At 62.5% G+C, this 111,553-nt stretch carries 109 protein-coding genes and 1 pseudogene (2 of these 110 cut by a window edge); 63 read left to right on the forward strand and 47 right to left on the reverse strand.

All coding sequences use genetic code 11. The features are described 5' to 3' along the window. Nucleotides 1–282, forward strand: the 3' portion of a protein-coding gene (trxC, locus tag B2Y33_RS00445) for a thioredoxin TrxC (RefSeq protein ID WP_027913541.1). 153 nt of this gene lie to the left of the window's left edge; only the last 282 of its 435 coding nucleotides appear in the window; its start codon lies beyond the left edge, outside the window; its stop codon occupies nt 280–282. A 72-nt stretch (nt 283–354) separates the two neighbouring features. On the opposite strand, the gene B2Y33_RS00450 is transcribed toward trxC, so the two are convergent. After that, entirely contained in the window at nt 355–1,128 is a 774-nt protein-coding gene (locus B2Y33_RS00450) for a ParA family protein (protein WP_028686670.1), read from the reverse strand. 267 nt (nt 1,129–1,395) lie between these two features. Here B2Y33_RS00450 and B2Y33_RS00455 point away from each other — a divergent pair, with 267 nt between their 5' ends. The 22 genes and pseudogenes from B2Y33_RS00455 (at nt 1,396) to B2Y33_RS00560 (ending at nt 20,310) form a co-directional block, all read left to right on the forward strand. Beyond that, nucleotides 1,396–2,148 (forward strand): beta-ketoacyl synthase chain length factor, encoded by a 753-nt coding sequence (locus tag B2Y33_RS00455; RefSeq protein WP_288632748.1) that lies wholly within the window; start codon nt 1,396–1,398, stop codon nt 2,146–2,148. Beyond that, nucleotides 2,124–2,942 (forward strand): lysophospholipid acyltransferase family protein, encoded by an 819-nt coding sequence (locus B2Y33_RS00460; protein WP_027913538.1) that lies wholly within the window; start codon nt 2,124–2,126, stop codon nt 2,940–2,942. Before B2Y33_RS00455 ends, B2Y33_RS00460 begins: the two co-directional genes overlap by 25 nt. Then, nucleotides 2,911–3,183: a phosphopantetheine-binding protein gene (locus B2Y33_RS00465; protein ID WP_023532784.1), complete on the forward strand. Its 273-nt coding sequence runs from the start codon at nt 2,911–2,913 to the stop codon at nt 3,181–3,183. Before B2Y33_RS00460 ends, B2Y33_RS00465 begins: the two co-directional genes overlap by 32 nt. A gap of 9 nt (nt 3,184–3,192) precedes the next feature. Then, nucleotides 3,193–3,447, forward strand: a complete 255-nt coding sequence (locus B2Y33_RS00470; protein WP_027913536.1) for an acyl carrier protein — start codon at nt 3,193–3,195, stop codon at nt 3,445–3,447. Beyond that, nucleotides 3,444–3,989: a membrane protein gene (locus B2Y33_RS00475; protein WP_027913535.1), complete on the forward strand. Its 546-nt coding sequence runs from the start codon at nt 3,444–3,446 to the stop codon at nt 3,987–3,989. Before B2Y33_RS00470 ends, B2Y33_RS00475 begins: the two co-directional genes overlap by 4 nt. Then, on the forward strand, nt 3,986–5,665 hold the full coding sequence (locus tag B2Y33_RS00480; protein WP_049695326.1) for an AMP-binding protein: 1,680 nt from the start codon (nt 3,986–3,988) through the stop codon (nt 5,663–5,665). Before B2Y33_RS00475 ends, B2Y33_RS00480 begins: the two co-directional genes overlap by 4 nt. After that, nucleotides 5,658–6,392, forward strand: coding sequence for a glycosyltransferase family 2 protein (locus tag B2Y33_RS00485; protein WP_059183560.1), 735 nt, complete (start codon nt 5,658–5,660; stop codon nt 6,390–6,392). Before B2Y33_RS00480 ends, B2Y33_RS00485 begins: the two co-directional genes overlap by 8 nt. Continuing rightward, nucleotides 6,389–7,327, forward strand: a complete 939-nt coding sequence (locus B2Y33_RS00490; RefSeq protein WP_206405124.1) for a glycosyl transferase — start codon at nt 6,389–6,391, stop codon at nt 7,325–7,327. Before B2Y33_RS00485 ends, B2Y33_RS00490 begins: the two co-directional genes overlap by 4 nt. Then, on the forward strand, nt 7,308–8,852 hold the full coding sequence (locus tag B2Y33_RS00495; RefSeq protein ID WP_371259655.1) for an HAL/PAL/TAL family ammonia-lyase: 1,545 nt from the start codon (nt 7,308–7,310) through the stop codon (nt 8,850–8,852). The genes B2Y33_RS00490 and B2Y33_RS00495 overlap by 20 nt, the downstream gene beginning before the upstream one ends. After that, on the forward strand, nt 8,845–9,270 hold the full coding sequence (locus tag B2Y33_RS00500) for an acyl-CoA thioesterase (RefSeq protein WP_206405123.1): 426 nt from the start codon (nt 8,845–8,847) through the stop codon (nt 9,268–9,270). Before B2Y33_RS00495 ends, B2Y33_RS00500 begins: the two co-directional genes overlap by 8 nt. Continuing rightward, nucleotides 9,267–9,881, forward strand: coding sequence for an outer membrane lipoprotein carrier protein LolA (locus tag B2Y33_RS00505; RefSeq protein WP_033694883.1), 615 nt, complete (start codon nt 9,267–9,269; stop codon nt 9,879–9,881). The genes B2Y33_RS00500 and B2Y33_RS00505 overlap by 4 nt, the downstream gene beginning before the upstream one ends. After that, nucleotides 9,871–12,192, forward strand: a complete 2,322-nt coding sequence (locus tag B2Y33_RS00510; protein WP_206405173.1) for an MMPL family transporter — start codon at nt 9,871–9,873, stop codon at nt 12,190–12,192. Before B2Y33_RS00505 ends, B2Y33_RS00510 begins: the two co-directional genes overlap by 11 nt. Further along, the gene (locus B2Y33_RS00515; protein WP_110606390.1) at nt 12,189–13,346 is read left to right on the forward strand and encodes a sodium:proton antiporter; all 1,158 of its coding nucleotides are present in this window, start codon (nt 12,189–12,191) and stop codon (nt 13,344–13,346) included. Before B2Y33_RS00510 ends, B2Y33_RS00515 begins: the two co-directional genes overlap by 4 nt. Continuing rightward, nucleotides 13,333–14,580 (forward strand): annotated as a pseudogene (locus B2Y33_RS00520) (NAD(P)/FAD-dependent oxidoreductase). The gene B2Y33_RS00515 and the pseudogene B2Y33_RS00520 overlap by 14 nt, the downstream one beginning before the upstream one ends. Beyond that, the gene (locus tag B2Y33_RS00525; RefSeq protein ID WP_027913525.1) at nt 14,577–15,308 is read left to right on the forward strand and encodes a class I SAM-dependent methyltransferase; all 732 of its coding nucleotides are present in this window, start codon (nt 14,577–14,579) and stop codon (nt 15,306–15,308) included. The pseudogene B2Y33_RS00520 and the gene B2Y33_RS00525 overlap by 4 nt, the downstream one beginning before the upstream one ends. Continuing rightward, nucleotides 15,305–15,790: a hypothetical protein gene (locus B2Y33_RS00530; RefSeq protein WP_028686678.1), complete on the forward strand. Its 486-nt coding sequence runs from the start codon at nt 15,305–15,307 to the stop codon at nt 15,788–15,790. The genes B2Y33_RS00525 and B2Y33_RS00530 overlap by 4 nt, the downstream gene beginning before the upstream one ends. Further along, a complete protein-coding gene (locus B2Y33_RS00535; RefSeq protein WP_027913523.1) occupies nt 15,787–16,980 on the forward strand; it encodes a beta-ketoacyl-[acyl-carrier-protein] synthase family protein in 1,194 nt (397 codons plus the stop codon). Before B2Y33_RS00530 ends, B2Y33_RS00535 begins: the two co-directional genes overlap by 4 nt. After that, nucleotides 16,977–17,444: a hotdog family protein gene (locus B2Y33_RS00540; protein WP_027913522.1), complete on the forward strand. Its 468-nt coding sequence runs from the start codon at nt 16,977–16,979 to the stop codon at nt 17,442–17,444. The genes B2Y33_RS00535 and B2Y33_RS00540 overlap by 4 nt, the downstream gene beginning before the upstream one ends. Continuing rightward, entirely contained in the window at nt 17,441–18,169 is a 729-nt protein-coding gene (gene fabG / locus B2Y33_RS00545) for a 3-oxoacyl-ACP reductase FabG (RefSeq protein WP_027913521.1), read from the forward strand. Before B2Y33_RS00540 ends, fabG begins: the two co-directional genes overlap by 4 nt. Next, complete coding sequence (locus B2Y33_RS00550; protein WP_027913520.1) at nt 18,169–19,395, forward strand: beta-ketoacyl-ACP synthase; 1,227 nt, start codon at nt 18,169–18,171, stop codon at nt 19,393–19,395. The genes fabG and B2Y33_RS00550 overlap by 1 nt, the downstream gene beginning before the upstream one ends. Nucleotides 19,396–19,416: 21 nt before the next feature. After that, on the forward strand, nt 19,417–19,848 hold the full coding sequence (locus B2Y33_RS00555) for a hypothetical protein (RefSeq protein WP_027913519.1): 432 nt from the start codon (nt 19,417–19,419) through the stop codon (nt 19,846–19,848). A 15-nt stretch (nt 19,849–19,863) separates the two neighbouring features. Next, complete coding sequence (locus B2Y33_RS00560; protein WP_027913518.1) at nt 19,864–20,310, forward strand: hypothetical protein; 447 nt, start codon at nt 19,864–19,866, stop codon at nt 20,308–20,310. Nucleotides 20,311–20,337: 27 nt separating this feature from the next. On the opposite strand, the gene B2Y33_RS00565 is transcribed toward B2Y33_RS00560, so the two are convergent. Then, entirely contained in the window at nt 20,338–21,231 is an 894-nt protein-coding gene (locus tag B2Y33_RS00565) for a LysR family transcriptional regulator (RefSeq protein ID WP_027913517.1), read from the reverse strand. Between the two features lie 106 nt (nt 21,232–21,337). Here B2Y33_RS00565 and B2Y33_RS00570 point away from each other — a divergent pair, with 106 nt between their 5' ends. Further along, on the forward strand, nt 21,338–22,588 hold the full coding sequence (locus B2Y33_RS00570; protein WP_027913516.1) for an MFS transporter: 1,251 nt from the start codon (nt 21,338–21,340) through the stop codon (nt 22,586–22,588). 73 nt (nt 22,589–22,661) lie between these two features. On the opposite strand, the gene B2Y33_RS00575 is transcribed toward B2Y33_RS00570, so the two are convergent. From B2Y33_RS00575 to pilM, 11 genes are all read right to left on the reverse strand, one after another. After that, nucleotides 22,662–23,012 carry a YgiW/YdeI family stress tolerance OB fold protein gene (locus B2Y33_RS00575; protein WP_023532560.1) on the reverse strand — a complete coding sequence of 117 codons (351 nt, stop codon included), beginning with the start codon at nt 23,010–23,012 and terminating at the stop codon, nt 22,662–22,664. A 130-nt stretch (nt 23,013–23,142) separates the two neighbouring features. Beyond that, nucleotides 23,143–24,207, reverse strand: coding sequence for a uroporphyrinogen decarboxylase (gene hemE, locus B2Y33_RS00580; protein WP_027913515.1), 1,065 nt, complete (start codon nt 24,205–24,207; stop codon nt 23,143–23,145). Between the two features lie 175 nt (nt 24,208–24,382). After that, entirely contained in the window at nt 24,383–25,801 is a 1,419-nt protein-coding gene (locus B2Y33_RS00585; RefSeq protein ID WP_027913514.1) for an FAD-dependent oxidoreductase, read from the reverse strand. Between the two features lie 121 nt (nt 25,802–25,922). After that, nucleotides 25,923–30,368, reverse strand: a complete 4,446-nt coding sequence (gene gltB / locus B2Y33_RS00590) for a glutamate synthase large subunit (RefSeq protein WP_206405121.1) — start codon at nt 30,366–30,368, stop codon at nt 25,923–25,925. A 372-nt stretch (nt 30,369–30,740) separates the two neighbouring features. After that, on the reverse strand, nt 30,741–32,333 hold the full coding sequence (locus tag B2Y33_RS00595; RefSeq protein WP_027913512.1) for an SPOR domain-containing protein: 1,593 nt from the start codon (nt 32,331–32,333) through the stop codon (nt 30,741–30,743). A gap of 15 nt (nt 32,334–32,348) precedes the next feature. Further along, nucleotides 32,349–33,446: a 3-dehydroquinate synthase gene (aroB, locus tag B2Y33_RS00600; protein ID WP_027913511.1), complete on the reverse strand. Its 1,098-nt coding sequence runs from the start codon at nt 33,444–33,446 to the stop codon at nt 32,349–32,351. A gap of 99 nt (nt 33,447–33,545) precedes the next feature. Then, nucleotides 33,546–34,064 carry a shikimate kinase AroK gene (gene aroK, locus B2Y33_RS00605; protein ID WP_027913510.1) on the reverse strand — a complete coding sequence of 173 codons (519 nt, stop codon included), beginning with the start codon at nt 34,062–34,064 and terminating at the stop codon, nt 33,546–33,548. 4 nt (nt 34,065–34,068) lie between these two features. Continuing rightward, nucleotides 34,069–35,334: a type IV pilus secretin PilQ gene (locus B2Y33_RS00610; protein ID WP_050587290.1), complete on the reverse strand. Its 1,266-nt coding sequence runs from the start codon at nt 35,332–35,334 to the stop codon at nt 34,069–34,071. Continuing rightward, a complete protein-coding gene (locus B2Y33_RS00615) occupies nt 35,258–36,274 on the reverse strand; it encodes a pilus assembly protein PilP (RefSeq protein ID WP_033694882.1) in 1,017 nt (338 codons plus the stop codon). The genes B2Y33_RS00610 and B2Y33_RS00615 overlap by 77 nt, the downstream gene beginning before the upstream one ends. Further along, nucleotides 36,271–36,807, reverse strand: a complete 537-nt coding sequence (locus tag B2Y33_RS00620; protein ID WP_206405120.1) for a PilN domain-containing protein — start codon at nt 36,805–36,807, stop codon at nt 36,271–36,273. The genes B2Y33_RS00615 and B2Y33_RS00620 overlap by 4 nt, the downstream gene beginning before the upstream one ends. Beyond that, nucleotides 36,804–37,685 (reverse strand): type IV pilus biogenesis protein PilM, encoded by an 882-nt coding sequence (gene pilM, locus B2Y33_RS00625; RefSeq protein ID WP_027913507.1) that lies wholly within the window; start codon nt 37,683–37,685, stop codon nt 36,804–36,806. Before pilM ends, B2Y33_RS00620 begins: the two co-directional genes overlap by 4 nt. A gap of 175 nt (nt 37,686–37,860) precedes the next feature. On the opposite strand from pilM, the gene B2Y33_RS00630 reads away from it, so the two are divergent. Continuing rightward, a complete protein-coding gene (locus B2Y33_RS00630) occupies nt 37,861–40,311 on the forward strand; it encodes a penicillin-binding protein 1A (protein ID WP_027913506.1) in 2,451 nt (816 codons plus the stop codon). Nucleotides 40,312–40,519: 208 nt separating this feature from the next. Here B2Y33_RS00630 and B2Y33_RS00635 read toward each other — a convergent pair whose 3' ends face one another. From B2Y33_RS00635 to rpmE, 3 genes are all read right to left on the reverse strand, one after another. Next, nucleotides 40,520–41,788 (reverse strand): malic enzyme-like NAD(P)-binding protein, encoded by a 1,269-nt coding sequence (locus B2Y33_RS00635; protein ID WP_023532374.1) that lies wholly within the window; start codon nt 41,786–41,788, stop codon nt 40,520–40,522. 177 nt (nt 41,789–41,965) lie between these two features. Next, nucleotides 41,966–42,787 (reverse strand): thermonuclease family protein, encoded by an 822-nt coding sequence (locus tag B2Y33_RS00640; RefSeq protein WP_206405119.1) that lies wholly within the window; start codon nt 42,785–42,787, stop codon nt 41,966–41,968. Then, a complete protein-coding gene (rpmE, locus tag B2Y33_RS00645; RefSeq protein ID WP_023532368.1) occupies nt 42,787–43,005 on the reverse strand; it encodes a 50S ribosomal protein L31 in 219 nt (72 codons plus the stop codon). Before rpmE ends, B2Y33_RS00640 begins: the two co-directional genes overlap by 1 nt. A 166-nt stretch (nt 43,006–43,171) precedes the next feature. Here rpmE and B2Y33_RS00650 point away from each other — a divergent pair, with 166 nt between their 5' ends. The 3 genes from B2Y33_RS00650 (at nt 43,172) to B2Y33_RS00660 (ending at nt 48,016) form a co-directional block, all read left to right on the forward strand. Then, entirely contained in the window at nt 43,172–45,391 is a 2,220-nt protein-coding gene (locus B2Y33_RS00650; RefSeq protein WP_059183556.1) for a primosomal protein N', read from the forward strand. A 188-nt stretch (nt 45,392–45,579) separates the two neighbouring features. Further along, complete coding sequence (argS, locus tag B2Y33_RS00655) at nt 45,580–47,316, forward strand: arginine--tRNA ligase (RefSeq protein WP_027913503.1); 1,737 nt, start codon at nt 45,580–45,582, stop codon at nt 47,314–47,316. Between the two features lies 1 nt (nt 47,317). After that, on the forward strand, nt 47,318–48,016 hold the full coding sequence (locus B2Y33_RS00660; RefSeq protein WP_023532748.1) for an SPOR domain-containing protein: 699 nt from the start codon (nt 47,318–47,320) through the stop codon (nt 48,014–48,016). A 56-nt stretch (nt 48,017–48,072) separates the two neighbouring features. Here B2Y33_RS00660 and B2Y33_RS00665 read toward each other — a convergent pair whose 3' ends face one another. Continuing rightward, on the reverse strand, nt 48,073–48,492 hold the full coding sequence (locus B2Y33_RS00665) for an NINE protein (RefSeq protein WP_023532338.1): 420 nt from the start codon (nt 48,490–48,492) through the stop codon (nt 48,073–48,075). A 166-nt stretch (nt 48,493–48,658) separates the two neighbouring features. Here B2Y33_RS00665 and B2Y33_RS00670 point away from each other — a divergent pair, with 166 nt between their 5' ends. Beyond that, nucleotides 48,659–49,288: a C40 family peptidase gene (locus tag B2Y33_RS00670; protein ID WP_027913502.1), complete on the forward strand. Its 630-nt coding sequence runs from the start codon at nt 48,659–48,661 to the stop codon at nt 49,286–49,288. A gap of 74 nt (nt 49,289–49,362) precedes the next feature. Here the strand turns inward: B2Y33_RS00670 and B2Y33_RS00675 are convergent, their stop codons facing one another. Continuing rightward, on the reverse strand, nt 49,363–50,358 hold the full coding sequence (locus tag B2Y33_RS00675) for a type IV pilus twitching motility protein PilT (RefSeq protein WP_027913501.1): 996 nt from the start codon (nt 50,356–50,358) through the stop codon (nt 49,363–49,365). A 64-nt stretch (nt 50,359–50,422) separates the two neighbouring features. On the opposite strand from B2Y33_RS00675, the gene B2Y33_RS00680 reads away from it, so the two are divergent. From B2Y33_RS00680 to B2Y33_RS00720, 9 genes are all read left to right on the forward strand, one after another. Beyond that, nucleotides 50,423–51,109: a YggS family pyridoxal phosphate-dependent enzyme gene (locus tag B2Y33_RS00680; RefSeq protein WP_027913500.1), complete on the forward strand. Its 687-nt coding sequence runs from the start codon at nt 50,423–50,425 to the stop codon at nt 51,107–51,109. Nucleotides 51,110–51,147: 38 nt separating this feature from the next. After that, nucleotides 51,148–51,966 (forward strand): pyrroline-5-carboxylate reductase, encoded by an 819-nt coding sequence (gene proC, locus B2Y33_RS00685; protein ID WP_145278913.1) that lies wholly within the window; start codon nt 51,148–51,150, stop codon nt 51,964–51,966. A gap of 10 nt (nt 51,967–51,976) precedes the next feature. Continuing rightward, entirely contained in the window at nt 51,977–52,567 is a 591-nt protein-coding gene (locus B2Y33_RS00690; protein ID WP_023532686.1) for a YggT family protein, read from the forward strand. Between the two features lie 88 nt (nt 52,568–52,655). Then, on the forward strand, nt 52,656–53,795 hold the full coding sequence (gene metX, locus B2Y33_RS00695) for a homoserine O-succinyltransferase MetX (protein ID WP_028686690.1): 1,140 nt from the start codon (nt 52,656–52,658) through the stop codon (nt 53,793–53,795). Between the two features lie 7 nt (nt 53,796–53,802). Further along, nucleotides 53,803–54,423 (forward strand): methionine biosynthesis protein MetW, encoded by a 621-nt coding sequence (metW, locus tag B2Y33_RS00700; protein ID WP_023532733.1) that lies wholly within the window; start codon nt 53,803–53,805, stop codon nt 54,421–54,423. A gap of 18 nt (nt 54,424–54,441) precedes the next feature. After that, on the forward strand, nt 54,442–54,876 hold the full coding sequence (locus tag B2Y33_RS00705; RefSeq protein WP_027913497.1) for a DUF4426 domain-containing protein: 435 nt from the start codon (nt 54,442–54,444) through the stop codon (nt 54,874–54,876). Then, nucleotides 54,873–55,469, forward strand: coding sequence for an RdgB/HAM1 family non-canonical purine NTP pyrophosphatase (rdgB, locus tag B2Y33_RS00710; protein WP_027913496.1), 597 nt, complete (start codon nt 54,873–54,875; stop codon nt 55,467–55,469). Before B2Y33_RS00705 ends, rdgB begins: the two co-directional genes overlap by 4 nt. Beyond that, a complete protein-coding gene (gene hemW / locus B2Y33_RS00715) occupies nt 55,466–56,641 on the forward strand; it encodes a radical SAM family heme chaperone HemW (RefSeq protein ID WP_206405117.1) in 1,176 nt (391 codons plus the stop codon). Before rdgB ends, hemW begins: the two co-directional genes overlap by 4 nt. 9 nt (nt 56,642–56,650) lie before the next feature. After that, nucleotides 56,651–56,977: a DUF3392 domain-containing protein gene (locus B2Y33_RS00720; protein WP_023532330.1), complete on the forward strand. Its 327-nt coding sequence runs from the start codon at nt 56,651–56,653 to the stop codon at nt 56,975–56,977. Nucleotides 56,978–57,105: 128 nt separating this feature from the next. Here the strand turns inward: B2Y33_RS00720 and trmB are convergent, their stop codons facing one another. The 4 genes from trmB to B2Y33_RS00740 all read right to left on the reverse strand — a co-directional run bounded on the left by trmB (nt 57,106) and on the right by B2Y33_RS00740 (nt 59,360). Further along, nucleotides 57,106–57,828: a tRNA (guanosine(46)-N7)-methyltransferase TrmB gene (gene trmB, locus B2Y33_RS00725; RefSeq protein WP_028686691.1), complete on the reverse strand. Its 723-nt coding sequence runs from the start codon at nt 57,826–57,828 to the stop codon at nt 57,106–57,108. A 9-nt stretch (nt 57,829–57,837) separates the two neighbouring features. Further along, entirely contained in the window at nt 57,838–58,632 is a 795-nt protein-coding gene (locus B2Y33_RS00730; RefSeq protein ID WP_023532295.1) for a thiazole synthase, read from the reverse strand. A gap of 53 nt (nt 58,633–58,685) precedes the next feature. Continuing rightward, complete coding sequence (gene thiS / locus B2Y33_RS00735; RefSeq protein ID WP_033728350.1) at nt 58,686–58,886, reverse strand: sulfur carrier protein ThiS; 201 nt, start codon at nt 58,884–58,886, stop codon at nt 58,686–58,688. 102 nt (nt 58,887–58,988) lie between these two features. Continuing rightward, nucleotides 58,989–59,360 carry a DUF423 domain-containing protein gene (locus B2Y33_RS00740; protein WP_028686692.1) on the reverse strand — a complete coding sequence of 124 codons (372 nt, stop codon included), beginning with the start codon at nt 59,358–59,360 and terminating at the stop codon, nt 58,989–58,991. Nucleotides 59,361–59,423: 63 nt separating this feature from the next. Between B2Y33_RS00740 and mtgA the strand changes: the two genes are divergently transcribed. Continuing rightward, nucleotides 59,424–60,134 (forward strand): monofunctional biosynthetic peptidoglycan transglycosylase, encoded by a 711-nt coding sequence (mtgA, locus tag B2Y33_RS00745; protein ID WP_028686693.1) that lies wholly within the window; start codon nt 59,424–59,426, stop codon nt 60,132–60,134. 81 nt (nt 60,135–60,215) lie between these two features. Here the strand turns inward: mtgA and rpoH are convergent, their stop codons facing one another. The 4 genes from rpoH to ftsY all read right to left on the reverse strand — a co-directional run bounded on the left by rpoH (nt 60,216) and on the right by ftsY (nt 64,381). Then, on the reverse strand, nt 60,216–61,070 hold the full coding sequence (gene rpoH / locus B2Y33_RS00750) for an RNA polymerase sigma factor RpoH (protein WP_023532728.1): 855 nt from the start codon (nt 61,068–61,070) through the stop codon (nt 60,216–60,218). A gap of 112 nt (nt 61,071–61,182) precedes the next feature. After that, nucleotides 61,183–62,211, reverse strand: coding sequence for a permease-like cell division protein FtsX (gene ftsX / locus B2Y33_RS00755; protein WP_206405116.1), 1,029 nt, complete (start codon nt 62,209–62,211; stop codon nt 61,183–61,185). Then, nucleotides 62,208–62,879 carry a cell division ATP-binding protein FtsE gene (gene ftsE / locus B2Y33_RS00760; RefSeq protein ID WP_023532835.1) on the reverse strand — a complete coding sequence of 224 codons (672 nt, stop codon included), beginning with the start codon at nt 62,877–62,879 and terminating at the stop codon, nt 62,208–62,210. The genes ftsX and ftsE overlap by 4 nt, the downstream gene beginning before the upstream one ends. Before the next feature lie 2 nt (nt 62,880–62,881). Next, nucleotides 62,882–64,381: a signal recognition particle-docking protein FtsY gene (gene ftsY / locus B2Y33_RS00765; protein ID WP_049695318.1), complete on the reverse strand. Its 1,500-nt coding sequence runs from the start codon at nt 64,379–64,381 to the stop codon at nt 62,882–62,884. Nucleotides 64,382–64,610: 229 nt separating this feature from the next. Here ftsY and B2Y33_RS00770 point away from each other — a divergent pair, with 229 nt between their 5' ends. From B2Y33_RS00770 to B2Y33_RS00795, 6 genes are all read left to right on the forward strand, one after another. Further along, the gene (locus B2Y33_RS00770) at nt 64,611–65,966 is read left to right on the forward strand and encodes a M16 family metallopeptidase (RefSeq protein WP_027913488.1); all 1,356 of its coding nucleotides are present in this window, start codon (nt 64,611–64,613) and stop codon (nt 65,964–65,966) included. Then, complete coding sequence (locus B2Y33_RS00775) at nt 65,959–67,449, forward strand: M16 family metallopeptidase (protein ID WP_027913487.1); 1,491 nt, start codon at nt 65,959–65,961, stop codon at nt 67,447–67,449. Before B2Y33_RS00770 ends, B2Y33_RS00775 begins: the two co-directional genes overlap by 8 nt. Beyond that, the gene (gene rsmD / locus B2Y33_RS00780; protein WP_027913486.1) at nt 67,449–68,051 is read left to right on the forward strand and encodes a 16S rRNA (guanine(966)-N(2))-methyltransferase RsmD; all 603 of its coding nucleotides are present in this window, start codon (nt 67,449–67,451) and stop codon (nt 68,049–68,051) included. The genes B2Y33_RS00775 and rsmD overlap by 1 nt, the downstream gene beginning before the upstream one ends. Nucleotides 68,052–68,121: 70 nt before the next feature. Then, nucleotides 68,122–69,465: a M16 family metallopeptidase gene (locus B2Y33_RS00785; RefSeq protein WP_206405115.1), complete on the forward strand. Its 1,344-nt coding sequence runs from the start codon at nt 68,122–68,124 to the stop codon at nt 69,463–69,465. Further along, nucleotides 69,462–70,862 carry a M16 family metallopeptidase gene (locus tag B2Y33_RS00790; RefSeq protein ID WP_027913484.1) on the forward strand — a complete coding sequence of 467 codons (1,401 nt, stop codon included), beginning with the start codon at nt 69,462–69,464 and terminating at the stop codon, nt 70,860–70,862. The genes B2Y33_RS00785 and B2Y33_RS00790 overlap by 4 nt, the downstream gene beginning before the upstream one ends. Nucleotides 70,863–70,949: 87 nt before the next feature. Further along, complete coding sequence (locus B2Y33_RS00795; protein WP_028686698.1) at nt 70,950–71,942, forward strand: hydrolase; 993 nt, start codon at nt 70,950–70,952, stop codon at nt 71,940–71,942. A gap of 8 nt (nt 71,943–71,950) precedes the next feature. Here B2Y33_RS00795 and B2Y33_RS00800 read toward each other — a convergent pair whose 3' ends face one another. Continuing rightward, a complete protein-coding gene (locus B2Y33_RS00800; protein ID WP_028686699.1) occupies nt 71,951–72,808 on the reverse strand; it encodes a sulfurtransferase in 858 nt (285 codons plus the stop codon). 37 nt (nt 72,809–72,845) lie between these two features. Continuing rightward, nucleotides 72,846–73,511, reverse strand: coding sequence for a TetR/AcrR family transcriptional regulator (locus B2Y33_RS00805; RefSeq protein WP_027913481.1), 666 nt, complete (start codon nt 73,509–73,511; stop codon nt 72,846–72,848). A 199-nt stretch (nt 73,512–73,710) separates the two neighbouring features. On the opposite strand from B2Y33_RS00805, the gene coaD reads away from it, so the two are divergent. Both coaD and B2Y33_RS00815 read left to right on the forward strand, forming a co-directional pair. Next, on the forward strand, nt 73,711–74,190 hold the full coding sequence (coaD, locus tag B2Y33_RS00810; protein WP_023532462.1) for a pantetheine-phosphate adenylyltransferase: 480 nt from the start codon (nt 73,711–73,713) through the stop codon (nt 74,188–74,190). A 109-nt stretch (nt 74,191–74,299) separates the two neighbouring features. Next, the gene (locus tag B2Y33_RS00815) at nt 74,300–74,551 is read left to right on the forward strand and encodes a YfhL family 4Fe-4S dicluster ferredoxin (RefSeq protein ID WP_023532594.1); all 252 of its coding nucleotides are present in this window, start codon (nt 74,300–74,302) and stop codon (nt 74,549–74,551) included. Nucleotides 74,552–74,619: 68 nt separating this feature from the next. Here the strand turns inward: B2Y33_RS00815 and mutM are convergent, their stop codons facing one another. Then, nucleotides 74,620–75,432, reverse strand: a complete 813-nt coding sequence (mutM, locus tag B2Y33_RS00820; protein WP_028686700.1) for a bifunctional DNA-formamidopyrimidine glycosylase/DNA-(apurinic or apyrimidinic site) lyase — start codon at nt 75,430–75,432, stop codon at nt 74,620–74,622. 3 nt (nt 75,433–75,435) lie between these two features. Then, nucleotides 75,436–76,254 carry an HDOD domain-containing protein gene (locus tag B2Y33_RS00825; RefSeq protein WP_173645904.1) on the reverse strand — a complete coding sequence of 273 codons (819 nt, stop codon included), beginning with the start codon at nt 76,252–76,254 and terminating at the stop codon, nt 75,436–75,438. A 190-nt stretch (nt 76,255–76,444) separates the two neighbouring features. Here B2Y33_RS00825 and B2Y33_RS00830 point away from each other — a divergent pair, with 190 nt between their 5' ends. The 6 genes from B2Y33_RS00830 (at nt 76,445) to B2Y33_RS00855 (ending at nt 81,769) form a co-directional block, all read left to right on the forward strand. Further along, nucleotides 76,445–76,981 (forward strand): type 1 glutamine amidotransferase domain-containing protein, encoded by a 537-nt coding sequence (locus B2Y33_RS00830; protein ID WP_206405114.1) that lies wholly within the window; start codon nt 76,445–76,447, stop codon nt 76,979–76,981. 66 nt (nt 76,982–77,047) lie between these two features. Beyond that, on the forward strand, nt 77,048–78,244 hold the full coding sequence (locus B2Y33_RS00835) for a class I SAM-dependent rRNA methyltransferase (protein WP_027913478.1): 1,197 nt from the start codon (nt 77,048–77,050) through the stop codon (nt 78,242–78,244). A 109-nt stretch (nt 78,245–78,353) separates the two neighbouring features. Continuing rightward, nucleotides 78,354–78,497, forward strand: coding sequence for a hypothetical protein (locus tag B2Y33_RS00840; protein ID WP_206405113.1), 144 nt, complete (start codon nt 78,354–78,356; stop codon nt 78,495–78,497). A 54-nt stretch (nt 78,498–78,551) separates the two neighbouring features. Beyond that, nucleotides 78,552–79,631 carry a SagB/ThcOx family dehydrogenase gene (locus tag B2Y33_RS00845; RefSeq protein WP_206405112.1) on the forward strand — a complete coding sequence of 360 codons (1,080 nt, stop codon included), beginning with the start codon at nt 78,552–78,554 and terminating at the stop codon, nt 79,629–79,631. Next, the gene (locus tag B2Y33_RS00850) at nt 79,621–80,562 is read left to right on the forward strand and encodes a diiron oxygenase (protein WP_081728176.1); all 942 of its coding nucleotides are present in this window, start codon (nt 79,621–79,623) and stop codon (nt 80,560–80,562) included. The genes B2Y33_RS00845 and B2Y33_RS00850 overlap by 11 nt, the downstream gene beginning before the upstream one ends. Continuing rightward, nucleotides 80,555–81,769 carry an MFS transporter gene (locus tag B2Y33_RS00855; RefSeq protein WP_027913476.1) on the forward strand — a complete coding sequence of 405 codons (1,215 nt, stop codon included), beginning with the start codon at nt 80,555–80,557 and terminating at the stop codon, nt 81,767–81,769. The genes B2Y33_RS00850 and B2Y33_RS00855 overlap by 8 nt, the downstream gene beginning before the upstream one ends. 166 nt (nt 81,770–81,935) lie before the next feature. On the opposite strand, the gene B2Y33_RS00860 is transcribed toward B2Y33_RS00855, so the two are convergent. Continuing rightward, nucleotides 81,936–82,592, reverse strand: a complete 657-nt coding sequence (locus B2Y33_RS00860; protein ID WP_206405111.1) for a magnesium transporter — start codon at nt 82,590–82,592, stop codon at nt 81,936–81,938. Between the two features lie 474 nt (nt 82,593–83,066). On the opposite strand from B2Y33_RS00860, the gene ilvD reads away from it, so the two are divergent. Then, nucleotides 83,067–84,908: a dihydroxy-acid dehydratase gene (ilvD, locus tag B2Y33_RS00865; protein ID WP_027913475.1), complete on the forward strand. Its 1,842-nt coding sequence runs from the start codon at nt 83,067–83,069 to the stop codon at nt 84,906–84,908. 95 nt (nt 84,909–85,003) lie between these two features. Here the strand turns inward: ilvD and B2Y33_RS00870 are convergent, their stop codons facing one another. Next, on the reverse strand, nt 85,004–86,059 hold the full coding sequence (locus B2Y33_RS00870) for a phosphorylcholine phosphatase (RefSeq protein ID WP_028686703.1): 1,056 nt from the start codon (nt 86,057–86,059) through the stop codon (nt 85,004–85,006). Nucleotides 86,060–86,300: 241 nt separating this feature from the next. On the opposite strand from B2Y33_RS00870, the gene B2Y33_RS00875 reads away from it, so the two are divergent. Further along, nucleotides 86,301–87,692, forward strand: coding sequence for an L-cystine transporter (locus B2Y33_RS00875; protein WP_023532302.1), 1,392 nt, complete (start codon nt 86,301–86,303; stop codon nt 87,690–87,692). 49 nt (nt 87,693–87,741) lie between these two features. Here B2Y33_RS00875 and B2Y33_RS00880 read toward each other — a convergent pair whose 3' ends face one another. After that, nucleotides 87,742–88,257, reverse strand: a complete 516-nt coding sequence (locus B2Y33_RS00880) for a dihydrofolate reductase (RefSeq protein WP_104926611.1) — start codon at nt 88,255–88,257, stop codon at nt 87,742–87,744. Nucleotides 88,258–88,311: 54 nt separating this feature from the next. On the opposite strand from B2Y33_RS00880, the gene B2Y33_RS00885 reads away from it, so the two are divergent. Both B2Y33_RS00885 and B2Y33_RS00890 read left to right on the forward strand, forming a co-directional pair. After that, nucleotides 88,312–89,703: a DUF2868 domain-containing protein gene (locus tag B2Y33_RS00885; RefSeq protein WP_206405110.1), complete on the forward strand. Its 1,392-nt coding sequence runs from the start codon at nt 88,312–88,314 to the stop codon at nt 89,701–89,703. Next, the gene (locus B2Y33_RS00890; RefSeq protein ID WP_028686706.1) at nt 89,696–91,060 is read left to right on the forward strand and encodes a GTPase/DUF3482 domain-containing protein; all 1,365 of its coding nucleotides are present in this window, start codon (nt 89,696–89,698) and stop codon (nt 91,058–91,060) included. Before B2Y33_RS00885 ends, B2Y33_RS00890 begins: the two co-directional genes overlap by 8 nt. Nucleotides 91,061–91,081: 21 nt before the next feature. Here B2Y33_RS00890 and B2Y33_RS00895 read toward each other — a convergent pair whose 3' ends face one another. After that, nucleotides 91,082–93,340, reverse strand: coding sequence for a heavy metal translocating P-type ATPase (locus B2Y33_RS00895; protein ID WP_206405109.1), 2,259 nt, complete (start codon nt 93,338–93,340; stop codon nt 91,082–91,084). Between the two features lie 80 nt (nt 93,341–93,420). Between B2Y33_RS00895 and cadR the strand changes: the two genes are divergently transcribed. After that, nucleotides 93,421–93,864, forward strand: coding sequence for a Cd(II)/Pb(II)-responsive transcriptional regulator (cadR, locus tag B2Y33_RS00900; protein WP_027913469.1), 444 nt, complete (start codon nt 93,421–93,423; stop codon nt 93,862–93,864). Between the two features lie 144 nt (nt 93,865–94,008). Here cadR and B2Y33_RS00905 read toward each other — a convergent pair whose 3' ends face one another. Genes B2Y33_RS00905 through B2Y33_RS00915 form a run of 3 tightly spaced genes read right to left on the reverse strand, consistent with a single transcriptional unit; the run spans nt 94,009 to nt 96,636 of the window. Next, the gene (locus B2Y33_RS00905; protein WP_206405108.1) at nt 94,009–94,980 is read right to left on the reverse strand and encodes a thymidylate synthase; all 972 of its coding nucleotides are present in this window, start codon (nt 94,978–94,980) and stop codon (nt 94,009–94,011) included. Between the two features lie 50 nt (nt 94,981–95,030). Further along, nucleotides 95,031–95,837 carry a prolipoprotein diacylglyceryl transferase gene (lgt, locus tag B2Y33_RS00910; protein ID WP_027913467.1) on the reverse strand — a complete coding sequence of 269 codons (807 nt, stop codon included), beginning with the start codon at nt 95,835–95,837 and terminating at the stop codon, nt 95,031–95,033. 16 nt (nt 95,838–95,853) lie between these two features. Continuing rightward, nucleotides 95,854–96,636, reverse strand: a complete 783-nt coding sequence (locus B2Y33_RS00915) for a sulfite exporter TauE/SafE family protein (RefSeq protein WP_028686735.1) — start codon at nt 96,634–96,636, stop codon at nt 95,854–95,856. A 127-nt stretch (nt 96,637–96,763) separates the two neighbouring features. Here B2Y33_RS00915 and B2Y33_RS00920 point away from each other — a divergent pair, with 127 nt between their 5' ends. Continuing rightward, a complete protein-coding gene (locus tag B2Y33_RS00920; protein ID WP_027913465.1) occupies nt 96,764–97,510 on the forward strand; it encodes an NRDE family protein in 747 nt (248 codons plus the stop codon). Between the two features lie 57 nt (nt 97,511–97,567). Here B2Y33_RS00920 and ptsP read toward each other — a convergent pair whose 3' ends face one another. From ptsP to ilvA, 4 genes are all read right to left on the reverse strand, one after another. Next, entirely contained in the window at nt 97,568–99,847 is a 2,280-nt protein-coding gene (gene ptsP / locus B2Y33_RS00925) for a phosphoenolpyruvate--protein phosphotransferase (protein ID WP_206405107.1), read from the reverse strand. A 22-nt stretch (nt 99,848–99,869) separates the two neighbouring features. Continuing rightward, nucleotides 99,870–100,349, reverse strand: coding sequence for an RNA pyrophosphohydrolase (locus B2Y33_RS00930; RefSeq protein WP_023532670.1), 480 nt, complete (start codon nt 100,347–100,349; stop codon nt 99,870–99,872). A 150-nt stretch (nt 100,350–100,499) separates the two neighbouring features. Beyond that, complete coding sequence (locus tag B2Y33_RS00935) at nt 100,500–100,925, reverse strand: DUF2269 family protein (protein ID WP_206405106.1); 426 nt, start codon at nt 100,923–100,925, stop codon at nt 100,500–100,502. A gap of 114 nt (nt 100,926–101,039) precedes the next feature. Beyond that, nucleotides 101,040–102,554, reverse strand: a complete 1,515-nt coding sequence (gene ilvA, locus B2Y33_RS00940) for a threonine ammonia-lyase, biosynthetic (RefSeq protein WP_027913462.1) — start codon at nt 102,552–102,554, stop codon at nt 101,040–101,042. Nucleotides 102,555–102,687: 133 nt separating this feature from the next. Here ilvA and rpiA point away from each other — a divergent pair, with 133 nt between their 5' ends. Then, a complete protein-coding gene (rpiA, locus tag B2Y33_RS00945) occupies nt 102,688–103,362 on the forward strand; it encodes a ribose-5-phosphate isomerase RpiA (RefSeq protein ID WP_110606369.1) in 675 nt (224 codons plus the stop codon). Between the two features lie 63 nt (nt 103,363–103,425). Here the strand turns inward: rpiA and B2Y33_RS00950 are convergent, their stop codons facing one another. From B2Y33_RS00950 to B2Y33_RS00965, 4 genes are all read right to left on the reverse strand, one after another. Next, nucleotides 103,426–104,328 (reverse strand): SdiA-regulated domain-containing protein, encoded by a 903-nt coding sequence (locus B2Y33_RS00950; RefSeq protein ID WP_027913461.1) that lies wholly within the window; start codon nt 104,326–104,328, stop codon nt 103,426–103,428. An 85-nt stretch (nt 104,329–104,413) separates the two neighbouring features. Next, nucleotides 104,414–105,328, reverse strand: a complete 915-nt coding sequence (locus B2Y33_RS00955) for an SdiA-regulated domain-containing protein (protein WP_196110257.1) — start codon at nt 105,326–105,328, stop codon at nt 104,414–104,416. Between the two features lie 162 nt (nt 105,329–105,490). Then, nucleotides 105,491–106,156, reverse strand: coding sequence for a fumarylacetoacetate hydrolase family protein (locus B2Y33_RS00960; RefSeq protein ID WP_027913459.1), 666 nt, complete (start codon nt 106,154–106,156; stop codon nt 105,491–105,493). Nucleotides 106,157–106,180: 24 nt separating this feature from the next. Further along, nucleotides 106,181–107,578, reverse strand: coding sequence for an FAD-binding oxidoreductase (locus B2Y33_RS00965; RefSeq protein ID WP_027913458.1), 1,398 nt, complete (start codon nt 107,576–107,578; stop codon nt 106,181–106,183). 171 nt (nt 107,579–107,749) lie between these two features. On the opposite strand from B2Y33_RS00965, the gene serA reads away from it, so the two are divergent. Together serA and B2Y33_RS00975 are read left to right on the forward strand one after the other, a co-directional pair. Beyond that, the gene (gene serA / locus B2Y33_RS00970) at nt 107,750–108,979 is read left to right on the forward strand and encodes a phosphoglycerate dehydrogenase (RefSeq protein ID WP_023532441.1); all 1,230 of its coding nucleotides are present in this window, start codon (nt 107,750–107,752) and stop codon (nt 108,977–108,979) included. A gap of 203 nt (nt 108,980–109,182) precedes the next feature. Further along, the gene (locus B2Y33_RS00975; protein WP_027913457.1) at nt 109,183–109,671 is read left to right on the forward strand and encodes a substrate-binding periplasmic protein; all 489 of its coding nucleotides are present in this window, start codon (nt 109,183–109,185) and stop codon (nt 109,669–109,671) included. A gap of 47 nt (nt 109,672–109,718) precedes the next feature. On the opposite strand, the gene B2Y33_RS00980 is transcribed toward B2Y33_RS00975, so the two are convergent. Next, nucleotides 109,719–110,342 carry a 2OG-Fe(II) oxygenase gene (locus tag B2Y33_RS00980; RefSeq protein ID WP_206405105.1) on the reverse strand — a complete coding sequence of 208 codons (624 nt, stop codon included), beginning with the start codon at nt 110,340–110,342 and terminating at the stop codon, nt 109,719–109,721. A gap of 120 nt (nt 110,343–110,462) precedes the next feature. On the opposite strand from B2Y33_RS00980, the gene B2Y33_RS00985 reads away from it, so the two are divergent. After that, a complete protein-coding gene (locus B2Y33_RS00985; RefSeq protein ID WP_027913455.1) occupies nt 110,463–111,215 on the forward strand; it encodes a DUF2059 domain-containing protein in 753 nt (250 codons plus the stop codon). Here the strand turns inward: B2Y33_RS00985 and B2Y33_RS00990 are convergent, their stop codons facing one another. Next, nucleotides 111,216–111,553: the final stretch of an alpha/beta hydrolase gene (locus B2Y33_RS00990; protein ID WP_027913454.1), read on the reverse strand. It continues 589 nt past the right edge of the window; the window shows 338 of its 927 coding nt (coding positions 590–927); its start codon lies off the right edge, out of view; its stop codon occupies nt 111,216–111,218. It abuts the gene before it with no gap.

Genomic DNA, 111,553 nt, shown 5'->3' on the forward strand with positions numbered 1-111,553 from the left:
CAGGTCAAAGGCGACCTGCCCTTGCTGATCGACGTCTGGGCCGATTGGTGTGGCCCCTGCAAGGCCTTCGCGCCAGTCTTCGAACAAGCGGCCCGCCAACTGACTGGCCGCTGCCGCCTGGCCAAGCTCGACAGCGAAGCCAACCGCTCCCTGGCCGGGCAACTGGGCATTCGCTCGATCCCGAGCCTCATACTGATGCGCAACGGCCGCGAGATCGCGCGCCAGGCAGGGGCACTTCCCCTTCAGCCACTGCTGGAGTGGCTGCGCAGCCAGGGGGTTTGACCTCAGGTACCTGCAAGCAGCGACTCATAGGGGATACGTAGCCCCTCGTGCAGACGTCTGATCAAGCTGCACCTACTCATCCCCACCCAGCAAATCATGCAGCGCCACGAATTGCTGGGTCAGTTTGTGACGGGGGTCGAGGTGGATCAGGGGCAGGCTGGCGTGATGCGACTCCCGCATCTTCACTGAACTGCCCAGGTACACCGGCAGCACCGGCAAGCCTTCGGCCAGTAGCGCGTCCAGCATCTGCTGCGGCAGGCTGGCACGGGGCTGGAACTGGTTCACCACGATGCCCTCGACGACCAGGTGTTCGTTGTGGTCTTCCTTGATGTCCTCGATCTCGGCCAGCAACCCGTACAGGGCCTGACGCGAGAAGCTGTCGCAGTCGAACGGGATCAGCACTCGGTCCGCTGCGATGAGCGCCGAGACGGCATAGAAGTTGAGGGCCGGCGGGGTGTCGATGTAAATCCGCTCGTAATCTTCACTCAAGACGTCGAGCAATTTACGCAGCTTGTTGATCTTGTGCTTGGCTTCGAGCTTGGGTTGCAGGTCGGCCAACTCCGAGGTGGCGGTGACCACATGCAGGTTTTCGAACGGTGTCAGGTGGATATCGACCTTATTCTTCTTCACCCCGGGCCCACTGGACAGGCTCTGCTTGAAGAAATCGGCGATGCCCATGGGAATGTCTTCGCCCACCAGCCCGGTGAGGTACTGGGTCGAGTTGGCCTGTGCATCCAGGTCGATCAGCAAGGTTCGGTAGCCTTCATGGGCGCTTACCGCTGCCAGGTTGCAGGCGATGCTGGATTTGCCCACCCCGCCTTTCTGATTGAACACCACGCGTCGCATGACTGACCTCCGGATAGGGACGAGTTGCCGAGTATGTGGCGACGCCGTGCCCATGGCCAGCGCTGCTACAGCGGCTGCGCACCAGACATGGCGCTGTGCCGACTGTCGGAAAAAGGAAACTATTCAATCGGACCACGCCACATCCGCTTGAAGGCGTTGTCTCTTTGGATCCGAATCCATTGCTACATCACCGCCGCACCGGGATAATGCGCGCCACTCGATGAACGCACCACCCCTGACAGGCAGGCGCCGACACGTTCGCTCGGCATGGAAGCCCCTCAGGGCGGGAAGAAAACCACCGTGATCACCTTCAACATCACCCAATGGCGTGCATGGGCTCCGGGCCTTTCGGCGCCTGCCGACTGGCACGCCTGGGCCAGTGGCAATTCGCCATCGGATGCTGACGCCTGCGCGCCTGACGTGGCCTTTCTGCCGGCCATGCAACGCCGTCGGCTGAGCCACATGGCGCGCATGGCGTTCGCGGTGGCCTGGCCATTGGCAGAGGGCCAGCCGCCGCTGCCGCTGGTCTTCGTGTCACGCCACGGTGAAACACCCCGTACGTTTTCGATTCTGGGCGAACTGGCTGCGGGGCAGCCGCTGTCACCTACCCAGTTCAGCCTCTCGGTGCACAACGCGGTCATCGGCCTGTGGTCGATCCTGCGCGGTTCCACCTGCGAGATGACGGCACTGGCCGCCGCGGGGGATGGTTTCGAGCAGGGCGTGGTGGAAGCCGCAGCGCTCATGGCTGATGGTGCCCCAGCCGTGCTGTTGATCGTTACCGAAGAACAGCCGCCGCCGGCCTATGGCCCCTGGATAGACGACGTCCCATTCGCCTATGCGCTCGGCCTGTTGCTGACCCCAGGCCAGCAATGGCAGCTAGCGCCCGGCCAGGTCGCCGCATCACCGGCAGTGCCTGGGCTGCCTCACGGCTTGGCCTGGCTCAAGGCCATGCTCAACGGCCGCACCGATTTCACTCACACAGGGAAGCGTCGTACATGGAACTGGCACCGACAGCCGTGAGCAGGTCAGGCGATGCCTTCATCTGGCGCCTGTTGGCCACCGCGACGAGCTTTATACTGTTTGGCATGGGCTGCCTGACCCTGCGGCTGTTCGTGTTTCCGCTGCTGGCCTGCCTGCCCGGTGGCCGGGTGCGCCACCGCGAGCGGGCCCGGCGCACCATCAGCTGGTTGTTCTGGCGCTTCGTGCAGTTCATGCGCGCCATGGGCGTGCTGACGTACGAAATCGAAGGGGCCGAGCGCCTGGGCCGGCCGGGTCAGATGATCATTGCCAATCACCCCTCCCTGATCGACGTGGTGTTCCTGATCGGCCTGGTACGCCAGGCCAACTGCGTCGTGAAGCAGAGCCTGTTCGACAACCCGTTCACACGCGGGCCGGTCAGTGAGGCGCAATACATCGGCAACGATGGCAGCATGGACATGCTCGACGCCGCCGTCGCCTCGCTGCAGCAGGGCCAGACCTTGGTGATTTTCCCGGAAGGCACGCGCACCTCGCCAGGCCAGCCGCCGGCCTTTCACCGCGGCGCGGCTGCGATTGCCCTGCGCGGTGCAAGCGTCATCACCCCAGTCACCATCAAGGTCAGCCCAACCACGCTGACCAAGAACGAACCCTGGTACCGCATCCCTGGCAGGCGTGTGCACTTCACCCTTTCGGTGGGCCCGGACGTGCATCCCGACGCCTACGCAGCGCTGGGCCCTGCACCCAAAGCTTCCCGCCTGCTCAACGACTACCTGCACAACTACTACATCAAGGAGCTCGCCGCCGATGAGCGCGCCACAGCAAGACCTCAACCGTGATCTCAAGCAACTGATCATCGACGCCCTGGGCCTGGAGGACATCAGCGTCCAGGACATCGACGACGAACAGACCCTGTTCGGCGAAGGCCTGGGCCTGGATTCGGTTGATGCGCTCGAGCTCGGCCTGGCCATCCAGAAGCGTTATGGCATCAAGATCGACGCCGATGCCAAGGACACCCGCAACCATTTCAGCAGTGTCGCCGCCCTGGCGGCGTTCGTCACTGCCCGTCAGGCCGCCTGAGATCGCATCATGCAAACCCGTGAAGACATCTTCAACATCCTGCGCGACGCCTTGGTCGAATTGTTCGAGCTCGAGCCTGAGCGTATCAGCCTGGACGCCAACCTTTACCAGGATCTGGAAATCGACAGCATCGACGCCGTCGACCTGATCGATCACATCAAGCGCCAGACAGGCAAGAAGATAGCCGCTGACGAGTTCAAGTCGGTGCGTACCGTCAACGACGTGGTCGAGGCCGTGTTCCGCCTGGTGAACCCGGAGGCATGAAGCGACTGATCGGCGCCGGCCTGCTGATTGCCGGGCTGCTGTATCCGTTCGCCGTGCATTTCGGCATGGCGCACTACGCCCCCTGGCAATTTGGCCTGCTGCTCGGCGGCCTTTGGCTGGCACGTGCGCTCAGCGCCCCTCGTCGTCCCGGCAGCCTGTGGATGGCAGTTGCCGCCCTGCTGTTCTGTGGGCTGCTGGGGCTGTCGGACAGCCAGGCACTGCTGCGTTGGTATCCGGTGCTCATCAGTACCTTCATGCTGGGGCTGTTCGGTAGCAGCCTGCTGCACGGCATGCCGGTGGCCGAACGCCTGGCACGCTTGAGCGACCCAGCGCTGCCACCGCGCGCGGTGCGTTATACCCGGCAGGTCACGCAGGCCTGGTGCCTGTTCTTTTTGCTCAACGGCCTGATCGCGGCCGCGCTTACGCTGTGGGCGCCGTTGGGCTGGTGGACGCTCTACAACGGCGTGATCGCCTATGCCGCGATGGGCGTGCTGTTCGCCCTCGAATGGCTGATTAGACAACGTGTGCGAGGACGCTCATGAACTGGATCAACCTCCAACACCTGCTGCTGCCGCTGGATGCGCCGCGCCAGGTGACCCAAGCCCCTGTCCTGGACCATGCCGAACTGAGCCAGCAGGCACTGCGCCTGGCCGGTGGCCTGCGTGCGCGGGGTGTTCGCCGATTGGCGGTGCACCTGGAGGACGCCGCGCAACTGGCCGCTGCCCTGCTCGGTGCATGGCGGGCCGAGGTTGAGGTCTTGCTGCCGGCCGACCTGCAACCGGCCACACGCGAGCGCTGGAATGCCCACGTAGACCTGTGGCTCACGGATCAGGCTGAGGATACGCTGCCCGACGACCTGTTCGACGCGCCCTTGCCACCTGCCGTTCTGGACTTGGCCCGGTGCCGCATCAGCCTGTGTACCTCCGGGTCCAGCGGCGAGCCCAAGCGCATCGACAAGCAGCTCACGCAACTGGCCAGTGAGGTGAACGCGCTGGAGCACTTGTGGGGCGAGGCTCTGGGCCCTGCCTGGATCATCGGCAGCGTCGCCACCCAGCACATCTACGGGCTTTTGTTCCGCGTGCTGTGGCCCTTGTGCGCCGGGCGTGGTTTCGAGCGCCGTCAATTGCCGTTCCCCGAAGACCTGCAACGGGCCAGCCGCGCCCACCCGGCCTTTGCCTGGGTCGCCAGCCCGGCGCTGCTCAAGCGCATGGGGGAAAACCTCGACTGGCCAGCCCTGCAACCGGTGCGCAAGGTGTTCTCGTCGGGCGGTGAGTTGCCCGCCGATGCGGCCGAGCGCCTGCACCAGCGTCTCGGCCAATGGCCGGCAGAGATCCTCGGCAGCTCGGAGACCGGCGGGATCGCCTGGCGCCAGGGGCAGCCCTTGTGGCAGCCGTTTGCCGGTGTACAGGTCAGCCAGAATGAACAGGGCGCGCTGTGCATCGCCTCGCCCTACCTCCCTGCGGGGCATGTGGAGCACAGCGCCGACGCTGTCGAATTCTCATCAGATGGGCGCTTTCGCTTGCTGGGGCGACTGGATCGGATCGTCAAACTCGAAGAAAAGCGCATTTCGCTGCCCATGCTCGAACAGGCCTTGTGCACGCATCCATGGGTGTCTGAAGCACGCCTTGGCATGATCGAAAACGGCCGGGCCAGCCTCGGCGCCCTGCTGGTGCCGACCCCCGCAGGCTTGCACGCCCTGCGCAACCAGGGGCGGCGGGCCTTGGTCGAGGCCCTGCGCAGCCACCTGGCAGGCCACTGCGAGGCGCTGGCACTGCCCCGCCGCTGGCGCTTGGTGCAGCACTTGCCGCTCAACAGCCAGGGCAAGCTGACCCAGGTTGCGCTGCAGGCATTGCTGCTGGCGCCTCGCAGCATGGCACCGCATGTGCTGGAGCAGCATCGCGAAGGTGACGAACTCCAGCTCAAGCTCGGCGTGCCCCTGGACCTTGCCTGTTTCCCGGGGCATTTTCCCCGCACGCCCGTGTTGCCCGGTGTGGTCCAGATCGACTGGGCCGTCGCGCTGGCCGCTGAGCTGACCGAGTCGCCGCTGCGCTTTGCAGGCATGGAGGTGCTCAAGTTCCAGCAGTTGGTGCGGCCCGGCGATGAGCTGGCGCTGAGCCTTCGCCTGGACAAGGCCCGCGGTAAGCTTTACTTCGCCTTCGCCTGTGCCGGTCAACCGTGCTCGAGCGGCCGGGTTCTGTTGGAGAACGCCTGTGCATAAGCCCTGCGCGGTGATCCCGGTTTACAACCATGAACAGGCCGTTCCGGCGGTCGTGGACGACTTGCTGCGCGCGGGCCTGCCCTGCGTGCTGGTCGACGATGCCAGCGACGCAGGCTGCGCGCAGGTGCTCGCCCGGCTGGCCCAACAGACGAACGTGTTTCTGGTCACCCTCCCCGTCAACCAGGGCAAGGGCGGTGCAGTCATGGCCGGCCTGCGCGAGGCAGCGAGACTGGGCTTCAGTCATGCGTTGCAGGTCGATGCCGACGGCCAGCACGACCTGGGCGATGTGCAGACGTTTCTGGAACACTCCCGTCACGCCCCCCAGGCACTGGTGTGCGGTTATCCACAGTACGACGCCAGTGTGCCCAAAGGGCGGCTGTACGCGCGCTACCTAACCCACGTCTGGGTGTGGATCAACAGCCTGTCGCTGCAGATTCCCGACTCCATGTGCGGGTTTCGGGTCTATCCGCTGCCAGCCACGCTGGCCTTGATCGACACCGTGCGACTTGGCAAGCGCATGGACTTCGACCCGGAAATTCTCGTGCGCCTGGCCTGGCGCAACCAACCAATGCGCTGGCTGCCGACGCGGGTACATTATCCACAGGATGGCCTGTCGCATTTTCGCCTGGTCCACGACAACGCACTGATTTCCAAGATGCACGCCAAGCTGTTCTTCGGCATGCTGGTGCGCGCACCGGCGATCCTCTGGCGTCGGTGGCGGTCATGAGCGAACCGTCGCAGCACTGGGCCGACCACCAGGAGCGGGGCAGCTTCTGGCTGATGAAGCTGACCGCCGCCCTGGTACGGTTGCTAGGCCGCCGCGTGCTCAGCCCATTGATCCACTTGATCGTCGCCTACTTCTTCCTGTTCGGCCGCCGTGCCCGCCGCAGCGCGTGGCAGTACCAGCAACGCTTGCGCCGGTGGAACGCCGGGCAGACGCCTGCCCCTGGCTCATGGCAGGTCTTTCGTCAGTTCATGGCCTTTGCCGAGGCCCTGCTGGACAAGCTTGACGTGTGGAACGGCAAGCTGCGCATCGAGGATATCGAAATCCACGACCCTGCCGGCCTGCGTCAGCAACTGCGCGGCGCACGCGGGCAGATGCTGGTGGGCGCCCACCTGGGCAACCTGGAAGTCTGCCGGGCCCTGGCCGAAATCGGCGAGCAGGTGACCATGAACGTGCTGGTGCACACCCGCCATGCCGAGCGCTTCAACCGCTTGCTGGGCGAGGCGGGCGCCACCAACCTGCGGCTCATCCAGGTCAGCGAGCTGGACCCTGCGGTGATGCTGCAACTGTCCGAGCGCCTGGAGCGCGGTGAATGGCTGGCCATCGCGGGTGATCGCGTGCCGCTGCATGGCGGGCGTACCGTCGAGGTGGACTTCCTGGGCCACCGCGCCGCCTTCCCGCAGGGCCCCTGGTTGCTGGCGGGCATGCTCGAATGCCCGCTCAACCTGCTGTTCTGCCTCAAGCACGACGGCCGCTACCACGTCACCCTCGAGCCCTTTGCCGAACGCCTGCAATGGCGACGCGGCCAGCGCGATGAAGTCATCGCCCAGTGGGCCGCCCGCTACGCCGATCGCCTGGGCCACTACTGCACGCGCGCGCCCCTGCAGTGGTTCAATTTCTACCCTTTCTGGAAGACCGATGACGATGCAAGCGCATGAACCTGTCACGTTCGGCGAATCGCCGCTGGCTATCGAAGACGTCGTGGCGCTGGCCGAAGGCCGTGCCACGGCACACCTGCAGGGCGATGCCGCCTACCGCGAGCGCATTGCCCGCGGGGCGCGCTTTCTCGACACCCTGCTCGACAAGGAAGGGGTGATCTACGGCGTGACCACCGGCTACGGCGACTCCTGTGTCGTGGCCGTGCCGCTGGAACACGTCGAGGCGCTGCCACGCCACCTCTACACCTTCCACGGTTGCGGCCTCGGCAAGCTGCTGGACGCCTCGGCCACACGCGCAGTGCTGGCTGCACGCCTGCGGTCGCTCAGCCACGGGGTATCCGGTGTTCGCCTGGAACTGCTCGAGCGCCTGCGCGACTTCATTGCCCACGACGTCCTGCCGCTGATCCCCGAAGAGGGTTCGGTAGGCGCCAGTGGCGACCTCACCCCGCTGTCCTACGTGGCCGCGACGCTCTCGGGCGAGCGCGAGGTGATGTTCCAGGGCCAGCGCCGCCTCAGCGCCGACGTGCACCGCGAACTGGGCTGGCAGCCCCTGGTGCTCAGGCCCAAGGAAGCCCTGGCCCTGATGAACGGCACGGCAGTGATGACCGGCCTTGCGTGCCTGGCGTTTGCCCGCGCCGATTATCTTCTGCACTTGGCAACCCGCATCACCGCACTGAACGTGGTTGCCCTGCAAGGCAACCCCGAGCATTTCGACGAACGCCTGTTCGCCGCCAAGCCACACCCTGGCCAGGCGCAGGTCGCCGCCTGGCTGCGCCAGGACCTGGCGATCGACGCACCCCTGCCGCCCTTGCACCGCCTGCAGGACCGCTATTCGCTGCGCTGCGCGCCGCACGTCCTGGGGGTACTGGCCGACAGCCTGGGCTGGTTGCGTGGTTTCATCGAGACCGAGCTCAACAGTGCCAACGACAACCCGATCATCGACGGTGATGCCGAGCGCGTGCTGCACGGTGGGCATTTCTATGGCGGGCACATCGCCTTTGCCATGGACAGCCTGAAAACCCTCGTCGCCAACGTGGCCGACCTGCTCGACCGACAACTCGCGCTGGCGGTGGATGTGCGTTACAACCACGGCCTGCCGAGCAATCTGTCGGGCGCACCGGCCGAGCGCGCCATGATCAACCACGGTTTCAAGGCTGTGCAGATCGGGGCCAGCGCCTGGACTGCCGAAGCGCTCAAGCAGACCATGCCCGCCAGCGTGTTTTCGCGCTCCACCGAATGCCACAACCAGGACAAGGTGAGCATGGGCACCATTGCCGCCCGCGATGCCCTGCGGGTCCTGGAGCTGACCGAGCAAGTCGCCGCCGCTGCGTTGCTGGCCGCCAACCAGGGCGTCTGGCTGCGCAGCCAGCAGCCCCAGGCACACGCGCTGCCCCCTGCGCTGGCGCAGATGCACGAGGCGTTGTTGCAGGAGTTCGCGCCGGTCATCGAAGACCGGGCGCTGGAAGGCGAGCTGCGCCACTGCCTGGTGCGCATCGGCCAACGTCACTGGAGGCTGCATGCGTAACCCTGGCGTTTTCCACGTCGACACCGAAGTCATCGTGCCGTTTTTCGATGTCGACAGCATGCATGTGGTCTGGCATGGCCATTATGTGAAGTACCTGGAAGTGGCGCGGTGCGCCCTGCTCGACCGCCTGGCGCACAACTATGTGCAGATGCAGGCCAGCGGCTATGCATGGCCGGTGATCGACCTGCAGCTGCGCTACATGCGCGGCGCCACGTTCGGTCAGCGCCTGGTGGTGCGGGCCAGCCTGGTGGAATGGGAAAACCGCCTGAAGCTGCATTACCTGATCAGCGACACCGTGACCGGTGAGCGCATGACCCGTGCCAGTACGGTTCAGGTGGCCGTGCACATCGACAGCGGCGAAATGCAGCTGGCCTCGCCGCAGGTCATGCTCGACGCCGTGCAGCAGGTGTTGTCATGAGTGCTGCGCTAAGACGGCTGGCCTGCGTGCTGGCAACGTTGGCGGTGCTGATCGTCAGCCCCTTGAGCGCAGCCTTTGACCTGGACGCCCTGCAACACCAGCTCAGCGCACCTGCGGTGGTCAAGGGCCCCTTCATTCAGGAAAAACACCTGCGTGCCCTGCCCCAGCCCTTGCTGAGCGAAGGTGAGTTCGTGCTTGCCCGTGATCATGGCCTGCTCTGGATGCTGCATACGCCACTGCGTCAGGACTACCGGATCGACGCCCATGGCATTGCCCGGCGCGACCCGAGCGGCTGGCAAGTGCTGCCGAGCCGCAGCGCCGGTGCGCAGCAAAACCAGCTGTTCTTTGCCGTGCTGCAAGGTGACAGCACTGGGCTGCAGCGTGATTTCGAACTGGCCTTGAGCGGCGATTCAACCCAGTGGCAACTGCGTCTGACCCCACGCTCGTTGCTGCTCAAGCAAATCTTCAGCCGCATCGATATCAGCGGCGGGCGTTTTGTGCAGCGCATCGAGCTGAGCGAGACCCAAGGCGACAGCACCGTGTTGCGCCTGCCTGAAAGCACCGGCGCTGCCGAGCTGAGCGACATGGAGCGCAGTGACTTTGCCGACTGAACGCCAGTTGCCGCGCCTGTTCGTCTGCCTGCTGCTGATCATGCTGGCCGTGGCCGGCTGGCAGTGGCACCGCGGCGCGCCCTTGTCCGCCGACTTGATGGCGCTGGTACCCGGAGCGACCCAGGATCCGCTGGTGCAACAGGCCGAGCAGCGGATGCAGGAACCGCTGAACCGCGAGTTGCTGCTTCTGGTCGGCCACGCTCAGCGTCAACAGGCAGTGGCGCTGGCACAACGGTTGGCGGAACAGTGGCAGGCCACTGGCCTGTTCGAAAAGGTGCAGTGGAGCCTGGACACCGACCTGCAGGCAGTGCGTGATCAGTTGCTCGAAGGTCGCCTGGCCATGCTGCCGTCATCTGACCGGCAACAATTGCAGCAGGAGCCGGACGCCTTCGTGGCGCAGCGCGTCCAGAGCCTGGTCGATCCCTTCGCAGGGTTCAGCCTCGTGCCAGGCCAGGATGACTGGCTAGGCCTGACCGGGCGTATCCAGAATGCCCAGCCCAAGCCCGCGAACGTGGAACTGGACACCGCCAGCGGTGCCTTGATTGCCCAGGCCGAAGGGGATTACTGGGTGCTGGTGCGCGCGCGCACCCTGGGCAATGCCTTCGACATGCACCTGCCCCTGCAGGTCGCGGACTTGCTGGCCCAGGCGCGTGTGCAGGCAAGCGCTGTCGATGCGCAGTTGCTGGCCGCCAGCGGCCTGCTGCACGCGGCCGCCGGCCAGCAGCAAGCCAGCCGGGAGATCACCTGGGTAGGCGGCGGGGCAACGCTGGGCATCTTGCTGTTGCTATTGCTGGCCCTGCGCAGCGTGCGTGCGCTGCTGGCGTTCCTACCCGTGCTGGTCGGCATGCTGTTCGGTTCAGTGGTGTGCGTGGCGGTGTTCGGCCAGATGCACGTCATGACCCTGGTGCTGGGCTCCAGCCTGATCGGCGTCGCGATCGACTACCCCCTGCACTACCTGACCAAGAGCTGGAGCCTCAAGCCCTGGCAAAGCTGGACGGCCGTGCGCCTGACCCTGCCAGGCATGAGCCTGAGCCTGGCCACCAGTTGCATCGGCTACCTGGCATTGGCCTTCACCCCGTTCCCGGCGCTGACCCAGATTGCCGTTTTCTCCGCCGCTGGCCTGTTGGGCGCCTACCTCAGTGCGGTGTGCCTGGTCCCGGCCCTGCTGAGCAAGGCGCAGCTGCAACCTGCCGATTGGCCAATGCGTATCGCGCAGGCGCTCACCCGCTGGCGTGAGGCATTGCTGCGCAAAGTGCCGAGCGCAGCGCTGTTGGCCCTGCTGCTGTTGTTCTGCGCCAGCGGCCTCTGGCACCTGCAGACCCACAACGACATCCGCCAATGGGTGGGCACGCCGCCGCAACTGTTGCAGCAAGCCCAGGCAGTGGCACGCATCACCGGTTACCAGCCCACCAGCCAGTTCTACCTGGTGCGGGCTGCCGACCAGCAGCAATTGCTCGAACGCACCCAACAGCTTGGGGCCAAGCTCGATGAGTTGGTCGCGCTGGGCAAACTCAAGGGCTACCTGAGCCTCGGACAGCTGGTCGCAACCCCTGCCGAGCAAGCACAGGTGCGCGAGGCCCTGGCCACGCTAACGGCGCATTGGCAGCCGCTGGTGGCGCTCGGCGTTCCCCAGGCGGCCTTGGCCGCTGAAGTCGCGCAACTGCGCGCACTGCCACTGCAGCGTATCGACGACGTGCTGGCAGGCCCGTTGGGCGAGGCATGGCGGCCCTTGTGGCTGGGCAGCACAGGTGACGGCGTGGCTGCCATCGTCAGCCTGCAAGGTTTGTCTGACGCCGCCCTGTTGCAGTTGCAGGCGCAGGGCCTGCCCGGTGTACAGCTGGTTGATCGTCTTGGCGAGCTGAACCAGTTGTTCGCCGCCACCCAGGTCAGCGCAGCGGAACTCAAACTGCTTTCGTGTGCGTTGATTCTGATGCTGCTGGCAGTGCCTTTCGGGTTGCGGGGTTCTTTGCGCATCGTTGCCCTGCCGCTGTTGGCTGCTCTGTGCAGCCTGGCGAGCCTCGGCTGGCTGGGCGAGCCGTTGACACTGTTCAGCCTGTTCGGATTGCTGCTGGTGACGGCCATCAGCGTCGACTACGCCATCCTCATGCATGAGCGCATCGGCGGCGCCGCGGTGAGCCTGCTCGGAACCTTGCTGGCTGCGTTGACCACATGGCTGTCGTTCGGCCTGCTGGCCCTGTCCAGTACGCCGGCAGTCAGCAACTTCGGCATGGCGGTAAGCCTGGGCCTGGTGTTCAGCTTCCTGCTGGCGCCTTGGGCAGCGCCTCGCGAGGGAGCGCACGACCGCTCATGATGATCGCCGTCTTCTGGGCGCTGGCGCTGGCGCTCTTCACCCTGGCCAGCAGGCTGGGCAAGCGCCTCGGGCTGATCCCGATCGTCAGCCATCTGTTGCTGGCAACACTGGTACTCCCTGCCTTGATGGGTCTGTGGGTAACGCCGCACTGGCAATTGGAGGGCACTGCGTTAATCGCACCAGCATGGGTAAAAGCCCTCTACGGCGGCAGTTTCGCCTTGTTGCTCGGTCATATCCTGATCGACGTGCTGGCGCTGCGCCCGGACCGACAGGCGCTGAAACTTGCCGTGCCCAGCTTCCTGCTGCCGTTCCTCTGCGGTATCACCTGCGCGATCTGGGTGATAGGCCTGAGCGGGGTCGGTGCACTGGCACTGGGCCTGGTGTTCGCAATCACCGCCATACCGGTGCTCTACCTCTATCTCCAGGCAATCGACTATCCCCCGGCGGCCAGCCGGCGGTTGTTGCAGGCTGCCATCTTGATCGACCTGGCGTGCTGGCTATTGCTAGGTGTGGGCCAAGGCAGCCTCGATCCCGGCACACTGGCCGTGCCGCTGTTGGCGGCGCTGCTGCCATGGCCGTTGCACGCGCTGGGTCTGCGCGCGCCTTCGCTGTATGGCGCGTTGTTCCTGGTGCTGCTGTTCATTGCCGAACACTACAAGCTCAACGCACTGATCCTGGGGGTTGGCTACCTGGCGTGCCTGGCCTGGCTCAAGGTCGCGGCGGCATTGCCACTGCCAGAGGGGTACAACCGCCGCGTGCAACAGGGCCTGGCGGTCCCCATGATCCTGACCTACGGCGTGGTGCAGATCGATGCCCACCAGGCCCTGGGGCAGTTGGACGCGTGGCAGCTGGTCGCCTTGCTGGTGCTTCCGATCGCCAGCAAGTTGCTGGGCAACTGGCTGGGCCTGTGCTGGGCTGCTGCGTCGCCCGGCGCTGCCGGCAAATGGCGCGAAAGCCTGCTGCTGAACATTCGCGGCCTCAGTGAAATCGTTTTTCTCAACCTGCTGCTGTCCCAGCAGTTGATTACCCCAGCGGTGTACTTCGCGCTCATGCTGATGAGCCTGGTCGCCACTCTGATGCCGGCGCTGGCCGGCCTTCATCGCCTTCCGCTCAACACAGAACCCATGGCAAGGAGCCCGCATGCCAACCCTTGAAACCCAACAACGCCAGGTCCTGGTCATCGGCGCCGGGCCTTCCGGTGCCATCGCGGCGGCCTTGCTCAAGCGCAGCGGGCACGACGTGCTGGTGATCGAGCGTTAGCGCTTCCCGCGCTTTTCCATCGGCGAAAGCCTGCTGGCGCACTGCCTGGACTTCGTCGAAGAGGCGGGCATGCTGGATGCCGTGCAGGCGGCAGGTTTCCAATACAAGAATGGTGCTGCCTTCGCATGGGGCGACGAATACACCGCCTTCGACTTCGGGCAGACCTTCACGCCAGGCAAGACCAGCACCTTCCAGGTGCAGCGTGCTCGCTTCGACCAGATACTGGCCGACCAGGCCCAAGCGCAGGGCGTGGAGATCCGCTACGAGCATGAGGTGGTCAGCGCCGACATGGGCGGGCTACAGCCACAGGTGCGTGTGCGCCGGCCTGATGGCAGCGAGTACGTGTTCCAGGCACAGTTCGTCCTGGATGCCAGTGGCTATGGCCGCGTGCTGCCGCGTCTGCTGGACCTTGAAGCCCCGTCCGCCTTCCCAGTGCGCAAGGCGGTCTTCACGCACATCGAAGACCGCATCGACCACCCCGGCTTCGACCGCGACAAGATCCTCATCACCACCCACCCCGAGCACCGTGACATCTGGTTCTGGACCATCCCCTTCAGTGATGGCCGCACCTCGTTGGGGGTAGTGGCTGCCGCTGAGCGCTTTGCCACTGCCCCTGACGACCTCGATGCGTGCCTGAAGCACTTCGTGGCGCAAGCGCCCGCCCTGGCCAAGGTGCTGGCCAATGCAGTCTGGGACACCCCGGCTCGCACCATCGGCGGCTACTCGGCCAACGTGAAAGCCCTGCATGGGCCGGGTTATGCGCTGCTGGGCAATGCCGCAGAGTTCCTCGACCCGGTGTTCTCCTCCGGGGTCACCATCGCCATGCGCTCTGCCAGCATGGCTGCAGGCCTGCTGCATCGCCAACTGCAAGGGGAGGCAGTGGACTGGCAGAGCGCATTTGCCGAGCCGCTGCAGCGTGGCGTCGACACCTTCCGTGTCTACGTGGAGGGCTGGTACGACGGCAGCTTCCAGGATGTGATCTATCACCCCGGCAGCTCACCGGAGATTCGCGCCATGATCAGCTCCATACTGGCCGGGTATGCCTGGGATACACGTAACCCGTTCGTCGCCGAGCCTCGGCGCCGGCTGCGTACCCTGGCTGAACTGTGCGCAAGGGACACCCCATGACCCAGCGCCCGTTCCTGAGCGAGACTTACGTGGAAGAAACCCGCATCGGGTTTCGCTTCCTGAGCAGCCACACCTGGCAGCATCACGTGCTGCGGGTGGCGATCGATGACCTCGCCCGACTCTTCGCAGGCGCCCTTCCCCAGGCGCCGGTTCTGCTCGATGCCGGCTGCGGGCAGGGCAAGTCGTTCAAACACCTGCAACGGGTATTCGCCCCCTCCAGGCTGCTGGGCACCGACGCCGATCCGCACAGCCTCGACCTCAGCGCAGCCGAGGCCAAGCGGCTGGGCATCGAGGTGGAATTGTCTGGCGGTGACTGCGCCAGCCTGCCCTACCCCGATGCCAGCATCGATGTGCTGTTCTGCCATCAGACCTTTCATCACCTGGTCGAACAGGAAAAGGCCCTGGCCGAGTTCTACCGCGTACTCAGACCGGGCGGCTACCTGCTGTTCGCAGAATCCACCCAAGCCTATATCGATACCTGGGTGATTCGCTGGTTCTTCCGTCACCCCATGCACGTGCAGAAAAGCGCCGAAGGTTATCTGCACATGCTGCGCATGCAGGGGTTCGCGTTCGGGCCCGACAACGTGTCCTATCCCTACCTGTGGTGGAGCCGGGCCAAGGACTTCGGCCTGCTGGAGCGTCTGGGCCTGCGCAAGCCACCTCCCGTTGGCGAACGCGATGAAACGCTGGTCAATGTCGTGGCTCGCAAGCCCTTGGAGCACGCATGAAAACCTGGATGGCGCTAGTCCTTTGCCTGATGCTCGGTGCCTGCGCCGCCAGGGCCCCGCTGCCCGCATCCCCCCCGGCGCTTGCCCTGCCGCAGCAACTGCATGTGGAGCGTACCCAGGCCGGTCAGCGCCAGGACTGGCTGCTGGTGATCCAGGACGAGGGTGGCCGCCTGCGCTGGTCGCTGCTCGACCTGCTGGGTATTCCCCAGGCGCGACAAGTGCTGGACGGCCAGCAGTGGCAGGCCGACGGCTTGCTGCCACCCGACCCGGCGGCCCGCGAGTTGTTCGCCGCCGTGCTGTTCGCCCTCACGCCACAGGACCAGTTGGCCCGGTCGTATCCCCAGGCCCGGCAGGAGCAGGGGCAGCGTTGGCTGGGCAAGCGCTGGCGAGTGACCTACCGCACGGCCCACGCCTTCGACTTGCACTTGGACCAAGGCCTGCGCTATGTAGTCGCCCCCCTGCCCCGTGAGCACACACCATGACCGCCTACCTCAATGCCCTGGGCCTGATCTGCGCCCTTGGCCATGGCCAGGCCGAGGTCGCCGCACGCCTGTTCGCCGGCGACTGCTCGGGAATGCGGCCGGCCGCAGGCTGGATCCCCGAGCGCCAGCCTCCGGTGGGAGCCGTGATGCAGCCACTGCCAGCCGTCCCCTTGCCGGAGCAGCACAGTCGCAACAACCAGCTGCTGTACGCCGCCGCGTTGCAGATAGAGCCCGCCCTGCGCCAGGCGATCGCACAATACGGCGCCCACCGTGTTGGGGTGGTCCTGGGCACCAGCACTTCGGGCATCGCCGAAGGCAGTGCCGCCATTGGCCACTTCCTGGCGGGCGGCCACTTCCCGGCCGATTATCACTATGACCAGCAAGTGTTGAGCGCGCCGGCCGACTTTCTCGCCGACTGGCTGCAACTCGGCGGCCCGGCCTATGTGATTTCAACCGCGTGTACCTCCAGCGGCCGAGCACTGCTGAGCGCTCGGCGCCTGCTGGACCTGGGCGTGTGCGATGCAGTGCTGTGCGGCGGCGTGGATAGCCTCTGTCACCTCACGCTCAATGGGTTCAGCGCCCTGGAAGCGATCAGCGAGCACCGCTGCAATCCGCTCTCGGCCAACCGCGACGGCATCAATATCGGCGAGGCCGCCGCCTTGTTCTTGATGACCCGCACACCCGAAGCGCAAGGCGAGCGCATCGCCTTGCTCGGCGCGGGCGCCAGTTCCGACGCGCACCACATCTCCGCGCCCGACCCAACTGGCGCCGGTGCCTTGCAGTGCATGGGCAAAGCGCTGGACAATGCGGGGCTTGAGCCCGCGCACATCCATTACCTGAACCTGCACGGCACCGCCACGCCCCATAATGACGCCATGGAAAGCCTGGCCGTCGATACCCTGTTCGGCGCCGGTCTGCCCTGCTCATCCAGCAAGCCGATGACGGGCCACACCCTGGGCGCTGCCGGTGCGCTCGAGGCAGCGTTCTGCTGGCTGAGCCTGAGCAGGCACAACCCGTTGGGTTTGCTGCCGCCGCACGTGTGGGACGGTCAGCCCGACCCTGCCCTGCCTGAACTGACCCTGGTCGACGGCAGCCAGCGCCTGGCAACCCATGGCCCACGCCGACTGATGAGCAACTCGTTCGCCTTCGGCGGCAACAACGTCAGCCTGATTCTTGGAGACACCGCATGATCACCTGGCCCCTGGCCGAGCTGCTGCCCCATGCTGGCGACATGATCCTGATCGATCACATCGAGCATTGTGACGAGGAGCAGATCAGCACCCGCACCACCGTACGGCCCGGCGCACTGTTCAATCGCGCCGATGGCAGCCTGCCGGCCTGGTTCGGCATCGAATTGATGGCCCAGAGCGTGGCCGCCTATGCCGGCTGTCGGGCACGGCGCAATGGGCAAGCCGTCGAGCTGGGTTTCCTGCTCGGTGCCCGCAAGTACTCGTGCGATGTCGAGTCTTTTCCGGCCGGCGCCCAATTGCATGTGCACGCCCAGCGTTCGCTCGAAGACGAGAACGGCATGGGCGTTTTCGAATGTCACCTGCGCGGCCCCGGCATCCACGCCACCGCCCGCCTGAATGTGTACCGCCCGCCGCAAGCGGCCAGCTACCTGGCCGAAGCGGGCCCTGAGGAGCCCCTGTCATGACTGATACCATTCTGGTGACCGGTTCGAGCCGTGGAATCGGCCGCGCCATCGCCCTGCGCTTGGCCCGCTCGGGCTACGACCTGGTGCTGCATTGCCGCAGCGGCCGGGCCGACGCCGACGCGGTGGCCGATCAAGTGCGCGCGTTGGGGCAGCAGGCGCGGGTATTGCAGTTCGACATCGGCGAACGTGCCGCCTGCCGCACAGCGCTCGAAGCCGACGTGGAGGCCCACGGCGCCTATTACGGCGTGGTGTGCAATGCCGGCCTGACCCGCGACGGCGCTTTCCCGGCGCTGACCGACGAGGATTGGGACCAGGTGCTGCGGACCAACCTGGACGGTTTCTACAATGTGCTGCAGCCGCTGACGATGCCCATGATCCGCCGCCGTGCGCCGGGTCGCATCGTCTGCATCACCTCGGTTTCGGGGCTCATCGGCAACCGCGGGCAGGTCAACTACAGCGCGTCGAAGGCGGGCCTGATCGGGGCGGCCAAGGCCCTGGCAATCGAATTGGGCAAGCGGCGCATCACCGTCAACTGCGTAGCGCCCGGGCTGATCGACACCGCCATGCTCGACGAACATGTGCCGGTAGACGAACTGATGAAGATGATCCCTGCCGGGCGCATGGGCACCGCTGAAGAGGTAGCGGGCGCCGTCAACTTCCTCATGTCGCCGGAGGCCAGCTACATTACCCGCCAGGTGCTGGCGGTCAACGGGGGGCTGTGCTGATGCGTCGCGTGGTCGTCACCGGCATGGCCGGCATCACCTCGCTGGGCAACGACTGGGCAACCATTGCCGGTCATTTCGCCAGCCAACGCAGTGGTATCCGCCGCATGGACGAGTGGGACCGCTTCGAGGAAATGAACACGCGCCTGGCAGGGCCCATCGATGATTTCAAGGTCCCGGCGCACTGGACGCGCAAGCAGCTTCGCAGCATGGGCCGGGTGTCCCGCCTGGCCGTTGGCGCCGCCGAACAGGCCCTTGCCGATGCAGGCCTGCTCGGCGACCCGAGCATTCGCGACGGCCGCATGGGCGTGGCCTGCGGCTCGTCCACCGGCAGCACCGACGAGATCAAGGCGTTCGGCAACATGCTGCTCAACTCGGTGGCCGACGGGCTCAATGCCAACTCCTATGTGCGCATGATGCCGCACACGACCGCCGCCAACATCAGCATTTTCTTCGGCCTGACCGGGCGCCTGATCCCCACGTCCAGTGCCTGCACCAGCGGCAGCCAAGGCATCGGTTATGCCTACGAAGCCATCAAGTACGGCCGCTTGCCGATGATGCTGGCCGGCGGTGCCGAAGAGCTGTGCCCGACCGAGGCCATGGTCTTCGATGCGCTCTATGCCACCAGCCTCAAGAACGACACACCGCACCTCAGCCCGCGCCCCTACGACTGCGGCAGGGATGGCCTGGTGATCGGCGAAGGTGCCGGCATGCTGGTGCTCGAAGCGCTTGAGCATGCACAGGCGCGGGGCGCGAAGATTCATGCCGAGATCATCGGTTTCGGCAGCAATGCCGACGGTCAGCACACGACCCGGCCTGAACAGTCGACCATGCGCAGGGCCATGGAGCTGGCGCTCGAAGACGCAGGCCTGGCCCCGGAGGCGATTGGCTATGTGAACGGCCATGGCACCGCCACCGAGCAAGGCGACATCGCCGAAACCCTGGCCACCAGCGGCCTGTTCGGCCCACGCATGCCCATCAGTTCGCAGAAGAGCTTCCTGGGCCATACGCTGGGGGCGTGCGGTGCACTGGAGTCCTGGTTCAGTATCGAGATGATGAACAGCGACCGCTATGTGCACACGCTGAACCTGGACGCGGTAGACCCTCGCTGCGGCGAACTGGATTACCTGCGGGGTGAGTTTCGCCATATGAACCACGGGTTTGTGATGAACAACAATTTTGCCTTTGGCGGGGTCAACACATCGCTGATCTTCCGCCGCTGGCCCTGACCCTCGATAGGAGCGCAAGGAATGTCCTCACTGCTACGCGCCGCTGCACTAGGGCTGGTACTGGCCGGCATTGCCGGCTGTACCTCCAAACCGGTGCTCAACCCCTCGGAACAATTGGCTGCTGCCACCCCTTACACCCAGCAGCAGGTCCAGCAGGCGATCCTCAAGGCCATCGTCGAGCGTGGCTGGACGGCCCGGTCGGTCGGCGCTTCGGTCATTCAGGCTGACATCACCGTGCGCAATACCTTCTACGCCGCCGTGGACATCCACTACAGCGCCAGCCAGTTCCGCATCGATTATCGCGACAGCCGCGAACTGGGGTATGACGGCGGCAAGATCCACCGTAACTACAACCGCTGGGTCTACAACCTGGACCGCAGCATCGTGCGCCAGCTCAACGCACTGTCCGCCGATCAGCTTCTGCAACGCAGCAACGCCTCATCCAACCACTGACCAAGGAAGAACCCGATGCGCTTGAAAACCCTGACCGCCGCTACCGCCCTGCTGCTGGCTGCCCTGCCCGGCCTGAGCCAGGCCCGCGACACGGCGTTGTACCTGCCGTTCGAAAAGGTGGTGCAGCAGATGCTTGCCGAGAAGAAGCTCGATGGCTCGGTCAAATTCTACCTGGCCGGCGTAAAGCCGCGCGGCAAGGTCACCGTGATCAGCCCTAACTCGGTCACCAACAAGAAAACCAACGCCTTCAATAAGAGTGACGAGGCTGCCTGCGAGTGGGCCCTGCAGTCCGCGTTGCTGACCTTGCAGGACGCTGCCCGCAAGGCCAACGCCAATGCGGTGACGAACATCGCCAGCTACTACAAGCGCAACGAACGCAAGGACGCTTCCACTTACGAATGCCACGCCGGTGCAGTGATTGCCGGTGTTGCGCTCAAGGGTGACCTGGCCCGCGTCAACTGATGATCCGCTCTGCTCAACGGTCAGGTTTCACCCCTGAACCTGCCCGGTGAGCAGCTCGGCAAACGCCTGAGCCATCGCTGACCTGCGGGACTGGCGCTGTACCAGCCAGACCGCCGAGGTGGCCTGCTCGTCCAGCAAGGTGCGATACACCACGCCCTCAATGCGCATGCGCTGATAGGACGCCGGCAGCACCGACACCCCAAGCCCCGCCGACACCAGGCCGATGATGGTCATGGCCTCCCCTGCCTCCTGCGCAAAGTGGGGACTGAAACCCGCCTGCCGCGCCAGCTCCAGTAACTGCGCGTACAAACCACTGCCGTAGCTACGCGGAAAGAACACGAAGGGCTCGTGGGCCAACGCTGCCAGGTGCACACCCTGTTCGGCGCCGTTGGCCAGCGCATGAGAGGCGTTGATCACTGCCACCAAGGGCTCACGAAACAGCTCGGTCGCCACCAGGCCGTCTGCCAGCGGCATGGGCCGCATTAGCCCCACTTCGATGGACTCGTCGAATACGCCCTGCGCCACTTCGCGGCTGCTCATTTCCATGAGGTTCAGGTGCACGGCAGGAAAGCGCTGCCGGAATGCATGAATCGCCTTGGGAATTTTCGATGTGAACGGTGCCGAGGAGGTGAAGCCGATCTTCATCTCACCCAGTTCGCCCAACTGTGCGCGCCGGGCGACATCAGCGGCCTTTTCGACCTGCGCCAACACCTGGCGAGCCTCTTCCAGAAACAGTCGCCCGGCCTCGCTGAGCTCGACACGGCGGTTGGTCCGCTCGAACAGCCGCGCCCCGAGTTCTTGCTCGAGCGCCAGAATCTGCTGGCTAAGCGGCGGCTGCGAAATGCCCAGGTGCTGAGCCGCCCGGCCGAAGTGCAATTCTTCGGCAACCGCGACGAAATAGCGTAAATGGCGCAGCTCCATCACCCCCCTCATAGGTCGTGAAACGTCTTAATTAGGTCGAACAATATATTGGACCTAATTATTAGCCAGCTATATGATTTTTTCACTGCCTCTGAGGTACTTGCCTGTGAAAACCGCTGTAGCCCTTGTAGCCACCAAACCCGAACCCGAGCCCGTGACCTCGAACGACGCCTGGATCGAAAAAGGCACGCCGGCCTTCATGAGAACGGTGCTGGCGCTGTTCAGCGGCGGCTTCGCTACCTTTGCCCTGCTTTACTGCGTCCAACCGATGATGCCCTTGCTGTCGAAGGAGTTCGGCATCAACGCTGCACAGAGCAGCCTGGTGCTTTCGGTTTCGACCGGCATGCTGGCGCTCGGTCTGCTGGTCACAGGCCCGATTTCCGACCGCATCGGCCGCAAGCCGGTAATGGTGGCGGCGCTGGGCTGCGCGGCCTTGTCCACGATAGCCAGCGCGGTGATGCCGACCTGGGAGCTGGTCCTGGCAACCCGGGCACTGGTCGGGTTGTCGTTGAGCGGGCTGGCGGCGGTGGCCATGACCTACCTCAGTGAAGAAATCCACCCACAGCACATCGGCCTGGCCATGGGCCTGTACATCGGCGGCAATGCCATCGGCGGCATGTGCGGACGCCTGATCACTGGCGTGCTGATCGATTTCGTCAGCTGGCACGCGGCACTGCTCACCTTGGGAAGCCTGGCGTTGCTGGCGGCGATCGTGTTCTGGAAGGCATTGCCCGAGTCGCGCAACTTCCAGCCCCAGACCCTGAACCCACGCACGCTGGTCAACGGGTTCCTCATGCACTTCAAGGACGCCGGCTTGCCCTGGCTGTTCCTCGAAGCCTTCCTGCTCATGGGCGCCTTCGTCACTCTGTTCAACTACATCGGCTACCGCTTGCTGGCCGAGCCTTATCACATGAACCAAGCCCTGGTGGGGTTGCTGTCGGTCGTCTACCTGTCCGGCATCTACAGTTCGGCCCAGGTGGGCGCACTGGCTGACAGGCTGGGGCGGCGCAAGGTGTTCTGGGCCAGCATCGTGGTCATGGGCGGCGGCTTGCTCATGACCCTGACCCAGCCGCTGTCACTGATCATCCTGGGCATGCTCGTCTTCACCTTCGGCTTCTTCGGGGCTCACTCGGTGGCCAGCAGCTGGATCGGGCGCCGGGCGCTGAAAGCCAAGGGCCAGGCCTCTTCGCTGTATCTGTTCTGCTATTACGCCGGTTCAAGCGTGGCGGGCACGGCGGGCGGGGTGTTCTGGCATCATTGGGGCTGGAATGGTATTGGCCTGTTCATTGGGAGCTTGCTGGCGGTGGCCCTGATGGTGGCGTTGCGCCTGAGCACCTTGGCGCCAAAGGCCGCCTGAAGGCTGGGGGCAGGCCGGTTCACGGCGCGGCGGACTCGCCAAGAACCGGCCTGCCTGCGACAGGAGTGCTGGATCAGTTGATGATCTCGACACGGTCCACGTCCACCTCGCGGCTCATCAAGTGTTTCTCGACTTCACCAGTGAGCTTGACCTTGGTCTTGTCATTGAATGGCGTGGCTGGCAGGTCCTCGTCATCGATCTCGACCGTGATGGTGCCGGTGCTGTCCTTGAATTCGTATTTGTCATCGTTGTCGAGCTTGCGGGTTACGTAGCCCTGCAAGACCACCGGGGTATCGTCTGCGGCCTCGCTGGCAGCGGCCACGGTGGAAATCGACTGCGCGCCAGGGCCGGTGTAGCCACCTGAAGCCAATGCAGCGGTGCTGAACAGGGGGGCAAGGATCAGGGCAAGATAGCGTGCTTTCATGGGGGCGGGTCCTATCTGTGTTGGAGTAGGACCAGCCTAGCGAGCACCGCTGAATTGAAACTTAATGCGACAGCCTTGCTGCATTCAGCCCCAGTCGGGCCATGCAGCGTAATGCGCTGTCACAACCGGTTCACTGGTGATACTGCGCCGACAGCTCGTGCACGGCATTGATGAAGGCGCCCGCGTTTTCAGGATCGACCTCCGGCGTGATGCCGTGGCCCAGGTTGAACACATGGCCGCTGCCATGGCCGTAGCTGGCCAGGATGCGCGCCACTTCCGCACGAATGGCCTGCGGCCGGGCATACAGGACGGTCGGGTCCATATTGCCCTGCAAGGCGACCTTGTCACCTACCCGGCGACGGGCATCGCCGATGTCGCAGGTCCAGTCCAGCCCCAGGGCATCGGCCCCGGCATCGGCAATGCTTTCCAGCCACAGGCCACCGTTCTTGGTGAACAGGATGACGGGGACTTTGCGCCCGTCATGTTCGCGAATCAGGCCGCTGACGATTCTGCGCATATAGGCCAGGGAGAATTCCTGATAGGCCGCCGACGACAGGTTGCCGCCCCAGGTATCGAAGATCTGCACGGCCTGGGCTCCGGCCAGGATCTGCCCATTGAGGTACGTGGTTACCGACTGCGCCAGTTTGTCCAGCAACAGGTGCAGTGCCTGTGGGTTGTCGTAGGCCATGGCCTTGGTCTTGCGGAAATCCTTGGAGGAGCCGCCTTCGACCATGTAGGTGGCCAGGGTCCAGGGGCTGCCGGAGAAGCCGATCAGAGGCACGCGGCCATTGAGTTCGCGGCGGATGGTACTGACCGCGTCCATCACATAGCCCAGGTCCTTCTGCGCGTCGGGAACAGGCAGCGCCTCGATGTCGGCCGGGGTGCTGACCACCTTCCGAAAACGCGGACCTTCACCGGTTTCGAAATACAGGCCCAGGCCCATGGCGTCCGGGATGGTGAGGATGTCCGAGAACAGGATCGCCGCATCCAGCGGGTAACGGTCCAGCGGCTGCAGGGTCACTTCGCAGGCGAACTGCGGGTTCTTGCACAGGCTCATGAAGTCGCCGGCCTTGGCGCGGCTGGCGCGGTACTCCGGAAGATAGCGGCCGGCCTGGCGCATCATCCATACCGGGGTGACGTCAACGGGTTGCTTGAGCAGAGCACGCAGGAAACGGTCGTTCTTCAGGGCAGTCATGTCGGCATCCGGAAAAATAGTGGGGGCATTTTCTCAGACACCGACACAAAAGGCACGGTCGGGGCCATGCGTTTTGTTTTTTGCGTGCTTCAGGTCAAGCATTCCTGGGCAAGCCCGGGCGTCTGCCCCAGGCAAATGAGGCCGCCCAGCGACCCCACCTTACCTGCCAGGGCGCTTAGACTTCCAGGTAGTCCAGAATGCCTTCTGCAGCGGTACGCCCTTCGAAAATCGCGGTCACGACCAGGTCCGACCCGCGCACCATGTCGCCACCGGCGAACACTTTCGGGTTGCTGGTCTGATGCTTGAACCTGCTCTTCTCCGGCGCCACGACACGGCCCTGGCTGTCGAGCTGGATATCGTGCTGCTCGAACCAGGAGGCGGGGCTGGGGCGGAAGCCGAACGCGATCACCACCGCATCGGCCGGCAGGATCTCTTCAGAACCCGGGATTGGCTCCGGGCTGCGGCGCCCGCGCGCATCAGGCTCGCCCAGACGGGTCTCGACCACCTTCACGCCCTCCACCTTGTCCTCGCCAACGATGGCGATGGGCTGGCGGTTGTAGAGGAACTTCACCCCTTCTTCCTTGGCGTTCTTCACTTCCTTGCGCGAACCCGGCATGTTGGCTTCGTCGCGGCGGTAGGCACAGGTCACCGTCTGGGCACCCTGGCGAATCGAGGTACGGTTGCAGTCCATGGCCGTGTCGCCACCGCCCAGGACCACGACTTTCTTGCCCTTCATGTCGACGAAATCTTCAGGCGACTTCTCGAAGCCCAGGTTGCGGTTGACGTTGGCGATCAGGAAATCGAGGGCATCGTGCACCCCTGGCAGGTCTTCGCCAGGGAAGCCGCCTTTCATGTAGGTATAGGTACCCATACCCATGAAGACCGCGTCGTACTCGGCCAGCAACTGTTCCATGGTCACGTCCGTGCCCACGTCAGTGTTGAGGCGGAACTCGATACCCATGCCGGTGAAGACTTCGCGGCGATTGCTGAGCACGCTCTTTTCGAGCTTGAACTCAGGGATACCGAAGGTCAGCAAGCCGCCGATTTCAGGATTCTTGTCGAACACCACGGGCGTCACGCCAGCGCGCACCAGCACGTCTGCGCAGCCCAGACCAGCCGGGCCGGCACCGATGATGGCCACGCGCTTGCCGGTAGGCTTGACCTTGGACATGTCCGGGCGCCAGCCCATGGCGAAGGCCGTGTCGGTGATGTACTTCTCCACCGAGCCGATGGTCACGGCGCCGAAACCGTCGTTCAGGGTGCAGGCGCCTTCACACAGACGGTCCTGTGGGCATACGCGCCCACAGACTTCGGGCAAGGTGTTGGTCTGGTGCGACAGCTCGGCGGCCGCCAGGATGTTGCCCTCGGACACCAGCTTCAACCAGTTGGGGATGAAGTTGTGCACAGGGCACTTCCACTCGCAATACGGGTTACCGCAGCCCAGGCAACGGTGCGCCTGTTCAACGGACTGCTGCGGCTTGAAGGGTTCGTAGATTTCCACGAACTCTTTCTTGCGCTGGCGCAGCAATTTTTTCTTCGGGTCCTTGCGGCCCACTTCGATGAACTGGAAGTCGTTGTTCAGACGTTCAGCCATTTTTCAAAACCTCTTAACAGCAGCCGCACGCTACACGCTGCAAGCCGCAAGACGATCACTTGAGCCGGGCAAACCCTGGGCTGCTCCGGTCGAGCGCCCAGGGTTGGTCACGTGCAGCTGTTTACTGCGGGTTGGCGCGGGTGCTGGACAGCAGTTGCTTGAGGTTGGCGGCCTTGGGCTTGACCAACCAGAAACGTCGTACGTAGTCGTCCAGGTTTTCGGAAAGCTCGCGCCCCCACTCGCTGCCGGTTTCATCCACATACTCGGCAAGAACCCGCGCCAGGTGGCTGCGGTAAGCCTCCATCGCTTCACCACTGATGCGCTGGATTTCCACCAGTTCGTGGTTGAGCTTGTCGACGAAGCTGTTGTCCATGTCGAGCACGTAGGCGAAGCCGCCCGTCATGCCAGAGCCGAAGTTGTAACCGGTCTTGCCCAGGACGCAGACGAAGCCGCCGGTCATGTACTCACAGCAGTGATCACCAGTGCCCTCTACCACGGCGTGGGCACCAGAGTTGCGAACAGCGAAGCGCTCGCCCGCCGTACCGGCAGCGAACAGCCTGCCACCGGTGGCGCCGTACAGGCAGGTGTTGCCGACGATTGCGCTGTGCTGGGTTTCGAACGGGCTGCCGGCCGGCGGCACGATGGTGACCTTGCCACCGGTCATGCCTTTGCCGACGTAGTCGTTGGCATCACCCTCGAGGTACAGGTTCAGGCCACCGGCGTTCCAGACGCCGAAGCTCTGGCCTGCGGTGCCTTTGAAACGGAACGTGATCGGCGTACCGGCCATGCCCTGGTTGCCGTACAACCGCGCGATCTCACCGGACACACGCGCACCGATGGAACGGTCGCAGTTGCAGATGTCGAGCGCGAACTCGCCACCGGCCTGGTCACGCACCGCCGGCATGGCCATTTCGACCATCTTCTCGGCAAGCTCGCCCTTGTCGAAAGGCGGGTTCCTGTCCACCTCACAGAACTGCGGCTTGTCGGCCGCAATGTGCGAGCTGCCCAACAGCGGGGTCAGGTCCAGGTGGTGCTGACGCTCGGTGTCGCCCGGCAGCACTTCGAGCAGGTCGGTGCGCCCGATCAGCTCCCCAAGGCTGCGTACGCCTAGCCTTGCCAGCCACTCACGGGTTTCCTCGGCAACGAAGGTAAAGAAGTTGACGACCATGTCGACCGTGCCGATGTAGTGATCCTTGCGCAGCTTGTCGTTCTGGGTAGCCACGCCGGTTGCGCAGTTGTTCAGGTGACAGATACGCAGGTACTTGCAACCCAGCGCGATCATTGGCGCAGTGCCGAAGCCGAAGCTCTCGGCCCCCAGGATGGCCGCCTTGATGACGTCCAGGCCGGTTTTCAGGCCGCCGTCGGTCTGCACCCGCACCTTGCCGCGTAAATCGTTGCCACGCAGGGTCTGATGAGTCTCGGCCAGGCCCAGTTCCCATGGCGCGCCCGCATACTTGATCGAGGTCAGTGGCGACGCACCCGTGCCGCCGTCGTAGCCCGAGATGGTGATGAGGTCGGCATAGGCCTTGGCCACGCCAGCGGCGATGGTACCGACACCCGCCTCGGCCACCAGCTTGACCGAAACCAGCGCCTGCGGATTGACCTGCTTGAGGTCATAGATCAGCTGCGCCAAGTCTTCAATCGAGTAGATGTCGTGGTGCGGTGGAGGCGAGATCAGCGTCACGCCCGGTACGGCGTAGCGCAGCTTGGCGATCAGGCCGTTGACCTTGCCGCCGGGCAGCTGACCGCCCTCGCCGGGCTTGGCGCCCTGGGCCACCTTGATCTGCAAGACTTCGGCATTGACCAGGTATTCAGGGGTCACGCCAAAGCGGCCGGTTGCCACCTGCTTGATCTTGGAACTCTTGAGGGTGCCATAGCGCGCCGGGTCTTCTCCGCCTTCGCCGGAGTTGGAGCGCGCGCCCAGGCGGTTCATCGCCTCGGCCAAGGCTTCGTGAGCTTCTGGAGACAGCGCACCCAGCGAGATACCGGCAGAGTCGAAGCGCTTGAGGATGGCGTCGAGCGGTTCGATCTGCTCCAGCGGCAACGGCTGGTCAGCCACTTTGACCTTCAACAGGTCGCGGATCATCGACACCGGGCGCTGATCGACCAGCGTGGTGTACTCCTTGAACTTGGCGAAGTCGCCCTGCTGCACGGCGGCCTGCAGGGTGTTGACCACGTCGGGGTTGTAGGCGTGGTATTCGCCACCATGGACGAACTTCAGCAAGCCACCTTGCTGAATCGGCTTGCGTACGCTCCAGGCCTCGGCAGCCAACAGCTTCTGGTCACTTTCCAGATCGACGAAGCGCGCACCCTTGATACGGCTCGACACACCCTTGAAGCTCAGCCCGACCACTTCCTCGGCAAGGCCGATGGCTTCGAACAACTGAGCGCCCCGGTAGGAGGCGACCGTGGAGATGCCCATCTTCGACAGGATCTTGAGCAGGCCTTTGGAGATGCCCTTGCGGTAGTACTTGAACACCTCGTCCAGATCGCCCAGCACTTCGCCAGTGCGGATCAGGTCGGCCAGCACTTCATAGGCCAGGTACGGGTACACCGCCGAAGCCCCGAAGCCCAGCAGCACGGCGAAGTGGTGCGGGTCACGGGCGGTGGCGGTTTCCACCAGGATGTTGCTGTCGCAACGCAGGCCTTGCTCGGTCAAGCGGTGATGCACTGCACCTACGGCCAGCGAAGCATGTACCGGCAGCTTGTCAGGGGCGATGTGGCGGTCGCTGAGTACCAGTTGCGTCTTGCCCGCGCGCACGGCTTCTTCTGCCTGGTCGGCGATGTTGCGGATAGCCGCTTCCAGCCCAACGGCCTCTTCGTAGTTCAGGTCGATCAGCTGGCGCTCGAAGCCGTCACGCTCCAGGTTCATCAGCGAGCGCCACTTGGCCGGCGAGATGACGGGCGAGCTCAGGATGACGCGCGAGGCATGCTCCGGCGACTCCTGGAAAATGTTGCGCTCGGCGCCTAGACAGATCTCAAGCGACATCACGATCGCTTCGCGCAGCGGGTCGATCGGCGGGTTGGTGACCTGGGCGAACTGCTGGCGGAAGAAATCGTATGGCGAGCGCACGCGCTGCGACAGCACGGCCATCGGCGTGTCGTCCCCCATCGAACCGACCGCTTCCTGGCCCTGTTCACCCAAGGGGCGCAGCACTTGGTCACGCTCCTCGAAAGTGACCTGGAACATCTTCATGTACTGCTTGAGCTGGTCAGCGTCGTAGCTGGCCACACCCTGGTCGTCGGTCAGGGTCGCCTGAATCCGCGTGGCGTGCTGACGCAGCCAGCGCTTGTACGGGTGGCGGGACTTGAGACGGTCATCGATGGCATCGGTGTCGAGGATCTGTCCGGTTTCGGTGTCCACCGCCAGGATCTGCCCGGGTCCGACGCGGCCTTTGGCCAGTACTTCATCGGGCTGATAGCCCCACACCCCGATTTCCGAGGCAATGGTGATGTAGCCGTTGGTGGTGGTGACCCAACGCGCCGGACGCAGCCCATTGCGATCGAGCAGGCACACTGCGTGGCGACCTTCGGTCATCACGATGCCGGCCGGGCCGTCCCAGGGTTCCATGTGCATGGAGTTGTATTCATAGAAGGCGCGCAGGTCGGCATCCATGGTCTCGACGTTCTGCCAGGCTGGCGGCACCAGCATGCGCACGCCACGGAACAGATCGATACCGCCGGTCACCATCAGTTCGAGCATGTTGTCCATGCTCGACGAGTCTGAGCCGACGCGGTTGACCAGCGGGCCTAGCTCCTCGAGATCGGGGATCTGGTCATTGGCGAACTTGGTACGCCGGGCCATGGCCCAGTTGCGGTTACCTGTGATGGTATTGATTTCGCCGTTATGGGCAAGGAAGCGGAAGGGCTGCGCCAGCGGCCACTTCGGCAGGGTGTTGGTGGAGAAGCGCTGGTGGAACACGCAAATCGCGGTTTGCAGGCGCTCGTCGCTCAGGTCCGGGTAAAACGCAGCCAGGTCCCGCGGCATCATCAAGCCTTTGTAGATGATGGTCTTGTGCGAGAAGCTGCAAATGTAGTGGTCGGCGTCATGGGCATTGGCTACCGACGAACGGCGGCGGGCGCTGAACAGCTTGATGGCCAATTCCTGGTCGCTCAGGCCGTCGCCGCCGATGAACACCTGCTCGATTTGCGGCAAGCGTTCCAGGGCTAGGCGACCCAGCACGCTGGTGTCGATCGGCACCTTGCGCCAGCCCACCAGTTGCAGGCCGGCCGCGCGGATTTCACGGTCCATGTTGGCGCGGGCCGCTTCTGCCTTTATCGGATCCTGGTTGAAGAACACCATGCCGACGGCGTACTGCCTGGGCAGTTCGACGGCAAAATGTTCCTGGGCCATGGCACGCAGGAACTGATCGGGCTTCTGCATCAACAGCCCGCAACCGTCGCCGGTCTTGCCGTCGGCGTTGATACCGCCGCGGTGCGTCATGCAGGTCAATGCCTGCATGGCGGTTTGCAGAAGGTGGTGGCTGGGCTCGCCCGTCATATGGGCGATCAGGCCGAAACCACAGTTGTCCTTGAATTCTTCGGGATGGTACAGACCTGTTTTCATAGACACATTCTCACCAGGTTCACCCCTCAACGGAGGCAAATCTCTTTTTTTAACAACCACTTACCATCCACGCCGATCAAACGCCAGCTTTTTTGCGGTGGCCATGGAAAACCATTGTTGCACAGCGACAGCGACACTCACAAATTTTCATGTCTCACCATTGAAAATTTATGTCGCATTTTTGAATGTATTGATGCCGCCAACCATGTGGCAACTTCGCTGGACTCTGAAGCGATTCAGCCAGGACTGCATGGGCGGCTTGTGGCCGGCAGCCCGGGACAGAAAAGCCTGCCGCGCTCAGGCGCAGCAGGCTAGACGAAAACCAGAATTCGCTTGGCTACAGGGCAGCGGGGTGGTGCTGCCCGGAAGGTATCAGCGGGCCGAAGCCAGCTCTTGTTGGACGCTGGCGACGGTACGTGGCCAAGGTTTACCAGCCTGGACCTTCGCTGGCAAGTTCTTGATGGCAGCCACAGCTGCATCGCGGTTGGCGAAGTTACCGTAAGTGACCACGTAAAGCGGTTTGCCCTGCAGGGACTTGCGGAAGTAGCGATAGTCGCCACCTTGGGCTTTCACGAAGGCCTGGGCGGATGCTTCGGAGCTGGTCCCCAGAATCTGCACCACGTAGTTGCCCGGCTTCTGACCGGTGTACCAGCTGCTGTTGCCGCTGCCACCTGACGCTGGTTTTTCAGCAGCTTTCTCGGCGACCTTGGGCGCGGGCTTGGCCACCGCCACCTGGGTAGGTGCAGGCTCAGGCTTGGCCGGCGTGGTTTGCTTGGGCTGTTGCGTGACCACCGGCTTGGGCGTGGAGGTCACCGGCTGGGCAGGCGCCGGCGCTGGGCCAGCAGACACGCCCTGTGGCGGTGCGATGGTGGTTACCGTGGGTGGCGGGTTGCCCGGTTGCAACGCGGTATCACCCGCCGGGCTGCCTTCTTCGCCCTCGCCCATGCCTGCTGCCTGGGCCAACGGTTCACGCATGACCGGTTGCGACTGCCCGCCCAGCGGCAGGGGCTTGGGCTGGGACGAGCCGGAGAACTCGATTGCCGCGCTGGAATTGCCGTCGCCAAGGGGCAACTGGGCCTGGGCTGCGGGTGCATCTTCAGGGGCCTTGTCGCCCTTGCGGGGCATCAACACCGCCGCGGCCACGGCGACGACGACCACGGCGGATAGCGCGAGTACGTGTTTTTTAGGCATCTTGAACCCCATGGCTGGTCGCTTTGCCGTCGAGCGGCTGGCGATCATGGCTTCGATCAGAGTGTCACGGGCAACCTGGTTGATAGTGCCAGGCCACCCATCGGCATTTTCATGGATATCGGCGATCTGCTCCCGGCTGAACACCTCGATACCCCGGCCGGCACCCACCAGGCGCTGTTCGAGATACTCGCGGGTTTCCTCCTCGCTGTACGGCGCAAGTTCGATGATGTGGAAGCGTTCTTCCTCGATATTCAACTCATCGAGCCCTGCGATCAGCGATGGCTCACCGAACAGGAATACATGCGGACGCCCTTCGGGAACGCCTGCCGCCAATTCCAGCAACGCTTGGAGTGCCGACTCGTCCAGTTGTTCCGCATCGTCCACCAGCAGATACACTTCCTGGCCAGTCAGGGCCAGTTGCACCATCTTGGACAGGATGCTCTGGACCTGCGGCTCGGCCACGTCCAGGTACTGCGCAATCTGGCCGAGGATACTGGCAGCATCGCCGGCACTGCGGGCCGAAACCACGACGCTCTGCACCGACTGCTTGTTGGTGCTGGCCGCCAGCGCCTGGCGCAGCAAGGTCTTGCCGCTGCCCAGAGGCCCGGTGACCACCAGCATCAGGTGGCTGTAGCGAGCCAGGTGGTGCAGCTGCGCCAGAACCGGCTTGCGCTGGGCGGGAAAGAACTTGAAGCCCGGTACGCGCGGTGCGAACGGGTCATGGCTCAGTTGGTAATGGTCGAGAAAGGCCTCATCGGCGTGCAAACTGGTCATTGCGCTGTCACAACCTCAAAGCTGGGCCACGATCGCGCGGTAATCCGCCGACAGCGTGGCCTGGAGAATCTCATTGGGATAGTCGTCGGTGACCACGGCCTCGCCTAGCTGGCGCAACAGCACCAGGCGCAGACGGCCGTCCAGCACCTTCTTGTCGACCGCCATGTGTTCCATGAAATGCGCTGGGGTCATTTCCTGCGGGGGCACCACCGGCAAGCCTGCCTCCAGCAGCAAGCCAATGCCGCGGTCGCGTTCGGCCTGCGTGATCCAGCCCAGACGCATGGACATTTCCAGCGCCATGGCCGTACCTGCTGCCACGGCTTCGCCATGTAGCCAGACGCCATAGCCCATATGGGTTTCGATGGCATGGCCGAAGGTATGGCCAAGATTGAGCGTGGCGCGAACACCCGACTCGCGCTCGTCAGCCCCTACGACGGCTGCCTTCGCCGCGCACGAGCGGCGGATGGCTTCGGTCAACGCGACGGCGTCGAGGCTGCGCAGCGCCGGCATATTTTCTTCGAGCCAGGCCATGAAAGGCTTGTCACAGATCAAACCGTACTTGATGACTTCGGCCAACCCGGCAGACAGCTCACGCGCTGGCAGGGTCCCGAGGGTCGTGGTGTCGATCACCACGGCGTTGGGCTGGTAGAACGCCCCGACCATGTTCTTGCCCAGTGGGTGATTGATGCCGGTCTTGCCGCCGACCGACGAATCCACCTGAGACAGCAGGGTGGTGGGTACCTGGATGAAATCCACACCGCGCTGATAGCACGCCGCAGCAAAACCGGCCATGTCGCCGATCACGCCACCACCGAGCGCTACAACGGTGGTGCGCCGATCGTGGCGGGCCGTCAGCAGGCCATCGAAGATCAGCTGCAACGTTTCCCAGTTCTTGTGGGCCTCACCGTCGGGCAGGACCACCGGCAGTACGCTGTAAGCCCCCAGAGTCTTGCTCAGGCGCTCCAGATAGAGCGGCGCCACGGTCTCGTTGGAAACGATGGCAACCTGACGGCCAGCGATATGCGGCGTCAGCCACTCAGGCTGGTCCAGCAGGCCTTCGCCAATGTAGATCGGGTAGCTGCGCTCGCCCAGGTCGACCTTCAGTGTCTGCATGTATCCCCACAATGAGCTGGTGCACGGCGCCTTTGGCAGGCAAGCCACGCGGTATCGTTGAGCCTCGCCTCGGCGCAGGAGGCCGAGAATAGTCCCGGGTTAACGGGGCGGCAACTGCTGCAGGCGCTCGAGAATGTCGATCACCACCATTCGCGGTGGCCGCTCGTCGGTTTGCACCACCAGGTCGGCAATTTCACGGTAGAGCGGGTCTCGGGTTTCGAGCAAGGCGCGCAGGGTCGCCTCCGGGTTGGCGGTACGCAGCAATGGCCGGTTGCGATCCCGAGCGGTGCGGCCGACCTGCTGCTCGACCGAGGCATGCAGGTAGATCACCCGCCCGCCCTGGTGCAGCGCGCGGCGATTGGCCTCGCGCATGACCGCCCCGCCACCGGTGGCAACGACCACGCCATCAAGGCTGCACAATTCGGCAATCATGGCCTGCTCGCGGTCACGGAAACCCGGTTCGCCTTCCTTGTCGAAGATCCACGGAATGTTGGCACCGCACCTCAGTTCGATTTCCTTGTCGGAATCCCTGAATGGCAGGCGCAGCTCTTTGGCCAATAGGCGCCCGATGGTGCTTTTACCAGCACCCATGGGCCCCACAAGTATCAAATTTCGCACAGAATCAACGACTCACAGCAATCGTCTGGTCACTCATGATACGCGGAGTCAGGAAGACCAGCAGCTCGGATTTTTTCTCTTGTAGTACATCGCGTCGAAACAGCCGTCCAACATACGGCAGATCGCCAAAAAATGGCACCTTGTCCACTACATTGTTTTGCGTGGTGGAGTAGACGCCACCGATCACGATAGTCTGCCCGTTCTCGACCCTGACCTTGGCATTGACCTCGTTCTTGCGAATGGGCGGGACGTCATTGAGGGCATTGACGTAGTCAGGTTCGTCCTTGGTCACTCTCACGGTCATGACGACACTGTCATCCGGCGTGATCTGCGGCGTCACCTCCAGTGAAAGCGAGGCTTCGCGAAACGACACGGTTGTCGCGCCATTCTTGTTGGACTGCTGGTAAGGCACCTCGGTACCTTTGAGTATCCGCGCCGTCTCCTTGTCGGCGGTCACTACCTTGGGCTGGGAGATGATCTCGCCCTCACCGCTCTTTTCCATGGCACTGAGCTCAAGGTCAAGGAGCACGTCGCCGCGCAACAGACCAACGCCAAGGCTGCTGCCGCCCCGCTCGACGCCCAGGTCAACGAACAGGTCCTTGCCCGCTCTCGGTGCGGCGCTGTACAGGTCGCCGCCCCATCTCACCCCCAGGCCTTTCTGGTAGTCGACGTTGGCCTCCACGATACGGGCCTCGATCGCTACCTGACGCACGGGCACATCCAATTGGGCGATCAGTTGCCGAATCTCGGCGAGTCGATTCGCCGGCTGGTGGACCACCAGCGTGTTGGTGCGCTCATCCACGCCCAGGCTGCCCCTGCCGGCAAGAATGCCGTCCTCAGACATGCTCGCCAGTAACAGCTCGGACAAATCGGCGGCCTTGGCGTAGTGGATACGCATCAGTTCCCGACGCATGGGTTGTGATTGCGTGTCGAGTGGGTTCGAGGTGCCCTCGAACGACTGCGCGCTCAGGGTAGAAAGCGGTGCGATCAGCAGCACGTTGCCTTCGTGGCGTCGACCCAGGCCCTTGCTGCGCAATACCAGGTCGATCGCTTGATCCCAAGGCACATCTTCCAGTCGCAAGGTGACGCTCCCTTGTACGTCGTCGCTGGCGACCAGGTTGATGCCGGCATGATCGGCAAGCACCTGCAGCACGGCGCGTACCTCGACATCCTGAAAATTCAGTGACAGCCGCTCACCCTGGTAAGGGGCCGCCATTGCCGTCAACGGCAGCAGCAGGGTTGCCAATAGCCATTTCCATGTCTTGCTCATCCAGGACCAGGGCCTCCTTGCCCACAGGTGTTGCCATAGAGATAAACGCAACGCGCTCGTGCCATGCACCGTCCATGAACCAGTGTTCGCGGATTTCCACTTGAACCGAATCGATATGCGTAACGACCCCTTGATCGCGCCCGACCCGGTCGCCCAGCCGCACCCGATGAACCTTACCGGCCGCCATTAATAGCGCTTCGTTAGCCTGTGCCCGTGACAGGCTGCCAACCATGCGCACCTGGGACAGCGGCACGCTTGCCAGCCCGCGATCAGGCAGCCGGCCCTGCTGCGGCCTGAACGGATCGACCTGTGGTGCCGCCGCGGGCACGCTTGCCGGCAGCTGGGCCAATGTCTGTGGTTGCAGCGTCGGGACAGTTGCCTGAAAGGCATCGACCTGCAGCCGTAGCTGCACCATGCCAGGCTGCCCGGTGACAGGCTCCAGGCTCATGTCGCCAGTGCGCAGCAGCCGAGCCTGGCCAAGCCACTCCAATAACCATTGCCGCACGCCGGCATACTCGCCTTTGACCCGCAGCTCCAGCGGCACCTGTTGGTACTCACCATGGGGTTGCGCCTCTTGCACCCGCAGCAGCTCGATGAGCAAGCCGTGGGCACGGCCCAACGCCGAGATGTGGTCCACCAGGTCGCTCATGTCCTGGCCGGCGGCCATGTTCCACAGGGCCACCTGCAGGCGTTGCTCAGCCCCTGCCACCGAGGCGCGCAGGCTGTCGAGCGTTGCGCGTTCTCCATTCAAAGCCGATTGCTGCTCATCCAGTGCCTGGGACTTGGCCTGCTCCTGGTCCATTTGCTGCAGCGCTGCGGGCAGGCGTATCGCGCAGCCCAAGGCGAACAGGCAAACGGCCAGCAGCACTGGCGCCATGCGCTTGGCCCGCACGGACTGCCCGAGCAGCGCCGCTCGATCCAAGTGCGCCTGCAGTTTCATGACCAGGACGCAGCGACGCGTGCCGTCAGCAGGAACTGATCGGCACGGGGCAGGCTTTTGATGTGCTTGAGTTGCAGGTCGATCAACATGCCAGAGCGACCCAGGTCCCGCATGAACTGGGCGATCACTGCGCCAGAGGGAGCGAGGCCCGTAATCTGCAGGTGGCTGGCTTCGAGTTGCAGGCCCAATAACTGCACAGTGGTCGGCAGGGCGCGCTCAAGGTCCGTGAACAGCCCCTCCAGGATGCGCTGTTCAGCGCGCAGCGTCTCAAACCGGGCAAGCTGACTCGACGACGTGGCGTACTGGTACTGCAGCTGCGCCCTCGACGCTGTCGGCTCATTCAGGGCCGCCAATGCCGCCGCACGCTGCCTGTTATCGGTCGTCTGTAACTGGGCCCGTTGACGCGCCAGCTGATCGACCATCGTCACGGCGCACAGGGCCGCCAAGGCGCTTGCCAACAGCTGGTTGCGAAAGCGCCGAATGGCCGCTTGCCGCTGCCGCTCGCGCCAAGGAAGCAGGTTGAACCTGATCATGCCCGTAACCCACCTGCCGCCAGCGTGCTGGCAAGCAGCATGGGGCCACCGAGACACTCGAGCCCGCCGGGTGCGGGTAACGGCCGGCAACGCACGTTGAGCCGTTCGCTCATCGCGTGCAGGTGCCGAGGGGTCATGCAGGCGCCGCTGGACACCCACAGGTCCGCCGGCAGGCCCTGCGACACGAGCGCCAAGACGACCTGCTCTGGCAGCTCACCCGACAACATGGGTTCAGTCGACGTCCACGCCCATCGTTGGCAGACGCCTTGGCGCTGCCAACGATGCAGGGCGATGTTTTGCAGATCGATCCGCAACACGGCGGATTGATCCGAACAGGCAGGCGGTAACAGCCGGGTAAGGGCAATCGTATCGACCTCGACGGCTTCCAGTTGCAGCCCCGCGTGCCTCGCCACCGATTGCACCAGTGCCAGCGTGCTCTGCCGGCAAGCCGCCACCATCACGTCGACACTGTTCGGCTCATCAGAGCAGGGACCCAGCACATGGAAATCCATGGCCAGGTCATCCAGCGCAAAAGGCAGTAGCCGCTCGGCTTCGGCGAGCAACTGCGCTTCGATCTGCTCCTCGCACGCCTGACGCGGCACGCGGCACGGCTTGCAGATCACCTGGTCGGCTGCCAACGCCATGGCCACTCGATGCGGGCATACACCGTGACGCTCGAAGGCACGGCGCAGCGCCGCTGCAGCATGTGCTGGCTGAACCATCCAGGTGGTGTCGGCTGGCTGCTGATAGGGTTCCTGTGCCTGGCAAAGCACCTCAAAGCGCCGCTTGCGCTTGCGCAACTGAACCACCCGCACCGCATTCTCGACGATTTCAATCCCTGTAAATGAACCGGCATCCTTGCTGAAGCGTCCAAGCATCGCGGCCTCCCTTACGCTCGATGCAGCCTGGGGCACCCCCTGGACCTGGCCGCCGCCAGACGACGAGCAGCCCGGGCGGTAACCCCGGCGTGGCGAAAAATGCTTATAATGCCCGGCGTTTTCCGGCCCGCCGGGCCTGCGTGCAACCCATTCACAACCTGGACACCGAAAAGCCTTGATACGTCTGCTTAAGTTCTTCTGGTGGTCTTCCGTCGCAGCCATCTGCGCGCTCGTACTCGGTGTGAGCGGCGCGTTTCTGTATCTTAGCCCCAACCTGCCTTCGGTCGATTCGCTCAGAAGCATCCAGTTGCAGATCCCCCTCAAGGTGTTCAGCAGCGACGGCAAGCTGATCGCGGAATTTGGCGAAATGCGCCGCTCCCCGATCCGCTTCTCGGAGATTCCGCCACAGTTCATTCAGGCACTTCTGTCGGCCGAGGACGACAATTTCCTCAACCACTATGGCGTCGACCCCAGCAGCCTGATGCGCGCGGCCACACAGCTGGTCAAGACCGGACACATCCAGACCGGCGGCAGCACCATCACCATGCAGGTGGCGAAGAACTTCTTCCTGACCAGCGAACGCAGTTTCTCGCGCAAGACCAACGAGATCCTGCTGGCACTGCAGATCGAGCGCGAGCTGACCAAGGACGAAATTCTCGAGCTGTACGTGAACAAGATCTACCTGGGCAACCGTGCGTACGGCATCGATGCCGCCGCCCAGGTTTACTATGGCAAGTCGATCCGTGACGTGAGCCTGGCGCAGATGGCGATGATCGCGGGCCTGCCCAAGGCGCCGTCACGCTTCAACCCGCTGGCCAACCCGGTCCGCGCCAAGGAGCGCCGTGACTGGATCCTGGGCCGCATGTACAAGCTCGGCAAGATCGACGAGGCAAGCTACCAGGCCGCCCTGGCCGAGCCGCTGAACGCCCGCTATCACGTGCCCACCCCTGAGGTGAATGCGCCCTTCGTCGCCGAAATGGCCCGTGCCGAAATGGTCGGCCGCTACGGCAGCGACGCCTACACCGAAGGCTTGCGCGTGACCACCACCGTGCCTAGCGACACCCAGGAAATCGCCAACAAGGCGGTCCTCAAAGGGTTGACCGACTACGACCAACGCCATGGCTACCGCGGTCCCGAAGCACGCTTCCCAGGGCGTACCGTGGCAGCCTGGACTCACGAACTGGCCAGGCAGCGCACACTGGGGGGGCTGGAACCAGCCATCGTTACCCGCGTCGAGAAGACCGGCCTTCAGGTGTTGACCCGCAATGGCAAGGAACAAACCGTAGCCTGGGACACGATGAAGTGGGCGCGCCCGTTCATCAACACCAATGCCCAAGGCCGTGCGCCCCAGTCGCCGGCAGACGTTGCCCAAGTCGGCGACCTGGTGCGCCTGCAGCGGCTGGATGACGGGTCGTTCAAATTCAGCCAGGTGCCCAGCGCCCAGAGCGCGCTCGTCACCCTGGACCCTACCAGCGGCGCCATCCGCGCACTGGTCGGCGGTTTCTCGTTCGAGCAGAGCAACTATAACCGTGCCATGCAGGCCAAGCGCCAGCCCGGTTCGAGTTTCAAGCCTTTCATCTACAGCGCAGCGCTCGACAGCGGCTACACCGCCTCCAGCCTGGTCAACGACGCACCCATCGTGTTCGTCGACGAATCGGTGGACAAGGTCTGGCGCCCCAAGAACGATACCAATACGTTCCTCGGCCCGATTCGCATGCGCGAAGCCCTGTACAAGTCGCGCAACCTGGTTTCGATCCGGCTGCTGCAGGCCATGGGCATCGACCGCACCATCGACTACATCGCCAAGTTCGGTTTCAACAAGCAGGACCTGCCACGCAACCTGTCGCTGGCACTAGGCACCGCCACACTGACGCCGATGGAGATCGCCACCGGCTGGAGTACGTTCGCCAATGGCGGCTACAAGATCTCGCCGTACCTGATCGACCGTATCGAGAGCCGCAATGGCGAGACGCTGTTCACGGCCAATCCGCCGCGCGTTCCTCAAGGTTCGGAAGACAATGCCGGGCTGGCCGCTCCCGAGCAGCCCATCAGCACTGGGCAAGTGCCGGGTGAGCCCTCCACTTCGCTCGATCAGGCGCCCGCACCACAAGCCCCGGCAGTGGCCGAGCGCATCATCGACGGCCGTACCACCTATATCCTCACCAGCATGCTGCAGGACGTCATCAAGCGCGGTACGGGCCGCCGAGCGCTGGCACTGGGGCGCACCGACCTAGCGGGCAAAACCGGTACCACCAACGAATCCAAGGATGCCTGGTTCTCGGGCTACAACGCCGATTACGTGACCACGGTGTGGGTTGGTTTCGATCAGCCCGAAACCCTGGGTCGTCGGGAATACGGTGGCACTGCCGCACTGCCGATCTGGATGGGCTTCATGGGCCCGGCCCTCCAAGGCCGGCCTGAGCACCCGCCCGCGCAGCCTGAAGGCATCCTGAGCCTGCGGGTCGATCCCGTCAGTGGCCGTGCTGCCTCGGCAAGCACGCCCAATGCCTATTTCGAGCTGTTCAAGGCAGAGGACTCGCCACCGTCGGTGGACGAACTGGGTAACGGGACTGCACCAGGTAGCCCGCTTCCAGCCGATGAAGCAACGCCAATGGATCTCTTCTGATACCTGACCGGTACCCTGACAGGGCTGCAAGGCGGCCCTGGCATTACGGCTCGATGCCGGCGAATTCCCGCTGCCCCTTTGTTCTACAGCCATGAAAAAACCCGGCAGTCATGGCCTGATACTGTCTTGACATCGTTGAGGCCGCTTCGCGGCCCTACGTAAACAGCATCAGGCCACGACGGCCGGGTTTGTTGGTGCAGAACGACGATCAGCCGTTGAACACGTCATCAACGTTCTTGAGCGGGTAATGCTTCGGGTACGGCAGCGTAGCGACGCCCGACTCGATAGCAGCCTTGGCCACGGCGTCGGAGACGACAGTGATCAGGCGTGCATCCAGCGGCTTGGGAATGATGTACTCACGACCGAATTCCAGGCCGTCCACGCCGTAGGCTTCGCATACTTCCTTGGGAACCGGCTGCTTGGCCAGGTCTTTCAGCGCGATGGCAGCGGCGATTTTCATTTCTTCGTTGATACGCTTGGCTCGAACGTCCAGCGCGCCGCGGAAGATGAACGGGAAGCCCAGCACGTTGTTGACCTGGTTCGGATAGTCGGAACGACCCGTCGCCATGATCACGTCGTCGCGCGTGGCGTGGGCCAACTCAGGGGCGATCTCAGGATCGGGGTTCGAGCAGGCAAACACGATCGGGTTGGCGGCCATCGACTTCAAGCCTTCAGCGCTCAACAGGTTTGGACCGGACAGGCCCACGAACACGTCAGCGCCTTCAAGGGCATCGGCCAGCGTACGCTTGTCGGTGGCGTGCGCGAACTGCGCCTTGTACTGGTTCAGGTCGTCACGGCCAGCGTGGATGACGCCGCTGCGGTCGATCATGAAGATGTTCTCGACCTTCGCACCCATGCTGACCAGCAGCTTCATGCAGGAAATGGCCGCTGCACCTGCGCCCAGGCAGACGATCTTGGCGTCTTCGAGGGTTTTGCCGGCGATTTCCAAGGCGTTGATCATACCGGCGGCCGTTACGATGGCGGTGCCGTGCTGGTCATCGTGGAAGACCGGAATGTCGCACTGCTCGATCAGGGTGCGTTCGATCTCGAAGCACTCTGGCGCCTTGATGTCTTCGAGGTTGATGCCACCGAAGGTGATCGAAATACGGCGCACGGTATCGATGAAGGCCTGCGGGCTCTCGGACTCGACTTCGATGTCGAACACGTCGATACCGGCGAAACGCTTGAACAGAACACCCTTGCCTTCCATGACAGGCTTGGACGCCAGCGGACCCAGATCGCCAAGACCGAGAATGGCAGTACCATCGGAAATCACTGCAACCAGGTTGCCTTTGCCGGTGTACTTGTAGGCCAGCTCCGGATCACGACCGATCTCGCGCACAGGCTCTGCCACACCTGGGCTGTAGGCCAGGGCGAGGTCACGGGCGGTGGCGGTGGGCTTGGAGAGCTCGACGCTCAGTTTCCCTGGGCGAGGGTGAGCGTGATATTCGAGAGCGGCGGTTTTCAGGTCTGACATGTTGGGCATTCCGCTATTGGCTGTTCTGACGGACCGCCGAGGATACGCAAAGAGTCCAGCCGTCACAAGACTGGCCGGTCACTCGTGTCAAGGCCTCTAGCCTAAGACTTTATGCTACAACCCACGGGGCATGCAGGCTTCAGTGTGTACAATCTGGTGTAGAAATGTCTACATCTTTTATCTTTGCAGGCGGTCGAGCATGCTGACGTCTGTAAGGGTCATCTGCCAGCGTCGCTGACCCGGCGCGTAGGGCACTTTACGTGAATGGCTGCGAATCCAACCCCTGGCCTCGACCTTTTGCCCTTTGAGGTTATCGAAGAAACCCGCGGGCAATGCACGGCGCAGACGAGCGGGTATGTGCAGCGTCATGGCGCTGTCGAGGGTCAATCGAACCCCCGTACGACTGCGTTCGATGGCGGTGACGCGGCCTGACACCAGCGCAAAACCTGGTTTACGCACGGCATGGGCAGGCATCACCGGTGAGCGTTTCCACACACCGACAGCCGCCCGGCGCGCGACTGACTCGGCGCGCTGCTGGCAACCGCTCAGCTCAGTATTGGGTCCAATGGCAATACGGTATGCAAGCCCTTCGCTGAGCAGCTGCGCCTCAAGATTATGCCCTTCACGGCTGTACAAGTGGGCCAGGCTGCGACCGTACCGATCTTTGCCCTCCTTGCCGCGTACCAAGCCAACGCGCCCGTCACTGGCTTTGATCAATGCTTGCAGGCGTTTGCGGGCAGCCTGGGCAAGAGGCTCATCCGCTTGTCCCTTGCGGCCGATTTCGGGGGCATTGATCCCGATCAGACGCACACTGCGGCCATCGACCAAGCGCACGGTGTCACCATCGACCACATGCCGTACGGCCACCCATTGAGCACGTGACGGCGCCGGGCAGAAAGCCTGCGCCTGGGATACCCCACAAGCGAGCATAAAAAAAGCGCCCACAAGGGGCGCTTTTTTCTGCAACGCTGCGAAACCCGAAGGGTTCGCCATGCGCATCAGCCTTTCTTGGCACCGAACATGCCAAAGCGATCGGCGAACTTCTGTACGCGGCCGCCGGTGTCCAGGACTTTCTGCTTACCGGTGTAGAAAGGGTGGCACAGGTTGCAAACGTCGATCGACAGGGTATCGCCCAGGGTCGAACGGGTTTCGAATTTGTTGCCGCAGCTGCAGGTGACAGCAACTGCTTCGTAGTTCGGATGGATATCAGCTTTCATGGTCACTTCCTCGAGCTGCGTGCCGCCATCCAACACCAATTGTTGAATACCGCACGTAATTAGGCGGCAAATAATACCAGAGCATGGCGCCAGCGCAAGTTGTCGCTTGTACCGACCGTCGTCTGCTAGGCTCGCCAGTTCTGAAACGCCCCCCGAGACCATTAGCGTGCCCGACGTCATCCTGCGCCTTGCCCTGCCCTCCCCGCTGCGCCGCCTGTTCGACTACAAGGCGCCGGTCGGCATGGCGAACCAGACATGGGTGCCAGGCATGCGCCTGCGCGTACCGTTCGGGCGGCGCGAGATGATCGGTGTTCTGGTAGAAGTGTGTGCCGAAAGCGAGGTGCCGGCTGACAAACTCAAGCCAGCCAGCGCCCTGCTCGACCCGGTATCGCCCATTCCGGCGTCGCTGTTCAAGCTGTGCCTATGGACCGCCCAGTACTATCAGCACAGCCTGGGCGACACCTTGAGCTGGGCGCTTCCTACCCTGCTGCGTCAGGGTGAACCTGCCGAGATGCGCCAGGAACGTTTCTGGCATGCAGCGCCGGGCGCTCGCCTTGAAGACCCACGCATCGCACGCGCCCCTCGCCAGCGTGATGCGCTCAAGACCCTGGCTCAGCACCCACATGGGGTGGCCCACAGCGTGCTGTCGAAGCTCAACCTCAACAAGGACAGCCTTGATCTGCTGCTGGCCAAAGAGCTGGTGTGCGTGGAAATACGCCGCCAACGCCCGGCAGAACGGCGTGAGCACTGGCTGGCGCAGTCGGAGTTGCCACTGAACGAAGAACAGCGTGATGCCTTCGATGCCGTGCTCAGCGGCTTCGGGCAGTTTGGCGCTTTTCTGCTGGCGGGCGTCACAGGAAGCGGCAAGACCGAGGTTTACCTGCAACTGATCCGCGAAACGCTCGAGGCAGGCAAGCAGGCCCTGGTACTGATCCCGGAGATCAACCTGGGGCCACAGACACTGGCGCGTTTCGAGCAGCGCTTCAACGCCCGCATTGCCCTCGTGCACTCGAACGTCAGCGACCGTGAGCGCCTCGATGCCTGGTTGGCTGCGCGTGACGGCGAGGCAGACATCATCATCGGCACCCGCTCGGCGTTGTTCACGCCAATGAAGAACCCAGGCCTGATCATCATCGACGAGGAACACGACGGCTCCTATAAACAGCAGGAGGGCTTGCGCTACCACGCCAGGGATCTGGCGCTGGTGCGCGCGCACCAGGAGAACGTGCCGATCGTGCTTGGCTCGGCCACCCCGTCCCTGGAAACCCTGCACAACGCAGTGAGCGGCCGCTACCGCCTGCTGCACATGACCCAACGCGCAGGCGGTGCACGCGCACCACGCATGTTGCGCCTGGACGTGAAAAGCCTGCCGCTGGACAGCGGCATCAGCGGCCCCTTGCAGCAGGCCATTGGCCAGACCCTGGAGGCGGGACAACAGGTACTGGTGTTCCTCAATCGCCGTGGCTTCGCCCCAACCCTGCTGTGCCACGATTGCGGCTGGCTGTCCGAATGCCCGCGGTGCGATGCGCGCATGACGGTTCACCAGCGCTCCGGCGTGCTGCGTTGCCACCACTGCGGCTACGACGAGCGGCTGCCGCATCACTGCCCTCAATGCAAGCACGTGGACCTGCGCCCTGTCGGGGCCGGCACCGAGCGCGCCGAAGAGCGCCTGAAGGTGTTGTTCCCGGACTATCCCGTGCTGCGCGTGGACCGCGACAGCACTTCGCGCAAGGACGCGATGCACCAACTGTTCACAACCATTCAGCGCGGCCAGCCAAGCCTGCTGGTCGGCACGCAGATGCTCGCCAAAGGGCACCACTTCCCCCGGGTGACGCTGGTTGCCATTCTCGATGCCGATGGCGGTCTGTTTTCCGGTGACTTCCGCGCCAGTGAACGCATGGCCCAGCTGATCGTGCAGGTCGCAGGCCGTGCAGGACGGGCGGAAGAACCCGGCAAGGTCATCATCCAGACGCACCTGGCTGACCACCCTCTGCTGGTTCAACTGACCGAGCAGGGCTATTTTGCCTTTGCCAAGCAGGCGCTCGACGAACGCCGCGCCGCCGGTTTGCCGCCTTTTTCGCACTTGGCCCTGTTGCGCGCCGAAGCGCACAAGCCGGGGCAGGCCGAGGCGTTTCTGGATGAAGCCTGCACGGCAGCCGAGCGCCTGATGGCGCAGCAGCACCTGCCCGGCATCGAGCTGCTTGGCCCGGTACCCGCCCCCATGGAGCGCCGAGCCGGGCGTTTTCGCGCTCAGTTGCTGCTGCAGGCCAGCACCCGCGCGCCCTTGCACCGCCTCATCAGCGCCTGGCTGCTGGTGCTGGAGCAACTGCCGAGCGGGCGCCAGGTGCGCTGGTCGGTAGACGTCGACCCGGTGGATCTTTACTGAGGGCGGTTTCAAGCGCCAAGCCGCGAACGGCAAGGCTGCGGGCGGGCCCAACGGCGGTTTTCAGACGGCTCCATGCCTGGGCACATGCCTGCCAAGGTTGGCAACGCGCGCCCAGCCACGGATAATGCTCAGTTTTTCCACCAGCGCATCCAGGCGCCCGCCGCGCTTGCGGTCGAAAAGAGATTCCTATGAAAGACACCATTCGCCAGCTGATCCAGCAAGCCCTCACCCAACTCGTCAACGACGGTGTGTTGCCTGACGGGCTGTCGCCGGCGATCCAGGTGGAAAACGCCAGGGACAAGACGCACGGCGATTTCGCCAGCAACATTGCCATGATGCTGGCCAAGCCGGCCGGCATGAAGCCACGTGACCTGGCCGAAAAACTGATCCAGGCCCTGCCGGCCAGCGCCGACATCAGCAAGGTCGAGATCGCAGGTCCGGGCTTTCTGAACTTCTTCCAGAACACCGCCGCGTTGGCGGCCCGCCTGGACGCAGCGCTTGACGATCCCCGGCTTGGCGCGCGCAAGGCTGGCCCAGCGCAGACAGTGGTGGTCGACCTGTCGGCGCCCAACCTGGCCAAGGAAATGCACGTCGGCCACCTGCGCTCGACCATCATCGGCGACAGCGTGGCGCGGGTGCTGGAGTTCCTGGGTGACCAGGTGATCCGCCAGAACCATGTAGGCGACTGGGGTACCCAGTTCGGCATGCTGCTGGCCTACCTTGAAGAGAACCCGATCACCAGCGACGAACTCTCCGACCTGGAAAACTTCTACCGTGCGGCCAAGAAGCGCTTCGACGAATCCGAAGCCTTCGCCACGCGCGCGCGGGGGCTGGTGGTCAAGCTGCAGGCGGGCGACCCGGACTGCCTGGCCTTGTGGACACGGTTCAAGGACATCTCGCTGTCGCACTGCCAGAAGACCTACGAACTGCTCAACGTCAAGCTGACCATGGCCGACGTGATGGGCGAAAGCGCCTACAACGATGACCTGGCCAATGTCGTTGCCGAACTCAAGGCCAAAGGCCTGCTGGTCGAAGACCAGGGTGCTCAGTGCGTGTTCCTGGAAGAATTCAAGAACAGCGAGGGCGAACCGCTCCCCGTGATCGTGCAGAAGGCCGATGGTGGCTACCTGTACGCAACCACGGACCTTGCCGCGGTGCGCTACCGCAGCAACGTACTCAAGGCAGATCGCGCCCTGTATTTCGTCGACCAACGCCAGGCGCTGCACTTCAACCAGGTGTTCGAGGTCGCTCGCCGCGCCGGCTTCCTGGGCCACCCCATGCAGATGGAGCACATGGGCTTCGGCACCATGAACGGCGCCGACGGTCGCCCGTTCAAGACGCGTGACGGCGGCACGGTCAAGTTGATCGACCTGCTCAACGAAGCCAAGGACCGTGCGTATGCGCTGGTGAAGGAAAAAAACCCAGGCCTGCCCGAAGAGGACCTGCGTCGCATCGGCGAGGTGGTGGGCATTGGTGCGGTGAAATATGCCGACCTGTCCAAGCACCGTACCAGCGACTACAGCTTCAACTTCGAGCTGATGCTCAACTTCGAAGGCAACACTGCCCCCTACCTGCTTTACGCCTACACCCGCGTGGCCGGTGTGTTCCGCAAGCTGGGCAAGGGCTTTGACGAAGTCGAAGGCACTATCGTGCTGCAAGCGCCTCATGAGCAGGACCTGGCCGCGCGCCTGGCCCAGTTTGGAGAAATTCTCAATAACGTAGCCGACAAGGGTACGCCGCACGTCTTGTGCAGCTACCTGTACGACCTGGCAGGCCTGTTCTCCAGCTTCTACGAAAATTGCCCGATCCTGGCTGCCGAGACGCCCGAGCAGCAACAAAGCCGCCTGCGTCTGGCAGCCCTGACCGGGCGCACCCTCAAGCAAGGTCTGCAACTGCTCGGCCTGGAAACCCTGGAGCGCATGTAAGGTGGCTGCCAAGAAGAAACCTGCTCCCAAACGTGGCGCCAGTCGCCAGACGGCGCCCGCCAAGCAGCCCATGCCCGGCTGGGTATGGCTTGCAGTCGGCCTGACCATCGGTGCGTTCATCGTGTTCCTGATGAAGCTCGAACCCGGTGGCGGCGATATCAAGCGCACCAAGCCCGAGCAGCAGAAAACCGAAAAGACGGTCGAAGCCGGGAAGTCGACCCAGGCCACACCGCAACAGCCGGTAAAGCCCAAGTACGATTTCTACACCTTGCTGCCGGAGTCGGAAGTCATCGTGCCGCCTGAGGCCGTGCCCGAGAAAACGCCACCTGTGCCAGCCCAGCCCGTCACCCCAGTGACCCCGGCAGAGGCCGCCAAGATCGACACCGCACGCGCCCAGGCTGCATTGCTGGGCCAGACGCCACCGCCTGCCCCTCCGGTGATCAAGCCGGCGGCAACCACACAGTTCTTCCTGCAGGCAGGCTCATTCCGCAAGCAGGCCGATGCGGACAAGGTGCGCGCGCAGATCATCCTGCTGGGGCAGAGCGTGAAAGTTGAGTCCGGTACGGTGAAGGACGAAACCTGGTACCGGGTACTGGTCGGGCCGTTCAGCAACCGCGAGCAGTTGACCGTGGCCCAGAAGCAACTGGCAGGCGCAGGCTTCAGTAACCTGCTGCTGCAACAGCGTCAGACCCGCCAATAGCCTTGGTGCAGCGCGGTTGGCGCGGCCTGTCCAGGCCGCGCCAGAGGGTCTGACGGTCAGCGCTGGCCGGCATTGCGCTCGGACACCTGCCCGTTCAATGTCCAGAAGTCGTACAAGACGCCCACCAGGAACAACCCGCCCGTGCAGAAATAGATGATGGCGGTGATCCACTTGCCTTGGTAAAGGCGGTGCAGGCCGAAGATGCCCAGGAACGTCAGTAGTATCCAGGCGATGTTGTAGTCGATTCGGCCAGAGTGGAAACGCAGGTCGGCTTCGCGGTCCATGGCCGGGATCAGGAACAGGTCGATGAGCCAGCCAATGCCCAGCAGCCCGAAGGTGAAGAACCAGATTGTCCCGGTGATGGGCTTGCCGTAGTAGAAACGGTGCGAGCCGGTGAAGCCGAAGATCCACAGCAAATAGCCGATCACCTTGCTGTGGGTGTCATGGAAGGGCGCGCCCTGTTGATAAGTGTTCATGCATGGCCCTCGTGGGTTGCTGATTAAATTTTCTAAAAAAAGTTGTGACTTTTTCCGCCAAGGCCGACGGATGGTAAGCGAGAATCGACCAACGGATCAGAATTTGAACAAAAAGCTGTTATAAAGTTGCGCGCCCAACACACAACTATTCATAAGAGCTTCATCTATGCCGCCTTTGATCAAGACATGGCTGACCCTCTGCCTACTATTGCCCCTGGCCGCCCACGCCACCAACCGTGAGCAACGTCTTCCCAACGGCTTTACCGGCTACACCACCAACGCTTCGGTAAAGCGCACGCCCATCAAGCAGACCACCCTGCACGCCCGTCCTGGCAACGCTGCCAGCACCACGCGTGGCAAGACGGTGGCAGCCGCGTCGAGCAAGCAAAGCAGCGCTGTGCTCGACCGTGCCGTTAACATGCTCGGCACCCCTTATGTTTGGGGCGGCACCAGCCCGAAAAAAGGGTTCGATTGCAGCGGCCTGGTTCGCTACGCCTTCAACGACGTGGCCGAGGTCAACCTGCCTCGCACCTCCAGCGCCATGGCCAGCGGTCACGGCACCAAGGTCGCCAAGGGCGACCTCAAGCCAGGCGACCTGATCTTCTTCAACATCAAGAGCCGCCGCGTCAACCATGTTGCCATCTACCTGGGCAATGACCGCTTCATTCATGCGCCGCGTCGCGGCAAGCGGGTGAGCATCGATAACCTGAGCAAGCCCTACTGGCAGAAACACTACGTGGTCGCCAAACGTGTACTGCCCAAGGAAAAGCAACAGCTAAGCCTGGCCAAGCGCTAATCGAACCTCATCCCAATCTCGTGCGCCGCCGCTCACTTGCCCACCTTGGGTAATGGGCGGCGGCACGGGTTGCATCACTCGGCGAGCAGCCCGCCCGCTTGAAGTTGCTTCATGGCCCCGGCCAGGGTTTGCATGCCCTCTGCCGCGCCGGTCTGCATCACCGAATGAAGCTGGGCCATGCGCCCTTCGCGGATCAGGTTGCGGGCCGCATCGTTCACCACCAGCACTTCTCGCGCCGCGACCCTGCCCCCGCCCCGCCGGCCGACCAGCACTTGCGCCACAACCACTCGCAGCGAGTCCGCCAGCATCGCGCGCACCCAAGGCTTTTCCTGCGCTGGGAATACCTCCACCACCCGGTCGACACTGTTCACCGCTGACCGTGTATGAACGGTTGCCAGTACCAGATGACCCGTTTCGGCGGCACGCAGTGCAAGACGAATGGTCTCCAGGTCCCTCAACTCGCCCAGCACGATCACGTCGGGGTCCTGGCGCAATGCGCTGCGCAGGCCTTGAGCAAAGCTGCAGCAATCGCGGCCGATTTCGCGCTGGTTGACCACACCTTGATGGCTGGCATGGACGACCTCGATCGGATCCTCGAGGGTGACGATGTGCAGCGCACGCTCGCGGCCCATCTGATCGAGCAGGGCTGCCAATGTGCTCGTCTTGCCACTGCCCGTCGGCCCGCCTATGAGGACCAGACCGTCACGGTATCGGCCAGTGGTTCGGACGATCTCGCCCAGGCCAAGCGCCTCAGCGCAGGCGATGCGCGCGGGGATCAAGCGGACAGTGAGCGCGGGGCCGTTCATCTGCCTGAACAGGTTCACGCGAAACCGCCCGAGCGCGGGGAGCTCCAGTGCCACGTCCAGGTCGTGACCGGCAGCCCACTGTCGATACGGGTCGGCATCGAGCAACGATTCCATGCTTCGCATCAATTCATCCGGCGTTGCCATCGGTACCGGCAGGCGTTGCAGCACGCCATGCACGCGCATCGCCGGTGCCTGACCTGCAGCCAGGTGCATGTCACTGGCACCTGCCTTCAAGGCAAGCGCCAGCAGGTCTGTCACCTCCATGAGACTCCCCATCTGCCTTCAACCAGGTAAAATGCGGCGAACCTTCAGTTGCCGGCGTCGATCTATGTCCACCCTAGCAGACAACCTTTCCTCGATTCGCGACCGCATCACGCGGGGCGCCCAGGCTGCCGGGCGTGATCCCGCCGACGTCCGGCTGCTGGCTGTCAGCAAAACCAAGCCGGCCGCCGCCATACGCGAACTCCATGCCGCGGGCGTGCATGATTTCGGGGAAAACTACCTACAAGAGGCGCTGACGAAACAACAGCAACTCATCGACCTGCCTCTGACCTGGCACTTCATTGGCCCAATTCAGTCGAACAAGACCAAGGCCATTGCCGAGCATTTCGACTGGGTGCACTCCGTGGATCGCCTAAAAATCGCCCAACGCCTTTCAGAACAGCGCCCAGCTGGCCTGGCGCCGCTCAACATCTGCCTGCAGGTGAACGTCAGCGGTGAAGCCAGCAAGGCCGGTTGCGCACCCGCGCAACTGCCCGCCCTGGTGACGGCCGTGGCTGCCCTGCCTAACCTGCGTTTGCGGGGGCTGATGGCAATCCCCGAACCTACCGATGATCGCAACGACCAGGAAGCCGCCTTCGCCCAGTTGCGTCAGCTACAGGACGCGCTAGGGCTGGGCCTGGACACCCTGTCCATGGGCATGAGCCATGACCTGGAAGCTGCAATTGCTCAAGGCGCGACCTGGGTCCGTATCGGCACCGCCCTGTTTGGTGCCCGCGACTACGGCAACGCTTGATGACATGCTTAACTCACTTTTCCTAACAAGGACCTGACATGAGCAAGACACGTATTGCCTTTATCGGCGCCGGCAACATGGCCGCAAGCCTGATCGGTGGTCTGCGTGCCCAGGGCGTGGAGGCGTCGCACATCCGCGCCAGCGACCCCGGTGCCGAAACCCGTACCCGCCTTCAGGCCGAACAGGGCATCGAAACCTTCGAGCACAACGCACAGGCCATCGAAGGCGCCGATGTGATCGTGCTGGCGGTCAAGCCGCAGGTGATGAAGACCGTGTGCCAGGCCTTGCGCGCCGACCTGAAGGACGGCCAGTTGATCGTGTCCATCGCTGCAGGTATCACCTGCGCCAGCCTGCAGAGCTGGGTGGGCAGCCGCCCAGTGGTGCGTTGCATGCCGAACACGCCGTCGCTGCTGCGCCAGGGTGTCAGTGGCCTGTACGCCACAGCCGAAGTCACGGCCGAGCAACGCCAGCAGGCCGAGCGACTGTTGTCGGCGGTAGGGACGGCGCTCTGGCTCGAACAGGAACAACAACTGGATGCAGTGACCGCCGTCTCCGGTAGCGGCCCTGCGTATTTCTTCCTGCTGATCGAGGCCATGACGGCGGCTGGCGAAAAACTCGGCCTGCCCCGTGAGACCGCCACCGAGTTGACCTTGCACACGGCGCTGGGCGCCGCCCGCATGGCGGTTGCCAGCGATGTGGATGCCGCCGAATTGCGCCGCCGCGTGACCTCACCTGCCGGCACCACCGAAGCCGCCATCAAATCGTTCCAGGCCAGTGGCTTCGAGGCCATCGTGGAGCAGGCGCTGCGGGCTGCAGCCACGCGCTCTGCAGAGCTGGCCGAGCAACTGGGCAAATAAGGAGTTTCAGATGAATGCACTGTCCGGCGCCGCGATCTTCGTGGTGCAAACCCTGGTCAGCCTGTACCTGGTGATCGTCCTGCTGCGCTTTGTGCTGCAACTGGTCAAGGCCAACTTCTACAACCCGCTCAGCCAGTTCACGGTGCGCGCGACCCAGCCGCTGCTCAAGCCGATCCGCCGAATCGTACCCAGCATCGCCGGGCTGGATACCTCGTCGCTTCTGTTGGCCGTGGTCATACAGGCCTTGCTGATGGGGTTCGTGCTGATGGTGACCTACGGTACCTTCGGTGATGTGCTGCACCTGCTGTTGTGGGCCATCATCGGTATCACCTCGCTGTTCCTGAAAATCTTCTGGGTGGCCATGATCGTCATGGTGATCGTTTCCTGGATAGCGCCCAACAGCCACAACCCGGCGGCCGAGCTTGCGTATCAGATCAGCGAGCCGGTGCTGGCGCCGTTCCGCCGTATCGTGCCGAACCTTGGGGGCTTGGATATTTCGCCGATCTTCGCGTTCCTGGCCATCCAGGTCATCCAGTCGTTCGTCATGCCGCCATTGGCCGCCTACGCTGGCATGCCGCAAGAGCTGTGGCGGATGATCTGACCCGACAGCACCCCGGCGACAAGCCTTCGCTTGCCGCTGGGGGTGGTGCTCTTTAGACTTACGCCTCCGTCAAGCGTGAGCAGGGTCGATGTCCACTGTCTTTCCCGAAGATTCCGTCGGTCTGGTCATACCCCAGACCGCCCGGTTCGACGAGCCGCTGGCTCTGGCCTGCGGCCGTTCACTGAACCGCTATGAGCTGGTCTACGAGACCTATGGCACGCTGAACGCCAGCGCGAGCAATGCGGTACTGATTTGCCATGCCCTGTCAGGGCATCACCATGCCGCGGGTTACCACGCTGCCACTGACCGCAAGCCGGGTTGGTGGGACAGCTGCATCGGCCCAGGCAAGCCCATCGACACCAATCGCTTCTTCGTGGTCAGCCTGAACAACCTGGGTGGCTGCAATGGCAGCACCGGGCCGAGCAGCATCAACCCGGCCACTGGCAAGGCCTATGGCGCCGACTTCCCGATCCTGACCGTCGAAGACTGGGTTCACAGCCAGGTCCGCCTGGCAGAGCGCCTGGGCATCGCGCAGTGGGCAGCCGTGGTGGGTGGTAGCTTAGGCGGCATGCAGGCGCTGCAGTGGACCATCAGCTACCCCGAACGCGTGCGCCATTGTGTCGATATCGCCTCGGCGCCCAAGCTGTCCGCGCAGAACATCGCATTCAACGAGGTGGCGCGCCAGGCCATTCTCACCGACCCCGAGTTTCATGGCGGCTCGTTCCAGGACCAGGGCGTCATTCCCAAGCGGGGCCTGATGCTGGCACGCATGGTCGGGCATATCACCTACCTGTCGGATGACTCGATGGGTGAGAAATTCGGCCGCGAGCTCAAGAGTGACAAGCTCAACTACGACTTCCACAGCGTGGAATTCCAGGTCGAAAGCTACCTGCGCTATCAAGGCGAAGAATTCTCCGGGCGCTTCGATGCCAACACGTACCTGCTGATGACCAAGGCCCTGGACTACTTCGACCCGGCTGCGGCTCACAACGGCGATCTGGCCGCGACCCTGGCCCACGTCAAGGCCAGCTACTGCATCATGTCGTTCACTACCGACTGGCGCTTCTCGCCGGCCCGTTCGCGGGAAATCGTCGATGCCTTGATGGCGGCGCGCAAGGACGTCTGCTACCTGGAAATCGACTCGCCCTACGGCCACGATGCCTTCCTGATTCCCACGCCTCGCTACATGCAGGGTTTCTCGAACTACATGAACCGCATTGCCATCTGAGGACAGCATGAGAGCCGATCTGGAAATCATCCACGACTGGATTCCCGCCGGCAGCCGGGTACTGGACCTGGGCTGTGGTACCGGCGAGCTGCTGGCTTCGCTGCGCGACCGCAAGCAGGTCACCGGCTACGGCCTGGAGATCGACGGGGACAACATCGCCGCCTGCGTGGCCAAGGGCGTGAACGTCATCGAGCAGGACCTGGACAAAGGCCTGGGCAATTTCGCCAGCGACAGTTTCGACGTGGTGATCATGACCCAGGCCTTGCAGGCGGTGGAGTACCCCGACCGCATCCTGGACGAAATGCTGCGCGTCGGTCGCCAGTGCATCATCACCTTCCCCAACTTCGGTCACTGGCGCTGCCGGTGGTACCTCGCGACCAAAGGCCGCATGCCCGTCTCGGACTTCATGCCGTACACCTGGTACAACACCCCCAACATCCACTTCTGCACCTTCGCCGATTTCGAAGAGCTGGTTCACGAGCGCAAGGCCAAGGTGCTGGACCGGCTGGCGGTGGACCATATGCACCGCAACGGCCTGGGCGGCCGGCTGTGGCCCAACCTGCTTGGCGAAATCGGTATCTACCGCGTCAGCAGCCCCGGCCTGCAGGCACATCAAGTCGCGGTCTGACCCAGGAGAATCTGCGCCATGCGTCGCCTTGCCCTGCTTTTGATCGGCTTGTGTCTGGCGTTGCCAGTACTGGCAGCCGATACTGCACGCGCTGCTCGCAAAGAAGTATTTGGCGATATCACGGTGCACTACGGCGCGTTCACCTCGAGCATGCTCACCCCGCAGGTCGCAGCGGCCACGGGGCTGGTCCGCAGCCGTCACCAGGGCGTGCTGAGCCTTACCGTACTCAGAGACGGCAAGCCGATTACGGCCGTGGTCAGCGGCGCGGTCAAGGACCTCACCGGGCGCAAGCAGCCCCTGGCCTTCAAGCAGGTGACCGACCACGGCACCGCGTCGTACGTCGCCCAATTCACGATCGAACAACCTGAGACCGTCGTCTTCGAGCTAGGCGTCCAAGCCGGTGGTGTCAGTCACTCCTTCAGCTTCAACCAGGACGTTTTCCCAGGCGAATGATGAATTTCCAGCAACTCGTATTGGCCAGCCATAACGCCGGCAAACTCAAGGAACTGCAGGCGATGCTCGGTCAATCCGTGCAATTGCGATCGATCGGCGAATTCAGCCAGGTCGAGCCGGAAGAAACCGGTCTGTCGTTCGTCGAGAACGCCATCTTGAAGGCCCGCAATGCCGCGCGTATTTCCGGGCTCCCCGCCTTGGCGGACGATTCTGGTCTGGCCGTGGACTGCCTGGGCGGTGCACCGGGCATCTACTCGGCGCGTTATGCCGATGGCCAGGGCGATGCCGCCAACAACGCCAAGTTGCTCGACGCGCTGAAGAACGTGCCGCAGGCCGAGCGCACTGCGCAGTTCGTCTGCGTCTTGGCGCTGGTGCGTCACGCCGATGATCCGCTGCCAATCCTGTGCGAAGGCCTGTGGCAGGGCAGCATCCTGTTCAAGGCGAGCGGCGAACATGGTTTTGGTTACGACCCGCTGTTCTGGGTGCCAGAACGTGATTGCTCAAGCGCCGACCTGACCCCGGCTGACAAGAACCAGATCAGCCACCGTGCCCGCGCCATGGCGCTGCTGCGTCAACGTCTGGGCCTGGCATGACCCTGACGTCGCCGCTCATCCAGGCACCCGGCATCAGCCAGCCGCCGCCGTTGGCGTTGTACATCCATATCCCGTGGTGCGTGCGCAAATGCCCCTACTGCGACTTCAATTCCCATGCCGCCGGGCCTGAACTGCCCGAAACGGCCTACGTGGCGGCGCTGCTGACCGACCTTGATCAGGAACTGGCCGCAGTCCAGGGCCGCGTCATCACCTCGATCTTCTTCGGTGGTGGCACACCCAGCCTGTTCAGCGCCGATGCCCTGGGCCGGTTGCTGCGCGGCGTCGAGCAACGCATCCCGTTCGCTTCGGACATCGAGATCACCCTGGAAGCCAACCCGGGAACGTTCGAACAGGACAAGTTCAAGGCCTATCGCCAGACCGGCATCAACCGCCTGTCCATTGGCGTGCAGAGTTTCCAACCGGCCAAGCTGCAAGCACTGGGCCGCATCCACAACGGCGAGGAAGCGATCCGCGCCGCTGGCATGGCAAGGGCCGCAGGCTTCGACAACTTCAACATGGACCTGATGCACGGCTTGCCCGACCAAACGATGGACGACGCCCTGGGCGATCTGCGTCATGCAATTGAGCTTGGGCCCACGCACCTGTCCTGGTATCAGCTGACGGTAGAACCCAACACCGTATTCTGGAACCAGCCGCCCGAGCTGCCCGAGGACGATATCCTCTGGGACATTCAGGAGGCCGGCCAGGGCCTGATGGCGGCCAACGGGTTTGGCCAGTACGAGGTGTCTGCCTACGCCCAGCCCGAGCGCGCTGCTCGCCACAACCTCAACTACTGGCGCTTCGGGGACTTCATCGGTATCGGTGCCGGCGCCCATGGCAAGCTCACCTACGCCGACGGGCGCATCGTACGCACCTGGAAAACCCGGTTGCCCAAGGACTACCTGAACCTGGCCAAGCCGTTCAAGGCCGGCGAAAAACAGTTGCCCGATGACGAATTGCCCTTCGAGTTCCTGATGAACGCGCTGCGCCTGACCCAGGGTGTGGAAGCGCAGCTGTTCACCGAGCGCACGGGATTGCCGCTCGCACGGCTGGCCCAAGCCCGTCGCCTTGCAGAACAAAGAGGGCTTTTGCAGGTCGAACCGGATCGACTGGTGGCAACGCCCAGGGGCCAACTGTTCCTCAATGACTTGCTGCAGTATTTCTTGACCTAAGGATGACCCATGGATTTGGTACTCGACCTGCTCGCGACGATTTCCCGCTGGAGCCGCAGCAACTTGTCGGAGATTTCTCTGGCGTTGGTAGGCTGTCTGCTGGTGCTGTTCGGGACGGACATCAAGGCCTGGGCTGAACAGCGCCTGGGAGGGCTGACAGGGGCCCTGCGGGTACCGCTGATGGCATTGCTGGTGATGATCGGCAGCGGCGCGGCCTTGATCTACGCCACACCTTGGGTCCTGAAGGGGCTGAGCCAGTTCAACAACTATGCGTTGGCGCCTGTGCTGCTGGTGGTCTTGGCGCTGATCGGTGTGGTAGCGGATCGTCGCGGCTGAAGCTGTAGCAGTCCAGGCGCCTTATGCGCAACGCTTCAGCGTAAGGCCGCCTAGCGGCTCAGCAACCAAAAAAAACCGCCCTTTCGAGGCGGTTTTTTGTCTATCAGCACAGCGTACGGTTCATCGCCTCACGCGGTCTTTTCGAATTTCAGGTCCCACACACCATGGCCCAAGCGCTCGCCGCGGCGTTCGAACTTGGTGATCGGCCGCTCGCTTGGGCGCGGCACGTAGGTACCGTCCGCTGCCTGGTTACGATAGCCAGGGGCTGCATTCATCACTTCCAGCATGTACTCGGCATAGGGTTCCCAGTCCGTGGCCATGTGGAACACGCCGCCTGGCTTGAGCTTGCGCCGGACCAACTCGGCGAACTCCAGCTGGACGATGCGACGCTTGTGGTGACGCGCCTTGTGCCAAGGGTCGGGGAAGAACAGCATCAGGCGGTCGAGGCTGTCGTCGGCCACGCAACGATTCAACACTTCGATGGCATCGCAGTCATATACCCGCAGGTTGGTCAGCCCTTGGGTGAGCACGCCGTTGAGCAGTGCTCCTACGCCTGGGCGATGGACCTCGACACCGATGAAGTCCTGCTCAGGTGCAGCGGCCGCCATTTCCAACAGGGAGTGACCCATGCCGAAGCCGATTTCCAGCGTGCGCGGTGCCGAGCGGCCGAAGACCTGGTCATAGTCGACCGGGCTGTCCGCCAGCGGCAGGACGTACAGCGGCCCACCCTGGTCCAGGCCGCGCTGCTGGCCTTCGGTCATGCGCCCGGCACGCATCACGAAGCTCTTGATGCGGCGGTGCGGGCGGGCGTCGCCGTCGGCGGCGTTCGGCAGATCTTGTGAATCAGTCATCAGGGGCTCTTACTTGATCAGACCATCCAGCGGCGAAGAGGCGCTGGCATAGAGTTTCTTGGGCATGCGACCGGCCAGGTATGCCATGCGACCCGCCACGATGGCGTGCTTCATGGCCTCGGCCATCAGTACCGGTTGCTGGGCGTGGGCGATGGCCGAGTTCATCAGTACCGCCTCGCAGCCCATTTCCATTGCGATGGTGGCGTCGGAGGCAGTGCCTACGCCAGCATCCACCAGTACCGGTACCTTGGATTCTTCGAGGATGATCTGCAGGTTGTAAGGATTGCAGATGCCAAGCCCCGTACCGATCAGGCCAGCCAGGGGCATGACGGCGATACAGCCGGCTTCGGCCAGCTGGCGGGCGATGATCGGGTCGTCGCTGGTGTAGACCATCACGTCGAAGCCATCCTTGACGAGCACTTCGGCGGCCTTGAGGGTTTCGATCACGTTGGGGAACAGGGTTTTCTGGTCGGCCAGCACTTCCAGCTTGACCAGGTTGTGCCCATCGAGCAGCTCCCGGGCCAGACGGCAGGTGCGCACCGCCTCGACGGCGTCATAGCAGCCGGCAGTATTGGGCAGAATGGTGTAGCGGTCCGGCGGCAGTACGTCCAGCAGGTTCGGCTCGCCCGGGTTCTGACCAATGTTCGTGCGGCGCACCGCGACAGTCACGATCTCGGCACCCGAGGCCTCGATGGCCTGGCGGGTTTGCTCCATGTCACGGTACTTGCCGGTGCCTACCAGCAGGCGCGACTGGAAGGTGCGCCCGGCCAGGGTGAAGGGCTTGTCGCTGCGAACGTTGCTCATCGTTGTTCCTCGGGAAAAGGTTGCTGGGCCTGCGGTTGGGTTGCCGACAGCGGTCAGCCGCCACCGATGGCGTGCACCACTTCGACCTGGTCGCCATCGCTCAGCGCGGTGGTGTCATGCTGACTGCGCGGCACGATGTCCTGATTCAGCTCAACCGCCACGCGGCGGCCAGCCAGCTCAAGGCGTGCCAGTAGCCCAGCGACGCTTTCGCCAGCAGGCAATTCGTAGGGTTCACCGTTCAGTTGGATACGCATGCTCACGGCCACCATTGTTCTTTGGGGCCCGCATTCTAGCGCCGAAAGGCCGCGCAACCCAAGGCCACCGCACGCCATTAGTCGTTAATGTGGACTGGGCGGTCAGCCCAGTCGCCATGCGGCGAGCCCTAGGCAGACCCACCCTGCCAGGAAGCATAGGCCGCCGATGGGCGTGATCATGCCCAGCTTGCTGATGCCCGTCAGTGTCAGCAGGTACAGGCTGCCGGAGAACAGCACGATACCCAGCACGAACAGATAACCGGCCCAACCCACCAGCCGGCCAGGCAGATGGACCGCCAGCAATGCCACGCCAAACAGCGCCAGCGCGTGAACCAGTTGGTAGGTGACTCCGGTGTGGAAAATAGCCAGGTAGTCAGCGCTGAGTCGATTTTTCAGGCCGTGGGCTGCAAAGGCGCCCAGGGCCACGCCGGTAAAACCGAAAAAAGCGGCAAGCATCAGGAAGCTGCGAAGCATGGGACGACTCCTCGGATCGGGTCTGTATAATGGCCCTTCCCCAACGTCCGGCCAAGCCACCCTATGCTGCGAAACCTTCTCCGACGTCTTCTGCGCGCTCTGCTCTGGTTTGCCGCCGTGAGTATCGTGCTGGTCCTGGTGTTTCGCTGGGTACCTCCGCCCGGCACGGCGTTGATGTTCGAGCGTAAGGTGCAATCGTGGGTAAGCGGCGAACCGATTGACCTGCAGCGCGAATGGGTGAGTTGGGACCATATCTCCGATGACCTCAAGGTGGCTGTCATTGCCGGTGAAGACCAGAAATTCGCCAGCCACTGGGGCTTCGACATACCCGCCATCCAGGCAGCCCTGGCCTTCAACGAGCGTGGCGGTAACGTGCGCGGCGCCAGCACCCTGACCCAACAGGTGGCCAAGAACCTGTTCCTGTGGCCAGGGCGTAGCTGGCTGCGCAAGGGTCTGGAAGCATGGTTCACTGGCTTGATGGAACTGTTCTGGACCAAGCAGCGCATTCTCGAGGTCTACCTCAACAGTGCCGAGTGGGGCCAAGGGGTATTCGGTGCCCAGGCAGCCGCTCGCTATCACTTTGGCGTGGAAGCCAGTCAACTCAGCCGGCAGCAAGCCGCACAACTGGCCGCCGTGCTGCCCAGCCCCCTCAAGTGGAATGCTGGCAAGCCAAGCACCTACGTAGCCAGCCGCGCGGGCTGGATTCGCCGCCAGATGAGCCAGCTGGGCGGGCCCAGCTACCTGATGCAACTGGACACATCACGCAGGCCATGAGCCTGTCACCGCATACAGAGCGGGCATGAAAAAGCCGCTGTCCCCTTGCAGGGCAGCGGCTTTTTGTCGAACAGAGAACGATCAGGCAGCGATCAAGGCCTTGACCTTGTTCATCGCGTTCTTCTCCAGCTGGCGAATACGCTCGGCCGACACGCTGTATTTCTCGGCCAGCTCATGCAGGGTGGCTTTCTCTTCGGCCAACCAGCGCTGGTACAGAATATCCCGGCTACGGTCATCCAGGCCCTGCAGGGCTTCATGAAGGTTGCTGGTGGAGTTGTCGCTCCAGTCTGCGTCTTCAAGTTGTACCGCCGGGTCGTAACGGTGGTCTTCCAGGTAATGCGCTGGCGACTGGAAGGCACTGTCGTCGTCGGCTTCGGCCGCCGGATCGAACGCCATGTCGTGACCGCTCAGACGGCTTTCCATCTCGCGTACTTCACGAGGCTCGACCCCCAGGCTTTCGGCAACCCGATGCACTTCGTCGTTGTTCAACCAGGCCAGACGCTTTTTCTGGCTGCGCAGGTTGAAGAACAGCTTGCGCTGGGCCTTGGTGGTCGCCACCTTGACGATGCGCCAGTTGCGCAGGATGAACTCGTGGATTTCGGCCTTGATCCAGTGCACGGCGAATGACACCAGGCGCACGCCCATTTCCGGGTTGAAGCGCTTGACGGCCTTCATCAGGCCGACGTTGCCTTCCTGGATCAGGTCGGCCTGGGCCAGCCCATAACCGGCATAGCTGCGGGCGATGTGCACGACGAACCGCAGGTGGGCCATTACCATTTGCCGAGCAGCTTCGAGGTCCTGCTCGTAATAGAGACGCTCAGCCAGATCCCGCTCCTGCTCGACAGTCAGCAGCGGGATGCTGTTGACCGTATGCACGTAGGACTCCAGGTTTGCACCGGGTACCAGGGCATACGCAGGTTGCAACGATGTGGTCATTAAAGAACCTCCGACTTACTGAACTCGCGCTTTTCAGGCGCTGCCTACATAGACCTGGGGCCCAGGTACAAGTTCCAACGGGCGCGCCCAGGCCAATGCTGGCAAATAAAAACTATCGCGGCGCCAGCTCGTTCAAGTGGCGGGCGACTGCAATCCATGCACCGATATACCCCAACAGCACCGCTCCGATCAAGAGCGAAAGACCATCGGAGGCCGGTACGCCACCCAAGGCAAAATCGCTGCCATACAGACCAGAAAGGCTCACCACGGCCTCGTTCAGCCACCCTAGGCCAAACGCCAGGATAGCCCAGGCCAACAGGCCCGCACCCAGCCCGTACAAGGCCCCCATGTACAGGAAAGGCCGGCGTACGTAGGCATCGGTGCCCCCCACCAGCTTGATCACCTCGATCTCGACACGGCGGTTCTCGATATGTAGACGAATTGTGTTACCAATTACTAAGAGCAGCGCGGAAATCAGCATGACGGCCAGCCCGAATACGAACCGGTCCCCAAGTTTGAGGATGGCCGCCAGTCGCTCGACCCATACCAGGTCCAGCTGCGCCACATCGACGCGCGGCAACTCGGACAGGCGCTGACGCAGCGCTTCCAGAGCCGGCTTGTCGACTTCGGTCGGGGTCACCACGACCACGCCGGGCAGTGGGTTGTCGGGCAACTCTCGCAGCGCCTCGCCGAGGCCCGATTGCTGCTGGAACTCCTGCAGTGCCTGCTCGCGACTCACATACTGCGCCTCTGCTACGCCCGGCATGCCCTTGATTTCATCGCGCAACGCCTCGCCGTCACGGCTGTTGGCATCGAGCTTGAGGTACAGGGAGATTTGCGCGGCGCGCTGCCAGGACCCGCCCAATTGCTCGACGTTCTTGAGCAGCAATGACAGCCCCATGGGCATGCTCAGCGCCACGGCCATCACCATGCAGGTGAAGAAGCTGCCAATGGGTTGCTTGCCCAGTCGCCGCAAGCTGTCCGCCAGGCTGGCGCGATGGCTTTCAAGCCAGGCGTGCAGAAGGGTACGCAGGTCCGGGCCGTCATCGTCGGCGCCTGCACCACGCTTCTTGGCAGGCTGGGGGTCGGCAGGCTTGGGCGCAACGCGCTCGGAAACTTTTGGTGAACGTGTAGTGCTCATTGTCCGGCCTCCCCGTCGCCGATCAAACGGCCGCGCTGCAAGGTCAACATGCGGTGACGCATGCGCGCGATCAGTGCCAGGTCATGGCTGGCAATCAAGACGGTTGTGCCCAGTCGGTTGATGTCTTCGAAAACACCCATGATCTCTGCGGCCAGGCGCGGGTCGAGGTTGCCGGTTGGCTCGTCGGCCAGCAGCAAGGCTGGCTGGTGCACGATGGCGCGGGCGATACCCACGCGCTGCTGTTGGCCGGTCGACAAGTCGGCAGGGTACAACTCGCCTTTGTCGACCAGAGACACCCGCTCCAGCGCCGAGTCCACGCGCTTGGCGATCTCGGCCTTGGACAAGCCCAGTATCTGCAGGGGCAAGGCAATGTTGTTGAAGACCGTGCGGTCGAACAGCAACTGGTGGTTCTGGAACACCACGCCTATCTGGCGGCGCAGGAACGGGATCTGCGAATTGCTGATCTGACCCAGGTCCTGCCCGGCCAGCATCAGTTTGCCGCTGGTGGGACGCTCCATGGCCAGCAGCAGGCGCAGCAGCGTACTTTTACCTGCACCCGAATGCCCGGTGACGAACAGGAATTCGCCCCGACGCGCCCGGAAACTCAGCTCGTGCAGCCCCACGTGGCCGTTGGGGTAGCGCTTGGCAACCTGTTCGAATCGAATCATGGTCAGTCTCGCTCGGCGAACAGGGCCTTGACGAACGGCTCGGCTTCAAAGGTGCGCAGGTCATCGATCCCCTCACCGACACCGATGAACCGGATAGGCAGCTTGAATTGCTTGGCCAGGGCGAAGATGACACCACCCTTGGCGGTACCGTCGAGCTTGGTGAGCGCAAGACCGGTCAGCTCCACGCTCTGGTGGAAATACTTGGCCTGGCTGATGGCGTTCTGGCCGGTACCGGCGTCGAGCACCAGCAGCACTTCGTGCGGCGCATCGGGATCGAGCTTGCCGATGACGCGGCGGACCTTCTTCAGCTCCTCCATCAGGTTGTCCTTGGTGTGCAGGCGCCCGGCAGTGTCGGCGATCAGCACATCCACGCCCCTGGCCTTGGCTGCCTGCACCGCGTCGAAGATCACCGAGGCGGAGTCGGCGCCAGTGTGCTGCGCGATCACCGGGATGCGGTTACGCTCACCCCACACCTGCAACTGCTCGACCGCTGCGGCCCGGAAGGTATCGCCTGCAGCCAGCATCACTTTCTTGCCTTCCATCTGCAGCTTCTTGGCCAGCTTGCCGATGGTGGTGGTCTTGCCGGCGCCATTGACGCCTACCACCAGGATCACATAAGGCTTGTTCTGCGCCGCCACGACCATCGGCTGCTCGACAGGCCTGAGCAACGCGGCCAGCTCTTCCTGCAAGGACTTGTACAGCGCGTCGGCGTCGGCCAGCTGCTTGCGGGCCACCTTCTGCGTCAGGTTCTGAACGATGGTGGACGTGGCCTCCACGCCGACGTCAGCGGTCAGCAGGCGGGTCTCGATCTCGTCGAGCAAATCGTCATCGATGACTTTCTTGCCCAGGAACAGGCTGGCCATGCCTTCGCCAATGCTGGCGCTGGTCTTGGACAACCCCTGCTTGAGGCGGGCGAAAAAGCCTGCTTTCACAGGCTCGGACTGGGCGGCTTCGACGGACGGGGCAGCCTCGGCCTCGATGTGCAAATCGACCTTGGCCGGCTCTGCAACGGGCTGGACTGCCGGCGCAGGCGCCGGGCGATCCGGAATCACTGGTGGCGCCTTGGCTTGCAGATCGGGCACCAGCGCCACGGGTTCTTCTGCAACCGGCAGCACCAGGTTGCTCACGGGGGCAGGAACTTCCACTTCAGGCACAGCAGCAGGCGTTGGTGCAGGTGCAGGTGCAGGCACGTGTGGTGCAGGGTCGGCGACCGGCGCGGGTGCCACGGGCACAGCGACCTCGGGCAAGGGCGCAGGCGTCACCTGAACTGGGGGTGTCGGCTCCGCAGTCGGCGCTACGGCCGGGGCAGCTTGCTCGGCCAGCGGTGCAGGCCCATCCGTTTGATCGGGTGTCGCTGGCGCGGGCGCTTGGACAGCAGGGGATTTTTCCGTCGGCACGTCCGCTTGCGCAGGTGGCTGCGGCTTCTTGCGGAACCAGCCGAACAGGCCTTTCTTCTCGCCAGCCTCGGCCGGCGCTTTTTTGTCGTCGTTGGAACCAAACATGGAAGACGGCTATCTCAGGGTAGCGATGGCCCGCTAGGGCGCATCAGGAATTCTTTCTACGCAGAACAGACTATCTAGAAGCCGGCTGGTTCATGCGCAACGTTTGTCTTGATGTCCTGCAGGCCAGAACGGCGACAGGCATGGTCGCCAGGCAACCGGATCAGTATCCTAGCACCTCCTGGCCTGCCGACGCTAAACCCAGCGGGCCGCCGAACAGGTTAAACACCGTATGAATGCTCTAGCCCGCCGCGCCGCTGGCCTGTTGCTCGGCACGCTGTGCCTCCCGCTTGCGGCCTTCGCCGCCGATGTGCAACCCACTCACGAATTCATCCTGGATAACGGCCTCAAAGTGGTCGTGCGCGAAGACCATCGCGCCCCGGTGGTGGTCTCGCAGATCTGGTACAAGGTCGGCTCCAGCTACGAGACGCCTGGCCAGACCGGCCTTTCGCATGCGCTCGAGCACATGATGTTCAAGGGCAGTGCCAAGGTCGGCCCTGGCGAAGCCTCGCGCATCCTGCGGGATTTGGGCGCCGAAGAGAACGCGTTCACCAGCGACGACTACACCGCCTACTATCAGGTGCTGGCGCGCGATCGCTTGCCGGTCGCCTTCGAGCTGGAGGCCGATCGCCTGGCCAGCCTGCGTCTGCCGGCCGACGAGTTCAGCCGTGAAATCGAGGTCATCAAGGAAGAGCGCCGCCTGCGCACCGACGACCAGCCCAATGCCAAGGCGTTCGAGCTGTTTCGTGCCATGGCCTACCCGGCCAGCGGCTACCACACCCCAACCATCGGCTGGATGGCTGACCTGGAGCGCATGAAAGTCGAGGAGCTGCGCCACTGGTACACCTCGTGGTACGCACCCAACAACGCCACGCTCGTGGTGGTGGGCGATGTTACCGCCGACGAAGTCAAGGGCCTGGCCCAGAAGTACTTCGGCGCTATTCCTCGCCGGGACACACCTGCGGCCAAGCTGCCGCTGGAGCTGGCAGAGCCCGGCCAGCGACAGCTGACCCTGCACGTGCGCACCCAGCTGCCGAGCCTGATCTACGGCTTCAACGTACCTGGCCTGCCCACGGCCCAGGACCCTCGCACGGTGCATGCCTTGCGCCTGATCTCGGCCTTGCTTGATGGCGGCTACAGTGCACGCATGCCCGCACGACTGGAGCGCGGGCAGGAGCTGGTGGCCGGGGCCTCGTCCAGCTACAACGCCTTCACGCGCGGCGACAGCCTGTTCCTGATTTCAGCCACGCCCAACGTGCAGAAACAAAAAACCCTGGCAGACGTGGAAAAGGGCATCTGGCAACTGCTGGATGAACTCAAGACCACACCGCCTACGGCAGAAGAGCTCGAGCGCGTGCGCGCCCAGGTCATCGCCGGGCTGGTGTATGACCGCGACTCGATCAGCAGCCAGGCAACCACCATCGGCCAGCTGGAAACCGTCGGCCTGTCCTGGAAGTTGATCGACAGCGAGCTGGACGAACTCAAGCGCGTTACCCCTCAGGACATCCAGCAAGCTGCCCGTACCTATTTCACCCGCGAACGCCTGAGCGTTGCCCATGTACTGCCCGAGGAGTCCGCTCATGAGTGACCGTCGCTTGCATCGTCCCCACTGGCTGGCTACGGGTATCTGTACCTGGGCATTGACGGCTGCACTGGCCGTACCGGCACTGGCCGAGGACGCTGCCAAGGCTGGCAATGCACAAGCCCGGCAGGCCAACACATTACAGTCCCTGGCCGAGCTTGACGGCAAGGCGCCCACTACCCGCCAGCTGAACATCCAGCACTGGAATACGGCTGAAGGCGCGCGGGTGCTGTTCGTCGAGGCCCGCGAGCTCCCGATGTTCGACCTGCGCGTGACCTTCGCCGCCGGCAGCAGCCAGGACGGTGACACACCAGGCCTGGCGGCCCTGACCAACGCCATGCTCAACGAAGGCGTAAAGGGCAAGGATGTGACTGCCATCGCCCAAGGCTTCGAGGGCCTTGGGGCGGATTTCGGCAACGGCTCGTACCGCGACATGGCCGTCGCTTCGCTACGTAGCCTCAGTGCCAAGGACAAGCGCGAACCGGCCTTGAAGCTGTTTACCGAGGTCACAGGCAAGCCCACCTTCCCGGACGAGGCGCTCAAACGGCTCAAGAACCAGATGCTGGCCGGCTTCGAGTACGATAAGCAGAACCCCGGCAAGCTTGCAGGCAAGACGCTGTTCACCCACCTGTACGGCGAACACCCTTATGCGCATCCCAGCGATGGGACACCGCAAAGCATCACCGGCATTACCCTTGAGCAGTTGCGTGCGTTTCATGCCAAGGCTTACACACCGGGCAATGCCGTCATTGCACTGGTGGGCGACCTGAACCGCAGCGAAGCCGAGGCAATTGCCGCGCAGGTTTCAGCCGGCCTGCCCAAAGGCCCGGCCTTGCCTGCCCCAGCCCAGCCGACAGCGCCCAAGGCAGGCTTCACCCACATCGAGTTTCCGTCCCAACAGACACACCTGATGCTCGCAGAGCTGGGTATCGATCGCCAGGACAAGGATTGGCCAGCCTTGTCACTGGGCAATCAGATCCTCGGTGGCGGCGCGTTCGGCACGCGGCTGATGAGTGAGGTGCGTGAAAAGCGCGGTCTGACCTACGGTGTCTATTCGGCCTTCAGCCCGATGCAAGTGCGCGGCCCGTTCATGATCAACCTGCAAACCCGCGCCGAACTCAGCGAAGGGACATTGAAGCTGGTTCAGGGTATTCTGGCCGACTATCTGCGCAGCGGCCCTACCCAGCAGGAACTGGACGATGCCAAGCGCGAGCTGGCTGGAAGCTTCCCGCTTTCCAATGCGAGCAATGCCAGCATCGTCGGGCAACTGGGCGCCATCGGCTTCTACAACCTGCCATTAAGCTGGCTGGAAGACTTCATGCAGCAGTCCCAGGCCCTGACCGTCGAACAGGTCAAGGACGCCATGAACAAGCATTTGTCCGCCGACAAGCTGGTCATCGTCACAGTCGGTCCGAAGGTGCCGCAGAAGCCACTGCCAGCCCCTACTGACAAACCCTCCGGGCAACCGCTCGGGGTACCGGAGCACTAATGCCAAGATCCAACCCTCCCGCCCGCCAGCAACCGGGCCAGAGCAAGGGCCAGGGCCACCTGCGCATCATCGCGGGCCAATGGCGCAGCCGTCGTCTGGCCGTGCCCGATGGTGAGGGCTTGCGCCCTACACCTGACCGGGTACGCGAGACGGTTTTCAACTGGCTGGCCCCCTATATTGAGGGCGCGCACGTGCTCGACGCCTTCACCGGCAGCGGGGCGTTGGTACTGGAGGCCCTGTCTCGCGGGGCCGAGGATGCCGTGGCACTGGACAGCAATTCTGCCGCCATCGCCAACCTCAAGCACAACCTCGAGATCCTGCGCTGTCCACGGGGGCAGATCCTTCAGACCGATGCCTTGCGCTATCTGCAAGGCCCTGCCAAAAAGCAATTCGACCTGGTATTCCTGGACCCACCTTTTCATCAGCAGTTGCTGGCAGACACCTGCAACCTGCTCGAACAGAACCAGTGGCTGAGCGAGCAAGCGTGGGTATATACCGAGAGCGAAGCGGCTCCGTCGACCTTGCAGCTACCTGCCAACTGGCGACTGCACCGGGAGAAGAAAACCGGACAGGTGCATTACGCACTGTGGCAACGGGGCTAACTATTTAGCGCAGCTGGCGCCCCACGTTGACTGATGCTGCTCGGGTCTCTAGCCATCCGAGCACCTCAGCATGACCGTATCGCTCTCCGCGCCTTCACTGGCCGATGATGTCTCGGCGGCGCTTGCCTCTCTTGCAGGCGCCAGCCCCTCCCCTGTGCAGCATTTCACGCTTGAAAACGGCCTGTCCGTCTACCTGAGACAGCAGAGCCGAAATGCCCTCGCCGCCGTCCAGCTCTGGTACAACGTCGGTACCCGTCACGAGCCAGCAGGGCAGACTAACCTCTCGCACTTGCTTGAACATGTCATCTTCGAAGGCAGCCGCAAGCTTGAGCCTGGGCAGTACGCGAAAGTCGTTGCCCGCCTTGCGGGACAGGCCAATGCCAGTACTCTCCTCGATGCCACCTCTTTCGACATGTTGTTGCCTGCATCGCGCCTGCCCGTTGCGCTCGAACTGTTGGCAGATGCCATGGACACGGCCACATTCGGGTTGCCCGAGTTGGCACGAGGCGCCAAGGCGATCGCTGACGAACGACGCCTGAAAGTAGACGCCCAGCCCATCCAGCAAGCCTACGACCGTCACTTGGCCCTGGCTCACGGCAGCAGCCCGTATGCGACCCCAAGCTTCGGTTCGGCGATAGATCTACAGAACATCGACCTGCCAACGCTGCGGCAGTGGTACACCACCCGCTACCGGCCTAACAACGCCACGCTCGTCGTGGTGGGCAACGTGGAACTGGAAACGTTGAAACAGCAGGTCGAAACGTACTTCGCGCACCTGGAGCGCGGTCAGCTGCCAGACTCGCCTTTTCCCCGCTCAGACGCTCCAATGGCGGAACGCAGCCAGGCCGTTAGCTTGCCCGGCCTTAGCCATGGCCTGCTGATGTCCTTCAACGTCCCCAGTTGTGCCACAGCCAACGATGCACTCACGAGCAAAACCCTCGAGCTGATCTGTGAAGTGCTGGCCGAGGGCTCCAGCGCTTGGCTGTATGCCGAACTTGTCAGGGGACGGGGCCTGCTGACAGGCGTTGCCGCAACCTATGCCCCCCTTGTACGTGGCGACACCGTAATCACCTTCTCAGCCTACGTGAACACACTGAATGCGACCCTCGAACAAGCTACTGAAGCGACTTATGAGCAGATAGCACGCTTGCAAACCGAAGCCTTGTCGGCTGAACAGTTGCAGCAGATAAAGCTGCGACTGCTCGCCCGCCAGCTTTTCTCTCTCGACAGCGCAACGGCCCAAGCTTCGCAAATCGGCGCCATGGCCGCGACAGGGCAACCAGCAAGCCTGATCGACGAACATGCGCGCCTGATATCGATCATCGACAGTGCTCAGGTGCAGCAGGTAGCGCGCACTTATCTGGGGCGTGAGCGGCTGACCACCACCTCTCTTCTACCAGGAGCGCAAGCATGAACGACGATCAGATACGCCAACCAGCACCTGTGCTGTGCCAAGGGCCTGCCATCGATACGGCGCGGCAAGCGATGGCAAGGCTGAGCTCGACCCAGCGTGTCGAACTCGACCAGCCTCCTGCACTCCTGGCCACGGCTGAGCGGTGGGAGACGGCGCAAGGCACGAAGGTCAGTTTCATGGCTACGCATGATCGCCCCATGATTGATCTGGTGCTGCGATTCCGGGCAGGTAGCGCACTTGATGGCGATCACCCAGGGCTGGCCGCGCTGACGCTCTACAGCCTTGATCAGGGCACGGCAACCCTGAGCGCGGCGCAATTTGCCGAGCAAATGGCTGCAAGGGGCGCCATCGTGGGACGCTCGTTGAGCGAAGAAAAAGCCACGATCACGCTAAGGTGCCTGAGCACACCCGGTTTGCTGCGAGCAGTTTCGCAAACGCTGGCGCAGATGCTGGCTCGCCCTGCGTTTCGCCCAGAGGACGTTACGAAGATACGTGATCGAATAGCGCTCTACCAAGGCCGGCAAAAACTCAATCCGCTGGCACGCCTGATCAATACAACCACCGGTCATGTCTTCAGCGGCCATCCGTACGCGTCGCACGCCGATGCTGGGATCATCGGCCCCTTGACCACTGACCAAGTGCGGGCTTTTCATGCAAAGGCCTACTCGGCCAATAACCTCGACATAGGGCTGGTCGGCGACCTTAGCCGGGACGACGCAGAGCAACTGGTCAATGACCTGACACGTGATTTGCCGCAGCAGTGGGCAGCGCAGCCGCCGTCCATGCTGGCTGAGCAGTCGCCGCTGTCACACCATATCACGCACCCTGGCAGTGCAACTCAGGCAATGCTGACAGTGGCCGTTCCTGTGCTACCCAGCGACCCGGTCTATGCTGCCCTGGAGTTGCTGACCGAGATTCTGGGCGGCAACCACGAAGCGCGCTTGCCTCAGGAACTGCGCCATTTGCGAGGGCTGACCTACACGGTCACCACCAAACTCAGGCACTTGGATGCTGGAACACTGCTGCACATACACTGGGACGTCGCCCCCCAACACCGGGAAGCTTCACATGCACTGGTCGCAGGGATGCTGGACTGCCTGCACACACGTGGGCCAACTCAGGTCGAGTGCGACATGGCCGTCAATCAGATCGCTGCCCGGCTGCACCGCCAACTGGCCGACAGCGCACATCTGGCAGCGACATTGGCCACGCACAGCCATCAGGGCTTGCCCGCCGATTACCTGACCACCCATCTGGACAGGCTTGCTTCATTGACCCCTGCATACCTTCGTGAAGTGGCGCAGGTGTGGTGGCGAAAGGCACCTCAGGTATTCGTCACCCTCGGCCCCGACGCTGAGCAGTCCCCCTTGCCTGCGCCGGAGCCAGCCCAGCGATAGGTGAGCACGGGGTAAGGCGAGTCAGTGAAGGCTGATACAAGCGCTGTTTCATGGCACTCTAGCCGGGCACATCACGAGTTGCCCAGCATGCCAAGTTCCAGCGCCCTGTTTCATCCTGCCAAAGGCCTTTCCAACCCTCACCTGCAAACATTGTGGGGACCGCTGTGGCGCAAGACGCCGACGCTGCAACGCGAGCGCGAACGCATCTGGCTGGCGGACGGGGACTTCATCGACCTTGACTGGCATGGCCCGCACCAGCCCCATGCGCCGCTGGTGCTGGTGCTTCACGGGTTGACGGGGTCATCGGGCTCACCCTATGTCAAAGGCTTGCAACAGGCGCTGCACGCACTGGGCTGGGCGAGCGTCGCGGCGAACTGGCGGGGCTGCTCTGGGGAACCGAACCTGCTGCCCCGCAGCTACCATTCCGGCGCCAGTGAGGACCTGGCTGAGATCGTCAGTCACCTGTGTGCCAAAAGGCCGCTGGCGCCCCTGTACGCGGTGGGCTACTCCCTGGGAGGCAATGTCCTGCTCAAATACCTGGGCGAACAGGGTGACAACAGCCGGTTGCAGGCGGCAGTCGCCGTTTCCGTGCCTTTTCGCCTGGATCAGTGTGCCGATCGTATCGGCCTGGGGTTTTCGAAGGTGTACCAGGCGCATTTCATGCGCGAGATGCTGGCCTATGTGCAGGTCAAGCAGCGCCTGTTCAAAGACCATGGTCACCCAGAACGGCTGGCAATCCTGGAGCAGCTCGGTCCACTGCATGGCTTGCGCACGTTCTGGGATTTCGATGCCAAGGTCACTGCACCGCTGAACGGTTTTCAGGATGTGCACGACTATTATCGCCGCGCTTCAAGTGGCTTCTACCTGAGCCATAACCGTACCCGGACCCTGATCATCCAGGCCAGCGACGACCCCTTCGTCTCGCCTCTGAGCGTGCCGACGGCAGATGAGCTGGCCCCAGGGACCGAGCTTGAGCTGCACGCTCAGGGTGGCCATGTTGGGTTCGTCGACGGCAGCCTGCGAAAACCGGGCTATTACCTGGAGCGCCGAATTCCGCAATGGTTACGCGAAGGCCTGTAGTGGAGGGCCTACTGGTCGCCCGTTGCCACTGCATGCTCAGGGCGGGTGATCCACTCACTCCATGAGCCTGCATACAGTTTGCCGAGCGGGTAACCGGCCAATGCCAGCGCGAACAGGTTATGACACGCCGTTACCCCTGAACCGCAGTACGCAACCAGATGCTCAGGCGCGCGTCCCTGCAGCTGCTGCTCGAAACGTTGCCGGAGTTGCTCGGGCGGAAGAAACCGGCCGTCGCTGCCAAGGTTCTCGGTGAAGGCGGCGCAGCGTGCGCCAGGGATGTGTCCTGCCACTGGGTCGATGGGTTCCATGTCGCCACGAAAACGTGGCAATGCGCGCGCATCCAGCAGGGTCAGGTCTGAGCTGCCCAGGCGCTGAACCAGGCTTTCGGCATCGATCAGCATGGCCTCATCGGGCTGGCCGCTGAAGTTGCCTTCGCGCCGGGCCGGGGGATCCAGGCTCAATGGCAGGTGCGCGGCGTGCCAGGCGGTCAGGCCGCCGTCCAGGATTGCAACGCCACTGCGTTTGCCCAGCCAGGCCAGCAGCCACCAGCCTCGCGCCGCATAGGCACCGGTACCGTCGTCGTACAGCACCACGTCGCTCTCGTTATCTACGCCCCATTCGCGCAGGCGCGCTACCAGCTTTTCTGGATCAGGCAGCGGGTGTCGCCCTGTCACACCCTTGCTGACCGGGCCGCTGAAGTCTCGCTCAAGGTCGGCAAAGTGCGCCCCTTCGATGTGACCCAAGGCGTAACTGCGCTGACCGTAATCCACATCCTCAAGGGCGAAACGACAGTCGAGAATGACAAGGCCGGGTGAATCCAGCCGCTCGGCCAACTGCTGCGGGGTGATCAACTGCGCAAGTGACATGACAATCTCCTGATCGATGTAATCCCGGGCCCGGGCGCTAGTGCTCAAGCGCCTGAATGAACGGTACGTGAAACTCGCTGCACAAGGCCTGCACGGCATTGCGCGCAGGCTCGGTGACGAACCCCAGCTCAAGGGCCAGCACCTGATAGACGCCCCGCTTGAACGCTTCTTCACCCAGGTGCGTTGCATGCTCCCGGGTCGTGCTGAGAAAGCGCACCCACGAGGTGAGCACGATCCAGGCATTGATGGTCAGCGACTCCTGCTGCGCGGGGTTCATCGCCAGAATACCCGCCTCGACGAAGCCGCGGTAAATGGCCTTGCCCTGACGCATGCAGCGTGCGGAGAAGCGCCGATAACGGGCTGCCAGCTCAGCATCGCTGCCCAGCAGATGCTCCAGGTCCCGGTGCAGGAAACGGTAGTTCCACATGGCAGCCAGCAGCGCCTGCAAGTAGAACCGCTTGTCCTGCACCGCCAGCGGGCGCCCCTGCGGCGGACGCAGAAAACTGTCTACGTGCGTTTCGTACTGGCTGAACAAAACCGCGATGATCGCCTGCTTGTTGGGGAAGTGGTAATAGAGATTGCCTGGCGAGATGCCCAGGTGCGCCGCGATATGGTTGGTGCTGACGCTGCGTTCGCCCGACTGATTGAACAGCTCAAGGCTGCTCTGAACGATTCTCTCGCGGGTCTTGATGGGCCGGGCCATGTCCAGCATCCTGTCTACGGAGCAGTGAAAACCGCCATGGTACGAGGTATTGCCAAGGCGTTGCACCGTATCAAAGCGCCGTGCCCTCGCACCATTGGCTGGCCCAAAGTATAGTGCCTTGGCCGGCCGCATGACTTGGCCGGGCGCAGTCGCTGCGCTACCATCCGACTCCCCAACGCACTCCAGCCAGGATGACGCGATGAACCGAGTGTTGTACCCGGGTACTTTCGACCCCATTACCAAAGGCCATGGCGATCTGGTCGAGCGCGCCTCGCGGCTGTTCGACACCGTGATCATTGCAGTGGCCGCCAGCCCCAAGAAAAACCCTTTGTTCCCGCTGGAACAACGCGTGGAGCTGGCCCGTGAGGTCACCAGGCACCTGCCCAATGTCGAAGTCATCGGCTTTTCCTCGTTGCTGGCGCATTTTGCCAAGGAGCAAGGTGCCAATGTGTTCCTTCGGGGTTTGCGTGCAGTGTCGGACTTCGAATACGAGTTCCAGCTGGCGAACATGAACCGTCAACTGGCACCCGACGTCGAGAGCCTGTTTCTCACGCCGTCGGAGCGGTACTCGTTCATCTCGTCGACCCTGGTCCGCGAAATAGCCGCACTGGGGGGCGATATCAGCAAATTCGTGCACCCGGCCGTGGCCGATGCGCTGACTGAACGCTTCAAGAAGTAAAGCCGCTGTTCCAGATCGTCGCGCCTGCGTGCACTGCAGGCGCGAATGCGGCACAATTGTGCCCATTGCGTTGAACATGCCCGGGCGCTGAGCCCCGGCCGGAGCCCCCATGTCCCTGATCATCACCGACGATTGCATCAACTGCGACGTCTGCGAACCCGAGTGCCCCAACGAGGCCATCTCCCAAGGCGAAGAGATCTACGTGATCGACCCCAACCTGTGCACCCAGTGCGTGGGTCATTACGACGAGCCGCAGTGCCAGCAGGTCTGCCCGGTCGACTGCATCCCACTGGATGAGGCGCACCCGGAAAGCGAAGAGCAACTGATGGCCAAGTACCTCAAGATCACTGGCAAGGCCTGACGCTGCCGGCCGTCGGCATCCTCGCGCATCGGCCTCTCCATGGCGATCATCCCGAAGCGCGCACGGCCTCAGCGTTGGCAGCGCGGGCAGAACACACTGGCGCGTTGCCCAAGCTTCACATCCCGCAACTCGGTGCCACACACCTTGCAGGGCAAGCCGCCGCGCCCGTAGGCGAACAGTGTCTGCTGGAAGTACCCTGGCTGGCCATCACCGCCGATGAAATCGCGCAGCGTGGTGCCGCCCAGTTCGATGGCGGCCGCCAGCACGCGTTTGATCTCGATGGCCAGCTTCAGGTATCGCGCCCGCGAGATGCCACCGGCCGCTCGGCGCGGATCGATGCCGGCAGCGAACAGTGCTTCGGTCGCATAGATGTTGCCCACCCCAACGACCACGGCGTTGTCCATGATGAAGGGCTTGACCGCCATCGAACGGCCTCGGGACAGCTGGAACAGTCGCTCACCGTCAAACAGGTCGGTCAGCGGTTCGGGGCCGAGCCGCAGCAGCAATTGATGGTTGAGCGGGTCCTGGCTCCAGAGCATGGCGCCAAAGCGGCGCGGGTCGGTATAGCGCAGCATCAGACCGGATTCGAGCTCGATGTCCACGTGCTCATGCTTGCCAGCCGGCAAGCCCGCCTCCACCAGCCGTAGATTGCCCGACATGCCCAAGTGGCTGATCAGGGTGCCCACTTCGGCATTGATCAGCAGGTACTTGGCCCGGCGTTCGACCGTGACGATGCGCTGCCCGGAGAGCCGCACGTCCAGGTCTTCCGGGATCGGCCAGCGCAAGCGGCGGTCACGCACGACCACGCGGCTGACGCGCTGACCTTCGACGTGCGGTGCAATACCGCGCCGGGTGGTCTCTACCTCGGGTAACTCAGGCATGTATCAGTGCCCACCTAGTTCTCGGATGTTCTGTTTGAGGTTGTCGAAGTCGTATTCCGACAAGCCTATGTAATCGAGCACCAGCGGCCCCACTACGTTCCATTCCTGATCCACCGACTGGTTGCCCAATACCCGGTAGGAGGCACAGATATGCTCGGCCATCTTGAGCACCGCCAACAGGTTTTTCATCTGGCTCTGGTTGTTGCGGGCGCTGTCATCGCGAAACACCGCCAGCGCGTTGTGGTGGTTGGCGATGGCCCCGGTCAGGTGTTCGGGCAAGCGCCAGGACTTGGCCGTGAAATAGCCGACGACGGCATGATTGGTGTTGAAGGCGCGGTTCTCCGTGTCCACGACGCGGGTCTGCTCGTCGGTTTTTGCATAGGCTTCTTCGAGCACATCCATGTACGTGGGGAAGCGCTTTAGCATCAGCGGAACGCCGCAGTCGTGGAACAAGCCGAGGGTATAGGCTTCGTCGGCAGGCTGAATACCCGTGCGCTTGGCCAGCGTCAGGCAGGTCATCGCCACATCCTGCGCGGTATCCCAGAACCGGTTGAGCGTGACGATGGTTTCATCGCTCATTTCGCCCTTGATCGACTGCGCGTTGATCAAGTTGATGATCGAACGACTACCCAGCAAGTTCACCGCACGCTGGATCGAGCCTATCTTGTTGGACAGGCCAAAGTGCGCCGAGTTGACCAGCTTGAGCAAGGCGCCCGACAACCCAGGGTCCTGTGCGATCAGTTTGGCGATGGTTTCCAGGTCCGGATCAGGCATGTACTGCTCGAACTGCAAATCGACCATGATCTGCGGCTGCGGCGGGATGGTGATGCCTTGCAAGGCTTGCTGGATCTGTTCGGCGGTGAGTTCTTGGGACATGCGTGCACACTCGTATGGGACTGCCAATTCTACCGCGATGCACCCCACAGAACTAACCGCTGGATCAGTGAACTTGAACTTTCACAAGCGCGGACGGGCCTGTTTATCATATTCATCGAGTAAAGGAGCAAGGCCCATGGGTACTGAATTGAACGGCAAGCGCGTGGCCATCCTGGTGACTGATGGCTTCGAACAGGTGGAATTGACAGGCCCGCGTGACGCCCTGCAGCAGGCAGGTGCGCAGGTGCACGTGCTGAGCGAGAAGCAAGGCACGGTGCGCGGCTGGAACCACGACGAGCCCGCGGACGAGTTCAAGGTCGACGGCACCTTCGACAGCGCCAGCGAGCTTTATGATGCCGTGGTCCTGCCAGGCGGCGTACAGAACTCGGACACCATTCGCCTGGTTGAAGGCGCCCAGAAAATCGTCAAAAGCCATGACGCAGCCGGCAAACCGATTGCCGTGATCTGCCACGGCGGCTGGCTGCTGGTTTCGAGCGGCTTGACCCAGGGCAAGCGCATGACCAGCTTCAAGACCCTGAAGGATGACCTGCGCAACGCTGGCGCCGAGTGGGTCGACGAAGAAGTGGTGGTTGACGGGAACCTGATCAGCAGCCGGCAGCCCGATGACATCCCTGCCTTCAACAAGGCACTGATCCAGGCCCTGTCGTCCTGACCGCTGGCGCTCAGCAATAAGGCTGGGTAGGGGTTATACTCCCGCTCTTTTTTCCGGAGCGACGTCATGTCCCTGCCCAGTCTTCGCCTTAAAGCCAATGCCGACCGCCGCCTGCGCGCAGGCCACCTGTGGGTCTACAGCAACGAAGTGGACGTTGCCGCCACCCCGCTTCAAGGCTTGCAGGCCGGTCAGCAGGCCGTGCTCGAAGCCGCCAACGGCAAACCACTGGGCATCGTTGCCCTGAGCCCCAACAACCTGATCTGCGCCCGCCTGCTGTCACGCGACGTTAAACTGCCGCTGGACAAATCGCTGCTGGTGCACCGCCTGAACGTGGCCTTGTCCCTGCGCGAGCGCCTGTTCGACAAGCCGTGCTACCGACTTGTCTATGGCGATTCCGATTGGCTGCCGGGGCTGGTCGTCGATCGCTTCTTCGACATTCTGGTGGTGCAACTGGCATCGGCAACCATGGAAGCGCACAAGGATGAGGTCATCGCGGCGCTGGTCCAGGTGCTCAAGCCAAGCGGCATCCTGTTCAAGAACGATTCGGCAGCCCGCGATGCCGAAGGCCTGCAGCGCTATGTGGAAACCGTCTACGGTGAAGTCCCGGATTGGGTACCGCTGGAAGAAAACGGTGTCCGTTTCGAAGCCCCGGTCCGTGAAGGCCAGAAAACCGGCTGGTTCTATGACCACCGCATGAACCGTGCACGCCTGGCCCCCTATGTTCAGGGCAAGCGCGTACTCGACCTGTTCAGCTACATCGGCGGTTGGGGCGTGCAGGCAGGTGCCTTCGGCGCCAGCGAAGTGTTCTGCGTCGATGCCTCGGGCTTTGCCTTGGATGGCGTTGAACGCAACGCCCAGCTCAACGGTATCGGTGACAAGCTGACCTGCATCGAGGGCGACGTCTTCGAAGCCTTGCGCGAACTCAAGGCAGCCGAGGAACGCTTCGACGTGATCATTGCCGACCCGCCCGCCTTCATCAAGCGCAAGAAAGACCTGAAGAACGGCGAGGCTGCCTACCGCAGGCTCAACGAGCAGGCCATGCGCATGCTGAACAAGGACGGCATTCTGGTCAGTGCTTCCTGCTCGATGCACCTCCCCGAAGACGACCTGCACAACATCCTGCTGACCAGTGCCCGTCACCTGGACCGCAACATGCAGTTGCTCGAGCGCGGTGGTCAGGGCCCTGACCATCCGGTGCACCCGGCGATTGGTGAAACCCGCTACATCAAGAGCATTACCTGCCGGTTGCTGCCTAACAGTTGACACTATGAACCTCTAAAAAAACCGGCGAAAGCCGGTTTTTTTTGGTGGACTGTTTCAAATGTATAATCCTAAGTAACTTTTCCCACAGCCACATCGGAAGTTTCTCAGCATGAACAAGATTGCACATATTGACCTACCTGCTAGGCTCGAAAGTGTCGCAATCCCGCGACAAACAGGAGAAAAAATAATGAAAGAAGTTCAACTGGAATCCAAAAAGGCTGAAAACCTCAATCACGTTGTAGCGCCAAAATAATGGGAGGGGCCATGGCGCAGTCTATTACTGCGCCCTGGCTTAAGGAGAGAAAATATGAAAATCAGCCCGTATTTTTTTATTTTTCCTCATGATTCCAATCTGGTGCTTTGGAATTTCAAGAATCACAAGCAGTACATTGTGAATCAAGCATTTCTCAGACGAATTCATGCACTCACCTTAGATATTTCACGATACGACCCCACTCACGCCTTGGACACAAAACTTCATGAGCTCGGTGTCATCATCGAAAGCTTCGAGAAACCTGATCCTTGGGGCTGGGACATGCTGTCGTGGATCTTCCACATCGGTACAAAAGACATCCCTTGCACTGACATTCCAAAAGACAGTAGCGCTTGGGCCAAAGCATACATAGCTCATTGTAATGATGCGTTATCCAGGCCACTGCCCTCCCCGAATCAGCAAAAGCAGGCTCAGCACTGCATTAAGCTAAATCCTCCAGTAGGAGGCGAGCTTGACCTATATCGAAAGCGACAAACCTGCCGCGCCTTTAACGATAGTCCAGTCAAGATTGACATCGTCAGTATGGCCTTATTTTATTGCTTGGGCTTCCTCAAAGAACGCGATTGCCTTGCAGAATCAATGATACCTGAGCCTTTTCGGAAAAGGCGCTGTTGCCCCTCAGGCGGTGGCCTCAACGCTACGGAAGGTTATCTATATGCGCAAAACGTAGAAGGCCTCGAAAGCGGGCTCTACTACTATGACCCTGAGCACCATCGGTTGGATCTTCGCAGTAAAGGGACCTATGAACTAGGCCCCCTTTTAGGCGGCCAGCATTTCGCAGACGAACTTGCATTCGGGTTGTTCCTAACCTCTCGACTCGATAAGTTGTGGTGGAAATACACGCATTCCCGCGCGTACCGCATGGCCTTAATTGAAATCGGGCACGTCTCACAGATGTTTCTAAATGTCTGCACCCAAGCTGAATTGGGCACTTGGCTAACCGGGGCATTAACAGACTCGAAAATCGAAGAATTACTAGGCATCGACAGAACTACCGAGGAAGTCCTCTTCTTTGTCGGCGCGGGTCACGGCACAGGAAGAATACAGCCGGTTGTTTTAGAAGAATTCCTAGCAAACGGCCAGACCACAGCGAGTGACAACAATGAAACGTAACGTCACAAAACCTCATCTTTCTAGATCATTCGAAAATTGGCACTGTCAGAGCAGCGTTAGAGCATCCCCATATAATTATGTGCTTTCGCCTGAGGCGTTGGAAAACCTTGAATGTAGAAACTGGTTCCCCCCGTCGCTGTTGCCTTTCTTGCAAAATCGACATATACGCAATAGATCTAACATAAAAGTCAGATTACAAGCGTGCTACCTCGTGCATTTTCTTGATTACACCAACGTTCTTGAGCACACGGTCGTGAATGCGGCCATCGAAACTATAGCTCATAACAAGCTAAGCGTAAGCTTTGATTCCGACATCAAAGTCATGGCGCACATGATCTATACGGACGAGGGGTATCACGCTTTATTTTCGGCATTAATCGCTGACCAAATTGCTCACCACTTTGATGCACCGCGACTACCCTCAACAAGGCTGGAAGAACTAAACTCATTCCTTAAAGAGACGCACACTGCTTATAGGTCACTCCTTAAATTTGTAATTGGTTTCGTTTCAGAAACCGTCATTGCTAACGAACTACGCAATTTGAGCAAGCACCATCTCGTGGCCACAGTAGAGAGGATGTTCAAAGATCATCTACGCGATGAAGCAAAGCATGCTCTTTATTTTTCGTATTGCTTTACATGGCTCTGGCCCAAACTCGAAGAGCGGGAGAAAGATTTCGTGGTTCGCGCACTGGCAAGGGTGATACAGATTTTTTGCTCATTTGATGAACGATGGCTTATTGGCAACCTTCTGCAATGTGGCCTGCCACTCAGTTCACATCCCTGTATCGTCCGGGATTGTCAACACTGGTCGATCAATCGCTTAATACTGGCTGGATCAGAAACAGTCATCGCCATAAGGAAGGCGGGAATATTAGACATCCCTAAATACAGAGATGCATTAGAAAAAGCAGGCCTTACACATGGGTGAAACTGAAAAAAACGCCATTCAACATTCACCCATAGCGTTAACAGGTTTTTTGTTGCTGATCACTATGCTAGGGGTCTTTCCGATTGATGTCATCTTACCTTCGTTCCAACCGATAGCTAAACATCTAGATACGGGTCCTAACAATATCGCGCTATCAGTGGGTTATTTTGTACTGGCCATGGCCTTCTCGCAACTGGTCATCGGCCCACTGTCAGATAAACTTGGAAGGAAACGACTTCTAATTTGGGGACTGTGGGTGGCATCGATCGGTGCTTTAGGATGCCTACTGACCGAACGATACGCGCTGTTCGTCGCCTTCAGAGTAATCCAGGCTTTAGGGTGCGGCTGCTTTGTTCTCACACAACCGCTTGTACAAGATTTTTTTGATAATACGCGGAGAAACGCTGCCAGGATCGTCCAAATTACCGCAAGCGGATTGTTTATCTCCGTGTCACCGTTGATTGGCAGTTGGCTGCAAAGTCATTTTAGCTGGCAAAGCAGCTTTGTAGTATTTATCGCCTTGACGGGAATGACGTTATTTGCCGCCCAATCGCTACTTGAAAAAGACAGTACTGAATCGTCACACAGCCCCTCTATCGTGCAATCTTACGCTAAACTGATGCTGGATAAACTGTTTATTCGCTACTCCATTCTCGCCGCACTGGGCTTCGCCTGCCACTTCTCCTTCATTGTGGCCTCACCGTTATTGTTTATAAAAATCCTGCATTTCACGCCTTATCAGTTCTCAGTGGCATTCATATTTTATGGCATGGCTTATGTTATAGGGGGTGTGGCCGCAACGCTCATCAACCGTCGTGCAAGTTCGTTAGCACAGCTCTTTTTAGGTGTAGGCCTAATTGCTGTAGCTGGCGCCTTCATCTTCGTATGGCATTGGATTAAACAACCATCAGCCCTGTCCCTGCTGCTTCCGATGGTGCTCAGCACAGCCGGCACATGCCTGTGTCGCTGCGCCGCGACTACCTGCGCTTTGGAGTGCCGACCGAACGAAGCGGGCGCATCCTCCGCCTTACTGAGCGCGCTGGTTTTCGCCGTAGGCGCAATCGCCAGCGGCTTCGTAAGTCTCTTGCACGAAAACTTGCCTGTCGGGCTGGGTGCTGTTTTTCTACTTGTCGCTCTCACTTCTCTGTGCCTGATAGGCATGATCCGTAGATTAAGCGATGGAAGCGGGGCTCAGACCTCTTCATGAGCACGCTTAAAGGTAGCGCCTGGAAACTTTATTCCAAATGACAAGTAAGCGTGTTTTGCTTCAAGGCCCACGGCTACGCTTTAAATGGCGTGCCGCTCAACGCAACGCTGAACAGCGTTGGCGGTAAGCTGAGCGGCATCAAGCACGACCTAGTCGGTTGCCTTGTTCAAAGCCCAAGCACCTGGGTCGCGATCCCGAAGTACACCAATACGCCTGCTGCGTCGGCAATCGAGGTGATCAGCGGCCCGCTGGCCGTGGCAGGGTCCAGCTTGAGCCGGCTCAGCAGAAACGGCAGGCTCATGCCGATCAGGCTGCCGATCAGCACGATCACCACCATGCTGCTGGCCACGATCAAGGCGATCTGCGGGCCGCCCCGCAGCAGCCCAAGCGATGCCACGGCCACCGCCATGGTGCAGCCCAGCAGCAGCGCGACGCCAAATTCACGGCCCAGCATTCTTCCCCAGTCGCTCAGCGTGACCTCGCCTGTGGCCAGACCTCTGACCATGAGAGTAGCCGACTGCGAGCCGGCATTGCCGCCGCTGTCCACCAGCAGTGGCAGAAAGAATACCAGCGCGATGTGCGCGGCAATCGTTTCTTCGAAGGCCGCGATGCCGGCCCCTGAGAACAGGTTGCCGAACACCAGCAGCACCAGCCACAGCACACGCTTGCGGTACAGCAACCCGAGGGTCGCATGCCGCAGGTCACCGATAGTATTGGTGATGGAGGCGCCTTTGTGGAAGCTTTCGGTGGTTTGCCGCCGTTGCGTATCGAGCGCAGCGTCTACGGCACAAACAGCGGTGTTTTTATCGATAGGGTTTTGCATGAAGTTCTCCAGGCGCCGACCAGGCGCCTGCAGGCTTCAGCCTCGCAGACTCAAGCCCTAGGCAGCCCTGGCGGCGGCGCGCTCAGTGCCAGATTGCAGTTCATGGTGAACCGGTAACTGGGAAGGTCCATTGAGGGTCATCTCGTCAAGCCGCACATGCGGCGGCCGAATGATAATGGCAAGTCAGGTGCAGGTCAGCCTCACACGGATCGTTTCAGACGGTTCCTACAACTTCGGGTTTTGCCCAAAAACGCCACCTGGGCACATCGTCATGCCTTCCCGGCGCCAGCGGTGTAGAATCGGGCTATTCATCGCCAGTCATCCCCCGGCGGGTTTATGAGCTCTGGCCAAGCACGCGGCGATCCCGCGCGGTCTTCGGCCCCATCCGTGCCAGTGGCAACCGGCCTGCGGTACAGAGGACAAGAGAAGCTCACTCCCCTTTCTGTGACCTGATTAAGCCGCCAGGAGTGTTTCATGCCTGATTATCGTTCCAAGACTTCCACCCACGGCCGCAACATGGCAGGTGCACGCGCCCTGTGGCGTGCCACCGGCATGAAGGACGAAGACTTCAAGAAGCCGATCATCGCCATCGCCAACTCCTTCACCCAGTTCGTGCCGGGCCATGTGCACCTCAAGGACCTGGGCCAGCTGGTCGCTCGCGAGATCGAGCGCGCCGGTGGCGTGGCCAAGGAATTCAACACCATCGCGGTCGATGACGGCATCGCCATGGGCCACGACGGCATGCTGTACTCGCTGCCCAGCCGTGAAATCATCGCCGACGCGGTGGAGTACATGGTCAACGCGCACTGTGCCGATGCCATCGTCTGCATCTCCAACTGCGACAAGATCACCCCCGGCATGCTGATGGCCGCCTTGCGCCTGAACATTCCGGTGATCTTCGTCTCCGGCGGCCCGATGGAAGCTGGCAAGACCAAGCTGGCCAGCCATGGCCTGGACCTGGTCGATGCCATGGTCATCGCCGCCGACAGCACGGCCTCCGACGAAAAGGTCGCCGAATACGAGCGTAGCGCCTGTCCTACCTGCGGCTCGTGCTCGGGCATGTTCACCGCCAACTCGATGAACTGCCTGACCGAGGCGTTGGGCCTGGCCCTGCCGGGCAACGGCTCCACCCTGGCTACCCATTCGGACCGCGAGCAGTTGTTCCTGACCGCCGGCCGCACCATCGTCGAGCTGTGCAAACGTTACTACGGCGAGAACGACGCATCGGTCCTGCCGCGCAGCATCGCCAACTTCAAGGCGTTCGAGAACGCCATGATGCTGGACATCGCCATGGGTGGCTCGACCAATACCATCCTGCACCTGCTGGCGGCGGCGCAGGAAGGCGAAGTGGCGTTCGACCTGCGCGACATCGATCGCCTGTCGCGCAAGGTGCCGCAACTGTGCAAGGTGGCGCCCAACATCCAGAAGTACCACATGGAGGACGTGCACCGCGCTGGCGGTATCTTCAGCATCCTGGGTTCGCTGGCCCGTGGCGGCCTGCTGCACACCGACCTGCCTACCGTGCACAGCCGCAGCATGGAAGAAGCCATCGCCAAGTGGGACATCACCCAGACCGACGACGAAGCAGTCCACACCTTCTTCAAGGCGGGCCCGGCCGGCATCCCGACCCAGACCGCGTTCAGCCAGTCGACGCGTTGGGAAACCCTGGATGACGACCGCGAGAACGGCTGCATCCGCAGCTTCGAGCACGCGTATTCACAAGAGGGTGGCCTGGCCGTGCTGTACGGCAACATCGCCCTGGACGGCTGCGTGGTGAAAACCGCCGGTGTCGACGAATCGATCCACGTGTTCGAAGGCACGGCCAAGATCTTCGAAAGCCAGGATAGCGCCGTGCGTGGCATCCTCGCCGACGAAGTAAAAGCCGGCGACATCGTGATCATCCGCTACGAAGGGCCGAAAGGTGGCCCGGGCATGCAGGAAATGCTCTATCCCACGTCGTACCTCAAGTCCAAGGGCCTGGGCAAAGCGTGCGCCCTGCTCACCGACGGCCGCTTCTCGGGGGGCACCTCGGGCCTGTCCATTGGCCATGCCTCACCGGAAGCCGCCGCAGGCGGCGCCATCGGCCTGGTACGCGACGGCGACAAGGTCCTGATCGATATACCCAACCGCTCGATCAACCTGCTGGTCAGCGATGACGAGCTGGCCGAGCGCCGCGCCGAGCAGGACAAGAAGGGCTGGAAACCGGCTGAAGTACGCCCGCGCAAGGTGACGACAGCCTTGAAGGCCTACGCCCTGCTGGCGACCAGTGCCGACAAAGGTGCCGTGCGCAACAAGGCGATGCTCGAAGGGCTGTGATACTCGTCCAGCTGTACAAGAACCGGCGCCTTGAGCGCCGGTTTTTTTTGCCGAAACGGCGATGGGGCTTATACAGCATGGAACCACGGCCTGCATCATTGAATCTGTTCAGGCGTCACGATCACCCAGTTCTTGTCCGCCGTCACCGGCAACCCTTCCTTGGCCTGGGCAGCTGCCTGGCTGGCGATCATCCCCTCGAGCTGCTCCATGTACTTGGGCTTGCGGTTTATCCACAGGTGGATACCGCCCTTGCCTACATCCACGCCATGAAACTGCATGTAGCCATCACTGGTCGGGGTATCGCCGCCCACCAGCACGGGCTTTTTCCATTCATCAATGTAGGTCAGGATCGCCGCTTGCTTGCCCGCCATCCACGTGGCTGGTGTCCACAGGTAAGGGGTCAGTTCAAGCCCTTCGTTAGCCTTGGCATCGTAGTGCCCAGCGCTGATCTGCTTGCGTGCCGTTGTCAATTGTCCCGTGGCGCGATCCTTGAGCAACAGGCTGACTCCAATCACGTTCTGCGGTTTCACGTTGTAGCCGTACTTGGGGTCGGAGGCGACCATGCGCACCAGCTCTTCGGAAGCGGCTGATACCACGTAGACCTCGATGCCGTTCTCCATCAACTTGTTGTACAGCTCGGCCTGGCCCTTGAAGACCTTGGGCGGCTGCACTTCGATGGCCTTGACCTGACCCCCTTCGTAATAGGTGCTGGGCACAGGCTTGCCAGACGCCATGAGTTCATCCACCTGTACTTTCAGTTCCTTGAGGGTGAAGCCGGAAAACACTTGCGCCACCCAGGGGTAGCAGACCATGTCGTCGATCTCGCACAGTCGGTAGTAGTAGCTGAACAGGCTCTCCTTGTGCTCGGCGCTGTCCTTGAAGGGTATGAGTTTCAGCGAAGGGTCCAGCTTGTCGCGGCTCAGCAGCCCTTTGTTCTCCATGAAGGGCAGCAAGGCCTCTTCCAGGTCATAGCGATAGCTGGTGTTGTCCATGTCGAACACCGCGTAGTTACCTTTGTGGGCATTGGCGGTGATCATGCGGTCGAGCTGTTTGGCGGCTTCAGCTGGCCAATGATCAAGCTCGGTAGCGAAGGTTTTCAGGCTCAACAGCAGGGATAGGCCAATGGCAGCGGTTTTGAGCGCAACGTTCATGTACGAATCTCCTGAGACGACTGACAGACGCTAGTCGAGTGAGACCCGTCGGTCACGCTCGATTGCGACCTTTATGCCCCCGTAAACGCCGTGTTCATTGCAATCCGCGACGTCTCGATATTCCATTTACGACTATACAAATTCCATTTGGGTATAAATTCCTTTGTTTTCAGGCTGTTAGCATTTCCACTCGCAATCGCACATAGAGGCGGCGACTCATCCTCTCGTTTCCGGAGCTTTAATGAACCTGCCACTGCTGCTTAACCTGCTGGCGTTCCTGGCCTTGTTGCTGGGGCTGGCGCAGACCCGTCATACCGATTGGAGCCTGGCCAAGAAAGTGCTGCTGGGCCTGGCACTGGGCGTGGGCTTCGGCCTGGTACTGCACACGATCTATGGCGCAGGGCACCCCGTGCTCAAGACCACCATCACCTGGCTGGACCTGGTCGGCAACGGCTACGTAGGCCTGTTGCAGATGATCGTCATGCCGCTGATTTTCGCCTCCATCCTCAGTGCCGTGGCGCGTCTTCACAATGCTTCTTCCCTGGGGCGTATCAGCGTCCTGAGCATCGGCACGCTGCTGCTGACCACGGCGATCGCTGCCCTGATCGGCATCCTGCTGACCAACCTCTTTGGCCTCAGTGCCGAAGGCTTGGTGGCAGGCGCCCAGGAGAGCGCACGCATGCAGGTGATCCACAGCGACTATGCAGGCAAGGTCGCCGACCTCAACATCCCGCAACTGCTGCTCTCGTTCATCCCCAGCAACCCGGTCGGCGACCTGGCGCGGGCCAAGCCGACATCGATCATCAGCGTGGTCATCTTTGCCGTTTTCGTCGGCCTGGCCGCCTTGCAGTTGATCAGGGACGACGCCGAGAAGGGTCAGCGTGCACTGTCGGCCATCGATACCCTGCAAGCCTGGGTAATGCGTCTGGTGCGCGTGGTCATGAAACTCACCCCTTACGGCGTGCTGGCGTTGATGACCAAGGTGGTGGCCAGCTCGAACATGGAAGACATCCTCAAGCTGGGCAGCTTCGTGGTCGTGTCCTACCTGGGCCTGGCGCTGATGTTCGTGGTTCACGCGCTCATCCTGGCGGCAATCGGGGTCAGCCCGCTGCGCTTCTTCCGCAAGGTGTGGCCGGTGCTGACCTTCGCCTTCACCAGCCGTTCGAGCGCTGCCAGTATCCCGCTGAACATCGAGGCCCAGACGCGCCGGCTGGGCGTGCCGCAGTCGATCGCCAGCTTCAGCGCCTCGTTCGGGACCACCATCGGCCAGAATGGCTGTGCCGGGCTCTATCCTGCCATGCTGGCAGTGATGGTCGCGCCAGCGGTTGGCATCGATACCTTCGACCCGCTGTGGATCGCCACCTTGGTGGCCATCGTCACGCTCAGTTCAGCCGGGGTGGCCGGGGTTGGCGGCGGCGCCACCTTCGCCGCGCTGATCGTGCTGCCGGCCATGGGCTTGCCGGTGGAGCTGGTGGCACTGCTGATTTCGGTAGAGCCGTTGATCGACATGGGCCGTACGGCGTTGAACGTGAACGGTTCGATGACGGCAGGCGTGGTAACCAGCCAGCTGCTCAAGGAAACCGACAAGCAGGTACTGGCCGATGATGAACACGCAGAATTGAGCCATACCTGAGTGCAGATGGGGCCGCACAGCGCGGCTCCCTTCCTGGCGCAACAGGCGTTCAGGCCTTGTCCCACACCTCGAAGTGATACAGCGGCTTGCCTTCCTCAGCCTGCGCGTGGCTGGACGTGAGCGTCCACTGCTTGCGATCGAAATCCGGGAACCAGGCATCGCCCAGCGGCGACAGCTCGACCCGCGTCACGTACAGGCGGCTGACGAGCCCTTGCTCCAGCGCCTGCCCGTAGAGCTGCGCACCACCGATCAGCATCAGTTCGTCGACACCTTGCTCGCGCGCCCACTGATCGGCCCGCACCAGCGCCTCTTCCAGTGAAGCGAAAACCTCGGCACCGGCCAGTTCCAGCCCGGGCTGCCTGCTGACCACGATGTTCAACCGCCCAGGCAGCGGCCTTCCCAGCGAGTCCCAGGTCTTGCGGCCCATGATGATGGGCTTGCCCAAGGTGGTGGCCTTGAAGTATTTGAAGTCCCCCGGCAAATGCCAGGGCATGGAATTGTCGATGCCTATCACGCGGTTTTCGGCGCAGGCCACGATCAGGCTCAGGGGCAGTAATGTGTTCATGCCAGCGAGAATAGCACCGCACGGGTGAGTTATGCTGCTGCCACGACCTGTGCAATGGAAGACCCTGTGACTGCACCTTCTTTGCTGGACAAGCGCTGGCTCACCGAGGCGATACGCCTGCGCGAGGAACATGCCGGCCCCCTCGAGGATCAGGAAGCCAACCGCCGTGCTCGCCAGCAAGGCGGCAGCCTGGCCTTGCGCATCGAGACCCGTGCGCTGCTGTTGGCCGAACGCGACGGCATGACCGCCGCGTTGTGGCGCTGGAAGCAAGGGGCGCGCCTGGCGCTGTTGGCGATGCTGGTGATGGCGGTGCTCAGTGGCGGGGGCCTGGCGTTGGCCGCCCTGGGTGACGGGCAGCGGCCGGTGAATGTCTTCTGGGTGCTGGGCAGCCTGCTGGGGCTGAACCTGGTCATGCTGCTGGGCTGGCTGATCGGCTTGTTCCTGAGCGGTGAGCACGGCGCGCTGCTGGGGCGGCTTTGGCTGTGGTTGAGCGAACGCTTGGCCCGCGACGCCCGTGCCGCCCACCTGGCGCCGGCCTTGCTAGTGCTGCTGGGACGCCAACGCCTGGGCCGTTGGTTGCTGGGTTTGCTGGTCCACAGCCTGTGGCTGGTGGCCATGCTGAGCGCGGTAGGTGTGCTGCTGACATTGCTGGCCACCCGGCGCTATGGCTTCGTCTGGGAAACCACGTTGTTGGCGGCCGAACCCTTCATCGCCATGACCCAGGCCCTGGGCGCCCTGCCCGCGCTGCTGGGCTTTGCGGTGCCTGACCCGGCCATGATCCGTGCCAGCGGCGACACCGCGCCGGCCCTGGCCATGACGCGCCAGGCATGGGCCAGCTGGCTGCTGGGCGTGGTGTTGGTCTATGGCGTGCTGCCGCGCCTGCTCTTGGCCGGCGTGTGCCTGTGGCGCTGGCGGCAAGGGCGCGAACATTTGGCGCTGGACACGAACCTGCCAGGCTACATGCCGCTGCGCGACAGGCTGATGCCCAACAGCGAGCGCCTGGGCGTCCAAGACGATGCACCCGACACACTGCCGCAGTTCAAGGCCGAGCCGTCACTCATCGAAAATGCCGGCGCACTGCTGGTTGGCGTCGAGCTGGACGATCAGCGTCCCTGGCCGCCGTCATTGCCCGCCAACGTCGCCGATGCCGGCGTACTGGACAGCCGGGAGTCGCGGCATCGTCTGCTCGAACAACTGGGGCGTTTTCCACCCGCACGCCTGGCCATTGCCCTTGACCCTGAGCGCTCGCCGGATCGCGGCAGCCTGGCCTTGCTCGCCGAGCTGGCGCGCAATGCCGGAAGTACGCGCATCTGGCTGTTGCCTGCCGCCGCTGATCAGCCTCGCGATGAGCGGCGCCTGAATGACTGGCGTGAAGCCCTGGATCGCCTGGGGCTTCCCTATGCCGACACCCTACCGCTGGCCTGGTTGGAGCACGCTCATGACTGAGCCCTTGAAGCTGGCCGTGGTAGGCCACACCAACGTGGGCAAGACCTCGCTGCTACGCACCCTCACGCGCGACGTCGGTTTCGGGGAGGTCTCGCATCGTCCCAGCACCACACGCCATGTGGAAGGCGCTCGCTTGTCCGTGGACGGGCAGCCTCTGCTGGAGCTCTACGACACACCGGGACTGGAAGACGCAATTGCCCTGCTCGACTACCTCGAACGCCTTGAGCGCCCTGGCGAGCGCCTGGATGGCCCGGCGCGGCTGGAGCGGTTTCTTCAGGGCAGCGAGGCCCGCCAGCGCTTCGAGCAGGAGGCCAAGGTGCTGCGCCAGCTGCTGGCCAGCGACGCCGGGCTCTATGTCATCGACGCCCGCGAGCCGGTGCTGGCCAAGTACCGTGACGAACTCGACGTGCTGGCAAGCTGCGGCAAGCCACTTCTACCGGTGCTCAACTTCGTTTCCAGCCATCCGCATCGCGAACCGCAGTGGCGTGAAGCACTTGCCCGGCTTGGGCTTCATGCATTGGTGAAATTCGACAGCGTGGCCCCGCCAGAAGATGGCGAGCGCCGCCTGTACGAGAGCCTAGCCCTGCTGCTGGAGGAGGCGCGCCCCAGCTTGCAGCGCCTGATCGACGATCAGCAGGCCCAACGGGTAGCTCGTCAGCAAGGCGGCAAGCGTCTGATCGCCGAATTGCTGCTGGACTGCGCCGCTTGTCGGCGCAGCGTGGAAGGTGAACCGTCTGCCCAGGCACAAGCCATCGAGGCGCTTCACCAGGCCGTGCGCCAGCGTGAACAGCGCTGCGTGGAGGCCCTGCTCAAGCTCTATGCGTTCCGGCGCGACGATGCGCACGCCAGTGACCTGCCGTTGCTGGACGGGCGCTGGGGAGACGATCTGTTCAATCCTGAGACCCTGAAGCAGCTTGGGGTGCGGGTAGGCGGCGGAGTGGCGGCAGGCGCGGCGGCCGGTGCCGGGGTGGACCTGCTGGCAGGTGGGCTGACCCTGGGGGTCGCCGCATTGGCCGGGGCCATCGCCGGCGGTGCCCTGCAGACGGCTCGCGGCTATGGCGCGCGCCTGATGGGCAAGCTCAAGGGCAAACGCGAGCTCACCGTCGACGATACCGTCCTGCGCTTGCTGGCCCTGCGTCAGCAACAACTGATGGTGGCACTGGACCACCGTGGGCACGCCGCTCAGGACAGTATTCGCCTGGGCCAGCTGGATGAAAAGACCTGGCGTCAGGGCAAGCTGCCCGAACCGCTGGTGCGGGCTCGCGCGCATCCACAATGGTCCACGCTCAATCCCGGTGCTAAACCGAACCAGGCCCAGCGCCAGGAGCAGCTCGAATCGCTGGTGCAGCAGCTCTAGGCCTGGCCTTTGAGTCGGCGGTCACTTGCGCAACAAGCGCAGGCCGTTGAACACCACCAGCAGGCTAACGCCCATGTCGGCGAATACGGCCATCCACATGGTGGCCAGCCCGGCGAACGTTATGCCCAGGAAGATCGCCTTGATCGCCAAGGCCAGCACGATGTTTTGCTTGAGGATCGCTGCGGTATGCCGCGACAGCCTGATGAACGCAGGGATCTTGCGCAAGTCGTCGTCCATCAGCGCCACATCGGCCGTTTCGATGGCGGTATCGGTGCCAGCTGCCGCCATGGCGAAGCCGATTTCGGCCCGGGCCAGCGCTGGTGCGTCGTTGATGCCGTCCCCGACCATGCCAACGCGATGACCTTGGTCGTACAGCGCCTGGATACTACTGAGCTTGTCGGCTGGCAGAAGGTTACCTTCGGCCCGATCAATGCCTACTGTACGCGCGATAGCCGCAGCGGTGTGCGGGTTGTCGCCGGTCAGCATGGCCGTCTGGATGCCCAGCGCATGAAGCTCGGCAATGGCTTGCCGGCTGCTTTCCTTGACGGTATCGGCCACTGCAAACAATGCCAGGGGGCCTGATGCGTTGAGCAGCAACACCACTGTCTTGCCCTGCTGTTCCAAGGCATCCAGCTGGGCCTCCAGTTCTGGTGAACACAATCCCAGCTCCTCGACCAGACGATGGTTGCCCAGATGCAACACCTCACCCTCAAGGTTGCCACGCACGCCACGGCCCGCCAGCGCGGTGAAATCCCGGACCTCAAGGTGGGGCAGGTCGTTGTCCTGGCCGAACTGGGCTATCGCTCGGGACACGGGGTGATCGGAGCGTGCACCCAGGCTCGATGCCAGGGCCTGCGCACGATGCTCGAACGCCGGTTGCAGGGCTTTGAAGTCTGTCTGGACCGGCTTGCCGTGGGTGATCGTGCCGGTCTTGTCCAGGGCCAGGAAGTCCAGGTGGCGCCCGCCCTCGAGGTACACCCCGCCCTTGATCAGGATGCCTTTGCGCGCTGCCGCCGCCAGGCCACTGACGATGGTGACGGGGGTCGAGATCACCAGTGCACAGGGGCATGCCACTACCAGCAGCACAAGCGCGCGATACACCCAGTCGAACCACGTGCCGTTCAGCAGGAGCGGCGGGATGATCGCCACGGCCAACGCCAGGGCCAGCACTGCCGGCGTATAGATCCGCGAAAACCGGTCGACGAAGCGCTGGGTTGGCGCCCGCGCCCCTTGCGCCTGCTCGACGGCCTTGATGATGCGCGCCAGCGTGGACTGACCAGCTACTGCGGTGGCTTGGATTTCCAGTGCGCCTGCCTGGTTGATGGTACCGGCGAAGACCTTGTCGCCCTGGACCTTCTCCACCGGCAGGCTTTCACCCGTGATCGGTGACTGATCGACGCTGGACTGCCCGCTGATCACTTGGCCATCGAGCCCGATCCGCTCGCCTGGCCGTACTCGCATCGTTGCGCCGACAGCGACTTCACGCACGTCCACTTCGCGCCACTGGCCATCGGCCTGTTGCACGGTTGCCATGTCCGGCGCCAGCTGCATGAGCCCGCCAATGGCATTGCGTGCACGGTCCAGCGAGCGGGCCTCGATCAGTTCGGCCACGGTAAAGAGCACCATCACCATGGCTGCTTCCGGCCATTGGCCGATCAGCAGCGCACCGGTGACCGCGATGCTCATCAGGGCATTGATGTTGAGGTTTCGGTTTTTTAGCGCGATCCAGCCTTTCTTGTAGGTACCCAGACCACAACCCAGGATCGCCGCCAGTGCCAGCGCGGCCACCACCCACTGCGGTGCGAGCTGGGCGAAGTGCACGACTTCGGCGCACAGGGCTGCCAGACCGGACAGCGCAAGTGGCCACCAAGCCTGTCTGGGCGGCGGCGCTGGCGCGGCAGCGCTATCGGCATCCCCCACGAGCGGCTCGGCTTTCATCCCCAGGCTGTCGATGGCCCGTTCGATGTCGGACGTGCCATCGAGCGTGTGCCTGACCCCAAGAACGCGGCTGATGAGGTTGAACTCCAGGGCCTCGATGCCGGCCATCTTACCCAGCTTGTCCTGGATCAGCGTCTGCTCGGTCGGGCAATCCATGGCTTCGATCCGAAAACGGCTGAGCAGAGCCTGCTTGCTGGGCCGGGACGTCAACTGCACATGAGCAGGCGCCGCCTGCGTGCTGCAACAGGCATGACCCTGATCGCCATGGCCCACGCCGTCATGGGCATGGTCATGATTGTGCTCATGATGATGCGAGTGTTCGGGGCTGACAGACTTGTTCATGGGTCATCCTTATTGAGCCTGTTGCCAAGTGAACACCCTGTAGCCACTATAGGGTCAAGCGAATGCCTGGAGTTTCCAACATGAAGATCGGCGACCTTGCCAAGGCGACGGACTGCGCTGTCGAGACCATTCGTTATTACGAACGCGAGAAGCTTCTGCCAGAGCCTGCGCGCAGCGAGGGCAACTACCGGATGTATACGCAAGCGCATGTCGAGCGCCTGACATTCATCCGCAACTGCCGCACGCTGGACATGACGCTGGATGAAATCCGCAGCCTGCTGCAGCTGCGTGACAGCCCCCAGGCCTCGTGCGGCAGCGTGAATGCCTTGATCGACGAGCATATCGAGCACGTCCAGGCCCGGCTCGATGGATTGGTGGCGTTACAGGCGCAACTGATGGATTTGCGAAGACGGTGTAGCGAAGAAGGCGCGCAATGCGCGATTTTGCAGCAGCTGGAAACCAACGGCGCGGTGACGGTGCCGGATATCGAGCATTCACATGTTGGACGTAGCCATGGGCATTAGTGGGCGTGACCAGCCTGTCGGTCACCCTGCCAGAACAACTGTCTTGCGCCGCATCTGAAGGCTAGCGAATTTCGGGGCGGCCTTGCCGGGGCGCCGGCAAGACCGCTCCCGGGATCGTTCACCGGGGGTATGAAGGCGCCACCTTCAAACCGCCATCGGAGCCGTCATCGGGGCATGATGTTCATACCCTTCGAGCCAGAAATCACTCGGCTCGATCTGTTCAAGCCACTGCGGCTCGTACTTGCCCGTCTCGGCGAACGCCGGCACCCGATCGCTGATCACCAGCTTCGGCGCTTCCAGCGGCTCGCGCTTGAGCTGCTCGTTGAGCATGTCCAGATGGTTCTCGTACACATGGGCATCGCCGATGAAATAGGTGAACCAGCGCGGGGTATAGCCGGTCAGCCGACCGAACAGCGCCAGCAATGCCGCCCCTTCGGTGAGGTTGAATGGCGTACCCAGGCCAAGGTCGTTGGAACGGATATAAAGCGTCAGCGAGAGCTCGCGCGTTGTCACGTTGGGGTGGAACTGGTACAGCAGATGGCAAGGCGGCAAGGCCATTTCATCGAGCTGGGCGCAGTTCCAGCCATGGAACAGGATGCGCCGGCTGCCAGGGTCGTTGGCAATGGTGTCCAGGCACTGACGGACCTGATCGATGGCTTTGTACAGGATGACAAACGCCACGCCATCCTCTTCATCCTGGGCAATCTGACGGAACCCGGCCTTCTCCGCCATCTCGATCGCGGCTCGATTGCTCAGGGGGATGCGCTTGTAGCCCGGCCACTGCCGCCACTGGACCCCGTAGATCTCGCCCAGGTCGTCATGGCCCTGGCGGAACGGGTTGGCCAACCACTGGGCGTTTTCGTTGGCGTTCTGGTCCCAGACCTTGCAACCCAACTCACGGAATTGGCCGGCGTTGCGAACCCCGCGCAGGAAACCTACCATTTCGCCGATCGCCGACTTGAACGCCAGCTTGCGCGTGGTGATGGCGGGGAACCCCCTCTGCAGGTCGAAGCGCAGCATCGCCCCTGGCAGGCTGATGGTGCGGATGCCGGTACGGTTTTCCTGCAACGTGCCGTTTTCGATAACGTCGCGGACCAGGTCCAGATACTGTTTCATGGCTTACCTGTAGCTAGACGGCAGGGGGATCGCCCCTGCCGGGAGAGTGATCAGGCGGGTGTCGCCGTAGGCTTGCGATTATAAGCCCACCAGATGAGCGCAAGGCCAGCCACGATCATGGGGATGCACAGAATCTGACCCATGGTCAGCCATCCCCAGGCCAGGTAACCGAGCTGGGCATCCGGAACTCTCACGAACTCGACGATGAAACGGAAAATACCGTAGAACAACGCGAACATTCCAGAAACGGCCATGGTGGGCCGAGGTTTGCGCGAGTACAGCCAGAGAATCACGAACAGTGCCACGCCTTCGAGGGCGAACTGATACAGCTGCGACGGGTGGCGCGGCAACTGGGCCGGGTCGCTGAACGGTGGGAAGACCATCGCCCATGGCACATCGGTCGGCTTGCCCCACAGCTCGGCATTGATGAAATTGCCGATACGCCCGGCACCCAGGCCGATCGGCACCAGCGGGGCGACGAAGTCCATGAGTTCGAAGAACGACTTGTTGTGGCGCTTGCCGAACCACAATGCAGCGAGCATCACGCCGATGAAACCGCCATGGAACGACATGCCGCCTTTCCAGACCTCGAAGATCAGCGTCGGGTTGGCCAGGTACGCGTGCAGGTCGTAGAACAGCACATAGCCCAGCCGCCCTCCCACGATCACCCCCATCGACAGCCAGAAGACCAGGTCGGAGAGCTTTTCGCGGCTCCAGGTAGGGTCGAACCGGTTGAGGCGGCGGGTGGCCAGCAACCAGGCCCCGCCAATGCCGATCAGGTACATCAGGCCGTACCAATGGATTTTAAGCGGTCCGATGGCCAGTGCCACGGGGTCTATCTGCGGGTAAGGCAGCATTTAACATCCTCTCGATTCAAATCAGAAAGCTCAGGCCTACACAGAACAACAGGGCCGCAAACAGGCGCTTCAACAGGCGCGGTGACAGTCTGTGAGCCAACCGCGCCCCGTAACGTGCGAAAAACATGCTGGTCACGGCGATGCCGACCATCGCCGGCAGGTAGACGTAACCCACGCTGTGCGGCGGCAACTGGGGCTCATGCCAGCCCAGCACCATGAACCCCACTGCACTGGCGATCGCAATGGGCAGGCCACACGCTGACGACGTCGCCACGGCCTGCTGCATGGGCAGGCTGCGCCAGGTCAGGAAGGGCACGGTCAGCGAGCCGCCGCCGATGCCAAAAATGGCCGAGGCCCAGCCGATCACGCCCCCCGCTGCCACCCGTGCAGCCTTGCCGGGCACACCGCGGCTGGCCTTGGGCTTGAGGTCCAGTGCCATCTGCGCGGCAATCACCAAGGCAAAGACGCCGATGATCTTCTGCAGCATGGGCCCCTGGATCAGCGACGCCGTCTTGGCCCCGACACCGGCACCCAGCAGGATCCCCAGGGTCATCCAGGCAAAGATCGGCCATTGCACCGCGCCTTTGCGGTGATGCTCGAGCACAGCGTTGATGGAGGTGAAGACGATGGAGGCCAGGGAGGTGCCTACCGCAAGGTGCGTCAACACCGAAGCGTCAAAGCCCTGCAACGTGAAGCTGACCACGAGCACAGGCACGATGATGATGCCCCCGCCCACGCCAAACAGGCCAGCCAGCACCCCCGCACATGCACCCAAGACCAGATAGAGCACGAATTCCATTCGGCTTCCCCGAGAAATCAATCCGGCATGGTAACGGAAGCTGGGTTCGCGGCTCTAGTGAAGTCTGTGTCAGGTTGGATCTGCCGCGCTGCCTGGGTACAGTGGAAGAAAACACAGGACCGGAAAAATGTGCCTGATCGTGTTCGCCTGGCGGCCAGGGCATGCCCTGCCGTTGATCGTGGCAGCCAACCGTGATGAATTCTATGCCCGCCCTACCCTGGCGTTGGCACCGTGGGAAGACGCACCGCAGGTGTACGCGGGCAGAGACCTGGAGGCTGGCGGGACTTGGCTGGGAGTCGGCCCACAGGGAAGGTTCGCCGCGTTGACCAATATCCGTGACCCCAGACAGTCACTGGGATCGCATTCGCGTGGCGAGTTGGTGGCCGCTTTTCTGAAGGGTGAGCAAACCGTAGAAACTTATCTGAATCAGGTGGCAAGCCGAGCCGACCAGTATTCAGGCTTCAACCTGCTCATTGGCGATCAGCATGCTCTGGGGTACGTCAATGCCAGGGAAGCAGTGCCACGTCTGCTTGAGGCGGGCGTGTACGGGCTTTCCAATGCGCAGCTTGATACCCCGTGGCCGAAGCTGGTCAAGGCGCGCAGCCGCCTGGCGGAGTTGTTGGAAAAACCAGCCCCTGACCGACTATTGGGACTGTTGGCAGATGACGAGCCTGTGGTCGACGCCCTGTTGCCGGAAACAGGCGTGGGCCTGGCCACCGAGAAACTGTTGTCGAGCGCGTTCATCGCCAGTCAGCACTACGGCACACGCGCCAGTACCGTGCTGATTGTCGATAATCGAGGCCAAAGGCAGTTCATCGAACGCAGCTTCGGCCCGTTCGGATCCCTTCTCGGGGAGGTGAAACTCTCGGTTTGATCACCCAGGCCGACCTTGTATGCAGGTCAACTCACTAGGCGCCGGTACACATGGCGCTCAGAGCGGCTTGTTGGCCCCGGGCCCGATCATTCGTGCAAGCCCCAGGTTCTTCAGCGCCAGCTGCAGCGAGCTGTGGATGACCTGCGGGTTGTCATGGCTCAGCGCCTCTTGCAGCAGCTCTTTAGCCTTGCTCATGTTCACCTGGCGCAGCATCCACTTCACCTTCGGCAGGTTGGTGGCGTTCATCGACAGGCTGTCGAAGCCCATGGCCATGAGCAGGATGGCAGCTGCCGGGTCGCCCGCCATTTCGCCGCAGATACTTACCGGTTTGCCTTCGGCATGAGCATCGCAGACCACGGTGTTGACCGCCTGCAGCACGGCTGGATGCAGGTAATCGTAGAGGTCGGCTACCCGAGGATTGTTACGGTCCACAGCCAGCAGGTACTGGGTCAGGTCATTGGACCCCACTGACAGGAAGTCCACCTGTCGCGCCAGTTCACGGGTCTGGTACACCGCGGCCGGGATTTCCACCATCACGCCCACCGGCGGCATCGGTACATCGGTGCCTTCGTCGCGCACCTCGCCCCAGGCACGGTGAATCAGGTGCAGCGCTTCCTCGAGTTCTTGAACGCCGGAAATCATCGGCAGCAGAATCCGCAGGTTGTTCAAGCCTTCGCTGGCCTTGAGCATGGCCCGCGTCTGCACCAGGAAAATCTCGGGATGATCGAGCGTGACGCGAATGCCACGCCAGCCCAGGAAGGGGTTTTCTTCCTTGATCGGAAAGTAGGACAGCGCCTTGTCGCCGCCGATGTCCAGCGTGCGCATGGTCACGGGCAGTGGATGGAAAGCCGCCAGCTGTTCGCGGTAAATCGCCAACTGCTCTTTTTCGCTGGGGAAGCGCTGGTTGATCATGAACGGCACTTCGGTGCGGTACAGGCCTACCCCTTCGGCGCCACGCTGCTGGGCGCGGGCCACGTCGGCCAGTAGGCCGGTATTGACCCACAGCGGCATGCGGTGCCCGTCAGGGGTCACGCAGGGCAGCTCGCGCAAGGCGTCCAGGCCCTGTGCCAGCTGGCGCTCTTCCTCGACCACGTCGCTGTACTGTTTGCGCAGCACATCGCTTGGGTTGGTGAAGACCTCCCCTTTGTAGCCATCGACGATCAGCTCGATACCATCGACCTTCGAATAAGGCAGGTCGACCAGGCCCATCACGGTCGGAATGCCCATGGCGCGGGCCAGAATGGCCACGTGCGAGTTGCCCGAGCCCAATACCGAGACCAGGCCCACCAGCTTGCCTTCGGGCACTTCGCCCAGCATGGCCGGGGTCAGCTCTTCGCTGACCAGAATGGTGTTGTCGGCATACACCAGCGACTGCGAGCGGGCCTGTTGCAGGTAGGCGAGCAAGCGTCGGCCCAGGTCCTTGACGTCGGAGGCCCGCTCGCGCAGGTAATCGTCGTCCATCAGTTCGAAGCGGTTGACGTGCTCGCCCACCACCTGGCGCAGGGCACCCTGCGCCCATTGGCCGGTCTTGATGACCTCCCGCACCTCGCCGCCCAGGGCAGCGTCCTCGAGCATCATCAGGTAGACATCGAACAACGCCCGCTCTTCGGGGCGCAGTTGGGTGGCCAGCTTGGCCGACAGCTTGCGCATGTCGGCGCGCACACCTTCGAGGGCCGCATGGAACAGGTGCAGTTCGGCGTCGATGTCCTCGACCGTCTTGTCCGGGACCACTTCCAGGTCGGCCGGTGGCAGCATCACCACCGCCCGCCCTACGGCAGCACCAGGCGAGCCAGGCACACCAACGAACCGCGCCTCCTGAATACCCTTGCCCTGGCGACCCAGGCCGCGAATCGAGCCAGTGGCCTCGGCATGGGCGATCACCCCCGCCAATTGCGCACTCATGGTCACCAGGAAGGCCTCTTCGCCTTCGTCGAACTGGCGACGCTCGCGCTGCTGAATGACCAGGACCCCCACCACGCGGCGGTGGTGGATGATCGGGGCGCCCAGGAAGGAAGCGAAGCGTTCCTCGCCGGTCTCGGCGAAGTACCTGTAACGCGGGTGTGCGGCGGCATCTTCGAGGTTCAGGGGTTCTTCGCGGGTGCCCACCAGCCCGACCAGGCCTTCGTTGGGGGCCATGCTGACCTTGCCGATCGAACGCTTGTTCAACCCCTCGGTGGCCATCAATACGAACCGGTTGGTTTCCGGGTCCAGCAGGTAGACCGAACAGACCTGGCTGGCCATGGCCTCTTTGACACGCAAGACAATGATCCCCAACGCCGACTTGAGATCTTTGGCGGAGTTTACTTCCTGGACGATCTTGCGCAGCGTATTGAGCATGGCTCGGGGTCGAACTCCGTCGTCAGTCGCGCGTCAGAAGACGCGGTGCTAGCTCTTTCAGGGCGCGCCGATAGACCTCGCGCTTGAATGTCACAACCTGGCCCAGCGGGTACCAGTAGCTCACCCAGCGCCAGCCATCGAACTCCGGCTTGCCGGTCAGGTCCATACGCACCCGTTGTTCATTGCTGATCAGACGCAGCAGGAACCACTTCTGTTTCTGGCCGATGCACAACGGTTGGCTGTGGGTGCGCACCAGTCGCTGGGGTAAACGATAACGCAACCAACCACGGGTGCAGGCAAGAATTTCCACATCATCGCGTTCAAGGCCAACTTCTTCGTTCAGCTCGCGGTACAGGGCGTCTTCTGGCGTCTCGTCAGGGTTGATACCGCCCTGTGGAAATTGCCAGGCATCCTGGTTGATCCGTCGAGCCCATAGCACCTGCCCGGCATCATTCGTGAGAATGATCCCGACATTGGGGCGAAAACCATCCGGGTCGATCACGGCAGCAACCTCGCAAACGCATGTCACCGCATTGTTCCACAAAGCCTGCGAGCGCAGCAACGCGCCTGCGGTGCTTATATACCGTCAGCGCTATGCAAGTCTGTGAACCAGGCTTTGCCGACAGGCAATCGGTGGATACCTTGGCGAGGATCAGACGGGCTTGGCGCCCATCAATCCGGCGATGGACAGCAGGCACACGGCACTGAACACGGCCAACGCCAGTGTTAGCCGAGCACCCTGTGCAGGTGTCCTGCGCAGCCGATTCAGGCGCACCACAAGCCATACCCAGGCCAACGCGCCCACGGTATACAGCGCACTCGACGCCAGTAGCCAGGTCTGACCCAGCGGCCAACCCACCAGGTGCACCAGCCACCAACCGGTGAACGGCATGCTGATCAGGCTGATACCCATCATCAACCAGACGAAGACCAGAGGCCGCTGCATCAACCTGCCATACACCGTCCCGCCACCCTGCCGGCGGGCGCGCATCGTCCAGATCGCCAAGCCCAGAGCACCCAGCAACAACAATGCGGTGGCGATCACGTGCAAGGCTTTGAGGGTGTTGAGGTGTTCCATGTCACTCGTCCTGGGCTGGTTGCGTTACAGGGGGCTGCGAGCGAGCAAGGCCGCCAGGCTGCGCCGCCTGTTCACTGCGAAGCGGCGCCCCCCCGTGGGTAAGAGCTTAGCCGTTCAGCCAAGGAACAACGTGTAGGCCGGGTTCTGGGTTTCATCCCAGTAGGGATAGCCAATCTGCGCCAGCGCGGCCGGCACCAGGTGGCGCTCGTCCTCAGGGACCTGCAGCCCCGCCACCACACGGCCATCTGCCGCGCCATGGTTACGGTAGTGGAACATCGAGATGTTCCAGCGCCCGCCCAGCTTGTCGAGGAAGTTGAACAGTGCCCCTGGCCGCTCGGGGAATTCGAAACGCAGCACCATTTCATCGCTCGCCCCGGCCGAGTGCCCGCCCACCATGTGGCGAATGTGCAATTTGGCCAGCTCATTGTCGGTAAGGTCCGTGACCGGGAAGCCCTGGTCGATCAACTGCTGCACCAATGCCGCGCGGGGGTCGTTTTCCGGATGGGTCTGCACGCCCACGAAGATGTGCGCTTCATCGGAGGTGTGTTTGCGGTAGTTGAATTCGGTGATCTGGCGCTTGCCCACCGCTTCGCAGAAGGCCTTGAAGCTACCGGGGCGCTCCGGGATGGTGACCGCGATGATAGCTTCGCGCTTTTCACCCAGCTCTGCCCGCTCCGCGACATGGCGCAGGCGGTCGAAATTGACGTTCGCCCCGGAATCGATGGCGACGAGGGTCTGGCCGCTGACCCCGTACATCTCCACGTAACGCTTGATACCCGCCACCCCCAGTGCCCCCGCAGGCTCGGTGATCGAACGGGTATCGTCGTAGATGTCCTTGATCGCCGCGCAGATTTCGTCGGTGCTGACGGTGATGACTTCGTCCACGTACTGGCGGCAGATGTCGAAGGTATGCTGGCCAATCTGGGCCACCGCCACGCCGTCGGCAAACAACCCTACCTGCGGCAGCACCACCCGCTCACCAGCGGCCATGGCGGCCTGCAGGCAATTGGAGTCGTCCGGTTCAACGCCAATCACCTTGATTTCGGGGCGCAGGTACTTCACGTAGGCGGCGATGCCGGCGATCAGACCGCCGCCGCCGACCGGCACGAAAATGGCGTCCAGCCGACCAGGGTGCTGGCGCAGGATTTCCATGGCCACGGTGCCCTGGCCCGCGATGGTGTGCGGATCATCGTAGGGATGGATGTAGACGAAGCCTTTTTCATCGACCAGTTTCAGCGAATACGCCAATGCCTCGGGGAACGAGTCACCGTGAAGGACCACTTTGCCGCCGCGCGAGCGCACACCTTCGATCTTGATTTCAGGTGTGGTCTTGGGCATCACGATGGTGGCTTTGATGCCCATTTCCCGCGCAGCAAGGGCCAGCCCCTGGGCATGGTTGCCTGCCGACGCGGTGACCACACCGCGAGCCAGCTCTTCTGCGGTCAACTGCGCCAGCTTGTTGTAGGCCCCGCGGATCTTGAACGAGAACACCGGCTGCAGGTCCTCGCGCTTGAGCAGAATCTGGTTGCCCAGGCGTTTGCTCAACTGCCCGGCGCTGTGCAAGGGGGTTTCGACGGCAACGTCATAGACGCGCGAGGTGAGGATCTTCTTGACGTACTGTTCGAGCATCGGGAAAGCATCACTGGCCGCGGGACAAGGGCTCGGAGTCTACCCCAGCGTTATGTCGGACGACCACAGCCAAGCCGCGCTTGCCGTTATACTGGTCGCCTTTACATCCGCCCTGCCCCCTCTCGGAGCCCGCATGACCCAGGACCAACTCAAACAGGCCGTTGCCCAGGCTGCCGTCGACTTCATTCTGCCCAAGCTCGATGACAAAAGCGTCGTTGGCGTTGGCACCGGTTCGACCGCCAATTTCTTCATCGACGCCCTGGCGCAGCACAAGACGGCCTTCGACGGCGCGGTCGCCAGCTCCGAAGCCACGGCCCAGCGTCTCAAGGGGCATGGCATCCCGGTCTACGAGCTCAACAGCGTCAGCGAGCTGGAGTTCTATGTGGACGGCGCCGATGAAAGCGACGAGCACCTGAACCTGATCAAGGGGGGCGGCGCGGCCCTGACTCGGGAAAAGATCGTTGCCGCCGTGGCCAAGACGTTCATCTGCATCGCCGATGGCAGCAAGCTGGTACCGGTTCTGGGCAACTTCCCGTTGCCGGTGGAGGTGATCCCGATGGCGCGCAGCCACGTCGCTCGCCAGTTGGTCAAGCTGGGCGGTGACCCGGTCTACCGTGAGGGCGTGGTCACGGACAACGGCAACGTGATCCTCGACGTGTATAACCTGCAGATCACCAACCCGGTGGAGCTGGAAGCCCAGATCAATGCCATCGTGGGCGTGGTCACCAATGGCCTGTTCGCCGCACGGCCTGCCGACCTGCTGCTGTTGGGCACTGCCGACGGCGTGAAGACCCTGAAGGCCGAGTAACCATACAAGCCGGCATGCCCGGGTACGGTTGCGCCGTCCGGGGCTTGCCGAGCGCCGATATGGTCATGGCGCCGGCTGCTTGAATACGTAGAACAGGTTCGGCTCACTGACCATGTAAATGGTCCCGGTCTCGTCCATCGCAATGCCCTCCGCCTGCGGGACTGTCGCTTTGAGCCCCTGGAACCCCTTGCGCAATGACAAGGTGCTCAGTGGCCGCCCTTGCACATCCAGCTCCAGGACCAAGCGTGATTCATCCGACAGCGCCAGCAGGTGCCCACTGCGCTCGTCGAACTGCAGGCTCGACAGGTCGCGCACGAACAGGCGCGAATCGCGCTTTCGGTCCTGGACAACGTTCACGGCATAGGGTTGTTGCGGATCGTCATGAGGAAACCCGTGCACTTCATAGATGAGCATCGGGTCGCGCTCCTTGGCCACGAACAGCCGCTTGCCCACCGAGTCGAAGGCCAGCCCCTCGAAACCCTTGTTACCGTTGAGGCCGATGCCCAAGGTCAATTGCTCGGCCTGAGTAGCGTCCAGGGACAAGGTGTCGTCGGTGAGCCGCACACGGATCAGCCGCTGCTGGCGCTCGTCGGTAATCACGTAGCTGTTGGGACCGATGTACTCCACCGCCTCGGGATCACCGAAACCGTGCAACGCGATGCGCCGCAGGATTCGCCCGTCCAGCGACAGCTCGATCAGCTCCGAGCGGGCGTTGGTCACGGTGAACAGGCTCTTGCGGTCAGGGTCGTAGGTCAGCGCCGAGACATCGTCATCCAGCCCTTCGATCGGCCGCCCCTCGACCACCACCTGATAGCGATTCAAGCCAATGCTTTGCTCCGCCGGCTGCCACCACGTGGTGAGGTTGAACCAGGCACGTTCGAACAGACGAAATTCCTGCCCGACCCAGCCCAGCAACAGCAGGCCTAGAACGACAGGAACCAGTGACAGACGCAGATAACGGTGCATGGAGGCAGACTCGACGAAGGATGGCGAATCTAACCACAAACAACTGAAATAAAGCTTAATGCCATCATGTAAATAGCAGAAAAACCTAGCCTTTGGTAAAGCGGTAGAACAATGCCGGTTCGCTGACCATGTACAGGGTGCCCTGGTCATCCATTGCCACACCTTCGGCCCGAGGAATGGTGTGCTGCAGGCCATTGAAGCCCCCCAGCAACGTCATGAAGCTGACCTGCTCACCCTGCTCGTCCAGTTCCAGCAGCATGTTGGAGTCGGCAGACAGCGCCAGCAGGTGCCCCGTTCGCGGGTCAATGCCCAACGCCGACAGGTTTCGCAGGTCGAGCGAATCGCTGGGCAGCGGCGTTTTCTCGCCCGTCAGTTGGCCTTGCCCATTGGACTTCCATTCGTAAAGGCGCGGCGGCCGCTCCTCGCCGATGACCAGCCGCTGCTTCGACGCATCCCACACCACGGCCTCATAGCCCTTGTTTCCGTTTGGCGACTCCCCTAGGTCGTGGCTGGGGAAGTCCGCATGGTTGAGCACGGTAGTGGTGGCATCGACTTTCACCACCGTCAGGTCATGCAGCCGCTCGTCCGTGATTGCCAGGTAGCCGCCGTCCATGACCGTGACGCCTTCCGGGTTTGCCCAGCCATTAAGGGGAATGTTGCGCAGTACGTCGCCGTCCAGGTTCAGCTCGGTGAGGAAGGGTTGCTTGCCCATGACGGCGAATAGCGTACGCGTACTGGGGTTGTACGCGAGGTCCGATGCCTCGTAGTCGGCCATTGCCGGCAAGGGCTTGGCATCGATATCCACCGTGTAGTCCGGCAGCCACACGCTTTCACTGCGCTCGGCCGTGCTTTCAAAACCTTCCTTGATCCACAACGCTGCCCGATCGTCCCAATGCATGGCGAAGGCCACGCCATAGGTAATCACCACGCCCACGGCCAAGCCGAACGGCCAGCGCAGGTAGAACGGGCGCTTGAAGGAGGCAGGGGCGTTTGATTGCATCGAGGCGTCCTGGGGAAAGAAGCAAAGGTCTGCGCATTATCCAGAAGACGTGTGAAAAAACAGTCAACCCGCCCGGGCATTCGCAGATGACGCGGAGGTGGGCCGCCTGACCGCTGCCGTGGCCAGGGCGGATCATCCGCGAAAAGCCGAGTGGGTAGCGGCTTAGAGCACCCGGCTCTCGAAGCGGCTAATCCCTGGCAGCTCCAGAACCACGTCATCGCCCACGTTGAAGGGGCCTACGCCTGCTGGGGTGCCGGTCAGGATGACGTCGCCGGCCTGCAGCGAAAACTGCGCAGCCATGTGCTGGATCATCGGCACGATCGGGTTGAGCATCATTGCACTGGAGCCGTCCTGGCGGACTTCGCCGTTTACCGTCAGGCGCACCGGGATGGCCGTGATGTCTTCGAAGCTGGCGGCAGACACGAAGGGCGGCAACACGCAGGCGCCGTCGAAACACTTGGCCAACTCCCAAGGCAAGCCCTTTTCCTTGAGCTTGGCCTGCACGTCCCGCAGGGTCAGGTCCAAGGCCGGCGCGAAGCCGGAAATGGCATCGAGCACCTCTTCCTGGCTCGGTCGCGTGGACAGTGACTTGCCCAGCAATACCGCGATTTCCACCTCGTAATGCACCGACCCGCGGTCGGCAGGAATCTTGAACCCGCCCTCGGCCGGCACCACGCAACTGCCCGGTTTGATGAACAGGAGGGGTTCGGTCGGAATGGGATTGTCCAGCTCCTTGGCATGTTCGGCGTAGTTACGCCCGATGCATACCACCTTGCCCAGTGGAAAATGAATGCGCGTGCCGTCTGCATACTGGTGCTGGTAGTTCATGGCCACTCCTCTGGATACCGCTTTTTATTCAGGTGCGAAGATCTTACCCGGATTCATGATGCCCGCAGGGTCGAACACCGCCTTGATCGCCTTCATGCAGGCGATTTCTTCAGGGGAACGGCTGTAGCCCAGGTAGTCGCGCTTGGTCATGCCCACACCGTGCTCGGCGGAGATCGAACCGTCGTAGCGCTGGACGATCTCGAACACCCACTTATTGACCTCGGTGCAGGATGCGAAGAAGTCATCCTTGCTCATGTGCTCGGGTTTGAGGATGTTCAGGTGCAGGTTGCCGTCGCCGATATGCCCGTACCAGATCACCTCGTAGTGCGGGTAATGCGCCTGGACGACGGCGTCGATGTCGCGCAGGAAGGCCGGCACTTTCGAGACGGTCACGGAAATGTCGTTTTTATACGGCGTCCAGTGCGAAATGGTTTCGGACAGGTATTCGCGTAGCTTCCACAAATTCTTCAGCTGCGTCTGGCTCTGGCTCATCACGCCATCGAGCACCCAACCTTGCTCGACACAGTGTTCGAAGGTGGCCAAGGCTTCGTTGGCCACCGCTTCGGTGCCGGCCTCGAACTCCAGCAAGGCATAGAACGAGCATGGCGTTTCGAAGGGCGCAGGCACGTCACCGCGCGCCAGGATCTTGGCCAGGCCCTTGTCGGAGAAAAACTCGAACGCCGTCAGGTCCAATTTGCCCTGAAACGCGTGAAGTACCGGCATGATCGAGTCGAAATCAGGCGTGCCCAACACCATGGCGGTGAGGTTGCGCGGTGCGCGGTCCAGGCGCAGGGTGGCCTCGACCACGAACCCCAGCGTACCTTCGGCGCCAATGAACAGCTGGCGCAGGTCGTAGCCGGTGGCGTTCTTGATCAGGCCCTTGTTCAATTCCAGCAACTCACCGCTGCCGGTGACCACCTTGAGGCCCGCGACCCAGTTGCGGGTCATGCCGTAGCGGATCACCTTGATGCCACCGGCATTGGTACCGATGTTACCGCCTATCTGGCTGGAGCCACTGGAGGCAAAGTCCACTGGGTAATACAGGCCCTGCTCCTCGGCGAACGCCTGTACCTGCTGGGTAATGACCCCTGGCTGGCAGACCACGGTGCGGTCGAAGGCGTTGAAATCCAGGATGCGGTTCATGTAATCGAAGGCGACGACCACCTCCCCGCTGGCGGCCACGGCGCCCGCGGACAATCCGGTACGCCCCCCGGAAGGCACGAGCGCCACACGATGGGCATTGGCCCAGCGCACGATGGCCTGCACCTGTTCGATCGTCCGGGGCAGGACGATGGCGCTGGGCGCAGGCGGGTAATGGCGCGTCCAGTCCTTGCCATAGGCTTGCAGGGACTCGGGGTCGGTCAACACCTTGCCGGGGTCGACCAGGGTCATCAACTCATCCAATGCAGCGGGCTGGGTCATCGCCTGAACTCTCGCTTTATTCATGGTCACCCTGAGCACTCTTCACCTGTCGGGATAAGCTCAGATTGTGTCGCGTATGCTAGCATAGCGCCCCCGCTGTTCATGCTAGAGCTGCCCACGGGCGCCTGGCATCACCCTCGCCACTTTTCTCCGGGATACAGGTTTACGCAGATGAGCAAGACTTCTCTCGACAAGAGCAAGATCCGGTTCCTTCTTCTTGAAGGTGTACACCAGAACGCGGTCGATACCCTGACGGCTGCCGGCTACACCAACATCGAATACCTCACTGGTTCGTTGCCCGAAGCAGAGTTGAAGGAAAAGATCGCCGACGCCCATTTCATCGGCATCCGCTCACGCACCCAGTTGACCGAAGAAATCTTCGACTGCGCCAAGAAACTGGTCGCCGTCGGTTGCTTCTGCATCGGTACCAACCAGGTTGACCTGGAAGCGGCCCGTCAGCGCGGTATCGCGGTGTTCAACGCGCCGTACTCCAACACCCGTTCGGTAGCCGAGCTGGTACTGGCCGAAGCCATTCTGCTGCTGCGCGGCATTCCGGAAAAAAATGCCTCGTGCCATCGTGGCGGCTGGATCAAGAGCGCAGCCAACTCCTTCGAGATTCGCGGCAAGAAACTGGGCATCGTCGGTTACGGCTCCATCGGTACCCAACTGTCTGTACTGGCCGAAAGCCTGGGCATGCAGGTGTACTTCTTCGATCCGCTGACCAAGCTGCCGCTGGGCAATGCTGTCCAGGTGACCAACCTGCACGAATTGCTCGGCTTGGCCGATATCGTCTCGCTGCATGTGCCTGAGCTGCCATCTACCCAGTGGATGATCGGCGAGAAGGAAATCCGAGCGATGAAGAAGGGCTCCATCCTGATCAACGCTGCCCGCGGTACCGTGGTCGAACTTGATCACCTGGCCGCAGCCATCAAGGACAAGCACCTGATCGGCGCTGCCATCGACGTGTTCCCGGTCGAGCCACGCTCCAACGATGAAGAGTTCGAAAGCCCGCTGCGCGGCCTGGACAACGTGATCCTGACGCCGCACATCGGCGGTTCCACTGCCGAGGCTCAGGCCAACATCGGCCTGGAAGTGGCCGAAAAGCTGGTCAAGTACAGCGACAACGGGACCTCCGTGTCGTCGGTCAACTTCCCGGAAGTGGCCCTGCCTGCTCACCCTGGCAAGCACCGCCTGCTGCACATCCACGAAAACATCCCGGGTGTTCTCAGCGAAATCAACAAGGTATTTGCCGAAAACGGCATTAACATCTCGGGTCAGTTCCTGCAGACCAACGAGAAAGTGGGCTATGTGGTGATCGACGTCGACGCCGAATACTCGGACCTTGCGCAGGAGAAGCTGCAACAGGTCAAGGGCACCATCCGCTCGCGCGTACTGTTCTAACACGCGGCCAGCGTGAATCAAGGGAGGCCCAGGTGGCCTCCCTTTTCGTTATGGGGCCACCACAGCGGCGGACGGGGAGCACAAAAAAACCAGGCTGCACGTCAAACGATGCCGCGACTTCAGGGTCATAGGCTGCGCTCGACCATGGCGAGGAATAAAGCCGTGGCGACGGTTATTCATTCGCTAAACGAAAAGGGGCATTCATGCGTTCGACCATAGGGGTACTGCTGGCAGTACTGATCAGCCCATTGGCTCAGGCAGAGCTGATGGACGAAATCGCCGATCGCGGTGAACTGCGCATCGCTGTGCAGAGTGACAACGCACCATACGCCTTCAAGCAGGATGACCACCTGACAGGGTTCGATGTGGAGTTCGGCCAGGCCCTGGCCTCGGAGCTCGACCTGCGCGTGGAGTTCGTCGAAGCACCCGAGGCGCAAACCCTGCCCGGCGTTGAAAGTGGTAAATACGACATCGCGTTGCTGCCTGTCACGGCAATACCGCAAGGCGATAGCCCGCTCGACACCAGCCAGCCTTTTGGCAAGCAACAGCTGGTGGTGCCGTTCCAGAAGGACAACCCAGCCTTCGAAAGCGCCGTGAACAACGCGCTGCAACGCCTGAAGGACAGCGGGCGTACGGCCGAACTGGAACACAAGTGGCTTGCCGACGAGCAGCAGGCCGCAGCGACTCGGTAGCGTGCCGCAGTCAACCGTGGCAGGTGCTGATAAGCATGCTCGCCCGCTCAGAAGGGATCATTGCCACGGCGCCTGAACCAGCCAGTCAATGACAGGCGCTCGCGACCGGCCGGCAGCACCTCATGAGGGACTTCGCCGGACAGGAAGACCACCAGGCACCCCGCGATGGGCTGAACATCGTGCTCCACCCCATCGGCCAGGAACATGCGCAACTGTCCCCCGTCTGCGGGCGTCCAGTCTTCGTTCAGGTAGAACACGGCCGAAACCATGCGCCGGTCGTCATCGCGAAAACGGTCCAGATGCCGTTTGTAGAACGCGCCGGGTGGGTAAAGCGCAAAGTGGCATTCGAAGTCTTCCAGGCCCAGGAAGAGCCCTTGGTTGATTGCCAGGCGCAGTTGGTCCATGGCTGCCAGGTACTGGTCGCAGGCGTGCGCCTGGCCTGGATCGATCCACTGGATCTGATCCCCACGGATGGCCTCGCGCACCTCTTGGGAAGGCCCCCGTCCAATCCCTGCGGGGTTGAGCTCCCCTTCGGCATAACGGCGTCGGCATTCGTTTGCCAGCGCGCCGACCAGGTCCGCCGGCAGAAACAGTGCCTGCTGGGACCAGCCATGGGTGGCCAAATCGTCGACGACGGCCGCAAGCATTGGGTGTTGGGGGGAAATGTGCATGGCGCATCATATCCATTCGCCCCGTCGGCGCACAGCGCCACTTGGCTGAGAAGCGCGTGGATATCTCGACAAACCGGCGCTGCCCCACAGACAATAGCCCTCTGCCGACAGGAGTCCTGAATGCGCCGTCTGTTTTCCCTGATTCTGCTGATGAGCTGCACGTTGCCTGTCTGGGCAGATAGCCTGGATCAGCTGTACAAGACCGCTGGCTGGCCCGAGCAACGCGCCCATTTCACCGACGCCTTGAACGCCGCCCAGCAGCGCTACCGCAACAGCTTGCCACCTGCCGTTTACCAGGCGCTGGTGAGCAACAGCAACCAGCGCTTCCAGGCCCAGGCCGTGGACCGCCGTGCACTGGCGCAACTGCGCTCGGCACTGCCCAATCCATCACCGGCGCTGGCCTTTTTCCAGTCGCCGCTAGGGCGCAAGATCGTCGCGGCCGAATTGCGGGCTACCCGCAAGGATGAGTTGGCCAAGAACGCCGATGGGCTCCCGAAGATTCAGGCCAGCGATGATCGCATGCTGATCATTGGGCACCTGGCCCAGGCGCTACCCGCCCGTGAGGCAGGGGCCGAGGTGAGCCTTGCCATTGCCGGCATGGCTGCCGACAGCCTGAGCTCGATGATTCCGGGGTTGTTGGGCGGTGGGCAGGCCCAAGGTCTGCTCGACGGCCAGCGCCAACGCCTTATGAAGCAGATCGGCCAGGACCTGAACAACACCCTGCTGTATGTATACCGTGACCTCACGGACGCAGAACTCGAAGCGTTTGCAACCTTTGCCGAATCCAACGACGGCAAAGCCTACTATCGAGCTGCGCTGGCAGCCATTCGCGCCGGCCTGGCGGTTGGCCAAAGTACCGGCGAGCTGAATTGATCAACCCAAGTGCTGGTCGATGAAGTCGAAATAGCGCTGTCGAATGGCAGGCAGTTCGTTGGCAAGATGATGTCGGGCCCCGGGTAGCATCATGACCTGCGGCTGCGCGAACTTAGCCCTCAGCACCTGAAGGTTGTAAGGCCAGTCAACCGTGCCATCGGCCTCCCCTTGCACAATCAAGGGCTGCCGGGTACTGACGGGCGCCGCCTCGATGCGTGTGATCCAATCGATCAGTGCGCCAACCCATGCCGTTGGTAATCGCCTGGGCTGAAGCGGATCAGCTTCAAGAAACGGTAGAAACGCAGGGTCTGTGCTGTTTTCGGTGAAACGCCGCTCGA

It is taken from the genome of Pseudomonas sp. UBA5666, from assembly GCF_002420785.1.
GTDB classification, from domain to species: Bacteria; Pseudomonadota; Gammaproteobacteria; order Pseudomonadales; family Pseudomonadaceae; genus Aquipseudomonas; species Aquipseudomonas fulva.

What these genes read in the sequence shown, in the direction of transcription:
- B2Y33_RS00450 (WP_028686670.1), bottom strand. Translation starts at nt 1,128, where the DNA reads ATGCGACGCGTGGTGTTCAATCAGAAAGGCGGGGTGGGCAAATCCAGC.
- B2Y33_RS00455 (WP_288632748.1), top strand. Translation starts at nt 1,396, where the DNA reads ATGGAAGCCCCTCAGGGCGGGAAGAAAACCACCGTGATCACCTTCAAC.
- B2Y33_RS00460 (WP_027913538.1), top strand. Translation starts at nt 2,124, where the DNA reads ATGGAACTGGCACCGACAGCCGTGAGCAGGTCAGGCGATGCCTTCATC.
- B2Y33_RS00465 (WP_023532784.1), top strand. Translation starts at nt 2,911, where the DNA reads ATGAGCGCGCCACAGCAAGACCTCAACCGTGATCTCAAGCAACTGATC.
- B2Y33_RS00470 (WP_027913536.1), top strand. Translation starts at nt 3,193, where the DNA reads ATGCAAACCCGTGAAGACATCTTCAACATCCTGCGCGACGCCTTGGTC.
- B2Y33_RS00475 (WP_027913535.1), top strand. Translation starts at nt 3,444, where the DNA reads ATGAAGCGACTGATCGGCGCCGGCCTGCTGATTGCCGGGCTGCTGTAT.
- B2Y33_RS00480 (WP_049695326.1), top strand. Translation starts at nt 3,986, where the DNA reads ATGAACTGGATCAACCTCCAACACCTGCTGCTGCCGCTGGATGCGCCG.
- B2Y33_RS00490 (WP_206405124.1), top strand. Translation starts at nt 6,389, where the DNA reads ATGAGCGAACCGTCGCAGCACTGGGCCGACCACCAGGAGCGGGGCAGC.
- B2Y33_RS00495 (WP_371259655.1), top strand. Translation starts at nt 7,308, where the DNA reads ATGACGATGCAAGCGCATGAACCTGTCACGTTCGGCGAATCGCCGCTG.
- B2Y33_RS00500 (WP_206405123.1), top strand. Translation starts at nt 8,845, where the DNA reads ATGCGTAACCCTGGCGTTTTCCACGTCGACACCGAAGTCATCGTGCCG.
- B2Y33_RS00505 (WP_033694883.1), top strand. Translation starts at nt 9,267, where the DNA reads ATGAGTGCTGCGCTAAGACGGCTGGCCTGCGTGCTGGCAACGTTGGCG.
- B2Y33_RS00515 (WP_110606390.1), top strand. Translation starts at nt 12,189, where the DNA reads ATGATGATCGCCGTCTTCTGGGCGCTGGCGCTGGCGCTCTTCACCCTG.
- B2Y33_RS00525 (WP_027913525.1), top strand. Translation starts at nt 14,577, where the DNA reads ATGACCCAGCGCCCGTTCCTGAGCGAGACTTACGTGGAAGAAACCCGC.
- B2Y33_RS00530 (WP_028686678.1), top strand. Translation starts at nt 15,305, where the DNA reads ATGAAAACCTGGATGGCGCTAGTCCTTTGCCTGATGCTCGGTGCCTGC.
- B2Y33_RS00535 (WP_027913523.1), top strand. Translation starts at nt 15,787, where the DNA reads ATGACCGCCTACCTCAATGCCCTGGGCCTGATCTGCGCCCTTGGCCAT.
- B2Y33_RS00540 (WP_027913522.1), top strand. Translation starts at nt 16,977, where the DNA reads ATGATCACCTGGCCCCTGGCCGAGCTGCTGCCCCATGCTGGCGACATG.
- fabG (WP_027913521.1), top strand. Translation starts at nt 17,441, where the DNA reads ATGACTGATACCATTCTGGTGACCGGTTCGAGCCGTGGAATCGGCCGC.
- B2Y33_RS00550 (WP_027913520.1), top strand. Translation starts at nt 18,169, where the DNA reads ATGCGTCGCGTGGTCGTCACCGGCATGGCCGGCATCACCTCGCTGGGC.
- B2Y33_RS00555 (WP_027913519.1), top strand. Translation starts at nt 19,417, where the DNA reads ATGTCCTCACTGCTACGCGCCGCTGCACTAGGGCTGGTACTGGCCGGC.
- B2Y33_RS00560 (WP_027913518.1), top strand. Translation starts at nt 19,864, where the DNA reads ATGCGCTTGAAAACCCTGACCGCCGCTACCGCCCTGCTGCTGGCTGCC.
- B2Y33_RS00565 (WP_027913517.1), bottom strand. Translation starts at nt 21,231, where the DNA reads ATGGAGCTGCGCCATTTACGCTATTTCGTCGCGGTTGCCGAAGAATTG.
- B2Y33_RS00575 (WP_023532560.1), bottom strand. Translation starts at nt 23,012, where the DNA reads ATGAAAGCACGCTATCTTGCCCTGATCCTTGCCCCCCTGTTCAGCACC.
- hemE (WP_027913515.1), bottom strand. Translation starts at nt 24,207, where the DNA reads ATGACTGCCCTGAAGAACGACCGTTTCCTGCGTGCTCTGCTCAAGCAA.
- B2Y33_RS00585 (WP_027913514.1), bottom strand. Translation starts at nt 25,801, where the DNA reads ATGGCTGAACGTCTGAACAACGACTTCCAGTTCATCGAAGTGGGCCGC.
- gltB (WP_206405121.1), bottom strand. Translation starts at nt 30,368, where the DNA reads ATGAAAACAGGTCTGTACCATCCCGAAGAATTCAAGGACAACTGTGGT.
- B2Y33_RS00595 (WP_027913512.1), bottom strand. Translation starts at nt 32,333, where the DNA reads ATGACCAGTTTGCACGCCGATGAGGCCTTTCTCGACCATTACCAACTG.
- aroB (WP_027913511.1), bottom strand. Translation starts at nt 33,446, where the DNA reads ATGCAGACACTGAAGGTCGACCTGGGCGAGCGCAGCTACCCGATCTAC.
- B2Y33_RS00610 (WP_050587290.1), bottom strand. Translation starts at nt 35,334, where the DNA reads ATGAGCAAGACATGGAAATGGCTATTGGCAACCCTGCTGCTGCCGTTG.
- B2Y33_RS00615 (WP_033694882.1), bottom strand. Translation starts at nt 36,274, where the DNA reads ATGAAACTGCAGGCGCACTTGGATCGAGCGGCGCTGCTCGGGCAGTCC.
- B2Y33_RS00620 (WP_206405120.1), bottom strand. Translation starts at nt 36,807, where the DNA reads ATGATCAGGTTCAACCTGCTTCCTTGGCGCGAGCGGCAGCGGCAAGCG.
- pilM (WP_027913507.1), bottom strand. Translation starts at nt 37,685, where the DNA reads ATGCTTGGACGCTTCAGCAAGGATGCCGGTTCATTTACAGGGATTGAA.
- B2Y33_RS00635 (WP_023532374.1), bottom strand. Translation starts at nt 41,788, where the DNA reads ATGTCAGACCTGAAAACCGCCGCTCTCGAATATCACGCTCACCCTCGC.
- B2Y33_RS00640 (WP_206405119.1), bottom strand. Translation starts at nt 42,787, where the DNA reads ATGCGCATGGCGAACCCTTCGGGTTTCGCAGCGTTGCAGAAAAAAGCG.
- rpmE (WP_023532368.1), bottom strand. Translation starts at nt 43,005, where the DNA reads ATGAAAGCTGATATCCATCCGAACTACGAAGCAGTTGCTGTCACCTGC.
- argS (WP_027913503.1), top strand. Translation starts at nt 45,580, where the DNA reads ATGAAAGACACCATTCGCCAGCTGATCCAGCAAGCCCTCACCCAACTC.
- B2Y33_RS00665 (WP_023532338.1), bottom strand. Translation starts at nt 48,492, where the DNA reads ATGAACACTTATCAACAGGGCGCGCCCTTCCATGACACCCACAGCAAG.
- B2Y33_RS00670 (WP_027913502.1), top strand. Translation starts at nt 48,659, where the DNA reads ATGCCGCCTTTGATCAAGACATGGCTGACCCTCTGCCTACTATTGCCC.
- B2Y33_RS00675 (WP_027913501.1), bottom strand. Translation starts at nt 50,358, where the DNA reads ATGGAGGTGACAGACCTGCTGGCGCTTGCCTTGAAGGCAGGTGCCAGT.
- B2Y33_RS00680 (WP_027913500.1), top strand. Translation starts at nt 50,423, where the DNA reads ATGTCCACCCTAGCAGACAACCTTTCCTCGATTCGCGACCGCATCACG.
- proC (WP_145278913.1), top strand. Translation starts at nt 51,148, where the DNA reads ATGAGCAAGACACGTATTGCCTTTATCGGCGCCGGCAACATGGCCGCA.
- B2Y33_RS00690 (WP_023532686.1), top strand. Translation starts at nt 51,977, where the DNA reads ATGAATGCACTGTCCGGCGCCGCGATCTTCGTGGTGCAAACCCTGGTC.
- metX (WP_028686690.1), top strand. Translation starts at nt 52,656, where the DNA reads ATGTCCACTGTCTTTCCCGAAGATTCCGTCGGTCTGGTCATACCCCAG.
- metW (WP_023532733.1), top strand. Translation starts at nt 53,803, where the DNA reads ATGAGAGCCGATCTGGAAATCATCCACGACTGGATTCCCGCCGGCAGC.
- B2Y33_RS00705 (WP_027913497.1), top strand. Translation starts at nt 54,442, where the DNA reads ATGCGTCGCCTTGCCCTGCTTTTGATCGGCTTGTGTCTGGCGTTGCCA.
- rdgB (WP_027913496.1), top strand. Translation starts at nt 54,873, where the DNA reads ATGATGAATTTCCAGCAACTCGTATTGGCCAGCCATAACGCCGGCAAA.
- hemW (WP_206405117.1), top strand. Translation starts at nt 55,466, where the DNA reads ATGACCCTGACGTCGCCGCTCATCCAGGCACCCGGCATCAGCCAGCCG.
- B2Y33_RS00720 (WP_023532330.1), top strand. Translation starts at nt 56,651, where the DNA reads ATGGATTTGGTACTCGACCTGCTCGCGACGATTTCCCGCTGGAGCCGC.
- trmB (WP_028686691.1), bottom strand. Translation starts at nt 57,828, where the DNA reads ATGACTGATTCACAAGATCTGCCGAACGCCGCCGACGGCGACGCCCGC.
- B2Y33_RS00730 (WP_023532295.1), bottom strand. Translation starts at nt 58,632, where the DNA reads ATGAGCAACGTTCGCAGCGACAAGCCCTTCACCCTGGCCGGGCGCACC.
- thiS (WP_033728350.1), bottom strand. Translation starts at nt 58,886, where the DNA reads ATGCGTATCCAACTGAACGGTGAACCCTACGAATTGCCTGCTGGCGAA.
- B2Y33_RS00740 (WP_028686692.1), bottom strand. Translation starts at nt 59,360, where the DNA reads ATGCTTCGCAGCTTCCTGATGCTTGCCGCTTTTTTCGGTTTTACCGGC.
- mtgA (WP_028686693.1), top strand. Translation starts at nt 59,424, where the DNA reads ATGCTGCGAAACCTTCTCCGACGTCTTCTGCGCGCTCTGCTCTGGTTT.
- rpoH (WP_023532728.1), bottom strand. Translation starts at nt 61,070, where the DNA reads ATGACCACATCGTTGCAACCTGCGTATGCCCTGGTACCCGGTGCAAAC.
- ftsX (WP_206405116.1), bottom strand. Translation starts at nt 62,211, where the DNA reads ATGAGCACTACACGTTCACCAAAAGTTTCCGAGCGCGTTGCGCCCAAG.
- ftsE (WP_023532835.1), bottom strand. Translation starts at nt 62,879, where the DNA reads ATGATTCGATTCGAACAGGTTGCCAAGCGCTACCCCAACGGCCACGTG.
- ftsY (WP_049695318.1), bottom strand. Translation starts at nt 64,381, where the DNA reads ATGTTTGGTTCCAACGACGACAAAAAAGCGCCGGCCGAGGCTGGCGAG.
- B2Y33_RS00770 (WP_027913488.1), top strand. Translation starts at nt 64,611, where the DNA reads ATGAATGCTCTAGCCCGCCGCGCCGCTGGCCTGTTGCTCGGCACGCTG.
- B2Y33_RS00775 (WP_027913487.1), top strand. Translation starts at nt 65,959, where the DNA reads ATGAGTGACCGTCGCTTGCATCGTCCCCACTGGCTGGCTACGGGTATC.
- rsmD (WP_027913486.1), top strand. Translation starts at nt 67,449, where the DNA reads ATGCCAAGATCCAACCCTCCCGCCCGCCAGCAACCGGGCCAGAGCAAG.
- B2Y33_RS00785 (WP_206405115.1), top strand. Translation starts at nt 68,122, where the DNA reads ATGACCGTATCGCTCTCCGCGCCTTCACTGGCCGATGATGTCTCGGCG.
- B2Y33_RS00790 (WP_027913484.1), top strand. Translation starts at nt 69,462, where the DNA reads ATGAACGACGATCAGATACGCCAACCAGCACCTGTGCTGTGCCAAGGG.
- B2Y33_RS00795 (WP_028686698.1), top strand. Translation starts at nt 70,950, where the DNA reads ATGCCAAGTTCCAGCGCCCTGTTTCATCCTGCCAAAGGCCTTTCCAAC.
- B2Y33_RS00800 (WP_028686699.1), bottom strand. Translation starts at nt 72,808, where the DNA reads ATGTCACTTGCGCAGTTGATCACCCCGCAGCAGTTGGCCGAGCGGCTG.
- B2Y33_RS00805 (WP_027913481.1), bottom strand. Translation starts at nt 73,511, where the DNA reads ATGGCCCGGCCCATCAAGACCCGCGAGAGAATCGTTCAGAGCAGCCTT.
- coaD (WP_023532462.1), top strand. Translation starts at nt 73,711, where the DNA reads ATGAACCGAGTGTTGTACCCGGGTACTTTCGACCCCATTACCAAAGGC.
- B2Y33_RS00815 (WP_023532594.1), top strand. Translation starts at nt 74,300, where the DNA reads ATGTCCCTGATCATCACCGACGATTGCATCAACTGCGACGTCTGCGAA.
- mutM (WP_028686700.1), bottom strand. Translation starts at nt 75,432, where the DNA reads ATGCCTGAGTTACCCGAGGTAGAGACCACCCGGCGCGGTATTGCACCG.
- B2Y33_RS00830 (WP_206405114.1), top strand. Translation starts at nt 76,445, where the DNA reads ATGGGTACTGAATTGAACGGCAAGCGCGTGGCCATCCTGGTGACTGAT.
- B2Y33_RS00835 (WP_027913478.1), top strand. Translation starts at nt 77,048, where the DNA reads ATGTCCCTGCCCAGTCTTCGCCTTAAAGCCAATGCCGACCGCCGCCTG.
- B2Y33_RS00840 (WP_206405113.1), top strand. Translation starts at nt 78,354, where the DNA reads ATGAACAAGATTGCACATATTGACCTACCTGCTAGGCTCGAAAGTGTC.
- B2Y33_RS00845 (WP_206405112.1), top strand. Translation starts at nt 78,552, where the DNA reads ATGAAAATCAGCCCGTATTTTTTTATTTTTCCTCATGATTCCAATCTG.
- B2Y33_RS00850 (WP_081728176.1), top strand. Translation starts at nt 79,621, where the DNA reads ATGAAACGTAACGTCACAAAACCTCATCTTTCTAGATCATTCGAAAAT.
- B2Y33_RS00855 (WP_027913476.1), top strand. Translation starts at nt 80,555, where the DNA reads ATGGGTGAAACTGAAAAAAACGCCATTCAACATTCACCCATAGCGTTA.
- B2Y33_RS00860 (WP_206405111.1), bottom strand. Translation starts at nt 82,592, where the DNA reads ATGCAAAACCCTATCGATAAAAACACCGCTGTTTGTGCCGTAGACGCT.
- ilvD (WP_027913475.1), top strand. Translation starts at nt 83,067, where the DNA reads ATGCCTGATTATCGTTCCAAGACTTCCACCCACGGCCGCAACATGGCA.
- B2Y33_RS00870 (WP_028686703.1), bottom strand. Translation starts at nt 86,059, where the DNA reads ATGAACGTTGCGCTCAAAACCGCTGCCATTGGCCTATCCCTGCTGTTG.
- B2Y33_RS00875 (WP_023532302.1), top strand. Translation starts at nt 86,301, where the DNA reads ATGAACCTGCCACTGCTGCTTAACCTGCTGGCGTTCCTGGCCTTGTTG.
- B2Y33_RS00880 (WP_104926611.1), bottom strand. Translation starts at nt 88,257, where the DNA reads ATGAACACATTACTGCCCCTGAGCCTGATCGTGGCCTGCGCCGAAAAC.
- B2Y33_RS00885 (WP_206405110.1), top strand. Translation starts at nt 88,312, where the DNA reads ATGGAAGACCCTGTGACTGCACCTTCTTTGCTGGACAAGCGCTGGCTC.
- B2Y33_RS00890 (WP_028686706.1), top strand. Translation starts at nt 89,696, where the DNA reads ATGACTGAGCCCTTGAAGCTGGCCGTGGTAGGCCACACCAACGTGGGC.
- B2Y33_RS00895 (WP_206405109.1), bottom strand. Translation starts at nt 93,340, where the DNA reads ATGAACAAGTCTGTCAGCCCCGAACACTCGCATCATCATGAGCACAAT.
- cadR (WP_027913469.1), top strand. Translation starts at nt 93,421, where the DNA reads ATGAAGATCGGCGACCTTGCCAAGGCGACGGACTGCGCTGTCGAGACC.
- B2Y33_RS00905 (WP_206405108.1), bottom strand. Translation starts at nt 94,980, where the DNA reads ATGAAACAGTATCTGGACCTGGTCCGCGACGTTATCGAAAACGGCACG.
- lgt (WP_027913467.1), bottom strand. Translation starts at nt 95,837, where the DNA reads ATGCTGCCTTACCCGCAGATAGACCCCGTGGCACTGGCCATCGGACCG.
- B2Y33_RS00915 (WP_028686735.1), bottom strand. Translation starts at nt 96,636, where the DNA reads ATGGAATTCGTGCTCTATCTGGTCTTGGGTGCATGTGCGGGGGTGCTG.
- B2Y33_RS00920 (WP_027913465.1), top strand. Translation starts at nt 96,764, where the DNA reads ATGTGCCTGATCGTGTTCGCCTGGCGGCCAGGGCATGCCCTGCCGTTG.
- ptsP (WP_206405107.1), bottom strand. Translation starts at nt 99,847, where the DNA reads ATGCTCAATACGCTGCGCAAGATCGTCCAGGAAGTAAACTCCGCCAAA.
- B2Y33_RS00935 (WP_206405106.1), bottom strand. Translation starts at nt 100,925, where the DNA reads ATGGAACACCTCAACACCCTCAAAGCCTTGCACGTGATCGCCACCGCA.
- ilvA (WP_027913462.1), bottom strand. Translation starts at nt 102,554, where the DNA reads ATGCTCGAACAGTACGTCAAGAAGATCCTCACCTCGCGCGTCTATGAC.
- rpiA (WP_110606369.1), top strand. Translation starts at nt 102,688, where the DNA reads ATGACCCAGGACCAACTCAAACAGGCCGTTGCCCAGGCTGCCGTCGAC.
- B2Y33_RS00950 (WP_027913461.1), bottom strand. Translation starts at nt 104,328, where the DNA reads ATGCACCGTTATCTGCGTCTGTCACTGGTTCCTGTCGTTCTAGGCCTG.
- B2Y33_RS00955 (WP_196110257.1), bottom strand. Translation starts at nt 105,328, where the DNA reads ATGCAATCAAACGCCCCTGCCTCCTTCAAGCGCCCGTTCTACCTGCGC.
- B2Y33_RS00960 (WP_027913459.1), bottom strand. Translation starts at nt 106,156, where the DNA reads ATGAACTACCAGCACCAGTATGCAGACGGCACGCGCATTCATTTTCCA.
- B2Y33_RS00965 (WP_027913458.1), bottom strand. Translation starts at nt 107,578, where the DNA reads ATGACCCAGCCCGCTGCATTGGATGAGTTGATGACCCTGGTCGACCCC.
- serA (WP_023532441.1), top strand. Translation starts at nt 107,750, where the DNA reads ATGAGCAAGACTTCTCTCGACAAGAGCAAGATCCGGTTCCTTCTTCTT.
- B2Y33_RS00975 (WP_027913457.1), top strand. Translation starts at nt 109,183, where the DNA reads ATGCGTTCGACCATAGGGGTACTGCTGGCAGTACTGATCAGCCCATTG.
- B2Y33_RS00980 (WP_206405105.1), bottom strand. Translation starts at nt 110,342, where the DNA reads ATGCACATTTCCCCCCAACACCCAATGCTTGCGGCCGTCGTCGACGAT.
- B2Y33_RS00985 (WP_027913455.1), top strand. Translation starts at nt 110,463, where the DNA reads ATGCGCCGTCTGTTTTCCCTGATTCTGCTGATGAGCTGCACGTTGCCT.